Annotated in this window: 95 protein-coding genes and 1 pseudogene (1 of these 96 only partly in view); 79 read left to right on the top strand and 17 right to left on the bottom strand. The window is 44.9% G+C overall.

The features are described from left to right. Positions 1 to 211 precede the first annotated feature (211 nt). From yaaA to EV209_RS08240, 9 genes are all read left to right on the top strand, one after another. Entirely contained in the window at positions 212 to 994 is a 783-nt protein-coding gene (gene yaaA, locus EV209_RS08280; protein ID WP_130434956.1) for a peroxide stress protein YaaA, read from the top strand. Then, entirely contained in the window at positions 978 to 1,433 is a 456-nt protein-coding gene (gene bcp, locus EV209_RS08275; protein WP_130434954.1) for a thioredoxin-dependent thiol peroxidase, read from the top strand. Before yaaA ends, bcp begins: the two co-directional genes overlap by 17 nt. 1 nt (position 1,434) lies before the next feature. Beyond that, the gene (locus EV209_RS08270) at positions 1,435 to 2,370 is read left to right on the top strand and encodes an AEC family transporter (RefSeq protein WP_130434952.1); all 936 of its coding nucleotides are present in this window, start codon (positions 1,435 to 1,437) and stop codon (positions 2,368 to 2,370) included. Positions 2,371 to 2,470: 100 nt separating this feature from the next. Further along, positions 2,471 to 4,792 (top strand): SpoIID/LytB domain-containing protein, encoded by a 2,322-nt coding sequence (locus tag EV209_RS08265; RefSeq protein ID WP_130434950.1) that lies wholly within the window; start codon positions 2,471 to 2,473, stop codon positions 4,790 to 4,792. Between the two features lie 65 nt (positions 4,793 to 4,857). Next, positions 4,858 to 6,075 (top strand): NADP-dependent isocitrate dehydrogenase, encoded by a 1,218-nt coding sequence (locus EV209_RS08260; protein WP_130434948.1) that lies wholly within the window; start codon positions 4,858 to 4,860, stop codon positions 6,073 to 6,075. Positions 6,076 to 6,108: 33 nt separating this feature from the next. Further along, the gene (locus EV209_RS08255) at positions 6,109 to 7,383 is read left to right on the top strand and encodes a GDSL-type esterase/lipase family protein (RefSeq protein ID WP_130434946.1); all 1,275 of its coding nucleotides are present in this window, start codon (positions 6,109 to 6,111) and stop codon (positions 7,381 to 7,383) included. A gap of 13 nt (positions 7,384 to 7,396) precedes the next feature. Further along, positions 7,397 to 8,206, top strand: a complete 810-nt coding sequence (locus EV209_RS08250; RefSeq protein ID WP_130434944.1) for a S8 family peptidase — start codon at positions 7,397 to 7,399, stop codon at positions 8,204 to 8,206. 48 nt (positions 8,207 to 8,254) lie between these two features. Beyond that, the gene (locus EV209_RS08245; protein ID WP_130434942.1) at positions 8,255 to 8,671 is read left to right on the top strand and encodes a S8 family serine peptidase; all 417 of its coding nucleotides are present in this window, start codon (positions 8,255 to 8,257) and stop codon (positions 8,669 to 8,671) included. 36 nt (positions 8,672 to 8,707) lie between these two features. Then, complete coding sequence (locus EV209_RS08240) at positions 8,708 to 10,069, top strand: MATE family efflux transporter (protein WP_130434940.1); 1,362 nt, start codon at positions 8,708 to 8,710, stop codon at positions 10,067 to 10,069. Positions 10,070 to 10,131: 62 nt separating this feature from the next. On the opposite strand, the gene EV209_RS08235 is transcribed toward EV209_RS08240, so the two are convergent. Together EV209_RS08235 and EV209_RS08230 are read right to left on the bottom strand one after the other, a co-directional pair. After that, a complete protein-coding gene (locus EV209_RS08235; RefSeq protein ID WP_130434938.1) occupies positions 10,132 to 10,707 on the bottom strand; it encodes a P-loop nucleotide/nucleoside kinase family protein in 576 nt (191 codons plus the stop codon). After that, positions 10,700 to 14,947, bottom strand: a complete 4,248-nt coding sequence (locus EV209_RS08230) for a 2-hydroxyacyl-CoA dehydratase (RefSeq protein WP_130434936.1) — start codon at positions 14,945 to 14,947, stop codon at positions 10,700 to 10,702. The genes EV209_RS08235 and EV209_RS08230 overlap by 8 nt, the downstream gene beginning before the upstream one ends. A 400-nt stretch (positions 14,948 to 15,347) precedes the next feature. Between EV209_RS08230 and EV209_RS08225 the strand changes: the two genes are divergently transcribed. The 8 genes from EV209_RS08225 (at position 15,348) to EV209_RS08190 (ending at position 24,607) form a co-directional block, all read left to right on the top strand. Further along, the gene (locus tag EV209_RS08225) at positions 15,348 to 16,289 is read left to right on the top strand and encodes a magnesium transporter CorA family protein (protein WP_130434934.1); all 942 of its coding nucleotides are present in this window, start codon (positions 15,348 to 15,350) and stop codon (positions 16,287 to 16,289) included. 9 nt (positions 16,290 to 16,298) lie between these two features. Further along, the gene (locus EV209_RS08220) at positions 16,299 to 17,135 is read left to right on the top strand and encodes a DUF1751 domain-containing protein (RefSeq protein ID WP_130434932.1); all 837 of its coding nucleotides are present in this window, start codon (positions 16,299 to 16,301) and stop codon (positions 17,133 to 17,135) included. 35 nt (positions 17,136 to 17,170) lie between these two features. Then, on the top strand, positions 17,171 to 18,604 hold the full coding sequence (gene pyk / locus EV209_RS08215; protein ID WP_130434930.1) for a pyruvate kinase: 1,434 nt from the start codon (positions 17,171 to 17,173) through the stop codon (positions 18,602 to 18,604). 40 nt (positions 18,605 to 18,644) lie between these two features. Then, positions 18,645 to 19,919 (top strand): diaminopimelate decarboxylase, encoded by a 1,275-nt coding sequence (locus EV209_RS08210; RefSeq protein ID WP_130434928.1) that lies wholly within the window; start codon positions 18,645 to 18,647, stop codon positions 19,917 to 19,919. A 208-nt stretch (positions 19,920 to 20,127) separates the two neighbouring features. Continuing rightward, positions 20,128 to 21,189 carry a recombinase RecA gene (recA, locus tag EV209_RS08205; protein ID WP_130434926.1) on the top strand — a complete coding sequence of 354 codons (1,062 nt, stop codon included), beginning with the start codon at positions 20,128 to 20,130 and terminating at the stop codon, positions 21,187 to 21,189. 16 nt (positions 21,190 to 21,205) lie between these two features. Then, positions 21,206 to 21,826 carry a regulatory protein RecX gene (locus EV209_RS08200; protein WP_130434924.1) on the top strand — a complete coding sequence of 207 codons (621 nt, stop codon included), beginning with the start codon at positions 21,206 to 21,208 and terminating at the stop codon, positions 21,824 to 21,826. Between the two features lie 96 nt (positions 21,827 to 21,922). Beyond that, a complete protein-coding gene (rny, locus tag EV209_RS08195; protein WP_130434922.1) occupies positions 21,923 to 23,467 on the top strand; it encodes a ribonuclease Y in 1,545 nt (514 codons plus the stop codon). A 243-nt stretch (positions 23,468 to 23,710) separates the two neighbouring features. Further along, positions 23,711 to 24,607, top strand: coding sequence for a DUF1848 domain-containing protein (locus EV209_RS08190; protein ID WP_130434920.1), 897 nt, complete (start codon positions 23,711 to 23,713; stop codon positions 24,605 to 24,607). A gap of 63 nt (positions 24,608 to 24,670) precedes the next feature. On the opposite strand, the gene EV209_RS08185 is transcribed toward EV209_RS08190, so the two are convergent. Genes EV209_RS08185 through EV209_RS08165 form a run of 5 tightly spaced genes read right to left on the bottom strand, consistent with a single transcriptional unit; the run spans position 24,671 to position 30,250 of the window. Further along, positions 24,671 to 25,477 carry a beta-keto acid cleavage family enzyme gene (locus EV209_RS08185; RefSeq protein ID WP_130434918.1) on the bottom strand — a complete coding sequence of 269 codons (807 nt, stop codon included), beginning with the start codon at positions 25,475 to 25,477 and terminating at the stop codon, positions 24,671 to 24,673. After that, positions 25,474 to 26,892, bottom strand: a complete 1,419-nt coding sequence (locus EV209_RS08180; RefSeq protein WP_130434916.1) for a four-carbon acid sugar kinase family protein — start codon at positions 26,890 to 26,892, stop codon at positions 25,474 to 25,476. Before EV209_RS08180 ends, EV209_RS08185 begins: the two co-directional genes overlap by 4 nt. Before the next feature lie 12 nt (positions 26,893 to 26,904). Next, positions 26,905 to 27,612, bottom strand: coding sequence for a FadR/GntR family transcriptional regulator (locus tag EV209_RS08175; RefSeq protein ID WP_130434914.1), 708 nt, complete (start codon positions 27,610 to 27,612; stop codon positions 26,905 to 26,907). Between the two features lie 8 nt (positions 27,613 to 27,620). After that, the gene (locus tag EV209_RS08170; protein WP_130434912.1) at positions 27,621 to 29,582 is read right to left on the bottom strand and encodes a glycoside hydrolase family 127 protein; all 1,962 of its coding nucleotides are present in this window, start codon (positions 29,580 to 29,582) and stop codon (positions 27,621 to 27,623) included. Beyond that, the gene (locus EV209_RS08165; protein WP_130434910.1) at positions 29,582 to 30,250 is read right to left on the bottom strand and encodes an aspartate/glutamate racemase family protein; all 669 of its coding nucleotides are present in this window, start codon (positions 30,248 to 30,250) and stop codon (positions 29,582 to 29,584) included. Before EV209_RS08165 ends, EV209_RS08170 begins: the two co-directional genes overlap by 1 nt. 223 nt (positions 30,251 to 30,473) lie before the next feature. On the opposite strand from EV209_RS08165, the gene EV209_RS08160 reads away from it, so the two are divergent. After that, on the top strand, positions 30,474 to 31,163 hold the full coding sequence (locus tag EV209_RS08160; protein ID WP_130434908.1) for a cyclase family protein: 690 nt from the start codon (positions 30,474 to 30,476) through the stop codon (positions 31,161 to 31,163). Positions 31,164 to 31,264: 101 nt separating this feature from the next. Here EV209_RS08160 and EV209_RS08155 read toward each other — a convergent pair whose 3' ends face one another. Then, positions 31,265 to 32,281 carry a YeiH family protein gene (locus EV209_RS08155; RefSeq protein WP_130434906.1) on the bottom strand — a complete coding sequence of 339 codons (1,017 nt, stop codon included), beginning with the start codon at positions 32,279 to 32,281 and terminating at the stop codon, positions 31,265 to 31,267. A 119-nt stretch (positions 32,282 to 32,400) separates the two neighbouring features. On the opposite strand from EV209_RS08155, the gene EV209_RS08150 reads away from it, so the two are divergent. The 5 genes from EV209_RS08150 (at position 32,401) to EV209_RS08130 (ending at position 38,079) form a co-directional block, all read left to right on the top strand. Further along, complete coding sequence (locus EV209_RS08150; protein ID WP_130434904.1) at positions 32,401 to 33,303, top strand: LysR family transcriptional regulator; 903 nt, start codon at positions 32,401 to 32,403, stop codon at positions 33,301 to 33,303. 42 nt (positions 33,304 to 33,345) lie between these two features. Next, complete coding sequence (locus EV209_RS08145) at positions 33,346 to 35,994, top strand: family 78 glycoside hydrolase catalytic domain (protein WP_130434902.1); 2,649 nt, start codon at positions 33,346 to 33,348, stop codon at positions 35,992 to 35,994. A 7-nt stretch (positions 35,995 to 36,001) separates the two neighbouring features. Then, a complete protein-coding gene (locus EV209_RS08140; RefSeq protein WP_130434900.1) occupies positions 36,002 to 37,018 on the top strand; it encodes a nucleoid-associated protein in 1,017 nt (338 codons plus the stop codon). 30 nt (positions 37,019 to 37,048) lie between these two features. Beyond that, positions 37,049 to 37,468 carry a C-GCAxxG-C-C family protein gene (locus EV209_RS08135; protein ID WP_130434898.1) on the top strand — a complete coding sequence of 140 codons (420 nt, stop codon included), beginning with the start codon at positions 37,049 to 37,051 and terminating at the stop codon, positions 37,466 to 37,468. 254 nt (positions 37,469 to 37,722) lie between these two features. Then, positions 37,723 to 38,079 carry a hypothetical protein gene (locus EV209_RS08130; protein ID WP_130434896.1) on the top strand — a complete coding sequence of 119 codons (357 nt, stop codon included), beginning with the start codon at positions 37,723 to 37,725 and terminating at the stop codon, positions 38,077 to 38,079. A 192-nt stretch (positions 38,080 to 38,271) separates the two neighbouring features. Here the strand turns inward: EV209_RS08130 and EV209_RS08125 are convergent, their stop codons facing one another. Continuing rightward, a complete protein-coding gene (locus EV209_RS08125) occupies positions 38,272 to 39,957 on the bottom strand; it encodes an ABC transporter ATP-binding protein (RefSeq protein WP_130434894.1) in 1,686 nt (561 codons plus the stop codon). A gap of 88 nt (positions 39,958 to 40,045) precedes the next feature. Beyond that, entirely contained in the window at positions 40,046 to 40,669 is a 624-nt protein-coding gene (locus tag EV209_RS08120) for a TetR/AcrR family transcriptional regulator (RefSeq protein ID WP_130434892.1), read from the bottom strand. A 370-nt stretch (positions 40,670 to 41,039) separates the two neighbouring features. On the opposite strand from EV209_RS08120, the gene EV209_RS08115 reads away from it, so the two are divergent. Then, complete coding sequence (locus EV209_RS08115; RefSeq protein ID WP_130434890.1) at positions 41,040 to 41,462, top strand: HD domain-containing protein; 423 nt, start codon at positions 41,040 to 41,042, stop codon at positions 41,460 to 41,462. Between the two features lie 25 nt (positions 41,463 to 41,487). Here the strand turns inward: EV209_RS08115 and EV209_RS08110 are convergent. The 3 genes and pseudogenes from EV209_RS08110 to EV209_RS08100 form a co-directional block, all read right to left on the bottom strand. Next, a pseudogene (locus EV209_RS08110) lies at positions 41,488 to 41,943 on the bottom strand (M23 family metallopeptidase); the annotation flags it as partial. A gap of 201 nt (positions 41,944 to 42,144) precedes the next feature. Further along, positions 42,145 to 42,774 carry a helix-turn-helix domain-containing protein gene (locus EV209_RS08105; RefSeq protein WP_130434886.1) on the bottom strand — a complete coding sequence of 210 codons (630 nt, stop codon included), beginning with the start codon at positions 42,772 to 42,774 and terminating at the stop codon, positions 42,145 to 42,147. A 200-nt stretch (positions 42,775 to 42,974) separates the two neighbouring features. Then, on the bottom strand, positions 42,975 to 43,403 hold the full coding sequence (locus EV209_RS08100; protein ID WP_130434884.1) for a DUF3990 domain-containing protein: 429 nt from the start codon (positions 43,401 to 43,403) through the stop codon (positions 42,975 to 42,977). A gap of 313 nt (positions 43,404 to 43,716) precedes the next feature. Between EV209_RS08100 and EV209_RS08095 the strand changes: the two genes are divergently transcribed. Together EV209_RS08095 and EV209_RS08090 are read left to right on the top strand one after the other, a co-directional pair. After that, on the top strand, positions 43,717 to 43,938 hold the full coding sequence (locus EV209_RS08095; protein ID WP_130434882.1) for a type II toxin-antitoxin system Phd/YefM family antitoxin: 222 nt from the start codon (positions 43,717 to 43,719) through the stop codon (positions 43,936 to 43,938). Beyond that, positions 43,935 to 44,342 (top strand): PIN domain-containing protein, encoded by a 408-nt coding sequence (locus EV209_RS08090; protein WP_130434880.1) that lies wholly within the window; start codon positions 43,935 to 43,937, stop codon positions 44,340 to 44,342. The genes EV209_RS08095 and EV209_RS08090 overlap by 4 nt, the downstream gene beginning before the upstream one ends. Positions 44,343 to 44,400: 58 nt before the next feature. On the opposite strand, the gene EV209_RS08085 is transcribed toward EV209_RS08090, so the two are convergent. Further along, positions 44,401 to 45,837 (bottom strand): recombinase family protein, encoded by a 1,437-nt coding sequence (locus EV209_RS08085; protein WP_130434878.1) that lies wholly within the window; start codon positions 45,835 to 45,837, stop codon positions 44,401 to 44,403. 86 nt (positions 45,838 to 45,923) lie between these two features. Here EV209_RS08085 and EV209_RS08080 point away from each other — a divergent pair, with 86 nt between their 5' ends. Continuing rightward, positions 45,924 to 46,133, top strand: a complete 210-nt coding sequence (locus tag EV209_RS08080) for a helix-turn-helix transcriptional regulator (RefSeq protein ID WP_130434876.1) — start codon at positions 45,924 to 45,926, stop codon at positions 46,131 to 46,133. Positions 46,134 to 46,418: 285 nt separating this feature from the next. Here EV209_RS08080 and EV209_RS08075 read toward each other — a convergent pair whose 3' ends face one another. Continuing rightward, entirely contained in the window at positions 46,419 to 47,018 is a 600-nt protein-coding gene (locus EV209_RS08075; protein WP_130434874.1) for a helix-turn-helix domain-containing protein, read from the bottom strand. Positions 47,019 to 47,211: 193 nt separating this feature from the next. Here EV209_RS08075 and EV209_RS08070 point away from each other — a divergent pair, with 193 nt between their 5' ends. From EV209_RS08070 to EV209_RS08005, 16 genes are all read left to right on the top strand, one after another. Then, positions 47,212 to 47,427 (top strand): helix-turn-helix domain-containing protein, encoded by a 216-nt coding sequence (locus EV209_RS08070; protein WP_130434872.1) that lies wholly within the window; start codon positions 47,212 to 47,214, stop codon positions 47,425 to 47,427. A 75-nt stretch (positions 47,428 to 47,502) separates the two neighbouring features. Continuing rightward, positions 47,503 to 47,655, top strand: a complete 153-nt coding sequence (locus tag EV209_RS16325) for a hypothetical protein (RefSeq protein WP_165388866.1) — start codon at positions 47,503 to 47,505, stop codon at positions 47,653 to 47,655. A gap of 205 nt (positions 47,656 to 47,860) precedes the next feature. Then, positions 47,861 to 48,340, top strand: a complete 480-nt coding sequence (locus EV209_RS08065) for a hypothetical protein (RefSeq protein WP_130434870.1) — start codon at positions 47,861 to 47,863, stop codon at positions 48,338 to 48,340. After that, positions 48,337 to 48,741, top strand: coding sequence for a single-stranded DNA-binding protein (locus tag EV209_RS08060; protein ID WP_130434868.1), 405 nt, complete (start codon positions 48,337 to 48,339; stop codon positions 48,739 to 48,741). Before EV209_RS08065 ends, EV209_RS08060 begins: the two co-directional genes overlap by 4 nt. Before the next feature lie 37 nt (positions 48,742 to 48,778). Next, positions 48,779 to 49,255 carry a sigma-70 RNA polymerase sigma factor region 4 domain-containing protein gene (locus tag EV209_RS08055; protein ID WP_130434866.1) on the top strand — a complete coding sequence of 159 codons (477 nt, stop codon included), beginning with the start codon at positions 48,779 to 48,781 and terminating at the stop codon, positions 49,253 to 49,255. 21 nt (positions 49,256 to 49,276) lie between these two features. Further along, positions 49,277 to 50,170 (top strand): ParM/StbA family protein, encoded by an 894-nt coding sequence (locus EV209_RS08050; RefSeq protein WP_130434864.1) that lies wholly within the window; start codon positions 49,277 to 49,279, stop codon positions 50,168 to 50,170. A 40-nt stretch (positions 50,171 to 50,210) separates the two neighbouring features. Continuing rightward, entirely contained in the window at positions 50,211 to 50,486 is a 276-nt protein-coding gene (locus EV209_RS08045) for a hypothetical protein (RefSeq protein ID WP_130434863.1), read from the top strand. Positions 50,487 to 50,492: 6 nt separating this feature from the next. Further along, positions 50,493 to 50,822, top strand: a complete 330-nt coding sequence (locus tag EV209_RS08040; protein WP_130434861.1) for a hypothetical protein — start codon at positions 50,493 to 50,495, stop codon at positions 50,820 to 50,822. A gap of 11 nt (positions 50,823 to 50,833) precedes the next feature. Continuing rightward, positions 50,834 to 51,091, top strand: a complete 258-nt coding sequence (locus tag EV209_RS16675) for a hypothetical protein (protein ID WP_243647546.1) — start codon at positions 50,834 to 50,836, stop codon at positions 51,089 to 51,091. After that, a complete protein-coding gene (locus EV209_RS16670; protein WP_243647545.1) occupies positions 51,082 to 51,327 on the top strand; it encodes a hypothetical protein in 246 nt (81 codons plus the stop codon). The genes EV209_RS16675 and EV209_RS16670 overlap by 10 nt, the downstream gene beginning before the upstream one ends. Beyond that, the gene (locus tag EV209_RS08030) at positions 51,302 to 51,505 is read left to right on the top strand and encodes a hypothetical protein (RefSeq protein WP_130434859.1); all 204 of its coding nucleotides are present in this window, start codon (positions 51,302 to 51,304) and stop codon (positions 51,503 to 51,505) included. Before EV209_RS16670 ends, EV209_RS08030 begins: the two co-directional genes overlap by 26 nt. A gap of 31 nt (positions 51,506 to 51,536) precedes the next feature. Next, complete coding sequence (locus EV209_RS08025; protein ID WP_130434857.1) at positions 51,537 to 52,403, top strand: hypothetical protein; 867 nt, start codon at positions 51,537 to 51,539, stop codon at positions 52,401 to 52,403. 852 nt (positions 52,404 to 53,255) lie between these two features. Next, the gene (locus EV209_RS08020) at positions 53,256 to 53,594 is read left to right on the top strand and encodes a hypothetical protein (protein ID WP_130434855.1); all 339 of its coding nucleotides are present in this window, start codon (positions 53,256 to 53,258) and stop codon (positions 53,592 to 53,594) included. 3 nt (positions 53,595 to 53,597) lie between these two features. Next, positions 53,598 to 53,999 (top strand): VapD family protein, encoded by a 402-nt coding sequence (gene vapD, locus EV209_RS08015; RefSeq protein ID WP_130434853.1) that lies wholly within the window; start codon positions 53,598 to 53,600, stop codon positions 53,997 to 53,999. Between the two features lie 70 nt (positions 54,000 to 54,069). Next, positions 54,070 to 54,540, top strand: a complete 471-nt coding sequence (locus EV209_RS08010) for a GIY-YIG nuclease family protein (RefSeq protein WP_130434851.1) — start codon at positions 54,070 to 54,072, stop codon at positions 54,538 to 54,540. 161 nt (positions 54,541 to 54,701) lie between these two features. After that, a complete protein-coding gene (locus EV209_RS08005) occupies positions 54,702 to 55,064 on the top strand; it encodes a hypothetical protein (RefSeq protein ID WP_130434849.1) in 363 nt (120 codons plus the stop codon). A 20-nt stretch (positions 55,065 to 55,084) separates the two neighbouring features. On the opposite strand, the gene EV209_RS08000 is transcribed toward EV209_RS08005, so the two are convergent. Beyond that, on the bottom strand, positions 55,085 to 55,456 hold the full coding sequence (locus tag EV209_RS08000; protein WP_243647544.1) for a helix-turn-helix domain-containing protein: 372 nt from the start codon (positions 55,454 to 55,456) through the stop codon (positions 55,085 to 55,087). 149 nt (positions 55,457 to 55,605) lie between these two features. Between EV209_RS08000 and EV209_RS16320 the strand changes: the two genes are divergently transcribed. From EV209_RS16320 to EV209_RS07860, 30 genes are all read left to right on the top strand, one after another. After that, a complete protein-coding gene (locus EV209_RS16320) occupies positions 55,606 to 55,782 on the top strand; it encodes a hypothetical protein (RefSeq protein ID WP_165388865.1) in 177 nt (58 codons plus the stop codon). A gap of 143 nt (positions 55,783 to 55,925) precedes the next feature. After that, positions 55,926 to 57,845: a M20/M25/M40 family metallo-hydrolase gene (locus EV209_RS07995; protein WP_130434847.1), complete on the top strand. Its 1,920-nt coding sequence runs from the start codon at positions 55,926 to 55,928 to the stop codon at positions 57,843 to 57,845. Between the two features lie 24 nt (positions 57,846 to 57,869). Next, positions 57,870 to 58,889, top strand: a complete 1,020-nt coding sequence (locus tag EV209_RS07990; RefSeq protein ID WP_130434845.1) for a CAP domain-containing protein — start codon at positions 57,870 to 57,872, stop codon at positions 58,887 to 58,889. Between the two features lie 218 nt (positions 58,890 to 59,107). After that, a complete protein-coding gene (locus tag EV209_RS07985; protein ID WP_130434843.1) occupies positions 59,108 to 63,094 on the top strand; it encodes a SpaA isopeptide-forming pilin-related protein in 3,987 nt (1,328 codons plus the stop codon). Positions 63,095 to 63,109: 15 nt separating this feature from the next. Continuing rightward, positions 63,110 to 63,655: a hypothetical protein gene (locus EV209_RS07980; protein WP_130434841.1), complete on the top strand. Its 546-nt coding sequence runs from the start codon at positions 63,110 to 63,112 to the stop codon at positions 63,653 to 63,655. Further along, positions 63,645 to 64,385 carry a sortase domain-containing protein gene (locus EV209_RS07975; protein WP_130434839.1) on the top strand — a complete coding sequence of 247 codons (741 nt, stop codon included), beginning with the start codon at positions 63,645 to 63,647 and terminating at the stop codon, positions 64,383 to 64,385. Before EV209_RS07980 ends, EV209_RS07975 begins: the two co-directional genes overlap by 11 nt. A 66-nt stretch (positions 64,386 to 64,451) precedes the next feature. Beyond that, positions 64,452 to 65,213, top strand: coding sequence for a SipW-dependent-type signal peptide-containing protein (locus EV209_RS07970; RefSeq protein WP_207220586.1), 762 nt, complete (start codon positions 64,452 to 64,454; stop codon positions 65,211 to 65,213). 111 nt (positions 65,214 to 65,324) lie between these two features. Further along, the gene (locus tag EV209_RS07965; protein ID WP_130434837.1) at positions 65,325 to 66,485 is read left to right on the top strand and encodes a hypothetical protein; all 1,161 of its coding nucleotides are present in this window, start codon (positions 65,325 to 65,327) and stop codon (positions 66,483 to 66,485) included. After that, a complete protein-coding gene (locus EV209_RS07960) occupies positions 66,482 to 67,168 on the top strand; it encodes a SipW-dependent-type signal peptide-containing protein (protein WP_130434835.1) in 687 nt (228 codons plus the stop codon). The genes EV209_RS07965 and EV209_RS07960 overlap by 4 nt, the downstream gene beginning before the upstream one ends. Continuing rightward, the gene (locus EV209_RS07955) at positions 67,165 to 67,683 is read left to right on the top strand and encodes a signal peptidase I (RefSeq protein ID WP_130434833.1); all 519 of its coding nucleotides are present in this window, start codon (positions 67,165 to 67,167) and stop codon (positions 67,681 to 67,683) included. Before EV209_RS07960 ends, EV209_RS07955 begins: the two co-directional genes overlap by 4 nt. A gap of 74 nt (positions 67,684 to 67,757) precedes the next feature. After that, positions 67,758 to 67,985, top strand: coding sequence for a hypothetical protein (locus EV209_RS07950; RefSeq protein WP_130434831.1), 228 nt, complete (start codon positions 67,758 to 67,760; stop codon positions 67,983 to 67,985). A 109-nt stretch (positions 67,986 to 68,094) separates the two neighbouring features. Then, the gene (locus tag EV209_RS07945) at positions 68,095 to 68,922 is read left to right on the top strand and encodes a hypothetical protein (protein WP_130434829.1); all 828 of its coding nucleotides are present in this window, start codon (positions 68,095 to 68,097) and stop codon (positions 68,920 to 68,922) included. A gap of 16 nt (positions 68,923 to 68,938) precedes the next feature. Further along, positions 68,939 to 69,367 carry a PrgI family mobile element protein gene (locus EV209_RS07940; protein WP_130434827.1) on the top strand — a complete coding sequence of 143 codons (429 nt, stop codon included), beginning with the start codon at positions 68,939 to 68,941 and terminating at the stop codon, positions 69,365 to 69,367. Then, a complete protein-coding gene (locus EV209_RS07935) occupies positions 69,333 to 71,750 on the top strand; it encodes a VirB4-like conjugal transfer ATPase, CD1110 family (protein ID WP_130434825.1) in 2,418 nt (805 codons plus the stop codon). The genes EV209_RS07940 and EV209_RS07935 overlap by 35 nt, the downstream gene beginning before the upstream one ends. A 63-nt stretch (positions 71,751 to 71,813) precedes the next feature. Further along, a complete protein-coding gene (locus tag EV209_RS07930; RefSeq protein WP_165388864.1) occupies positions 71,814 to 73,973 on the top strand; it encodes a C40 family peptidase in 2,160 nt (719 codons plus the stop codon). A gap of 149 nt (positions 73,974 to 74,122) precedes the next feature. Further along, positions 74,123 to 74,821 carry a recombinase family protein gene (locus tag EV209_RS07925; RefSeq protein WP_130434821.1) on the top strand — a complete coding sequence of 233 codons (699 nt, stop codon included), beginning with the start codon at positions 74,123 to 74,125 and terminating at the stop codon, positions 74,819 to 74,821. Positions 74,822 to 74,949: 128 nt separating this feature from the next. Next, positions 74,950 to 75,174, top strand: a complete 225-nt coding sequence (locus EV209_RS07920; protein WP_130434819.1) for a hypothetical protein — start codon at positions 74,950 to 74,952, stop codon at positions 75,172 to 75,174. After that, positions 75,168 to 76,142 carry a HipA domain-containing protein gene (locus EV209_RS07915; protein WP_130434817.1) on the top strand — a complete coding sequence of 325 codons (975 nt, stop codon included), beginning with the start codon at positions 75,168 to 75,170 and terminating at the stop codon, positions 76,140 to 76,142. Before EV209_RS07920 ends, EV209_RS07915 begins: the two co-directional genes overlap by 7 nt. 98 nt (positions 76,143 to 76,240) lie before the next feature. Continuing rightward, entirely contained in the window at positions 76,241 to 76,585 is a 345-nt protein-coding gene (locus tag EV209_RS07910) for a hypothetical protein (RefSeq protein ID WP_165388862.1), read from the top strand. Continuing rightward, the gene (locus EV209_RS07905) at positions 76,575 to 76,907 is read left to right on the top strand and encodes a MobC family plasmid mobilization relaxosome protein (protein ID WP_130434813.1); all 333 of its coding nucleotides are present in this window, start codon (positions 76,575 to 76,577) and stop codon (positions 76,905 to 76,907) included. The genes EV209_RS07910 and EV209_RS07905 overlap by 11 nt, the downstream gene beginning before the upstream one ends. A gap of 33 nt (positions 76,908 to 76,940) precedes the next feature. Beyond that, complete coding sequence (locus EV209_RS07900; RefSeq protein ID WP_130434811.1) at positions 76,941 to 78,371, top strand: relaxase/mobilization nuclease domain-containing protein; 1,431 nt, start codon at positions 76,941 to 76,943, stop codon at positions 78,369 to 78,371. Continuing rightward, the gene (locus EV209_RS07895) at positions 78,292 to 79,083 is read left to right on the top strand and encodes a hypothetical protein (RefSeq protein ID WP_130434809.1); all 792 of its coding nucleotides are present in this window, start codon (positions 78,292 to 78,294) and stop codon (positions 79,081 to 79,083) included. Before EV209_RS07900 ends, EV209_RS07895 begins: the two co-directional genes overlap by 80 nt. Continuing rightward, positions 79,083 to 80,093 carry a DUF5688 family protein gene (locus EV209_RS07890; RefSeq protein ID WP_130434807.1) on the top strand — a complete coding sequence of 337 codons (1,011 nt, stop codon included), beginning with the start codon at positions 79,083 to 79,085 and terminating at the stop codon, positions 80,091 to 80,093. Before EV209_RS07895 ends, EV209_RS07890 begins: the two co-directional genes overlap by 1 nt. A 17-nt stretch (positions 80,094 to 80,110) precedes the next feature. Continuing rightward, the gene (locus EV209_RS16315) at positions 80,111 to 80,278 is read left to right on the top strand and encodes a hypothetical protein (protein ID WP_165388861.1); all 168 of its coding nucleotides are present in this window, start codon (positions 80,111 to 80,113) and stop codon (positions 80,276 to 80,278) included. A gap of 4 nt (positions 80,279 to 80,282) precedes the next feature. After that, on the top strand, positions 80,283 to 80,816 hold the full coding sequence (locus tag EV209_RS07885; RefSeq protein WP_130434805.1) for an HAD family hydrolase: 534 nt from the start codon (positions 80,283 to 80,285) through the stop codon (positions 80,814 to 80,816). Next, positions 80,813 to 82,825, top strand: a complete 2,013-nt coding sequence (locus EV209_RS07880) for a PcfB family protein (protein ID WP_130434803.1) — start codon at positions 80,813 to 80,815, stop codon at positions 82,823 to 82,825. The genes EV209_RS07885 and EV209_RS07880 overlap by 4 nt, the downstream gene beginning before the upstream one ends. Before the next feature lie 5 nt (positions 82,826 to 82,830). Next, entirely contained in the window at positions 82,831 to 84,885 is a 2,055-nt protein-coding gene (locus EV209_RS07875; RefSeq protein ID WP_130434801.1) for a VirD4-like conjugal transfer protein, CD1115 family, read from the top strand. 88 nt (positions 84,886 to 84,973) lie between these two features. Next, positions 84,974 to 85,984: an ArdC family protein gene (locus EV209_RS07870; RefSeq protein ID WP_130434799.1), complete on the top strand. Its 1,011-nt coding sequence runs from the start codon at positions 84,974 to 84,976 to the stop codon at positions 85,982 to 85,984. Positions 85,985 to 86,988: 1,004 nt separating this feature from the next. Next, positions 86,989 to 88,209 (top strand): hypothetical protein, encoded by a 1,221-nt coding sequence (locus EV209_RS07865; RefSeq protein ID WP_130434797.1) that lies wholly within the window; start codon positions 86,989 to 86,991, stop codon positions 88,207 to 88,209. Positions 88,210 to 88,220: 11 nt separating this feature from the next. Beyond that, positions 88,221 to 88,694, top strand: a complete 474-nt coding sequence (locus EV209_RS07860; RefSeq protein ID WP_130434795.1) for a hypothetical protein — start codon at positions 88,221 to 88,223, stop codon at positions 88,692 to 88,694. Between the two features lie 150 nt (positions 88,695 to 88,844). Here EV209_RS07860 and EV209_RS07855 read toward each other — a convergent pair whose 3' ends face one another. Further along, positions 88,845 to 89,543 carry a hypothetical protein gene (locus EV209_RS07855; RefSeq protein ID WP_130434793.1) on the bottom strand — a complete coding sequence of 233 codons (699 nt, stop codon included), beginning with the start codon at positions 89,541 to 89,543 and terminating at the stop codon, positions 88,845 to 88,847. A gap of 143 nt (positions 89,544 to 89,686) precedes the next feature. Here EV209_RS07855 and EV209_RS07850 point away from each other — a divergent pair, with 143 nt between their 5' ends. The 6 genes from EV209_RS07850 to nrdG form a co-directional block, all read left to right on the top strand. After that, on the top strand, positions 89,687 to 90,463 hold the full coding sequence (locus EV209_RS07850) for an N-acetylmuramoyl-L-alanine amidase (protein ID WP_130434791.1): 777 nt from the start codon (positions 89,687 to 89,689) through the stop codon (positions 90,461 to 90,463). Between the two features lie 100 nt (positions 90,464 to 90,563). Then, positions 90,564 to 92,936 (top strand): ATP-dependent DNA helicase, encoded by a 2,373-nt coding sequence (locus EV209_RS07845; RefSeq protein ID WP_165388860.1) that lies wholly within the window; start codon positions 90,564 to 90,566, stop codon positions 92,934 to 92,936. Between the two features lie 77 nt (positions 92,937 to 93,013). Beyond that, positions 93,014 to 93,520, top strand: coding sequence for a sigma-70 domain-containing protein (locus EV209_RS07840; RefSeq protein WP_130434789.1), 507 nt, complete (start codon positions 93,014 to 93,016; stop codon positions 93,518 to 93,520). Between the two features lie 80 nt (positions 93,521 to 93,600). After that, positions 93,601 to 97,356, top strand: coding sequence for a phosphoribosylformylglycinamidine synthase (locus EV209_RS07835; RefSeq protein ID WP_130434787.1), 3,756 nt, complete (start codon positions 93,601 to 93,603; stop codon positions 97,354 to 97,356). Positions 97,357 to 97,484: 128 nt separating this feature from the next. Continuing rightward, entirely contained in the window at positions 97,485 to 98,381 is an 897-nt protein-coding gene (locus tag EV209_RS07830) for an aminoglycoside 6-adenylyltransferase (protein WP_130434785.1), read from the top strand. A gap of 54 nt (positions 98,382 to 98,435) precedes the next feature. Further along, a protein-coding gene (gene nrdG / locus EV209_RS07825) for an anaerobic ribonucleoside-triphosphate reductase activating protein (RefSeq protein ID WP_130434783.1) crosses the window boundary here: on the top strand, positions 98,436 to 98,537 show its beginning. Its footprint extends 393 nt past the window's final position; the window shows 102 of its 495 coding nt (coding positions 1-102); the start codon lies at positions 98,436 to 98,438; the stop codon falls past the right edge of the window.

Raw genomic sequence — 98,537 nt, 5'->3', positions numbered from 1 at the left:
ACGACGAGGTAGATAGGGCAGAGGTGGAAGTGCCGTAAGGTATGTAGCTGACTGTTACTAATCGGTCGAGGGCTTGACCTGAAGAGGTTCAGGAGAGCCTGGATGGTTTCTGTGTGTGGTTTTGAAGGTACAGTGAGCGTCGATTATGAGTATAATCGGCGCTTTTTGTGTAATCTATATTTTTTAGAGGAGATGACAGCGGAGAAAAACCATGAAGATCATTATTTCACCTGCAAAGAAAATGAATTGCAGGACGGATTTTATGCCATGTTCCGGAACCCCGGTTTTGCTGGCCCGGACACAGGAACTGTTGGAACGAGTGAGGCAGTTGACTTATAATGAGGCGAAAGCGGTCTGGAAATGCAATGATAAAATTGCAGAATTGAATTACAGACGTTTTCAGGAAATGGATTTGGCGCAGGGAATGACGCCGGGAATGACGCCGGCCTTACTGGCCTATGAGGGGATACAATATCAATACATGTCGCCTCAGGTTTTTGAGGCTCGTGAATGGGAATATGTGCAGGAACACCTTCGGATACTGTCCGGATTTTACGGAATTTTAAAACCTCTGGATAAGGTGACGCCTTACCGGCTGGAAATGCAGGCGAGGCTGAAAATCGGGGATAAAAAACAACTGTATGACTTCTGGGGGAGCCAGATATATGATGAGTTGGCAAAAGAGGAAAGCTGCGTGATTAATCTGGCGTCAAAAGAATACAGCCTTTGCATAGAAAATTACTTATCTCCTGAGATCCGGTATATCACCTGTATTTTTGGCGAAGATTCAAACGGGAAGATTCTTCAGAAAGGGACACAGGCAAAAATGGCCAGGGGAGAGATGGTCAGGTTTCTGGCAGAGACAGGCGCCGGAGAGCCGGAGAAGATGAAAGAGTTCCGCAGGCTGGGGTATACATACCGCGAAGATTTATCCAGCGGGGAAAAATATGTGTTTTTGAAAGGAGACAGAAAGAAAAATGTTGAAGATTGGTGATCAGGCGCCGGATTTTACGTTGGAGGATCAGAACGGGAAGATGGTTTCCCTGTCAGATTTTGAAGGAAAAAAGGTCATACTTTATTTTTACAGCAAGGATAATACTTCAGGATGTACCAAGCAGGCCTGCGCTTTTGGGGAACTTTATCCGCAGTTCCAGGAAAAAGGCGCGGTAGTGATTGGCGTCAGCAAAGATACCGCGGCGTCTCATAAGAAATTTGCTGATAAATATGGACTTCCATTTATTTTATTGGCGGATCCGGAGAAAAGGGTGCTGGAACTCTACGATGTCTGGAAAGAAAAAATGATGTATGGAAAAAAGGTGATGGGCGTAGTGCGGACTACCTATCTGATTGATGAAGCAGGCATGATTGCCGGTGTGTTTGGAAAAGTGAAAGCTGCTGAAAATGCTGACCAAATGTTGAAGGAGCTGAAGTAAAATGGAGACTGCGGTGGTTTTTCAGCAAATGCTGATTCTGTTTATAATACTTGCAGTGGGGTATATTGCAAATAAAACGGGAATTATCCCGACCGCTTCCAATAAAACGCTTTCCGGAATTGTGCTGAATATTGCAAATCCGGCGCTGGTAATCGCCAGCGTCTCAGGGGATCATTCTAAAATTAGCGGGCGGGGCCTGGCGGTCACGCTGCTGATTTCCATCTGTATGTTTGCGGCCTTAATTGCTATTGCATTTGTAATTCCGAAGATCTTGCGGGCTGAGCGTGAGGATGAAAAAATATATAATGTAATGATCGTATTTTCCAATATCGGATTTATGGGTATGCCCCTTGTCAGCGCGCTGATGGGAGCCGAGGCATTGCTGTATGTGGCTATTTTCACGCTGCCTTTCAATTTCCTGATCTATACATATGGCGTTCAGTTGATGTGCGCGGGCACCGGGAAGAAGGCAGAACGGTTCAGCGTAAAAAAAGTCCTGAATATAGGAACCATTTCCTGCGTTGCTGCAATAATCCTGTTTTTTGCAGATATCCGGCTTCCGGAGGTGCTGGCCACTGCATGTTCTACAGTTGGCGGGCTGACAGCGCCGTTAAGCATGCTGGTAATCGGTGTATCCATCGCCTCAATGGATTTGAAGAGCACGCTGAAGGATAAAAAGCTGTGGCTGTTTTCGTTCATAAAATTAATGGCGCTGCCGGCCCTGGGGTATTGTATTTTGCGGATTTGCGTAAATGATGATTATCTGGTCCAGTTAGCCGGCATTTTATTCTGCACGCCCGTGGGGAGCATGGTGGCGATGCTTGCGGAACAATATACAGGCAAGTGTGAGCTGGCCGCCAAAGGTGTGGCAATGACTACACTGCTGTCAGTGGTGACTATTCCGGTGATGCTGGCGCTGATGACAATGTTTTCCTGAATGAACTTCCTTTCAGTATAAAGTGTGTATTTAAAAATATTGACATATAATATTCCTTCCGCGCATATATTGTTTCAGGAAAGGTGCGTGGAGGGACAGAATGGACAAGAAAATCAGTACAGTATTGTTAATTATGGCGCTAGCGGCATGCATCCTGTGGACAGGCCTGCGGTATTTGGAAAGTGAAGAAACAGGGGGCCAGGCAGGGGATCAGGGTATTTCAAGAGCTTTAGCAGTAAAATCTCTTGCGTTGGGAATCGCAGAAAAAGAGAATTGCAGGCAGGCCGCAGGAGGCTATTTTGCCGCTGAGAATTCTTCCTACTGGTATGTGCCGTATTATAACTACCTATACCAGACAGAGATTATGTCGCCGGATCAGTTCCTTCCGGAGCCTTCGAATGCGGCCGCCTACCTGACGGTACAGGAGGCGGCGTCCCTCTGGAATACATTGGGTCTGAAAGAAATGGCAGAAGAAGCTCAGGTGTCTGATGAAAATGCGGACAAGCCGGTGAGCGCAGCTTTCTGGTGGAAAGGATATCAGGCATTTCTGGATAAATACAACTACTCAGGCAAGGTTCAGGAAAAAAAGCTGGTTGTGTACGCAACACCGGGCAACGCATCCTCAGATAAATGGAAAGCCAGCACCAGCCAGGGAACGTTTGGCTTTGAGGGGCTGTCAATGGATGCAAATGTGGACCAGGTTCTCAGAGTATGGGTACGGGGAGATGAAATTCTCCGAATCGTAGAAACGCTGCAGGAAGATGTGGCATACAGGAATATCTGGATCAGCCGTTCGGATGCGGGGAGTCTGACCGCGCTGGTAGGAGGGGTGTCCAGGGAGTTTCTGGTGGAAGGAGTATCTGAGGTGGAGACTCCTTGTCTTGCAGATCTTATTCTGCGCAAAGGGAAAGTTCAGAAAATCAGAGTGAAGTCAGAGGAGATCAGCGCCAAGGTTCTGGCTGTACGGGAAGAAGGCGTGGAGCTGGAAGGATATGGCCTGGTGCCTTATGAGGATTATTTTCAGGCATATCACGAAGGAGAAGCGGTAAGCCCTGCCGGGAAAGAGAATATCATTACTGGATCTTCAAATATCCGCTTTTTTGCAGAGGACGGGAAGCTGTGCGGCGCGCTGATCGGCGAGACGCAGGACCCTGTTACCATCCGCGTTCTGCTGGAAAATACGGATTTCAGCTCCTATTTTCATCCGGCGGTGGAGCTGTCTTCCCAACAGGAAATAAAAATGATCAGCAGTACAGGGGAGGAGCAGTCATACCCTGCAGGAACGAAACTGCGCTATGATGTTTCCAGTCAGGAATTGCAGGCGGGAAACCGTCTGGTTATCCAGGCCCAGGGGGGAGAAGTGGAAATCCCCACCATCGGCCGCTATCAGGGGACCCCTTCTTATGGGGGAACACTGGAGCTGAAACTGACAGAACAGGGGATCGTCATTGTCAATGAGGTGACATTAGAGGACTATCTGAAAAAGGTGGTGGGGAGCGAAATGCCGGCCAGATATGGCCTGGAGGCTGCAAAGCTGCAGGCTGTCTGCGCCAGGAGCTATGCCTGCCGCCAGATAGAAGAAAATGCCTGCCGAGAGTATGGAGCTCACGTGACAGACAGCACAGAATTTCAGGTCTATAATAATTTTGCGCCGGACCCTGTCTCCATACAGGGCGTGGAAGAGACTGAGGGAGAGGTGCTTCGGTATGGTACGGAAATTATTGCAGCATATTATTTCTCTACTTCCTGCGGGTACACAACAGATGCATCTGTATGGGGGAGTGAAACTGATGCGTATCCCTATCTTCAGTCCCAGCAGGTGAGGCCATTTCAGGATGCGGAAACAGCAGAGGCCAGAATTGAGCAGGCATCCAGGCTGCAATATGAAAGCAATTTCAGATCCTGGATGCAGGAGAGCGCAGAGAGTTATGAAGGAGACTGCCAGTGGTACCGATGGAGTACAGAGGAAAAGCTCCCTGAAATACAGAAACGCCTGGAAAACCTGCAGAGTGCGGGGAAAGCAGCAAGAATAAATATAGGAACCTTGAAACAGCTGGAAGTGCAGGAACGAGCGCCGGGCGGAGCTGTAACGGTTCTGCAGTTTACAGGAGACAGCGGAAGCGTCCGTCTGGAAGGGCAGTCAGCGATCAGAGCGGCTTTAGGAGATATGGAGACGGTGTATCAGACGAATATCGGAAAAGAGTCTTCAGGAGAACGGGATATACTGCCCAGCGCTTTCTTTTATCTGGAGGAGATACGGGCCGACGGAGGCGTTATTGGCTACCGTATAAAAGGCGGAGGAAGCGGCCATGGCGTGGGGATGTCTCAGAATGGTGCGCATGGAATGATCAAAGCCGGCATGAATTACCGGCAGATTCTGGAGTACTTTTATCCTGGCACAAAACTGGAAAAGCTTGCATAATGAAATTCATTGTGGTATTATGTTCCCAAATGATGCAAAAAAAGAAGGTTTAGGAGGAGCAGAGCATGGATAAAATACAGATGAAAACACCTCTGGTGGAGATGGATGGGGATGAGATGACCCGTATTCTCTGGAAGATGATTAAGGAAGAGTTGCTGATCCCTTTTGTTGATCTGAAAACAGAGTATTACGATCTGGGTCTGGAATACCGCGATGAAACAGACGACCAGGTTACAGTGGACTCCGCAATGGCAGCCAAGAAATACGGCGTTGCCGTGAAATGCGCCACCATTACGCCCAACGCTGCCAGAGTAAAAGAATACAATCTGAAAGAAATGTGGAAAAGCCCCAATGGAACGATCCGGGCGATTATGGACGGCACTGTGTTCCGCGCTCCTATTATTGTCAAAGGGATTGAGCCGAATGTGCGTACCTGGAAGAAACCGATTACAATAGCCAGACACGCTTATGGAGATGTGTATAAAGCGGCTGAAATGAAGATTCCTGGGCCGGGAAAATGTGAACTGGTCTATACTGCGGCGGACGGCAGCGAGCAGAGGGAACTGATCCATGACTTTCAGGGCGCCGGAATCCTTCAGGGACAGCATAACCTGAACGAATCCATTGAGAGCTTTGCGCGGAGCTGTTTTAATTATGCGCTGGATACCATGCAGGATCTGTGGTTCTCCACTAAGGACACGATATCCAAAAAATATGATCATACATTCAAAGATATATTTCAGGATATTTATGACAAGGAATATGAAGAGAAGTTTAAAAAGGCTGGAATTACGTACTTTTATACGCTGATCGATGATGCTGTAGCGCGCGTGATTAAATCAGAAGGAGGTTATGTCTGGGCCTGCAAGAATTATGACGGCGATGTGATGAGCGATATGATCGCAACTGCGTTCGGATCGCTGTCTATGATGACTTCGGTGCTTGTTTCTCCGGATGGAAAATTCGAATATGAGGCGGCGCATGGGACTGTGCAGCGGCATTATTATAAGTATCTGGCAGGGGAAGAAACATCCACGAATCCGGTTGCCACTATTTTTGCCTGGAGCGGGGCTCTGCGCAAGCGCGGTGAACTGGACGGCCTGACGGAGCTGATGCAGTTTTCGGAAAATTTGGAGCAGGCTACCATTGATACGATCGAGCAGGGAACAATGACAAAAGACCTTTCTGCAATCTCTACGCTGCAGAATGTAAATGCAGTGAACAGCCTGGAATTTATCCAGGCAATCCGAAGCAATCTGGAGAAACTGCAGGCCGGCAAATGATCTGGGCCTTCAATTCACAGAGGATGGAGAAGGATGACAAGAGAAGAGAGAAAAAAACGTGAAAAAAGGCGCAGGATGCTGGTATACAGTGCATTGGGGACAGCAGCGGTCTGTGTGCTCTGTGCAGTAATCGCCCTGGCGGGCAGTTCTCTGTTTCCCGGCAACGTATCTGCGGCAACAGGCGGCTCTACAAAAGAAGAGCAGTCTGTTGCCGGCACATCGGATGAAGATTCTTCGGACATGATGGGATTTCGGCCGAGCAGGGATCATATGCAGGGGAGCAAAGCAGTCAATGCCTTTGTGGCCCCTACGGCAGAAGAAGTGGAACAGTTTTGGTCTGATACTGCTTTTGTGGGCGATTCGATTATTGCGGGATTTGGACTGTATCTGCGGGGCAGCGGCCAGCAGATGTTGGGGAACCCTACGATTATCGCGCTCACAGGCTACAGCCTGAATGACGCTCTGCTTCCTGCGGGGCGTGTATCACATCCCATCTATCAGGGACAGGAACACACGATTTTTGAGGCTCTGGCTCTCCGTCAGCCATCCAGGATTGTCCTTTCTTTCGGTATCAATGATCTGGGAATGAATAGTGTGGCTCAGATCGTGAGCAATTATGATACAACAATCAAAAGGATCCGGCAGATTTGTCCGGACGCGGAGATATATGTTGTCAGCTGCACCTATGTATTCAAAGGACGGGAGGGCGGAAACAGGACAAACGCCAATATCCGGGAATTGAACAGGCGCATGGAACAGTATGGGGAAGAAAACCAGGTGGGGTTTATTAACCTGGCCCCTTATCTGGCTGATGAAAATGGCTGCCTGTATTCTGGATATACTACAGATTTTTATGTGCATCAGAACGATAACGCTTACCGCACCTGGGTGCAGGTGCTCCGCAGGTACGCCTATTGGCAGATCTGCGGGGAAGAAGCGCCGGACTCTATGTTTCCCATTACTGTTCCTGCCGCTGTGCCTGCGGGACAGATTCCGTCAGGAACAGTGAACTATCAGCCTCCGGAGTTTACAGAGGCCCATACACAGCCCAGAACCACAGAAGCCGTTCATACGCAGCCCTCTTCTGAGGCGGCGTTACCTTCTGAAACCGAGACTGTGCCCAGCGGAGAGAACGGTACAGAGAGGCAGACTGATGAGGTGAAAGCCTCGGCTGAGCCTACTTCAGAGAAGAAGCCTTCTTCTGAAGAGGACAGGCCTTCCGCTCCACAGAGCTCCGCCGGAGACGCGGCCGGCAGTACTCCTGCACAGGCCGCCGGGGAATCAGAAGCGGCAAAGCCTTCAAAGTAGGGTTATTATATCAATGATAAAGTTAAGCGAGTGCACCTTTTGTACGGCGGTGCACTTGCTCTTTTTATTGCATAGGAAACTGCAGATTGGCCTTGTATCTCATGTAGCAGGCATTATCGGAGGAGATGGAAGCAGTTCGGACGGCAGAGTCGTAGGTATGGCTCCTGAATGCAGCCTGGTAGGCGTCAGAGTGCTGGACGGAAAGGCCCAGGGCAGTATCAGGGATATGATTGCCGGAATTCGATGGGTCTTACAGATGAAGGACCGCTACAGGATCAGGGTTGTAAATATTTCTGTAGGCTCTCTGATTCCAAAAGGAATGCGGGAGGATTCAGCGCTGGTAAAGGCAGTGGACGCTTTATGGGATGCGGGGCTGATTGTCTGTGTGGCAGCCGGAAACAGAGGAAATCAGCCTATGAGCATCACAACTCCGGGGATCAGCCGTAAGGTGATTACAGTGGGCAGCTGTGATGATATGGAACAGGTGGATGTAATGGGGAGCAAAATCGTGCATTATTCGGGAAGGGGCCCCACCAGGAACTGCATCATGAAACCGGAACTGGTTGCCAACGGGTATCAGGTAATGTCCTGCAATGCAATGAACAGCAAATCGCCTCATCCATACTGCTGCAAAAGCGGAACTTCCATGGCAACCGCTCAGATCAGCGGAGCAATCGCCCTGCTGCTGTCCAAACAACCAAAGATGTCAAATGTGGAAATCAAGCTGCGGATCAGGGAGTGCTGCCATAATCTGGGGGTATCGCCTGCGTACCAGGGCTGGGGTATGCTGGATCTGAGCCGGTTTGTTGGCAGGAACGGCTGATGGACTGGCCGCATAAGCTATAATGTGGAACTCGCAGCAGGAGGCATTATGAAACCGGTATTGAAGATAGAAGGCAATGCTGTCTACGGAGTAGATCAGGATTGCCTTTCTGATAAAAAGAAGATGAATAATCTGGATATGCGGGGGGAGTGGCAGACTGGAAGTCCTGAAGAGACGGATGGAGAGGAAGGCTGTCTTCGGGAAAAAATGAGAAAACTCACCGGCCGATGGTATGAGGAGAAAAAACAGCTTCATCAGACAGGAACGAGAGGGGAAGGTATCTGCGTCGCATTGCTGGATACAGGGCTCTATCCCCATCCGGATCTGGCAGGAAGAATCAGGGCTTTTTGGGATTTCAAAAAGGGAGAATGCAGCTGCCTGGATGAAAATGGCCATGGAACACAGGCCGGAGAGCCAATTCCCTATGACGAAAACAAAAAGCTGGTCAATCTTGTAAAGCTGTGATAAAATATATTCATTACTTTGAGGGGAGAAACAGGAATGGCAAAACTGGAAAAAGACCTGACGCAGGGAAACGTAATCCGCCAGCTGGTGATGTTTGCCCTGCCGTTTATGCTGTCAAATTTAATTCAGTCGCTTTATAATGTGGCGGACATGCTGATAGTAGGGAAATTTGGAGGTCCGGTAGGGATTTCTGCAGTAAATATAGGCGGTCAGGTGACATTTCTGATGACAAATCTTGTGATTGGACTGAGCGTAGGCGGTACGGTGGTGATCGCCCAATACCTGGGTTATGGAGACCGTAAAGCGGTAAACGAATCCATTGGAACGCTGCTGATCGCTTTGCTGGCGGCCGCGGTGGCGATGACTGCAATCATGTTGTGTGTTTCCACTCCTATCCTTCATCTGATCCAGACTCCTGAGGAATCTTTTGCGCAGGCAAGAGAGTATCTGGATATCACGATTATGGGTACTGTGTTCATATTCGGATATAATGCGCTCAGCGCCATCATGCGGGGCGTGGGGGACAGCAAAAGGCCTATGTATTTTGTGCTGATCGCCTGTGTGACCAACATTGTGCTGGACTTGATTCTGGTAGGAGGATTCAGGATGGGAGCCAGAGGGGCTGCGGTGGCCACCGTGATTTCTCAGGCGCTCAGTATGGTGCTGTGCATTATTTACCTGAAGCGAAATGACTTTATTTTTGATTTTAAGATTTCATCCTTTCAGTTTAAAAAAGAACGGTTTAAGACTCTCATGCGGGTGGGAATCCCCACGTCCATTCAGAATGTGGCCACCAATATGTCATTTCTGGTGCTGACTGCGCTGGTAAACGGCTTCGGGGTCAGCGCCTCGGCCGCGTTGGGCGTGGTGGGAAAGTTCAATAGTTTCGCCATACTGCCTTCCATAGCGGTGGGATCTTCTGTTTCAGCCATGGCTGCTCAGAATATCGGGGCAAATGAGCTGGACAGGGCGAAAAAAACCTTTCATACCGGCCTGATGCTGGCAATGGGAATCAGCATTCCGATTTTTTTGGTGGCACAGCTGTTCCCGGAGCAGATCATCCGGATTTTTGATGATGATGCGGATATGGTGCGCAGCGGAATGGAATATATGCGCACATTTACCTTTGATTACCTGGTAGCTCCCATCAGCTTTTGTATCAACGGCCTGATTACCGGGGCAGGGCATACCGCCTTTGCATCGGTAAACGGCATTCTTTCCGCATTGGGCTTCCGCATCCCCTTTGCGCTGTTGTTTGGGATGGCCCTTCCCCTGGGGCTCACAGGAATCGGACTGGCGGCCCCCATCGCCAGCGGAGGCGCTGTGCTGATCGGCCTGATTTTCTACTTGTCCGGCAGATGGAAGAACAGCACTGTGGTGAAGGGAAAAATGGGATGAATGCATAGTAAATAAAAAGAATCTGCAAAACAAGTTAGGCATGTTTTGCAGATTCTTTTTTTTCAGGCATGGATAAACTGGTCGGCCAGCCGGAAATACATTTCATAATCCACTGCGGCAAAATCTGTTGTATCCACTTCTATTATTTTTCCGCCTGCATCAAAACCGTCCAGATTATGGCACCAACTACTAAAATCTTTCAAAGAAGGTTCAAAACCTAAGGTATTGACCTGACCCCGGTCAGGCGACTTTTCCCGTTCCATGAAGCGCTTGTACAAGACTTCTGTATTGCCGGTGAACTTAAATGTAAGGCTCAAATAGCCATATCGGCTGATCAGCTGCCGGATTCTCATTGACTCATCAGTTTTTTTGACGCCGGCCGGCATAAAATTGCCTTCAATAATAACAGGGTATCCTGCTTCCATCATTCTCTCGGCCGCATACATCATGGCGTCAAAGGTGACCGCGGAAAAACGGCTGCTTTCGTTTCTGTCTGCAACAGAGATGCTTTGGCACAGGGCAATTTTAAACGTATCTTTTATAAAGCAGGGCACGTGAATTGCTTTTGACAAGTGTAATGCAAAGGTGGATTTTCCGGAAGCCAGATATCCATTAATTATTATAATTTTTTTATTCAATGTCTGCCTCTGCTTTCAGGTTTTTCTGCGCTGTTGCCAACATCAGTTTGATGCGGTTGAGCTGGTTTACCTCGCTGGCGCCGGGATCATAGTCTACGGCAATAATATTAGAATTTGGATAGGCGTGCCTCAGCTCTTTGATGACGCCTTTTCCCACAATATGATTGGGCAGGCAGCCAAAGGGCTGGGTACAAATAATATTGTTCACGCCTCCCTGAATCAGTTCCAGCATTTCTCCGGTCAAAAACCATCCCTCGCCGGTCTGGTTGCCCTTCGAAACAAAAGGATCTGCCAGCTCCGCCAGATGGGTGATCCGGCTGGGAGGATCAAAACGTACGCTCTTCTCAAATTCTTTGCGGGCGGTTTTGCGAAGATACTCCAGCACAGAGATACCCAGGTTGCAGAGCCGAGCGGTGGAAGATTTCATGCCCAGGTTCTCTGCCTTAAAGTTGCTGTTATAGAAGCAGTATAAAAGGAAATCCATGAGATCAGGCATCACGGCTTCCGCCCCTTCCCCCTCCAGAAGCTCCACCAGGTGATTGTTGGCGGCGGGAGAGAATTTCACCAGGATCTCGCCCACAATGCCCACCCGGGGCTTTTTTTGGTTCAGAATGGGCAGCGTATCGAAATCCCTGATAATTCCGCGGATATTCCGATGAAACTCGCTCATGCTCAGAGATTTTTTCTGCAGGGTCTGAATGCAGGTGTTTTTCCATTTCTCGTGAAGACGGTTTGCGGAACCCGGCACAGCCTCATAGGGACGGGTGCGGTAGAGCACGCGCATGAATACGTCGCCGTATACCACTGCCTGCATGGCCTTTACGATCAGGGGCACGGTGAACTTAAAGCCTTCGTTGGATTCCAGTCCGCTGACGTTTACAGAGATCACGGGGATCTGCGGCATGCCGGCCCGGTTCAGAGCGCGGCGGATAAAGCCGATATAATTGGAAGCCCGGCAGCCCCCTCCCGTCTGGCTCATGAAAATAGCCACGTGGTCCAGATCGTATTTCCCGGACAGCAATGCGTCCATGATCTGCCCCACCACGATCAGAGAGGGATAACAAGCGTCATTATTTACATATTTCAGCCCCACATCCACGGAATGACGGCTTTCCGGAAGCACCTCCACCTTGTAGCCGCAGGCGTTCATGGCGGGAGCTACCAGATCGAAATGGATCGGCGTCATCTGCGGGCAGAGGATGGTATAAGTATCCTTCATTTCTTTGGTAAATTCCACCCGGTTATATGCGGCGGATACAATCTTGCGTTCCAGATGCCTCTGGTCCCGGACCCGCAGCGCAGAAATCAGGGAACGGATTCGGATGCGCGCAGCGCCCAGATTATTCACCTCATCAATCTTGAGCACTGTGTAAATCTTTCCGGACCCGGTAAGGATATCGCTGACTCCGTCTGTGGTGACAGCGTCCAGGCCGCAGCCAAAGGAGTTCAGTTGGATCAGGTCCAGATTGTCCATGGTTTTGACAAAGCTGGCGGCCGCATACAGCCTGGAATGGTACATCCACTGGTCCATTACAATCAGGGGACGCTCCACTTCGCCCAGGTGGGATACGGAATCTTCCGTGAGCACTGCGATCCCATAGGAGGTGATCAGTTCAGGGATTCCGTGGTTGATTTCCGGATCCACATGATAAGGCCTGCCGGCCAGAACAATTCCCCTGCGGCCGGTTTTCGCCATCCATTCCAGGACCTCTTCGCCTTTGCGGCGCATATCGTCCCGGGACTCGATCAATTCTTTCCATGCAGCCTGAGCGGCAACCTGCACTTCTTCTTTGGGAATCTGATATTCTTCCCGGAACACCTCCACCAGGCGCTTTTCCAAAGTGGCCTCGTCAGTAAAAGCCATAAATGGATTCATAAAACGAATATGTTCGGTTTTCAATTCCTCCATATTGTTCTTGATATTCTCCGCATAGGAAGTAACGATAGGACAGTTGTAGTGGTTCTGGCTGTCGGGGGATTCGTTTCTTTCGTAAGGGATGCAGGGATAAAAGATCGTTTTTACGCCCTGCTGAATCAGCCAGCTCACATGCCCGTGGGCAAGCTTTGCAGGATAGCATTCGGATTCGCTGGGAATAGATTCCAACCCCATCTCATAAATATCTCTGGAAGACTGGGGGGAAAGCTTCACCGAAAAGCCAAGGCGATGGAAGAAAGTAGCCCAGAACGGAAAGTTTTCATACAGATTCAGCACTCTGGGGATACCGATTTCTCCGCGGAACGCTTTTGCAGGGTCCAGGGGTTCATAATCAAACATCCTGTGGTATTTATAATCAAACAGATTTGGAATATTATCTTTGTTTTTCTCTTTGCCCAGGCCGCGCTCACACCGGTTTCCGCTGATGAACTGGCGGCCGCCGGAAAAGCGGTTGATGGTCAGACGGCAGCTGTTGGTGCAGCCCTTGCATCGGGTCATCCTTGTGGTATATTCCAGATTCAGAATATCATCCAGAGGCAGCATGGAGGTTTCTTTCCCTGACTGCTGATGGCGTTCTCTGGCAATCAGCGCGGCGCCGAAAGCCCCCATAATGCCCGCGATGTCAGGGCGGATGGCCTGACAGCCTGAAATCCGCTCAAAGCTACGCAGCACGGCGTCATTATAGAAGGTGCCGCCCTGAACCACCACATGTTCCCCCAGATCTTTAGGATCTGTAATTTTAATTACCTTAAATAATGCGTTCTTGATGACTGAGTACGCCAGCCCTGCGGAAATATCCTCCACGCTGGCGCCCTCCTTCTGAGCCTGCTTTACATTGGAATTCATAAAAACCGTACAGCGGGTGCCCAGATCTATAGGATTTTTGGCAAAAAGCGCGGCTTTTGCGAAATCCTGTACAGAATAGTTCAGAGATTTGGCAAAAGTCTCAATAAAGGAACCGCAGCCGGAAGAGCAGGCCTCGTTCAGCTGCACGCTGTCCACGGTCTGGTTTTTGATTTTAATACACTTCATGTCCTGGCCGCCGATGTCCAGGATGCAGTCCACCTCAGGCTGGAAGAACGCCGCCGCATAATAGTGAGAAACAGTTTCAACTTCCCCTTCATCCAGCATCAGGGCAGCTTTAATCAGCGCTTCCCCGTAACCGGTGGAGCAGGAGTAGGCGATTTTTGCCTCAGGAGGCAAAAGATCCCGAATCTCATTGATGGAGCGGATGGTGGTAGCCAGAGGGTTTCCGTTGTTATTGCTGTAAAAGGAATACAGAAGAGAGCCGTCCTCGCCCACCAGCGCTGTTTTGGTGGTGGTAGAACCGGCGTCAATTCCCAGATAGCAGTTTCCCTTATATGTACTGAGATAGGCTTTCCTGACGCTGTGCTGCTGGTGGCGATCCCGGAAAAGATCATATTCTTCCTGATCCCGGAACAAGGGCTTTAGACGCTTCACCTCAAAATCCAGTTTTACGCCGTGCTCCAGCTTTTCACACAAATCAGAAACCGGAACCTGAACTGCCGGGCTGCTGTTCATGGCTGCCCCGATAGCGGCAAACAGGTGGGAATGTTCCGGGGCGATAATCGCATCGCCCTCCAGCTTCAGGGTTCTGATAAAGGCAGCCTTCAGCTCTGAAAGGAAATGGAGAGGCCCTCCCAGGAAAGCTACATTACCCCGTATGGGTTTGCCGCAGGCCAGGCCGGAAATCGTCTGGTTGACTACGGCCTGAAAAATGGAAGCGGAAAGATCTTCTTTGGACGCTCCCTCATTGATCAGGGGCTGGATATCTGATTTGGCGAATACGCCGCATCGGGCGGCGATGGGATAGATCGCCTGATAATTTTTTGCGTAATCATTGAGCCCCGCCGCGTCGGTCTGCAGCAGGACAGCCATCTGGTCGATAAAAGAACCGGTGCCGCCGGCGCAGATCCCGTTCATGCGCTGATCGATTCCACCGGAAAAGTAGATGATTTTGGCGTCCTCGCCGCCCAGTTCGATCGCCACATCTGTCTGCGGCGCGTAATCCTGCAGAGAGGTGGAAACAGCCACGACTTCCTGCACAAACGGAATTTCCAGATGTTTGGAAAGCGTCAGGCCGCCGGAACCGGTGATAACGGGAGAAAGATCCATCTCTCCCAGCTGCTCCATGCTTTTGCGGATGAGAGCGGCAAGTGTTTCCTGTATATTTGCATAATGACGTTCGTAATCTGAGAATAATATTGTATGATTGTCATCCAGTACGGCGATTTTTACCGTAGTGGAGCCGATATCAATTCCCAGACGATAAATCGGTTTCATAGATTGTTCAGACCTCCTTGCAATCTGTGTATTCCCCCGCAAAACTATGTACTGTTTACATTGTGCTCTGCACGCAGAGACAACATCACAATATACCATTATATGATCTTTTCCGGCAAAAAGCAACTGTTCAAATTATGAAAAATAGGGAAGGGCCCCCAGAAAACTCTGTGAATGTTTCTGAGATAAATGGTTTGACAAAAGAACCTTGAGAAACTATAATATAAGCGATTGTGGCATTCAGCCAGATATTGATGAAATCAGGAAAGGCAGTGGTGAGATGGACAGTTGCTCGTGCTATCACGAAGAAAGTAAAATTCGAATAGGTATGACCTGCCAGGATATCCGGTGAGCTGCGGCTTCTGACCGGTCTCGTGGCAGGCCGGAAAGGAGCGTAAATATGATTCAGATTTTCAGAACTGTGGACGGAGAAATCCGCCGGGAAGAGGAAATAACAAAAAATTGCTGGGTGGCGCTTACCGATCCTTCCGCATCCGAGACTGCGGAAATCGCGGAGCAGTTCGGCATTGATGTGGCGGATCTGCGGGCTTCGCTGGATGAAGAAGAGCGTTCGCATATTGAAGTGGAGGATGATTATACGCTGGTATTGGTGGACATTCCCATGATCGAGGAACGCAACGGCAAGGACTGGTATATGACGATCCCACTGGGCATCATCCTGACAAAAGATGTGATTTTCACTGTTTGCCTGGAGGAAACCCCTATTTTAAACAGCTTTATGGACGGACGGGTGAGGGGCTTTCACACTCACATGAAGACCCGCTTTATCCTGCAGATTCTCTACAGGAACGCGTCCCTTTACCTGCAGTACCTGAGAAACGTGGACCGAAAGAGCGAAGAGATCGAGCGCAAGCTCCATAAGGCCCAGAGGAATAAGGAGCTCATCGAACTGCTGGAGCTGGAAAAGTCCCTGGTGTACTTTACCACGTCCCTGCGTTCCAATGAGGTAGTATTAGAAAAACTGCTGAAGGCGGACAGTGTAAAAAAGTATCCGGAGGATACAGAACTGCTGGAAGATGTTATTGTAGAGAATAAACAGGCTATAGAAATGGCGAATATTTACAGCGGGGTCCTCAGCGGAACTATGGATGCATTTGCCTCTGTTATTTCCAACAACCAGAATATTGTAATGAAGTTTCTGGCGGTAGTGACTCTGGTGATGTCTATTCCAACTATGATTGCCAGCTTTTACGGGATGAATGTGAACCCGGAGGGAATGCCTTTTGCGGAAGATCCCATGGGCTTCTGGTATGTGCTGCTGATTGCAGCGGTAATCTCCCTGGTGGTGGCGCTGATATTTGCAAAGAAAAAGTGGTTTTAGGAGGATTGGATGAAATTTTTGGATAAGATGGAGCGGAAACTGGGCAGATATGCGATCCGCAATCTGATGATGTATGTGATTGTACTGTACGCGGCAGGCAGCGTCATATTGCTGGTAGCTCCTGAACTGCTGCTGTGGGTCTGCTTTGACGCGAATAAGATTCTGCATGGTCAGGTCTGGCGTCTGGTTACTTTTTTGATGATGCCCATGGAAACCAATGTTTTTCTGTTGGTGCTCCTGTGTTATGTCTACTATATGCTGGGGACTACATTGGAGAGGACCTGGGGAGCTTTTCGGTTTAACCTGTACTTTTTCCTTGGAATGCTGGGAACAATATTGTCAGGTTTCATCGTATACTGGACCTCAGGCATTTCTCTGACCGGTTTATCCCTGTCGGCCACTTATATCAATCTGTCGTTGTTTTTTGCATATGCGTTGACTTATCCGGACGCCAATTTCTATCTGGCCTTCCTGTTTCCGATTAAAGCGAAATGGCTTGCGCTTGTGGATGCGGCGATGTATATTTATCTGTTTATCCAGAACGACTGGGTGGGCCGGGCCAGCATACTGGCCTCTCTTTTAAACGTCCTGGTGTTCTTCCTGCTCACCAGGAATTACCGCAGGATTGCGCCAAAGGAAATCAAACGGCGCAGAGACTTCCGGCAGAATGTAAAAGCAGCCGCAGGGGGCGCCAAACATAAATGCGCGGTCTGCGGCCGCACCGAGCAGGACGACCCGAATCTGGTATTCCGTTATTGTTCCAGATGCGAAGGGAATTATGAATACTGCCAGGACCACCTGTATACCCATAAGCATGTGACAAGCCATCCGCAGAATCAGGACTGACGCTTGTACAGATAGAAAGCTGGAGGATATTATTAATGAAGAAAACAAAAATTATCTGCACAATGGGCCCCAATACCAATGACCGCGAAGTGATGAAAAAGCTGGCGGAAAACGGAATGGATGTGGCGAGATTCAATTTTTCACATGGAGATTATGAGGAACACCTTTCCAGGCTGGAACTGCTGCGGGGCATCCGCGAGGAGCTGGGCGTTCCGGTGGCTGCCCTGCTGGACACAAAAGGTCCGGAAATCCGCACAGGCATGGTAAAGGATGATAAAAAGATTCAGCTGAGTGCAGGGCAGACTTACATTCTGACCACAGAAGAAACAGAGACTACCGAGGAAAAAGCCTATATCAATTACAGCGGGCTGGCAGAAGATGTGAAGCCTGGCAATAAGATTCTGATTGACGACGGCCTGCTGGAAATGGACGTTTTGGAGGTAAAAGGCAGCCAGATCGTCTGCCGCGTTTTAAACGGCGGCGAGCTGGGCAGCAAAAAAGGCGTCAATGTGCCGAATGTGAGCATCCGTCTGCCTGGCATCACAGAAAAGGATAAGAAGGATATTCTGTTTGGCATAGATCAGGAGTTTGATTTTATCGCTGCTTCTTTTGTTCGTAACGCTCAGTGTATCCGAGAAATCCGTGAGATTCTCAATGTGCATGGCAGCAAGATGAAAATTATTGCAAAAATTGAAAATGCAGAGGGAATTGATAATATCGATGAAATTATTGCCGAGAGCGACGGAATAATGGTTGCCAGAGGCGATATGGGCGTGGAAGTCCCGGCAGAAGAAGTGCCCCATCTGCAGAAAATGATAATTAAAAAATGTAATCTGGCCGGCAAGCCGGTGATAACCGCTACCCAGATGCTGGATTCCATGATCCGCAATCCCCGCCCCACCAGGGCAGAGGTGACAGATGTGGCGAATGCGATCTATGACGGTTCCGACGCGGTCATGCTGTCGGGAGAAACCGCTATGGGTAAGTATCCGGTGGAAGCGCTGCAGATGATGGTGCAGATTGCGAAATCCTCTGAAGAATATCTGGATGCGCTTTACTATCAGAAATGTGAAAATAAAGAACACCATAAAGACATCTCTCATGCGGTATCCCTGTCCTCCGTGTCCACTGCCACAATGCTCGGGGCGAAAGCCATCATTGCGCCCACCATGGGCGGTCTGACAGCTACCAGCCTTTCCAAGTGGAGGCCGCATGCCAGAATTATCGGCATGTCCCCCAACAAAGTAGTGGTGCGCCAGATGCAGCTGCTGTGGGGGGTTACCCCGATTCTGGCTTCCAGGGCCAGTTCTACGGATGAGCTGGTGGACGCTTCTGTGGAATTAGCGAAAAAACGCGGCCTGGTGCAGGAGGGCGATACGGTAGTCCTTGCTGTAGGCGTACCCAGAAAGGGCCAGCCGGCAGGCGTGCTTGGAGAGACCAATACCATTAGAGTAGTGAAAGTGGACTGATTTGTATGCCGTCACACGAAGAACTGGAGAGGTGAAAACATTGGAGAAGAAAACATTTGTATCGTTGGAACAGTTGAAGAAAATTACGGATCAGTACCCTACTCCCTTTCATCTCTATGATGAAAGAGGAATCCGTGAAAACGCGGCCAGGGTGCGTCAGGCTTTTTCCTGGAATAAAGGGTTTAAGGAGTATTTTGCGGTAAAGGCTACGCCCAATCCGTTTATCCTGAAGATTTTAAAGGAATGCGGCTGCGGCTGTGACTGTTCTTCCATGACAGAGCTGATGCTGGCCCACGCTCTTGGATTCTCCGGGGAGGAGATCATGTTTTCTTCCAATGCCACGCCGGCTTCCGAATTCCAGTATGCCCGTAAAATTGACGCTACCATCAATCTGGATGATTTTACACACATTCAGTTTCTGGAAAATTGCGCCGGACTGCCCGAGACCATCAGCTGCCGGTATAATCCCGGCGGACTGTTCAAGATCAGCAACAGTATCATGGACAATCCGGGGGAAGCCAAATACGGGTTTACCACCGAACAATTGTTTGATGGATTCAGAATTTTGAAAGAAAAAGGGGTAAAACATTTCGGAATTCATGCTTTCCTGGCTTCCAATACCGTGACAAATGAATACTACCCTGCGCTGGCAAAAATTCTGTTTGAGACGGCTGTCAGGCTGAAGCAGGAGACCGGGGCGGATATCCGGTTTATCAATCTCTCCGGCGGAATTGGGATTCCTTACCGCCCGGATCAGGAGCCAAACGATATTCTGACCATCGGAGAAGGAGTGCGCAGAGTTTATGAAGAAGTGATGGTTCCGGCGGGAATGGGAGATGTGGCTATCTATACGGAGCTGGGCCGCTTTATGCTGGGCCCTTATGGCTGCCTGGTGACCACCGCGGTTCACCAGAAACACACTTACAAAGAATATATCGGATGCGATGCCTGCGCTGTGAATCTGATGCGGCCCGCCATGTACGGCGCTTATCATCATATTACGGTGATGGGAAAGGAAGACAGTCCCTGTGACCACAAATATGATATTACAGGTTCCCTGTGTGAGAACAATGATAAATTTGCTATTGACAGGATGCTTCCCCAGATTGATATGGGAGACCTTCTGGTGATTCACGATACCGGGGCCCACGGCTTTTCCATGGGCTACAATTACAACGGCAAGCTGCGCTCCGCGGAGATCCTGTTAAAAGAAAACGGAGAGTTTCAGCTGATCAGGCGGGCGGAAACCCCGAAGGATTATTTTGCCACCTTTGATTTCTGCGATGTGCTGGATGGGATGGAAGAAATTCAATAGTAGATAGAAAAAACGGACTGCTGTGTGGAACGGCGGTCCGTTTTTGCAATATGAGTGTGCGGCTTGCAGAAAATTTGTTTTCATGATATGCTGTTCCGGTAAGAATCTCTGGCGGGATTTTTTCGGAAAAGCCTATTGACAGAACAGGGGAAATGAAGTAAGATATATTTAAGAAAAACGAACGTGAGTTCGCTGACAAGGAGAATGTATGATGAATGATGAGAAGATGAAAGCGCTGGACGCTGCGCTTGCCAATATTGAAAAGGCATATGGAAAAGGTTCTGTGATGCGGTTGGGAGATTCCAACGCCCATATGAATATTGAGACCATCCCCACCGGCTGTCTGAGCCTGGACCTGGCTTTGGGGCTGGGCGGGCTGCCTAAGGGGCGTATTATTGAGATCTATGGGCCTGAATCCAGCGGTAAGACCACAGTGGCCCTTCATGCGGTGGCAGCGGTGCAGAAACACGGCGGAATTGCCGGCTTTATTGATGCGGAGCATGCGCTGGACCCTGTTTATGCGAAGAACATTGGGGTGGATATCGACAACCTCTACATATCTCAGCCGGACAACGGCGAACAGGCCCTGGAGATCACGGAGACTATGGTGCGTTCCGGCGCCGTGGATATCGTTGTGGTGGACTCCGTGGCGGCTCTGGTGCCCAGAGCGGAGATAGAGGGAGATATGGGAGACGCCCACGTAGGGCTGCAGGCCAGGCTGATGTCCCAGGCACTGAGAAAGCTCACGGCAGCCATCAGCAAGTCCAACTGTATTGTGATTTTTATCAACCAGCTGCGCGAGAAAGTGGGAGTGATGTTCGGAAACCCTGAAACCACCACCGGCGGCCGCGCGCTGAAATTCTACTCGTCGATCCGCCTGGATGTGCGCAAGATCGATACGCTGAAACAGGGCGGGGACGTGATTGGAAACCGCGCCAGGATCAAAGTGGTGAAAAATAAAGTGGCTCCGCCTTTTAGAGAGGCTGAATTCGATATCATGTTCGGAAAAGGCATTTCCAAAGAAGGCGATGTGTTGGATCTGGCGGTTCAGGACAACGTGATCATCAAGAGCGGAGCCTGGTATGCATACCATGACGGCAAGATCGGACAGGGCCGGGAGAATGCGAAAACCTATCTTCAGGAGCATCCTGAGGTGATGGCCGAAGTGGAGCACCAGATTCGGGTGAAGCGCGGACTGGAAGAGGTTTCTGAAGAGACTGCCGCACCTCAGAAGAAGGAACAGAAGGAAGAGAAAAAAGCAGATAAATAATTGAAGGGGGTTTGCCATGACAGTGACAGAAATCAGGCCCCTGGATAAGAAGCGCAGCCGTCTCTGGATAGACGGCTGTGCTTCTTTCGCACTGTACCAGGGGGAGCTGCGCCGCTATGGAATCCGGGAAGGAGAAGAACTGGCGCAGAAAACTTATGAGGAAATTTTGGAAGTGCTGGGGAAACGCGCCAAGCTGCGCAGCATGAACCTGCTGAAACGAGCGGATCAGACTGAGGCAGGGCTGCGCAGAAAGCTGAAAGAGGGATTCTACCCACAGGAATGCATTGAAGAAGCGGTAGCTTATGTCCGCAGTTACCATTATATTGATGATGAAAGATATGCCAGGCAGTATCTGGAAATCTACGGGAAAAGAAAGAGCAAAAAACAGCTTCGGCAGGAACTGCAGCAAAAGGGGATCAGCAGGGAACTGCTGGAGCAGGCGTTCGAAGAGGTCCGGCCGGATGAAACGTCGGCATTGGAGCTGCTGGCCCGAAAGCGGTGCAGGGGGAAAAATCTGGAGGATCCCGGGGAATATCAGAAACAGCTGCGATATCTCCTGTCAAAAGGGTATCATTATGAGCAGGCGGCGGGTCAGCTGAAAGCTCTCCGGGACGGAGGAGAAGAGCCTCTTTTTTGAAAAAAACCGGAAGGCTTACTTGACATTTCTAACAAAAACGTTTAGAATTTAATTGTTGTCTTTGTACAATGAAAATTTCATAAGGAGGTGGCTCCTGTGCCGTACGTTGTGACAGCGATTATCACATTTATTATCACGGCTCCGCTTGCCTGGCTGGCTGCTGTTGCTTATCGTAAGAAAGTTTACGAGGGCAAGATCGGCTCCGCAGAGGAGAAGTCGAGAGAAATAATAGATGAGGCGTTGAAAACTGCAGAGACGAAGAAGCGTGAGGCATTGCTGGAGGCCAAAGAGGAATCCATCCGGACGAAGAATGAGCTGGAGAAGGAGACCAGGGAGAGGCGTTCCGAATTATCCCGCATGGAAAAACGCGTGATGAATAAGGAAGAAGCGCTTGACCGCAAGGCCGACACATTGGAAAAACGCGAAAACAATCTGGCAGCCAAGGAAGATAATCTGAACAAGAAGAGGCGCGAAGTGGAAGAACTGGGCGCCAAAGGAATGCAGGAACTGGAAAGAATCTCTGGATTAACCTCCGAACAAGCAAAGGAATATTTACTGAAATCTGTTGAAGAAGATGTGAAGCATGACACTGCCAAGATGATCAAGGAAATGGAGCATCAGGCAAAAGAAGAAGCTGGCAAAAAGGCGAAGGAATATGTGGTTACAGCCATTCAGAAATGCGCTGCGGATCATGTAGCCGAGACGACGATTTCCGTCGTGCAGCTTCCCAATGATGAGATGAAGGGCAGAATCATCGGCCGCGAGGGCCGGAATATCCGGACTCTGGAAACGATGACCGGCGTGGATTTGATTATCGACGATACGCCGGAGGCTGTAATTTTATCCGGGTTTGACCCGATCAGAAGAGAAGTGGCCAGAATTGCGCTGGAGAAGCTGATTCTGGACGGCCGGATTCATCCGGCCAGAATTGAAGAAATGGTGGAAAAAGCACAGAAGGAAGTGGAAACCATGATCCGTGAAGAGGGCGAAGCCGCTCTCCTGGAAGTCGGTGTACATGGCATCCATCCCGAATTGGTGCGTCTGCTGGGCAAGATGCGTTTCAGAACCAGTTATGGCCAGAACGCGCTGAAACATTCTATCGAAGTCGCGCACCTGTCCGGCCTGTTGGCCGCTGAAGTCGGTGTGGACGTGCGCCTGGCGAAGCGTGCAGGTTTGCTGCATGATATCGGCAAGGCTGTGGATCATGAGATGGAAGGCTCCCACATCCAGCTGGGTGTGGATTTATGTAGAAAGTATAAAGAGTCCGCAGTAGTAATCAATGCTGTGGAATCTCACCATGGCGATGTAGAGCCTGAGTCTCTCATCGCATGTATCGTACAGGCGGCAGATACGATTTCTGCAGCCAGACCAGGGGCCCGCAGAGAGACCCTGGAAACTTATACCAACAGATTGAAGCAGTTAGAAGACATCACGAATTCCTTCAAGGGTGTCGACAAGTCCTTTGCTATTCAGGCAGGCAGAGAGGTTCGTATCATGGTCTTGCCGGAACACGTTTCCGATGCGGACATGGTATTGATGGCGCGGGAGATTTCCAAACGGATTGAAGACGAACTGGAATATCCGGGCCAGATCAAAGTTAATGTGATTCGAGAGTCCAGAGTTGTGGACTATGCGAAGTAATCATCTTGCATGACGAACCCCCTTGGCCGCATTCATTAATCATATTGAATGCGGCCAGGGGGATTTTTTCGTTGCATGGCCGTTGAAGCATAGGAAACTGCGTTCCCTATGCTTCAACACCCTTCTGGGGTGATCGCACTGCGGCGTAAGGAATCACATCGCTAAAGCGACACGCCGCAGGCGGGGAATCCCGCGAGCGGGATTCTTATTCAAATAGGAAACTGCATTCAGAAAGGAGACAACATGATACTGAGCGTCAGCCGCAGAACAGATATCCCGGCATTTTACATGGAATGGTTTTGCCGGAGGCTGAGGGAAGGCGAGGTATATTCTGCGAATCCCATGAATCCGCATCAGATCAGCAGAATTCAAATGAATCCAGAAAATATGGATGGAATTGTGTTCTGGAGCAAAAATCCGGAGCCCATGCTGAGCCATCTGTCTGAACTGAATTCTTTTCCTTATTATATTCAGTATACCTGTAATGCCTACGGGCAGGATACAGAGCCGGGGCTGCCGTCTTTGGCCCGCAGGCTGGATACGTTTTTCAGGCTTTCGGAAGCGCTGGGAGCTAAGCGGGTGATCTGGCGCTATGACCCTGTTTTTTTATCCCGGAAATATTCTGTGCAGTGGCATTTGGAGCAGTTTGAACAGCTGGCTGAAAAACTGGAAGGGATAACGGAGCAGTGTGTTTTCAGTTTTCTGGATTATTACAGGAATACAGGGAAGAGAATGGAAACGCTGAAACTGCGCTCTCTAAATAAGGAAGAGATGAATATACTGGCTGCAGGCTTTTCCGCCTTTGCAGAAAAGCGGGGCATGCGGCTGTGTACCTGCGCGGAACGCCTGGACCTGTCAGCTTATAGGATTTCTCATGGAAAATGTGTGGACAGCAGGCTTTTGGAAGAAATCAGCGGAAGAAAGGCGGCAGCCGGAAAAGACAGGAATCAGCGGCCGGAATGCGGCTGTGACGCCAGTGTGGACATCGGGGTTTACCGCACCTGCAGCCATGGGTGTCTCTATTGCTATGCGTCAGGCAGCAGGAAAACGCTGGAGGCCAATCTGTCCCGTTACCGGGAAAACAGCCCTGTTCTGTGCCGCGGGCTGACAGAAAGAGATGTGATAAAAGACAGAGCATAGCGGCAGACAGAGTATAAATCTGCGGCGGGACTGCCGGTAAGCGGCAGCCCCGCCGCGCAGATATTAAAGGGACCTTTTTGGAATCTGGAGGATTTCCCTGGCTTCAGCCGGAGCTGCGCATTCCAGGCCCATGGCATGGATGAGGTGAACCAGGCGTTCTACAACCTGCCAGTTATAGGCTGCGTTCAGTCCGGGAGCCAGCCAGGCGCTGTCTTCGAATCCGATGCGCACTACAGAAGCGCCCATGGCGATGGCAGCGGCCAGAAAATGCCAGTTATCTCTGCCAAAGTGAGTGACACCCCACATAGTGCCTGCAGGGATAAAGGAACGAAAGGCGGTCAGGCTTTCAGGATCCGGCTGCATTCCGCCTTTATGGCCGAAGACCAGGTTAAACAGGAGCGGGTTCCGGAACGGAAGCTCTTTGGCGGTGTTCATCACATTGTGAATCATGCCGATATCGAAAACCTCCACTTCCGGAATGATCGCCCGGTCATAAACTGCCTTAGCGCAGTAGCGTATATCGTCAAAAGAATTGATATACACAGCTTCTCCCAGATTGGTGGAACCTCCGTTTAAGGATGCGCTTTCCACCTTTTTATAATTTAATGGGCGGCAGCGCTCTTCTATATTCATATCAGAAACACCGCCGGTGGAAGCCTGCGCCACCACATCTGTTTTTTTCAGGATTTTTTCAAAGCATTCTTCCATATAAGTTGTGTCAGGCGTCAGGGAGCCGTCAGGCTTTCTGCAGTGAAGATGGCACATCGCTGCTCCGGCTCTGACAGAGGCGGCTACATCCTCAGCCAGATCATCCGCATTTACCGGCGAACCTGCGGCTACAGGCGCCAATGAAATGATAATTTTTTTCATGATAATTCCTCCACGATTTCCCGAAGTGTATGGGTATCGCCAACGTTGCCGGGGAAAATGATATAAGGGGTATCAGGAAATTTGCTTTCCGGGCCGGTGAGCCATACGGGAATTCCTTTTTTGATCTGTCCCATAACCAGCGCTTTTTTGACAGACAGGCCTTTTGTGCCCACATCGCTGGATGTGATCCCCCCCTTTGCCAGGATGAAACGAGGCTTTACAGTCAGCCTGCTGACAATACTTGTAAGCGCGTCAGAAATAGAGACAGAAGCAGCTAAAATAGCGTCTTTGTCAGCGCCTTCCGGGATCAGCAGCTGCCGGCTGGTATAGATTACCACAGACTTTCCTGCTCGCAGACAGCTTTCTGCAGATGCCAATATACGGGAGGCCTCTGCTTCCAGACCGCCTTTAAAAACTGCGTCCACCTGAAATTCCATAAAATGAATTGTCCGGGCCTGGTGGGAATTCATCAGGTCTTCCAGCTGGGAAGTGGTTTTATGTACGTGAGAACCAACGATGACCAGCCCGCCGGTTCTGCCGGGATGAGGGAACAGGGAGGAAGGGCCTAAAAGAGGCTGGTCCGGCACTCCGCCGAGAATTTTCGGAAGGGCGGCGGCACTGCGCACAATAAAGTTTTTCCCCTGTTTCATGGCTCTGATGAGGGCTGTGCAGAATATTTTAATATCTGTATAGTCTGCGGCGTTAACGATGATGTGCCGGTAATGGCCGGCGCTCATGAGCTTGCCCGTGAGCGCGGCAATGTCCCCAAAACGCAGTTCTTCCAGTGAAAATGCCATACAATCCTCTCGTCTGACAGTTCCGCCGCTCTTTTCTTCTATATAGGCTGTGAGATCAGAATTGTGATATCCGAAGGTCTTGTCCTTGGCGAACTCCGTATCTCCCGCGGGAATCAGTGTGCCGCCGTCTTTTACATAATGAACATTTTCTATAGTGTATCGCCCGCCTTCCAGAAAAAAGGGGCATAGGATCTCACCGTCAAAGTCCGTTCCGGTAAGGCCTCCAAGCGCGCCGCGCAGAGTATCTGTTTCCAGAGGATAGTGCCCCCGCAGGGTAGAGTCCCCTCTGGAAATCACGATATACTCTTTTCCTGTCTGCTTTGCGGCAGCGTCAATGCGCCGGGCGATGAGACGGTGAACCTCTTCTGTTTCTGCGGCAGAAAAGCTGCGGGAGTTGGTGAGAATAAAAAACATGTTTTCCTGAGCTTCAAAAGCCTGGAGCAGTGTTTGTTCTTCCCAGTCAGTATAGACATAGATGCCATGGACGGTCTGAATTCCTGTGGGATCGTCGTCCAGGACCACAATTTTGCGGCAGAAGTCAGACAGCTCCTCTTTTAGAAGAGAATCGGCCCTGGATTCGTCCGCGCCGGGCAGGTGTGATAATGCAGAAAGTTCCATAAATACCTCCAATTATAACTGTTTCCAGAACATGTAGTGATCGGACAGGGCAGTTTCAATCTGCTCCGCCCTGCCGTACCGGAGAATTTCAATGAGCTGCTGATGCAGAGACAGGAAATCCTGAATCCGACCGGCGTCCAGAATTTTATTCATGGCACTGAGGCGGGAAGGGGTGGTGATTCTGTCCACATAGGAGTAGACAGTGAGCAGTAGATCATTCCCGGCGAGCCGCGCAATGGCCAGATGGAAGCTGATATCAGCTTCCATGATGCGCTCCCGCAGACCGGAGGCCATAGCGGCTTCCAGATTCCGGCAGGCATGTTCCAGCATTTTGAGCCCGTCGCCTGTAATCGTGCTGATCAGCAGATGGAGAATTCCGGCGTCCATCACCTGGCGCAGCTGAATGATTTCTGTCCCGCTGCTCTGCATGAGCAGCATGCCATAAAGCATTGGGTCCAGCATTTTGCGGGAATAGGTGCTGCAGATATAGGTGCCGTCAGCCCTGCGGATTTCTGCCACCCCATAAGCTTCCAGGATTTTTATGGCTTCCCGCACAGAATTTCGTCCCACCCCCATGGAAGAACAAAGTTCTGCTTCTGTAGGAAGCCGGTCGCCCGGCCGGAGCTCTCCCCGGAGGATGGCTTCTGTAATCTGATCCACTATTTTCTGAACCACAGAATGATTCTGCAGGGAGCGGTTCAAAATGTTGGTTTCACTCATGATACCTCCTATCTCCAGGCAACCGGGAGCCAGATCCGCATTTCGCCTGCGTGATCCCGGTTGTCCCAGGCAAAGTAGGGGATCAGCCGGATATGCGTTCTGGATAGTCCCTCATAGTGCAGGGTCTGGTACAGTGCGTCTCTGCTGTAGTCACTGCTCCGGCCCATGCAGTAACAGTCTCCTTCCAGAGCCTTCATGGGCCGTCCCTGAATTTCGTAGTCCACAGGCTTAAATGTTTCGTTCAGATCCAGCATCAGATCATCCAGGGTATCCAGCGGACAGTCTGGCGTTTCCACACAGTATACCAGAGGCCCCCGTTCTACGGCAGCCTGGCCGGAAGTCTCTTCTATGAGGCTGTGGCCGATGGTGTAGCGGGCAGGCATATCAAAATGAATCAGGATATCTTCCTGGTAGGAGAAGTCTTCCAGAGCCAGGTAAGCGCCGGCCTCTGCGGGAGTGAGAGGAATTTTTCTGTCCCCCAGCCGTATTTCCCCGGACTCCAGCCAATGGGGTACCCGGACATGCAGCCGGCAGGGTGCGTCATTTTCCACATCAGAAAAATGAAGGCGGATCATACCGTCATATGGATAAGCCGTATCTTGCGTCAGAGTGAAAGCAGCCCCGCATTCCAGCTTTATTTTGGCGGCGCTTGCGCCGTACAGACCCATCCATAATCCATCGGCGGAGGTACAGTAAGCATATTCAGAGGATTCCGCAATGGCTCTCGCCAGATTGGGAGGGCAGCAGTAGCTGAGAATATATTCGGAACGGGTCAGGGGCCAGATCAATTCAAAATCTAACTTTTTCGCGCGCCTAAGCATATTTTCATAAAAGAATCTGCAGCCGTCCAGGCTGACGGCGGCCAGATTGACATTGAGCATGGTGCGTTCGATAATATCAAAATATTCGGCTCTGGGATCCAGCTGGAACATGCGGTAAGCCCACATCACGCTGCCGACAGAAGCGCAGGTTTCATTATAGGCGGTGATGTTGGGAAGCTGGTATTCATATCCATAAGCCTGGTGAACCAGCTGGTGGACGAAGAAATTGCCATAGGGGGAAGCGCCGTTATAAATCGCTCCGCAGCCGCCGGTGAGATATAGCTTCTGGTCTGCAAGGTTGCGCCACATTTTATCCAGTACAGAACGGTATTCCGGATCATCGATTTCTGCGCATAAGTCTGCAATGCCTGCATAAAGATAATTTGCACGCACGGCATGGCCGATGATTTTTTCATGCTCTTTTACCGGAATCCTGTCCTGATTGTCGTCCAGGCCATCCTGTACCGTATCCCTGAGGTGGATGGACAGGCGCGCCAGATTCAGCCAGCGCACATCTCTGGTGGAGCGGTATAGTTCCATCAGACCCATATAGTGAGAGGGGCAGACTGCCGTCTGGGCCGCACCGCTTCTCAGGGCCTCTTCGTATAAGTTTTCCAGATAGGCTGCGGCTTTCAGGGCAATCTGAAGGAAGCTGTCTTTTCCGGTAAGGCGTTTATATAAGCTGGCAGCGGTGAAAAGATGGCCGAAATTGTAGACTTCAAAGGCGTTGATATCGGACATGCGGCTGACGCCGTTGCTCTGCCGTTCGCCCAGAATCTGCTTTGTGGAGAGATAGCCGTCGGGCAGCTGGGCCCTTCCGATGAGATCCACATAGGAGTCCAGCCCTTCCAGAAGCTCCTGGTCCCCCGTCTTTACAGCGGTGTACATGGCGGCTTCCATCCATTTATAGAAATCTCCGTCTCCAAAGTCTGTTCCGCCGAAATTCCCGTCCGATTCTCCTGCGCAGATGCGGAAATTTTCCAGTACATGGCTGATTTCTTTTGACTCAAACATTTTGCGGAGATGAGGAACCGTGTGGCTGGCGTTATTATCAAAGGCATCTTTCCAGAATCCTTCGGTCCAGTCCACTGCGTCCCAGGGCAGAGGATTGACCTTAGCGCAGGGGGAATGGGTGGTATCGGTGAGCATCAGATCACCCCTTTCGCTTCCAGAGCCCTGCGCAGGGCGGCGGCTCCGTAACGGGGGCTGGAGACCACCGTCTTTCCAGTGGCTTCGTGAATCACCTCTTCCGCATAGGCCATGGAACCCTGGCAGAGCAGGATCACGTCAGCGTTCGCCATCATTTCCTTTGCTTTTTCCATCAGCAGGCACTTGAAAGTCTCCTGATCCGCGCCAAAAGCATCGATCAGGCCGTCGGCCAGTCTTACCTCCCGGCCCATTTCCCTGGCTACCCGTCGAATGGTGTTTTTTGTAGGTTCTAATGTGGTGGGCAGGGTGGCCAGCACTGCGATCCGGCTTCCCTGGCGCACTGCATCCCGGCACATCTCCTCATCAATCCGCACAATTGGAACGCCGATATACCTGGCCAGGTCCTGTACGGCGTCAGCAGTTTCCCCCACAGAAGAGCAGATGTTCAATATGGCGTCCGCGCCGTCCTGAACTGCCTGCATGAACATGGATACCAGCCTGGCGGCTGCCGGAGCGGTGACAGAACCGTGTTCTCTTGTTTCAGAGAGGATTGTGGGGTCTTGGTAGCTCATCAGGACGGCCTGCCCCCCTAACTGTTTTCTGACTTCGTCCTCTACCATTGCGTTGAGTTCCGGCGTGGTGCTGGTATAAACAAGGGCTGCTTTCATGATATTGTTTCCTCCTCATTAAAAAAGAATCCCCCGGAGGGGTTTTGTTGCATAGGGAACGCAGCTGCCTATGCAATGATAAACATCCAACGTAGGATGTTGAGATAAAAATAGTATGGCATAACAAAGGATATTTGTAAAGACTAATATGAAAGGTCTTTGACTGTTTTTGGATTTCAGGATATAATGAGAGCACAGATGCTTGAAAAAGGAGGAATAAAAGATGAGTGTTTGCAGTCTGGGAAATGGTTTGAGAGTAGTGGATCTGACAAAGGTACTGGACCCGTCAACAGAGACAAGGAGATGCCATCTGTTTCGTTTCAATACCGGAGGCGCGATACCGGATTTCCATACCATTATGGATTTAACCAGCCATCTGGGAACCCATGTGGAATGTCCCTATCATCATAATGATAATTGGACGGATGTGCAGGGGCTGCCGATCGGCACCTTTATGGGACGGGCAGTTTATGTGAATATCAACCATATGAAACCCAATGAAAAAATTATGGCCGCGGATTTGGAAACAGCCTGCGGGAGCAGAGTCAGGGAGGGGGATATTGTAATATTGGATTCCCCGTACAAGCTGCCGCCGTTCACGCCGGATACCAATACGGAGAAAGATAAGCGGCTCTTTATCTGCAGAGAGACTGCCCAGTGGCTGAAAGACCGGAAAGTGAAATGCGTGGGCTTTGGCGACGGGGTTTCCATTGAAAGCAATAATGAGGATGTATCTGCTTTTCATGATGTGCTGATGGAGGTGGACGTGGTATTTCTGGAAGTGCTGCAGAACCTGGATCAGCTTCGGACGGATACGTTTTTTCTATCCTATACGCCGTTGCCGATCAAAGGGCTGGATTCCTGCCCTGTCAGAGTGTACGCAGTTGAAGGGCTGCAGGAGTTTTCTGGCTGAGCAGACTCCTTTGAGCAGAGAATCCTGCATTGCAGGATTCTCTGTATTTGGCGGGAAGCAGTATCTGCATGATTCTTTGCTGCTGCGGTTCGGTCTTCAGATCACCAGATACCAAGTATGTACTGCATCAGCAGGCTGACCACGCTGATTGCGGCCCAACAGCAAAAGCCCATAAATATGGGTTTTCCACCGGTTTTCACCAGCTTGACAATGTTGGTGTTCAGGCCGATCGCCGCCATGGCCATAACGATTAAAAACTTGCTCAGCTCTTTTAACGGGCCGGTCACGGTTCCCGGAAGATGAAACACTGTAGTGGCCACAGAGGCCAGGAGGAAAAACAGGACAAAGAAAGGAAAAATTTTCTTCAGGCTGAAGCTGCTTCTGGCTTCCGCTGCCTTTTCTTTTTCTTTCCAGGCGCGCCATACAGCCAGAACCAAGGTAATGGGGATGATGGCCAGGGTTCTGGTCATTTTTACGATAGCTGCTGTTTCCAGCGTATTGCTTCCGTGGATGCCGTCCCAGGCCGTGGCTGCGGCGGTAACAGAGGAAGTATCATTGACCGCGGTGCCGGCGAACAGGCCGAAACCCTCATTAGAAAGCCCAAGCAGCCCGCCCAGCGCCGGAAAAATCAGAGCGGCAAGCACATTGAACAGGAAGATCACGGAAATAGACTGCGCCACTTCTTCGTCGTCTGCTCCGATGACAGGAGCGGTGGCGGCAATGGCGGAGCCGCCGCAGATGGAGGAACCCACGCCGATCAGGGTGGAAGTCTTTGCCGGAGTTTTCAACAATTTATACAGCAGGAATGAAACGATCAGAGAAGTTGCGATGGTGGACAGGATAATCGGAAGGGATTGCTGCCCTTTTGCCAGAATATCTGTCAAATTCATTCCGAATCCCAGAAAAACAACGGCGGCCTGGAGGATTTTTTTCGACGTAAAAGTGATTCCCCCCTGAAGAGGTTTTTTGTTTTTTAAAAGCAGCGTCAGCGCCATTCCGGCCAGAATGGCAAACACAGGCCCGCCGATGACGGGAAGCAGCTGCCCCAGCAGCCAGGAAGGGATTGCAATTGCCAGGCAGAGCAGAATGCCAGGCGCAAATTTCTTGAGTAAGTTCATAATCGGTTGCTCCTTTATTTTTCGCTTTCAACAGACTACCATAGATTTACAATAATTAAAAATTAGATATATTTATTGATACATAAAAAAAAGAAATGTAACATAAGGGGAGGAAGGAGATGCTGGATTTCAGAATCGAGACGTTTCTCTGTGTCTGCAGGTCAATGAACTATACCAGGGCGGCAGAGGAGCTGCATATCACGCAGCCGGCTGTTTCCCAGCATATTCATTATCTGGAACAGAAGTACGGAGCCAGGCTGTTTTCTTATACGGGAAAGCAGCTGAAAATTACAGAGGCAGGGCGGCTGCTTCAGAGCGCAGCGCTTTCAGTGCGCCATGATGAAGGTGTGCTGCGTGAGAGAATGGTTAATGTGGGAGGAAGTTCCCGGGCTCTGATTTTCGGGGCCACCAGAACGATTGGGGACTTTGTGATGCCGGGAGTATTGGCTGGTTTTTTACGAAGATTTCCAGATGCCGTGGTGCGGATGCAGGTAGAGAATACGGACATTTTACTGAGCGCGCTGGAACAAGGGACTATTGATTTCGCTGTGGTAGAGGGGATTTTTGAGAAAAATGAATATGAATCTGTTTCTCTCTCCAGAGAACCTTATATTGCTGTCAGCGCTCCTGCCGCAGCACAGGCCTGTGAGGCGCATCAGCTGGAAGAATTGCTGGGAGAACGGCTTCTGGTCAGAGAAAAAGGTTCCGGGACCCGGCAGATCCTGGAATTATTCCTGCAAGGCAGGAACCTGTCTGTCAGGGATTTCCGGCAGGTTACGGAAATTGGCAGCCTTCATGTGCTGAAGGAATTGTGTATGGAAGGCTGCGGGATCACATTTTTATATGAAGCAGCAGTTAAAAAAGAGCTGGAAGCAGGGCTGCTGAAGAAAATTCCGCTGCAGGATTTCATCCCCGCCCATGATTTTACATTCCTGTGGAGGAAGGGGAGCCTTTACGGAGAGGAGTACCGGGAAATCTGCGGGGAGTGGAAACGGGAACTTGTCTCCTCCGGGAAACTGTGATATGATTTGGAACATGTATGGAGAGAAGGAGACGAAAAACAGATGCTGAAAGTAAAACAGATTTTAATTGATTATTTAAAAGATCCTGTGGGCGTGACAGAAGTGCCGCAGTTCTCCTGGGAGCTGGAGAGCGGGGAAAGGGGGGTGCGCCAGAGGTCTTATCATCTGCAGGTGTCGCGGGGCGCGGATTTTGGAGAACTGATTTACGACAGCGGTGAGGTTCAGTCGGATCAGTCCGCTCAGGTGCGGCCCCAGGCGTTGCGGCTGATATCTGCGGCCCGTTATTATGCCCGGGTCCGGGTGGCGGCTGAGAACGGGGAAGACAGCGGCTGGAGCGCGCCTGCCACTTTTGTCACAGGCCTGCTGGGGGAAGAGGAATGGAGCGCTGCATTTATTTCAGGAGAGACGGAAGATCATGCGGGCGAGTCGGATTCCCGTTACCTGAGATCGGAATTCTGTGTGGAAGGAAACGTGCTGGAGGCGTACGCCTGCACCACCGCCCTGGGGCTGTACCATTTTTACCTCAACGGCAAGAAGGTGGGAGAGGATGAAATGGCTCCCGGATGGACGTCCTACCATAATCAGCTGATGTATCAGGTCTATGATGTGACAGAATACCTCCGTCAGGGCGTCAACGCGGCGGGCGCATTTGTGGGGGCAGGCTGGTATAAGGGCGTTATGGGATTTGTGGGGAACAGGAATAATTACGGAAAGCAGACCGCCTTTTTGGGGCAGCTGATCCTGCGCATGGAGGACGGAAGCACCCGGGTGGTTGCCACAGACGGTTCCTGGAAATCATGCAGAGGTCCGGCGGTGTTCTCGGAGATCTATGACGGGGAGACCTATGATGCCCGTCTGGAGCAGAAGGGATGGAATGAGCCCGGATTTGACGAAAACGGATGGGAGCCGGTTCAGATCCTGGAACAGGATTTTTCTGTGCTGCGTGCCCAGGCAGGCTGCCGGGTGAGGGTGATGGACCGTCTGCCTGCCGGGAAGATTTTCACCACCCCGGAAGGCGATCTGGTGGTGGATTTCGGCCAGAACCTGACCGGTTGGATTGAAACCAGAGTGAAGGGAAGACCGGGAGACAAGCTGCAGCTGCATTGTTTTGAAACGCTGGACGCGGACGGGAATGTCTACACCGCCAATCTGCGGCTGGCGAAAGAAACCTTGACCTATATCTGCGGGGAGGGCGGAGAAACAGTATACCGTCCCTGGTTTTCCTTCCAGGGATTCCGCTACGCCAAGATCGAAGCATTTCCCGGAACGCCCTGTCCGGAGGATTTCACTGCCTGTGCGGTACATTCCCAGATGGAAGAGACAGGGACGTTTCACTGTTCCAATCCTCTGCTGAACCAGCTGCAGCATAACATCACCTGGGGGCTGAAGGGCAATTTCCTGGATGTGCCCACAGACTGCCCTCAGCGGAATGAACGGCTGGGATGGACGGGAGACGCGCAGATTTTCTGCAGGACAGCCAGCTATCTCATGAATACATATACCTTTTTCTCCAAATGGCTGAAGGATGTGGCGGCGGATCAAATGGAGGACGGCGGCGTGCCCCATGTGGTGCCGGACATCGTTACCGGATGCAGCGACACAGACTGGCTGGTGGGCCAGGGAACCTACGGAGCCGCCGCCTGGGGAGACGTGGCGGTGATCAATCCCTGGACCCTCTATCTGACTTATGGGGACCGGAAAATTCTGGAGGATCAGTATGACAGCATGAAAGCCTGGATTGATTTCATGCAGGCTCATGAAAATGAAGAAGGGATCTGGAGCTTTCAGCTGCAGTTCGGCGACTGGGTGGCGCTGGATGCGGAGGAGGGCAGTTATTTCGGCGCCACGCCCACAGATTTAACCTGTACCGCTTATTACGCATATTCCAGCGGCATTTTCGCGAAAATAGCGGGAGTTCTGGGCAGGGAGGAAGACGCCTCAGTCTATCAGTCTCTTCATAACCGGATTGTCAAAGTATTTCAGGAGCACTATTTTGACCGGGACGGCAATCTGACCGCCCAGACGCAGACCGCACACATTGTGGCGCTGTACTTCGGGCTGGTTCCTGAAGAATACCAGGAAAAAACTGCCTGCGCTCTGGTGCGGCTGCTGAAAAAAGAGAACGGCCATCTGGTTACCGGATTTATCGGGACTCCCTACTTTTGCCATGCATTAAGCAGCAGCGGCCATCTCAAAGAGGCTTATGAACTGCTTCTGAAGGAAGATTTTCCTTCGTGGCTGTACCAGGTTAAGGCCGGGGCTACCACAGTGTGGGAGCATTGGGACGGAATCAAACCGGACGGAACCATGTGGAGCCCTGATATGAATTCCTTTAACCATTATGCCTATGGAGCCATTGGAGAATGGCTGTACCGGGTGGCTGCCGGCATCGAGATTGACGAAAATGCGCCGGCGTACCGCCATTCCATCCTGCATCCCCGCATGGGAGGCGGGCTGACAGAGGTCAGCGCTTCCTACCACTCTGTTTACGGAGAGGTGGCTGTGAACTGGAAGCAGGATCAGGAAAAAGTGACGCTGGATATTACAGTTCCCCACAATACCACCGCCACAGTACGGCTGGACGGCGCAAAACAGGTGCTGGAAGGGGACGGCGTGGACTTTGCTCCGGGAAACGGTTTCCTGGAAGGCCGGGCCGGTTCCGGAAACTATCGGTTTATTTTTGTACAGTGAGGGTGCGATGAAGAAAGATGATATTATTCTGTTAAAGGCAGTGGATCATATTCTGGACGGTGCGGCGGGATTTCCGGTATTATCGGATACAGAGCTGGAACTGAGCCCGGACTTCTGTGATTTTGTAAAAGCGCACCTGGAAAAGGTGACGGAAGGCGATGAGACAAAAACCTGTGAATTTACCGAAGAATCCCAGATGGGGCAGTATTTGAAAACAGAGTTCAGCCCTGAGGGATTTGTGGATGGAAGCAGGCGGATTGCAAATCATCTTTACGGGTTCCTCAACGCGAACCCGGACATCCCTTCAGCTGACCTGCTGGTATCACTGTTCCGGCACGGCGGGGAGGAGTATCTGGGAATCCTTAAAATGAACTATAAGAGCTCTTACACGCATCTCACCAGATCAGAAGAAGACGGGGCCCACGCTAATATGATTATCAGGCAGGAGGCGCTGCTCCCATCGGCAGGCCAGAAATTACAGGAAGCGGCTGTCATCAGCCTCAGTGATTTTTCCATCTGCCTGGCGGAGAGAAAATACGAAGTAAACGGGGAAAAGGTGAACTACCTGTCCCGACTGGTGCTGGAATGCCGCGGGCCCATGTCCACGAAACACCAGCTGAGGGCCGTGGAAAAAGCAGTGCAGCAGATCGACAGGAAATATTACCCGGAAGAAGACTTGGAACGGAAACTGCAGGTGAAACAAGTGCTGTGCCAGGAGTTGGAAAAGCGAGGCGGAATCCAGGTGGAAGCGGTGAAGGAAAAACTGTATTCTTCCAATGAAGAGATGCGCCGGGAATTTGAAGAAACTATGGAAGAACACCATCTTCAGGAAGCGGTGATTGCGCCTCAGAACCCTTCCACAGTGGCGCGCATCCAGCGCCAGGTGCTGACCACTGACACTGGGATCGAGCTGAAGATCCCCACGGCCCAGTTGGGAGAAAACGGAAATGTGGAATTCATCACCCAGCCGGACGGACATATTACAGTGGTGATCAAAAATATCAGCGCGCTGAACGGGCGTTAGTGTGCCGGCACATCAGGAGGAAAAGATAAAATGGAAAGCAGAGTACAAAAAGCGCTGGATCTGAGAAAAAAAGGATATACCTGCAGTCAGGCGGTGGCCTGCACCTACTGTGATCTGGCTGGCGTGGATGAAAAGACCATGTTCCGGATTATGGAGGGCTACGGCCTGGGCATGGGATGTATGGAAGGGACCTGCGGTTCCATTTCCGGTGCAGTAGCCCTTGCAGGTTTGAAACAGAGTACAGGAAATCTGGAAAAACCAGATTCCAAAGCAGAGACCTACAAGCTGGCCAAGGCGATCATGACAGTGTTCAGAGAAAAAAACGGAGCTACCGTCTGCCGTGACTTAAAAGGTATGGAGACAAAAAAACTGCTGAGAGACTGCAACGGCTGTATCGAGGACGCCTGCCTGATTGTGGAGCAGCTTTTATTTCAAGAAAAAGCAGATTAATTCCAGCGGATCTCATCACCAAAAAATTGCCGTATTGAATCTGGAAAAAAGTAGATTTTAAGGATTACTCATACATAATTCACAAAAAGAAGGCTGATTCCCCAGGGAATCAGCCTTTATAACATCTATTTTCAACAAGATAAACCTTTAGCGGAAGAAAAAATTTTAGTTGCACAATCGTATACCATGCGTATAATGCTAAGTGTGGAACAAGGAAAAAGAATCAGAGGAAAATGATTAAGGAGGTAATCATTATGTTGAGAAAATTTTTACAGTGCAGCGACATGCAGCAGAGACTGGAAATGATGATGAATTCTTCCGCAGAAAACTGGAGCAGCAGCGAGCTGGACACAGTGCTGCGGATGCTGAACACAGAAACAGCAGAGTCCTCAGACAATGACACCAAGTATCGCAAAGCCATCGAAATTTTGAAGACCAGACTGGAGACAGGCGACGCAGATCAGACATACATGAAAAATTTAAGCAGAATAGTGGAAAACCTGGAAAAAGAAACAGCGGCAGAAGAAAGAGCAAAGCTGGAGACATACGCCCAGGACCAGTACCGGCGTGTTTTCATGAGCATCATGGCCATGAGACAGATGGCCTGCTGACCCCTGCCAAGGTCCATAAAATTTGTTGACATCACACAGAAAAAAGCTGCCGCGCCAACGATTGAAAAATCGCCAGGCGGCAGTTTTTGGTTTTGTTACATAGGAAACAGTGTTTCCTATGTAACAAAACCCTCCGGGGATCGCACTGCGGAAAAACTCGTTCCCAAGCTTCATATGACATCTGTTTACGTCTCACTTTACCACTTCAATGTATTTTGAAAATTCTTGTGATGTTTTGATAAGTTTATTAAAACTGTCATTGCCTTGAATAGTTCCGTTTTCCATATAAATAACATTGTCATATAATTGCAATAATTCCTTTTTTATATTGTGGGTTATAGTAATGAGTGTTAAGCTTTTCATCGCCAATAATCTGCTCTCAATATCGTATGCTGTTTGCATATCAATAGCAGAAGTCCCCTCATCTAAAATAAGAATAGGTTTGTTTCTAATCATAGCACGTGCCACAGCTATTCGCTGTTTTTGTCCGCCAGAAAGGTTTGAGCCATTTTCCCCAACTTTATACTTTAGCCCCTCTGGAAGTTTTGAAATAAATTCATCTAGTCCACTTTCTTTTACTGCCTTAGTAACTATTTCATCTGGATAATCTTCATGTAAGCAGATATTGTCATTTATAGTTTCATCAAACATATAAACATTCTGATGAATAGTTGATGATAGAAGAACAACATCACTTTTGTTCGGTGAATTAAGTTTATTACCGTCATAAAGTATGTTGCCACTATATCCTGTATAGCACCCAGATAGAAGTTTGATTAGTGTTGTTTTCCCGCAACCACTTTTTCCTACAATTACATACTTCTTACCCTTTTCTATTGTACAATCTATTCCATGCAAAACTTCGACTTGTTTATCGTAAGAAAAAGATAAGTTCTTTGCTGAGATATAGCCATTAAACGCAAGTGAGTTTTTCCTTAGAACCTCATCTTTTGTGTATGTTGATAAATCGTGGAGTTTTTTTACAATAGGCTGTACGCTTTTTATTTTGGGAATATTTGTAAAAATCATCAGCAGAGGATTGGCTAGGTTATTGCCTACCTGTACCATTCCTAGTAAAGCCCCTACAGTTATCCGCCCTTTGATGATAAAATATGCGGATAAGAATAAAACCACCACTTGAACGATGAGGGCAAGAAAAGAGGATAAACCCTCGTTCAATGCAATTAGTTTATCAACAGAATATTTTGCGTTTATCGTATCTTGATTACTTTTATCAAATCTATAAATTATATACTTTTTCATAGAATATGATTTAATTATTTCAAATCCAGATAAAATATCTTTCAAACTCACTGTAAAATCCGATAATTTCTCTGAAAACTGGTTTTGCTGTTTTTCCAACACTCCGCCAATAAGACTGGGAACAACAAACATAAGACCAATCGCTACTATGACACATACTGTAACAATAGCGTCAAAATAAATCATTACTGCCAAAGAAGAAATAAAAATTACAGAATATTGTATAACTTCAAATAGAGGAAGCAAGAAATTATCTTCCAGTATTTTTACATCATTTGTAATTGATGAAATATAATCAGCTGAATTATTCTTGTTAAAATCTTCAATACTATGATTTACTATTCCTCTAAATGTATCTGAACGAATTTGACGCATGATTTTGCAGATAACCTTTTTTTCAAAGAGGGACTGAAGGAATAGAAAAATTCCTAATATTGCAAAATAGACAAGCGAAAATATAATTACTCTTGTAAATTTTTCCATGTTTCCTGCCATAACAATATCTAATAGTTGTTGAAGCAAAATAGCAATAAATACATACCCCAATGAACTAATGATACCAATTAACACTGTTAAGGAAAGTAAAAATTTGTTATCTTTAAAATATGTTTTCATATAATCTCCTTTTCATACATGCTACATGCGTGTATTTTTTAAAAAATAAAATTGCCGTACATGACAACTTTATTTTTAAAAGCTAATTTTATTTGAATTGTTCTAAATAATTATCATCAAGAACTGGCAATCCAATGCTATCAAGCATAGTTTTTATCGTTTTTATTTTATCCCATGCTTCTTCCTCTGTTATAGGGAATAAAGTGGGAATGTTCCAAAAATTAACTAGAAAAACAAATATTTCAGCGGCCATTTTTGCATTTTGAGCTTTTATAGATCCGTCTTTTATCCCTTCCTCAATTATATCCTGACAAATGGGAGCAAGTGTGTCTCGGTTTGTGTCAATGATCAATTTTTTTAGAAATGCAGGACTACTCAATAACTGCATAACAGATATACTTAATTGTTGACTTTCACTATCTACTGTACCGGCTCTTTGTAAAACATACTTTAATTTTTCTAAGCCTGTAAGGTTATCTTGCTTTTTGGCTTCATCAAAAGGATTGTTGTCACTAAACAATTTGTCACTTAATGTATCAAACACTTCTTCTTTTGACTTAAAATGATGATAAAATGCTCCTCGAGTCATTCCTCCCATGTTGTGTATAATATCTAGAACCGTAGTTTCTTCATATCCTTTTTCTAAAAAAAGTTTTAATGAAACATCTAATATCTTTTGGACAGTTTCTTCTGGATATTTATTACGTGGCAAAGTTTCACCTCCTATATACATGCACTTTACACGTATATATTATCATGTAGAGTGCATGTATGTCAAGGCTTTTATTCTATCCTATAATTTTTTATATAAAAAAATCTTATCAATACCAGAAGCATTCGTTTAAATTCGAATAAAGATTAGCAAATGTAAGCCCCTACCCACATCCGCCAGCAAAAAAGCCCGGCAGGGAGACTGCAGAAAAAACGGAGGGAGTTATAGCCGTCAGGCATGGAACTCCCGGAGTTTCTTCTGCAGTCTCCCCGCGAATCCTTTCCCCTGCGCCCCTGCCCAGAAAAAGCCACTTGAATTATAAATCCTAAAGTGTTAGACTGATGCTATCAGAAGGAAAAGGTGAAGACCAATGAGCCAGTATGAAATAGCAATGCAGATAGCAAAGAAGGCGTATAAAGGGCTGAAAGACAAAGCAGGCGCAGAATATCTGAACCACCCTGTTCATGTGGCGAAGCAGATGAATACCGAACAGGAGAAGGTAGTGGCGCTGCTGCACGATGTGATCGAGGATGCCGGATATACGGTGCAGATGCTGGAAGAGATGGGGATTGACAGGCGCTGCTGCCATGCAGTGGACGTGATTTCCAGACGCCGGGGAGAAGATTACATGGAGTATATCCTGCGGGTCAAGGAAGATTCCCTGGCTGCAGCAGTAAAGATAGAAGACCTGAAACATAACAGCGATCTGAGCCGCCTCCCCCTGGTAAGGGAAGAGGACCTTCAAAGGTATGAAAAATACCAGCGGGCTCTGGAAATCCTGATGGAATGCTGAAGCCCGCCGGTATCCGGAAGTTTATTTATTGAGGGTAAAGACAGGGCAGTTCCGGAAGCCCCTCGTCCCGGAAGGGGACAGCCCTGGACCATTCTTTCGATTCATCATTTCTGACCACCGTACAGCGGTTTCTTTTCAAAAATTGGATCAGCTGGTAGCAGTCGATCCAGATTTCGTTATTGCCCTCTTTTTGCGATTCGTCAAAAATCAGCTGCAGGCCAAAATGCAGATGAGTTTCATCAATATTGTTTGTATTTTCCTTGGCGCTGTATCCGGTATGTCCCATATAACCAATCACATCCCCAGCCTGCACGATGCTGCCTTCTTTCAGGCCGCTCTGAAAAGGCACGTTCTGGCGCAGATGGGCATAGTAGTAATAGCGTTTCTGGTCAAAACTGCGGATACCGATCCTCCATCCGCCGTACTGGTTCCAGCCCAGGGCTTCCACAGTGCCGGATTCTACTGCAATAATGGGTGTCCCAAATATTCACAACCTATATAAAATATTTTACATAGTTGATCAGCCAGCAACTTGAATGATATTTGAAATAAACATAAAAAAATCTTCTGAAACGATATGTTACAGTTAATTGGTACACTAAACATCTATAACCTATAGAAAGTGGTTTGCATTTTTGGAAACAACAACTTAATTTTTGTAAGAAGTTGAAACTCCCCACAGCTAAAGCAGTTCGGACACGTCACATTTTAAGGCTTTGGCAAGACGCATCACAATATCAAACTGAGCTTTATTCAAATCTTTGCTTTTCCGTTCGTATGCACGGATAGTATTGAGCGAGACGCCGGATTCATTGGCAAGTGCCTCCTGTGTTAAGCCGCAATGTTTTCGGGCTACTTTCAGCTTGCTTTCGCTTTTGGAAAAATGAGCGTCAAGAACTTCGTAGCTCTTTTGAATGTCTGCTTCGTGCAGCGTTCCATACAGTCCGATAAGTTCATCATAGGGAACGGTGTCCAGAATGCTCTTAAAAGTGCGACCGGAATACCATTGATAGTGTGTCAGCATCCAGCCTACCCAATACACATCGCTGCGGTCGTAGCTCTCAATGAGGTCTGTAGTGTAGATTTGCCCGGTGGTTTTCTCCATGACCTCCAGAAACAATTCCAAGCCACTTTTTCCCGCAATGTATTTGGGGTTGCCACTTTCAATCTGTACGGAAACATCGGATTGAATAAAGCGTTTCAAAAAGTCCGTACCGTTCATTCCGAATTCCAGTACGGCGTCGTGGAGCATATTGCCAACGGCACGAGAAGATTTATTCAGATATAACTGACTGTAAGCGTGGGTCGTCATGCTTCATATCCTCCCTCATAATATCGAGAACAAAAATATCGTCCATGAGCTGCTGTAAGTTCTTTTTCTTGCTTTTATATACAACTCTTGCATTTTGATCCCTTTCTGCCCGTTTGTAGTAGTATTCCCGATAATCGGCAATTTCGTACTCAATAAACTCACTCTGCTGAAAGGAGCGTTCGGATAGCAATACAACCTGTTCACCAAGAGTGCCGAGTTGCATAGCAAGGTTCAGGTCTCTGAGAGAAATAGGAATCGTCGGCACGATAGCCAATCATCACATCGACATCCGCCACATCTGGCATAAAGCGGTTAAGGATAAATTCTCTTGCGCTATTGCCAACGGGCGAATTAATGTCAAATTTTCTATGAGCAAGCAGAATTGCAAGCCAGTTGAGGATATTGAATTCTCCTTTGGTCAAATGCATAACATTCATTCCGTCAAGTGTTAGACGGTACTTGTTAGAGTAGCCATCATTTTTTACAGGGCAAGCCCATTCTTTTGCAAGCTCGATGTTTTCGGTGCAGTAAAAGCCCTGTCCATAATCATTGTATTTCTTTCCGGTACCAAACTTTGGTACCTCAACGATTTGCTGGGAGCCGTGATAGATTATCAAATCTTGTTTCATAAGACACCTCCAATATAATACTGTGGTATTAGCCTCCTTGTATTATAATACTGTAGTATTAGTGCGTCAATGAATTTTTTGAAATACACAGAAAGTATTCTAATTGAAAGGAGTAGTCAGTGGCTGAAAAATAAAAACAAACCACAAAACGGCTGAAAGACATTACTGGCAGCATAGAACGTGGAAGTGAACCACCCATTCACTGTCTTTGTTATCGTTTGTTTGAAATTGAACATTTTATTCCGTGCGATTATATTGACTTTTTTGTCCGATTTTTATATAATATAAATTAAATAGCAAAGGAGGAATTTTTATGATTGTTACAGCAACTGAATTTAAAACAAACCTTGGTAAATATCTGGAGCTTGCTGCTGCCCAGGATATCTTTATTACCAAAAACGGAAAAAATATAGCTCGACTCACCAGCCCTTCTGTGAATAAACTTGCGGTTTTGGATAAGCTTGTAGGTATCATACCGCAGGAAGCTGACATGGATGAAAATACAGTCAGAGAGGAGAGACTGGCAAGACAATGAGAATCATAGTTGACACAAATGTTATTTTAGATATTTTTCTTAAACGGGAACCTTTTTTCGCTGATTCCTATCAAGCGTTACGCAAAGCCATTGAAGTTGATACTGAATGTTTAATTTCTGCATCCGCAGCTACCGATGTTTTTTATATGCTACGCAAGTCATTTAAATCTGCTGCAAAAGCAAAAGAAACTCTGGATCAGCTTTCCCAGATTATTACTTTTGCTGATGTACTGAGCGTAGATATTCATACTGCGCTTATGCGTGCCATGCCAGATTTTGAAGATGCAGTGGTAGACGCAGTAGCAGAAAGAAATGGAGTGGACTATATTATGACAAGGAATATTAGGGACTTTGCTGGATCAGTTGCCCAAGTCATAACACCAACAGAGTTTTTGAAAAAGTAACCACCACTGCCACTCATATGAGTGGCAGTAGTTATATCAATAAAAATAATATAGCTAACTATTTTGCTAAATAGTAATAAAAAATTAATTCTTTATTTGATTTATCGTAAACAATTTTTTGTATGATACTTCGTACAGCATTTGATTTTTCAGGAATAGAGACATTTTCACATCTAAGAAAAGTGTTTATATCATAGATCCGTTTCAGCATTTCTTTTTTATCTACCTCTGGATCAGGAGTGGAGATTTTATCTACTTGCTTCTTAATCTTCATTTTTTCTTCTTCTAATTGTTTTTTTGATGCCTTATAGTCTTCTATTGAGTCAATACCTGCCAGATAAGCGTCTCTTGCGCGCTTTTCTTTTGCTTCAATCTGTTTGATTTGCATCTGCAAATTGGCAAAGGTGTCTCGGGATGAATTTGAAGATACACGCTGAAATGAAACAAATCCGGTATCAATTATATTTTGGAGAGAATCAAATAAAGCAGCTTCTGCTTTTGCAGTAGATATTGAATGTGAAATATCACAATTACTTTTGCAGTAATTATTGCATTGAAAAGATCCATACCGCTTACCTGCAATTATGTTGTGATGCACTACTAAAGTACCGCCGCAGTTTGAACATTTGAGAAGTCCACTAAGCCAATGCCCATATGTTTCAGAAGGACGTATTTGAGGTCCAGTAGCTAATTTTTTTAATTTCTCATGAGCAGTATCAAATAAATCGGAAGATATAATAGGTTCAAATGCTTTTTCGATGCGAATTGTTTTGTCGCCGGAAGGTTTATTCCAGATATAAGTCCCGATATATGTCTCATTTTTTAAAATATACTTAACCATGTTTTTGGTAAATGGTTTTTTGCGCTTGGTAAGGATGCCACGCTGTGCTATATCCTTAGAGATTCCATACATAGACTCTCCAGACACAAATCTTGAAAATATCTCCTGAACTATTTTCGCTTCTTCTGGAACTGGGACAGGTTGATTATTTGCGTCTGTGCAGTAACCAAAGGGCAATACCCATTGTATATTCCCTCGCATGGCATTTTCCGTCATGCCACGCATAACTTCACCGGATAAGCGAATGGAATAATATTCATCCATCCATTCGATTATCCGTTCAATAAGGCTGCCAAAAGGCCCATCAATGATAGGCTCGGATATACTTACAATGTCAATCCCGCATTTTTTCCGCAGCATTGATTTATAGACGATACTTTCTTCCTGATTCCGGGCAAACCGCGAGAACTTCCAGACCAAAATTACATCAAAAGGACGGGGCTTTTGTTTGGCAGCAGCGATCATACGTTGGAATTGCGGCCGCTTTTCCGCCTTTTTTCCAGAAATACCATTCTCCAAGAATATATAATCTTCTTCTATAGCAATTTCGTGTTTATCTGCATAATCAATCAACAGTCTGCGCTGGGCATCTGGCGATAGATCCTCTTGTTTATCAGTTGATACACGAATATACAATGCTGCACGTTGAATCATTTCTTTCCCCTCCAAAGTGTAAAGTATATATTTACCAGAATATAAATATTTGCTAAATAGCACCCTAAAAATAAAAAGGTGCTGCCATGGAAATTAGAATTTCATATCATTTGGCTCAAATTATGGATCAGAAGAGTATCTCTGAAAGACAATTAGCGAATCTTTCAGGTGTCGGAAAAACTACTATAAATGATATAGTGAATAACCGGACACATCCTACTATTGATACAATATGTATGTTGGCTATTGCGCTTGATATACGTTCTGAGCAACTCTACTCTTACGAGAAATTATAACTTAGAATCTGGTCGGCATACCGACCGATTCCCCCTAAATGTGAGAATCTCATATTAGTTTGGTGTATTTATATATGAAAGGTAATGTATAATTAATACCAAATATTAATAGGGGGTTACATATGAAAAAAGCAAAATTATTATTTCACAAGTATGCGGATCTAAAGAAGAAGGAGGTATATGCAATATACTATAAAAGGTCAAAAACAATATATTATAATACTTGCTGCAACAAAGGGCAGCTGATATACCTAAAGTAATCAATCCAGAAGATGGTACAGGGGCCTATACAGCCTCTGTACCATCTTCGATGATAGGGGGATATTGTAACTCGAATTCCTCCGGTGTATCCGGAAAATCATCCAGATGGTCATCCGGAGTAGGGGAAAACTTGTGCTTAAAGTGATCAATAAATATTTTCCTGATTTTGGGATCTAATTCCAAATATGCCATAATAATTTCCTGCTCTAAATCGGATGCCTGATGTATCTGAGCAAATTTCTCCAACTCTATTTTATTGGAGTCTAAGGAATCAGTAATTTGCTTTATCTGATCTAAGGAAACATTATGCAACTTCTTCAGTAATTCTATGTGAGCAGCAAACTGCTCAGATTTCATCTCTTTTTTCATTTCAAATAGAGAACGCATATCTGGGTCATCACACATTTCCTGATAGTAAAGGTCTACTTCTCCAGTTAATAGATATTCTATTGAAACTCCAAAATAATCAGCAATTTTTTGCAATTTGTCTTGTTTAGGCGTACTTTTACCCTTTTTCCATTCACTAAATACAGTGGAACTAATTCCTGTAGCTCTAGAAACATCAGCTGCACGTACGTCCTTTTCTTTAAGTAATTTCGAAAAAATTCCATACATGTTTGACATAATGGCCTCCTTTAAAACTAGAAAATCCTAAAAAATACGCTTGACAAATTAGAATATCCTAGTTATAATAGAGATAAGCTAGAAAATCCTAAAATCCTGTTTTTTAATATAATACAATATAGCAATTGAATTATATAGGATTTTCTAACTAATGTCAATAGAATGCTGAAAAAACTGAAAAGGAGGAAGCATTATGCGTGCTGCATACGAAAGATTTAAATGTTTATTGGATGAACAACATGTATCAGCCTATAAAGTGGCTAAAGATACGGGATTAACTTCAACATTGTTTAGTGAATGGAAAAAAGGCAAAAGTTCCCCTAAAGTTGATAAACTTCTTATTTTGTCAAATTACTTTAACGTGCCATTAGAATATTTCATTGCCCCAGCAGAAAAGAGTATTTCATAATAGTAATTCTTTTAAGGAAAATGTACAAGCTGTCTGGCATAAGGTGAGGTAAGTAAAGACATAAGGGGGTGCCATATGAAAATTAGAAATATTCTGTGTGTCGATGGCCAGGAAATTGATATGAGTCAGCTGACAGAAACAGAAAAAAAGAAGGTGGGGCGTGAGCTGCAAAAAATCATTATGGCCGCAGCCGGATACAAAGAAGAATCCAAAGAAAAAACTGCTTAATAAGCGGTTTAAATGGACTGGAAAGGTAGAAATGAGTATGAAACTACACAAGATCAAATTTAAACAAAAAAAGAGAGCGGAACATGCTTGGCGGCGTCTCCACTCTCTAACCACTAACATAAGAATACTAAATAGTATCTTATGCCTAAGATTATTTTAAAGATAACAGATTTTATTTGTTTTGTCAAGTACAGGAGAAAAAATTATGGAATTTTATATTTGGCTGTTTGTGGTCAAGAAATTGGCTACTTCATACAGTGAGACACAGGAAATCTTTGAGAAGATGGACCGATTGAGGGGAGTCAAAATGAAAGAAATTAAAGAGGAAATTACGGAAATGCTGCAGGAGCTGGTAAAACAACACAATATGTATGGCAACGGTACTGATGGGTTCCAATACGACTATGATACCTATGCTGTAAAGGTTCTTCTTAAACAGGCCTTGCAGGTGATGGAGGAAACCGCGCGGTGCCTCAGACCGGAATGGCTTCCGGAGGACATGCCCTGGAATGAATCAATGAATCCAGTAGAGGAATTTGATCCTTATGTATTTCAAGGCAATATGTCAGTGAAGGATTTTAAAACTGCACAGAATGAATATTTAAAAAATAAAAAAGAAATTGAAACTGAAAATACCTTAGCTGTAAATCAGCCGAAAAAGAGAAAAGGAGAGAAAAGATTATGAACAAAGTAGAATTAATTGGTCGCCTGACGAAAGATCCGGAAGTGCGATACGGGGAAATTCCTGCAGAAGATGGTAATACCAACGTATCCGCCAGATTTACATTGGCCGTTCGCAGGAACAGTAAAGGAGATGCTGATTTTATTCGCTGTATCGCTTTTGATAAGGCGGCACACAATGTAGAAAGGTATCTGGTACGGGGGAGCAGAGTAGGTCTGATCGGGAAGATCCATACCGGGAGCTATACAAATAAGGATGGTAAACGAGTCTATACAACTGATGTTGTGGTTCTGGAATTATATTTCTTGGATGACCGTAGCACTCAGCAGGATCCAATAGCACCTGAAGGAGAAGACTTCTTGATTCCAGATATTCCGGATGATGCAAGCCTACCATTCAGATAAATATACAATGAATTTTTTTTAGAAGGGAGGGGAGCGTTTGCTGTCAATCGAAAAGGTTGAAGATTATCTAAAAAACCGGAAAGATTACATAGAATTTATAAAAAACCGCCGCAGCCAAATTGCGATAGAATGCCAGCAACTGGAAGAGCTATGTATATCTACAGCAGCTTACCCTCCTGGCTGCAAAGAAGAAGAAAACACTTATGTACATGTGGGACAATGTAAAGAGCTCTATCAAATTATACAAAAAGCAGACAAAATGCGGGATAGTGCATTTGACGATTATATTAAAGAACTTCTACAAATCAACGAAACCGAAGAAGAACTAAACCTTGTTTTCAAATCATTGAACAGGCTGCCGCCCAGAGAATATAACATCATGTCTGCACTGTACTTATCAGACTGTACCTGGCAATGGGTTTGCCATCATTACCAGGTCTCAAGCGCCACGGTACAGAGAATCCGAAAGGATGCAATAAAAAAAATATATCGTATATGTACTTGTACTGGATAAAAAAGAAAAGGAGAAAGCATTATGGCATCTGTAATTGTTGGTATCGATCATGGCTTCAATTATATAAAGACAGCCCACAGAAATTTTTTAGCAGGTGTGACAATGACGGAATATGAACCGCCATTAAACACACGGGTTCTGGAATATAAAGAAAAGTGGTATACCATTGGAGCAACTCGGCTCCCCTTCCAACCGAACAAAACTTTAAATGACAACTATTATATTTTGACCTTAGCTGCCCTGTCAGAGGAACTGCGAACCAGAAAGTTGAATAATGCAACAGTTTGTATAGCTGCTGGCTTACCCCTAAAAAGATTAGGGACAGAAAAGCAGGCATTTATCAAATATCTGCAGAAACATAAGGAGGTAACATGGAAGTACGAAGGAGAAAGTTTCCATGCCAAAATAGTAGATGTTGCAGTTTTTCCGCAAGGGTATGCTGCAGTTCTGCCGCAGATATCTAAATTCCCCAGTACCTTCCTTTTGGCAGATCTGGGGGGCGGAACATTAAATCTCACTCTCATAAACGATCAGATTCCCAATATGGATAAAACTTGGACACTGAATTTAGGTTGTATTAACTGTATTGAAATGGTACAGGAAGAGCTGCAGACCCGCTTTGGACAAGCGATTGAAGAAGACCAAATCCGTAACTATATGATGGGGAAATCTCCGATGCTGCCAACAAAATATAAAGAAGTAATAGAAAAAGGACTGAGCAGTTATGCTCAAAGTACCGTGGCCAAAATAACAGAACTTGGTTTTAACCGGGAAACACTGCCTATTGTATGGTGCGGTGGAGGGGCCATTTTTATGGAATTTTGGGGCGGTTTAAGAGACATGAATTTATACATTGAGGATACTTGTGCAACTGCGAAAGGATATGAATTGATGTACGACCTTCTCAAAAAATAAATATTGGGGAAAACTGTAGAATTGTCAGAAAGGAGAAAAAATGAACAGAATATCATTGGAATGTGCGAATTGTAAAGGTAAAGACTTCGAAGTAGAGGTAAGCTGCGTACCGACAGGGATAAGCATATGCTGTAATAAGTGCGGATGTATAACTCCATTGCTTGTACTATCAGAGATGATTTCAAAGGTAAATTCAAACCATGTTCTACCCATTAACGGCAAAGCATCTGCTGATCTCTATGACGAAGCTTATCATGAAAACGTATCCACAGATATGATTCGTGAAGCATATGAAAAAGATACGCTTAGGAGATGAGGAAAAATGAGAACAATAGATGCCATAAAATTAAAAGATATGTTGATGGCCTTAGCTATGGAATTAGATATTCCTTTGGATGAAATTGGGTCAACACTGAGGCTGATTGACATGCAGCCTACAGTCATCACCGGAAAGGTTGCAGAATCTAAGAGTGTTCATAAACGCTATACTCAGGTAAAACCTATTGATCGTCACTATGAAAACCCTGGCGAGATACCATATATCAAATATAGTTGTCCTGTATGTGCAGCCCTGGGAAATACACATCAGGTTTTGCCGGGACAGCCAAATTGTACATTATGTGGTGTACAGCTATATTGGGAGGGAAACTAAGGAGGGATAAAATGGGCACATATGCTGAAAAAACATCAGTATCCATAAGTAAGACAAAAGCGGATTTAGAAGAAATGATAATTCGAGCTGGTGCAGAGCAATTTGTTTCCGGATATAAAGAAAATACAGCTATGATTGGTTTTGTCATGGCCAATAGGCAGATCCGCTTTATTTTACCGTTACCTGATCGGCGTAGTGAAGAATTTTGGGTAACACCGGCTGGAAGAAAGAGAAGAACAGCAGATACAGCATATGCTGCATGGGAATAAGCTTGCCGCAGCCGATGGAGGCCTTGTATCTCATTGTCAAAGCGAAGTTAGAAGCAGTAGAAACCGGTATCAGTACCATTGAAAGAGAATTTTTTTATGATGTGGTATTACCGGATGGAAAAACAGTAGGTGAGTGGATGGCTCCCCAGTTAGAAACAGTATATCAATCAGGGGATATGCCTTCTATGCTACCAGAATTGGAGGATAAAGATGCAAGAATTAATGTATGCAATTAAAAAGGCACTGGATTTATGGTCGGAGGATTATGGCCGCCTGGAGGATGGGGATGAATTTACATTGATTTTCAATAATGGAGTCCTGGTGACATCTTATGAGGGTAATACAGTAAAATTCAAATTCATAGGAACAACATATTCTCTGAAAGAGAGCATTGACATATTTCCACAAGAGTAACCCCTAAAACATTGGCAGGGAGGTGAGGACAGTGCAAAAGCTCAGATTGAGCTATTTTGAAAAGATAAAATCTGCAGATCTGTCAGCTGCAGAGATAGATTATCTGATTTACATATCCAGATATCAGTCTACATATGGTTGTGTAGTAGGCGTATATTATAAAGATGTGTGTGCAGCTCTTAATTGGTCATACCAGACGTTTTATAATGTGCAGTCCCGCCTCCAAAATGTGGGATTAATTTCCTGTACCAAAAAGGCATATTCAGATTGGGATGTTCAGCTGGTTGGTAATGATTGCAGTGATATCCAGGCAGTAAAAGAAGAAGGATATCTAAATACTGGAAGAAATATATTCTTACCAGAAAATTTTCTGTCCCTCAAGGCCAAAGAGAAAATTATGGCCATGGAACTGATGAAACGGGTAGGTGCCGCCAGAAATCGAGATGGTAGCGCTCAGATAGGAAAAAAGAAATTTTATGAAAAATACGCAGAAATCCTGCAGGTGACAACCAGAATGGTAAAACAGTATATGAGATCGTTAAAACGCTTTTTCTGGTGCCATTTACAGGATAAAGTATATTTCCTCACCCCTAAAAAGCAAACCTATCAGAAGCCATCTGAGGCTCTCTCAGAGGTATTTGCTGAGAAGCGAAACCAAGTAATTGCTGCGGCACGCCGATGTAAAATGAAAAATGTCGGAGATCAGGATATAGACGATGTAGCAAGATTATATCAGCAGTATAAAACAGAGATCCCTGATAACCTTAATTTTGAGGAATTGCTGCAGGAGCAATTAAGAAGAGACAATGCAGGACAGAAAAAGATCGTCCGGAGGCGGTTATTGCCAAAGTTAGTTCACCTAATACTGAAAGAAAAAATAAAGCTCCAAACAATATAGGCTGTCCTGTGTGATGTGGGATGGCTATTTGACATTCATCAAAATCATATTAGATCAATTTAGCTGCAGGCCATGCAAGAGAAAATCTTGCCGGCCTGATTTTTTTACTCAAATCATTCTAATTTCATGCACTGTTTGGAGTATATCATTCTAAAATCACTGCCATTAATTTATTTTCTATTCAATTTTTAAGACTTAAAAAGAAATTTCTATTCTAAAAATGTGAACAGTAAGTATGTGCTGAATGTGTTGGTATAAGCGCATTTTCGCCTTGTTTTATTATATGTATATATTATATCTTTTATATTTATATTCTCTTTTTATATATCCAGTCTTACGACTGGATAAAACTTCTTAGGGGATATATAGAACCTACTAGAAAAAAATAACAATTAGGAAGAAATTTCTACGAAGCTATTTTTAGCGATCAAGGAAATAGAGGAAATTCTGAAACTAAGAATTTAATGAAAAAAACAGTAATGAATTGATCTTGGAGACGGGTAAGATAATATAAAACAATGGGATGGTAAACTTCTTTACTATTCAGAGGTTTTTGTAATCCGGCGTTCTGGAGAAAATAACCTTTTGTATTTTTAAGATTTGGTTGGATAATTAGAAATATACTGAAAAAGGGAATGCAGATAATGCTTATTTAACTGTTAACTGAGTAGGGCATTGACGGATGGCAGTAATCAATTTTACGCAGCTACCCAGGTGGAATAAAATGTACGCAGGCGTAAACGGTAATAAAATTTGCGACATTCGTAACTAAGTGAAATTTTAATTGATAATATTTGAGATTGTGGAAACATTGAACGAGTGATATAATAAATAAAAAGGAGGTTGTCTGCTATGTTGAAAATGATTATCCGTATGGATGATAATAAGATAAACGCTGAGAAAATCTACCATTTGGACTGTATTTACCATACAATAGACCAAGCGTTCCACTCCGCTGGTCTGCCTCGTATGGAGGACCGTTCCGGGGCTTTGGTGTACCGGGATTGCGGGAGGGCGGTGGATTTCGGCTTGTTTGGTAAGATCGTTAACGCTTTGAAAAGGCAGGCATGGTTCATGGACAATGTAGCAGTCTGGCAACTCTGTGACAGTGACGACTCGGATAGCCCAGAAGATTTCAATGAGGAGGATTTGCTTGCCCATTACAGGTACAAGCAATCTATGAGGGCATAGCATTTGGAAAGAAAATATTTGAAAGCCATTAATTTTGACCTTGATACACATTGTCTGCAAGAGTATTATACGGGGAAAAATTACCGGCAGGCATATGATGACCTGCGGCGTTTCTTCAAACAGCATAATTTCTCACACCGTCAAGGTTCCGGCTATATTTCCGATAATAAGTTGGCAACGGCGGATATTTATGATTTGATGGACGACTTAGTTCAGCATTTTTCGTGGATTGAAAACTGTGTTAAAAAAATTGATGTGACCAATGTGGGACAGCAGCATGACCTAAAGGAGCTACTGAAGCCAACAGAGGAAATTACTTTGGATGGTTCCTATTTGCAGGCCCTACAGGAGAATAAAAGTATAACAAGTCTGAATGGAAATTCTGAAATTAAGAATAATAAGTAACATTAAGCCTGACATGGGAATGTGTATTTGAAATTTTCGAGTGAGAAAAACTGGGAGATTATAGAAAAAAATGGAAGAGTTTGTTGGAATATATATTATAATTATAATTTTATCTATTTCTTTTCTTGTAATACGAAATATAAATATAAAAAAGAAGATTAAAAGTTTAGCTGATAACACATTGGAGATCACGCCTAAAGAATTTTTCAAAATAAGAAATTCTAGTAATGGAGGTAAGGGGAGGAAACATATATCAACCCAATATGATTTTGCAGGAGTATACATAATTTATAATCACACTAAAAATATGTATTATGTTGGACAAGGGAAAAAAGTGTTTCAAAGAGTAAACAGACATTTTACAGGGAATGGAAATGGCAACGTTTATGCAGACTATAAATATGGCGATTTTTTTACTATTAAAATGATTGCATTAGAACAAAGCGGATTTATTAGTTTGAATGAGTTGGAGCGTAATACTATAAAGACTTATAATGCTTATTCAAAAGGCTATAATAAGACCAAAGGAAATAGAGGATAATTATGTAGATAGATTGGAGCCATTTTTCGTGAGAAAAGTAAATGATAGTAGATGAAAGTAGACGATATAAAAATAGCGTGATAATATATAGTTGCATAATAAGAATAATGAGAGAGCAGATCATAAAACTGCTCTTTTTGTATTTATGGGAGGTGGAATTTATGGCTGAAAATATTAAACGCGGATCTTATTCTTTCGACTTGAACGTTCCAGAAGAGCGTAGAGCATGGGAAATCATGAATTCTTCTGGTATGACATATCGAAAGTTTATAATTAAGGCTATCTTGTCATATAGTCCAGAGCAAACAAAGGAGATTCTGCCGCAGCAACTGGAATCTATCTTAGATCGGTTAGACACACTGGAAAAAACAGTGAAAAATTTAGAACAACCAGTGAAAGAAATGCAATCATCTCAAAATATAGATGTGGAAGCTGATTCTAATTGGAATATACCCCAAATGGAACTGGATGAATCTGAATCCGAGATAAAACCATCTGTTAAGGCCTTTTTGAGTGCATTATAAAACCATCCGTATGGATGGTTTTATTGATCTTGAGGCTTATTGAGTTCTTCAGGATCTAGCCCATGAAGAAGTAACTCTTTTTTCAGAAGTTCCCTGGCAAAAGCAAGAAGATACTGCTGGGTAACGGGGGATAGGTTGGGGTATATAGAAGAAAATTCTTTTTCATACGGGGATGTGACAAATGGATCTCCTTCGCCGGTACGGAGCCACATTTCATTGACTCCAAACTGAAAGCATATAACCATGATCCATTTGTCCGTGAGCGGATTCTTACCAGTTTCAATCATGGAATATGCTGTCTGAGTAATACCAAGACAGCCGGCAAATTGAGATTGAGTAAGTTTCAGCATGTTTTTTCGTAAATATTTTAATCGATCTAAAATTCCTGACATAGTAATCACCCCATTTTCTATGCTGAGTATATCATACCTATTATTTGGCTGCAAGTAGAATATCATTTTGTTAATAAAAATCATTGACCAATTATTGGAAAAATGATATTATAAAATCATAAAGTTAATAAGAATAGAGGAGAACGGCTATGGAAACATATTTGCAGGAAATGCAGGAGATAATGCACAAGCTATCTCCTCAAAATCAAAAGTATATGATTACTTTAGCCAGGGTAGCCGCTATAGCGGAGGAGGGGATGCGAGAACAGATGAAACTGGAGTCCAAAAAGCAGGGAAGAAGGGAGAAAAAGGATGATAGTAGTTAATATTATTGTCGGTTTGCTAAAATGTATCGTGAAAATTGCAGTTTCTATTATGTATGCAATTTTTATGTTCATTTTGGCAGTTACGAAAATCGGTATGGGAAGTTATTAATGAGTTTTTGTTATGATAGAAAAGGAGGGATAAGATGAAACAGGTTAAAAAATGGATTTCAGTTCTGATGGTAGTGATTTTAACATTGGGTAGCGTAATGCTGTCACCAGCAGTTGCTCGTGCAGGTGAAAGCGGTTATGGATTAGCGGCATGGGATTATCTCAACACAATAAATAAATCCTTTCCGGGGCGCGGGGCTGGAAACAATAGCGCATGGGCCTGCGGCGATTGGATTATTGGATTAATGCAATCATGGGGATATCAACCACAAATTCATAATTTCACTGGTGCATCTGGCCAGGCGTGTAGGAATCTAATCTTTGTCAAGCCGGGGCAGTCCGATAAAGAAATTGTGATCGGGGCACATTATGACAGTGATCCGATCACGAAGGGTGCTGATGATAACGGGTCAGGCGTCTCTGTTGTATTGGAGACGGCACAGCGTATTGCCAATAAATCCTTACCCTTACCATGTACTATCAGAATTATTTTCTGGGATGATGAGGAAGAAGGGATGATCGGCTCCCTAAAATATCTGCAGACTTATGGTATTGGAAAGGCCATGTGCATTATCAACCTGGATAGCATTGCTGCAGGAGATAAACGTTATGTCCATGGTGGCGGCGGCGCGGGCGGCGCGGCCAGTACCTGGCTGCGGGATGCGGCGCTGCAAATTTCAGAAGAGAACGGTTTGGGGCTGACAACACATTCCGGACTTCCAGGAATACCCGCGGGAACCAGGGTCCAAGGATCAGATCAAATGCACTGGACATATCAGGGTATTCCTTATATTTATTGCGAAGCCAGTCTATACGATGAAACGAGAGGAAATGAAAAACCTTACCGGGTAGAGACAGCGGATGGCCGGGTGCCAGAGGGGCAGATCATGCACACACAATTTGATGATCTGGCAAAGATTACGGATTTGTTTGGCGGCCGTACTCAGGGACATCTGGCGGCATATAGCCAGATGTGTTATGAATTATTGACCAGACTGCAGTCAAATGGGACACTGAACAATAAAACGCAGCCAGCAGAGCAACTTAAAGTGCTAAAAGCAGAAGCAATTGATATCAGCCCTTCCGGATATACCGTGAAAGTGACCCTCAATAATGGTTCACTGTGTAAAAAGGTGATGATGCCGACTTGGACCTCGAAAAATGGCCAGGATGACTTGATCTGGCACCAGGCAACGTTATCCGGAAATACGGCGACTTTCCGGGTAAATACCAAAGATCATAAAAACGAAAGTGGAGTATATCATACCCATGTCTATTATGATAGTAATATCGCAGCCTGTACATCACCCGTGGCTGTGGATGTCACGGTGCCGGCTGGAACATCAGAGCCGCTTAAAGTGTTAGAAGCGGAAGCAATTGATATCAGTCCTTCCGGATATACCGTGAAAGTGACCCTCAATGATGGTTCACTGTGTAAAAAAGTGATGATGCCGACTTGGACCTCGCATAATGGCCAGGATGATCTGATTTGGCATCAGGCAACGTTATCTGGAAATACGGCAACTTTCCGGGTAAATACCAAAGATCATAAAAACGAAAGTGGAGTATATCATACCCATGTCTATTATGATAGTAATATCGCAGCCTGTACATCGCCTGTGGCTGTGGATGTCACGGTGCCGGCTGGAACATCAGAGCCGCTTAAAGTGTTAAAAGCGGAAGCAATTGATATCAGTCCTTCTGGATATACCGTGAAAGTGACCTTCAATGATGGGGCCTTGTGCCAAAAGGTGTCAACTGCTAGTTGGTCACATCGAAATGGCCAGGATGATCTCTTGTGGGAACTGGCAGACCTTACAGGGAATACAGCAACATATCGGGTGTCAACCCGTGCTCATAAAGGAGATCGTGGTTGGTATTCAACCCATCTATATATTTACCGGCTTGATGGATCGTATCTTAGTCCGGTTCCAGTTGATGTGTACATGGGATAGTGTGCATGGAATAGGAGAAAAACGATGAGAATGTTTCGTTTATTAGTTGTATGTTTTGCCTCAATGGTAATAATTGGTGGGTGTGGCAGCGCTCCAGCAGAACCTGTTATATCAGATACGCTTCAGGAGACAGAATCATTAGAAAGATTTTTATCTTCTGATGAAGAAAAAGAATCTATCCGGGGGGTTGATAAGTTCAATCCCAAGGAAGTGAGAGATTTAATGGACCATGGCGAAACAAAAAAAGAAGGAGAAGATTATAGGGTTATTGAGACGCTTCGTACTGAAGATGGTAGCATCATTTCGCTGGAGAAAAATGAGGTGACTGGTGAAACAGTTACAGTAATCTATAATCGACAGGAAGACATTGGAGGATCAGCTGGAATCGTAATATCTGAAACTGGCCCCCAGAATACAAAAGAGTCTAAGGGGTATCCAACAGGATCTTCCAGTGTAAAGACCGAAAAGGTAACTGAAACTCAAAAGCCAAATACTCCTACAAAAATGGATGTTACCAATGAAACAAGTACAAAGGCTGTAGATACTAAGCCGATCCCATCCACACCTACCACCGTGGCACCGGAAACTACAACAGCAGCTCCATCAACAACGGCTACTCCACCAACAGTACCTACAACAGCGGTTCCAACAACGGAAAGCACATTGGATATTAATAGGATGGTACAGGAATTTTTAAGAGGATTAAATGACGAACGTGTAAACAGAGGTTTAGGAACGCTTACATTGTCGCCTGATCTGACTGCTACATCCCAGGCACATGCAAATAATATGGCTCAAGCTGATACTGGTGAACCTTTTCATTATTATGGTGCTCCTGGAGAGTCTTTAATCTTCACGAGTGAAGGCGTCGGAGTGAGTTTTTCAGATCAGGCATGTTATGAAGAGTGTTATTCAGTTGGACGATTTATGATGAATCATGCAAGAGGACTTCAAAGTCCCAATATTTTGACTGTTGGGATCGCCGTGGCCCGCGGGGCATCAGGAGACTATTATTTTTGTTTCCGATGCTATGAAGGACGATAAATAATAATAGTTTTGAGGCAGCAATGTAAATTCATTGTTGCCTCTTACTGTATATCCAGTTGTATACTCTGTCCGGGTATTTCATGGTTCAACTCCATGAGGCAGAATCTGCAGAAGTTTATCTGCAAAATAGAAAAAGGAGGAGCGGTATGAATATTTGGGATGGGTAGAATAGGAAAGTCACTTATAAGGAGAAAAAACAGAGGAAAGGAGCAAGTATGTTTGGAGGAATAAAAAAAGCATTGGCCGGCCTGTTATCAGCAGCAGTTGTTATTAGCAGTATTCCTGTTGTGGAAGTCTATGCGGCAAGCCCAATGATAGAATTTCCAGAAGTACATCAAGCTGATCAGATTGCACAAGGGCTGTTTCAGAATTATATCACGATTCCTACTGGAGATGGTTTAGGAGCAGCATGGTTTCAGTCTTCCGATAATCGGACCTCTTTATGTTTACAGGAAGCTGCCGGTGATCCGGCTAGTGGAGGTAAATATACGGAGATTGGAACAGATGCGGGGAGTACGCTTTATAATACCTTTAGTATGGAGGCTGTTTTAGCTGTCCGCAATATCATTGAAAACAGTCTTTTATTCCAGCCGTACTGGGAGAACAAAGGAATTCCATGGCAATGTACTCGGCAGAATGCGCAGATTGCGATATGGTATGTGATGGATGCTCTCGGACAGCCTGGTTCCGGAGGCTGGACAACGGAACAAGTTAAGAACGGCTCATTAGGTAATCGTGTTTCCGGTGTTGATGCTGTAGGACAACTGAACCAGCTAATACAGGTTGGACTAAGTGGAAAAAATATTGCTGATCCAAGTGTAGAAGTAACATACAAATCTACTGCTATATCGGGTAATAACTTTGTAATGACTTATCAGGTGCAGGCATCTTATCTAACTGGCTGGCAGATATCATTTCAGAATTTGCCGACCAACACCAGCTTTAAAATTGATGGGGTAACTGCTAATCTGGAGAATGGATATCTTAAAAAGGATATCAATACTGGTACATCAACAATTACACTAACATTTCCAATCAGTGGAAATATGGAGAAAACCATTTCTGTAATCGCTTATGGGATAACTGAAAGAAACAGTGCAAATTTCCATTTTTTCAAGCCGAGAAATGCGGGAAAACAGTGGGCCGGCGTAGTATCTTCTATGGAGCGATTAAATGATCCAATAGAAACGGACGGTACTACCCCAACGGTTACTGGCACTTTAGAGCTGGAAAAAAAGGATGAATCTACAGGAGCAGCCCTGGCTGGAGCAGTTTATGGCATTTATACAGATTCAGCTTGCCAAAATTTATTTCAGCAGCTTGCAGTAACGGATTCATCCGGTAAGACATCAGCCAATATAAAAATTGGCCAGTATTTTGTCAAAGAAATCTCTGCACCTGCCGGATATGCCTATAACAATACGGTGTATCCAGTTACAGTATCAAATGGCCAAACGATTAAGGTGGCAGCAACTGATGTAAAGCAGAAGATAACCTTAATCGTTACTAAAATTGATGCAGACACAAAAGTTAAAATAAAGGGGGCCAGCTTCGCAGTTTTCAGCAGCCCGGCACTCAATAATAAAATTGCGGATTTAACAGATAAAGGGGATGGAACCTACGAAGTAACCGGGTTAGCTCCTGGAACATATTATCTGAAAGAAACCAAAGCACCGTCCGGATATGCACTTTCGCCAGAGGTCACAACCATAAATTTGAGCGGCGATACTACCGGAAATGTCCAGGTAGAGAGAAATATCTCAGTCACCAATACAAAGCAATCAGGCACTTTAACTGTTGTGAAAACGGATAAAGAAGATGGTACTGCTCTGGATGGTGCTGCTTTTAGTTTGTATAGTGACCCTGAATGTACCAATAAAGTGTATGATTTAACTGGGGTAGGTAACGGTACTTATCGACAAACAGGAATTCCTTTGGGGCAATATTATTTAAAAGAGACCAAGGCACCGCCTGGGTACGCGCTCTCATCTGAAATCATTGAAGTAGTAATTGAAGGAGATGATACGGGTGCAGAAAATGTAACAATCGAAAAACAATGGACCAATCAAAAACAGGTTTATAATTTGATTGTTAAAAAGACCGATAAAGAGACGGGTGAAGTGCTGACTGGTGCGACCTATGTTCTCTATATGGATCTGGATTGTACTGTACCATACACGGTGATGACAGATAAAGGGGATGGGACCTACGAGGCGTTAAATGTAGACCAGGGGACCTATTACCTAAGAGAGGATGCTGCACCGATAGGATATATGTTAGATTCTGTACCAATAAAAATTGAGTTGCTAGGTAATATTCTTGGCGCAGAAGTTGTAAAAAGAGAAATTCGAACAACAAACCAAAAGAAAACGGGAACGGTGACAGTGGACAAGTACGATAAGGATTCACGAACCTTACTCACAGGCGCGGAGTTTACTCTCTATACAGATCCGGATTGTACTATGCCATACATGGTGCTGGCAGATAAAGGAGATGGAACCTACGAGGCATTAAATGTAGGCCAGGGAACTTACTATTTAAAAGAAACAGCAGCGCCAGCTGGATATGATGTGGATTCTAAGATCATTCAGATCTGCATTGATCGTGATAACGTGGAAAGTAATTTTCATTATGAATTCGAAAATGAAAAATCTATCCGGGAAGTCACAGTATCCAAGAAAATTAAAGCAAGTGATATCGTATGGGCACATGGAAATCCGACGTTCCTTTTAACGCTGGATGGTGTGGATTTGGATGGACAGCAACATATTTACCACAAAGCTATAGAATTTACCCAAGCTGATGTGGGAATGGGCAACGAATATATAGAAAAAGCTGTTACATTCCAAGTAATTGCAGGAAACTATGTATTGACAGAAGGGGAGACCAACCGTTATAATTTTGATTCATTTTATGACGTTGTAAACGGTGTTGTCTCTGAAAAAACTTGTCAGTTCGATCTGATAAACCATCCAAGTGCTTCAACCGGTATCTATAATGTCAAGACTGATCAGAGTGGTACAAGCCATACATACCTTGTTTCAAATTATTTTAACTCAGTTGTATACACCGTTTTATTTACCGCTGATGGTACTGCCTTTGACACACAAATATTAAAGGAAGGAGATGCGATTGCAGACCCTGGGATCCCCCAGAAGGATGGTTATAAGTTTGCTGGCTGGTCACCTGCCTTTACACCAGGTGATAAATGTGTAGGAAATATAACTTACACTGCTCAGTTTGAGAAAATAAAACCTGTTCTGGAACCAGGATACGATTTCAATATGCATATTCCGAATGATGCAGCAGCAGTTGTTTTTTCAGATGCTCCAGCACCAAATAAAGCAAAATTAACAGATGTTTCTGCAGCAAAAGATGGCAGTGTAGTTTCATGGTTAGATGGTACAACACTTTATATCTCTTCTCAAAAAAGCGGATTGAAGATCGCAGCGAATGAAGATAGCAGTTCAATGTTCAGAGACAAATCCAATTTGGCGTACATAGATGTATCCATGTTGGATACTTCTTCTGTTATTCAGATGTATTCTGCTTTTGAAAATACAGGCAGCTATGTACTGGATTCTTTCTCTATTATTGGATTGGATAATTGGGACGTATCATCCCTTCAGAGTACAGAATACATGTTTTCAGGAACTGGATCCAGTGCATCGAATTGGTCTATTGGAGATCTAAGTAGATGGAACACTTGCAATGTGAGTAGTACCGAAAGCATGTTTTCGGGAGCCGGATATAATGCAGCAAGCTGGACCGTTGGAGATCTTGGACGATGGAACATGTCTAAGAACGGAATAATGCGTAGCATGTTTTATGGAGCCGGACATAATGCAGCAAGCTGGACGGTCGGAGATCTAAGCCGATGGGACACACACAATGTTGGTGATTTCAGTTACATATTCTGTGAGGCAGGCTACAATACAAGCTGGACGGTTGGTGATTTGAGCAGTTGGGATACCTCAAATAATTATGATTTCGGAGGTATGTTCGAAGGATGCCGGGGACTATCAACCACAATAACAGTTCGAAATTATGCAAACTATGCTGACATGTTTAAAGATGCTGCAACACTGGGCAATGCCAAGATTGTTGTGAATTATACATCAACAACTTCTGAAATTATAGATGCAATGATTGCAACAAAGAGCAGTGGCAGCAATGTGGTGAAAGGAGTCCTGGTGGACTAAGGAAGGAGCGTATGTATGGGCAAAAAAATGTGCAAGAGACTGGCACTTGCCCTTCTGACTGTCGTGTGTGTTGGATTGGCTGTCCTTCTTGTCAGAGATACCTATTCATATCTGACATCAAAGAATGCAGCAGCCAATGATTTTATCATTGCACAAGACACGATAACCATAGAAGAGGAGTTCACGCCGCCTCCTGATATAAAAGCAGGCGACGTGATTACAAAAAAGCCTTCGATAAAAAATACTGGTAATATACCTTTGTTTGTAAGGATGCGCGCGGAGTTTTCATTAAGCGATATTGCAAAACTTTGTGAACCGCTTACAATATCAGAATCCTGGTACTATTCTGAAGCCGATAGCTTTTACTATTATAAGCATGTTCTTTACCCGGGTGAAATAACGGAACCGTTATTTACACAAGTGGTAATCAAAGATACTGCGCCTGCAGAAAAATTAACCCCGTTTGATATTATTGTGTATGGGGAATCAAAAGATCTGGGCGGTTATTCCGGCAACGAAACCAGCGACACCGGTTTTGTAGAAAAATGGGATGAAGAGTAGTCTGGCCCCCAAAATATGGATATTACTTTGCTTGTTGCTGTTTGGCGTATGCCTGGCAGCTTTTTTTATGCAGTTTAAGCAATATCTGCAGGCAGAAGAGGAGATTGATGAAGCCAGATCCAGAATCAGCTTAGAGGAAAGCCTGGCTTTAGAGTACCTGGATTCCATGAAAGGAGGTGATGAATCAGTGGTGCAAGCGCCAGACACTGCACCGTCTGCCAGTGAGGATCAAGCGTCTCTGGGAGATTGGAAAAATTGGAGTGATGGATGGTACAATGAGAATGGAGTAATTTATACTCCGGACTACGCGAAAGGATTTCTTGACTGTGTGTTAGAATACCCAAAACTGGGGATAGTGCGCGGAATATATAATGGCACACAACAAGAGATAAATCATGACCTTGATATATGGATGCTGACGGCCGCCCGGCCAGATATAGTTTTGGGAGGGACTGCCTATGTCATTTTGGGTCATAACCATCCTGCTTACAATGTGTCCCTAAACCGTTTGCAAGATGCACAGCCGGGTGACCGCTTCACCCTAACAGCATGGCACGGAAGCTATCAATACAAAGTTGCATCAGTAACGATCTGGGACAGGAATCTGGCGGTAGAACAAATCATCAATGGAAAGCGGCCATATACAGAAGCTTATCTAATTAGTTGTGCGAGAAACGCAGATGGCAGTAATGCCGGTACTTATCTGGTGGTACAGGGGATTTTGGAGTAATGTCTGTACCGCCAAATTGACACAGAATAGGAAAAATAAGAAAAAGATTAAAAGGAGAATGAAACGATGAGAAAAATGAGATTTACAAAAAAGACGAGATTTGCAGCAGTTGCAGCAGCTGGTTTATTGGTATTCGCTACAATAGGCGTAACCATGGCTTATCTGACCGATAAGGATTCAGCCACAAATACCTTTACCGTAGGAGAAATTGATATCCAGCTGACTGAACCCAGCTGGGACAATTCTCAGGATGGCTTGAATCGTCATCCAGGCGATACTGTAACGAAGGACCCAACGGTTACAGCTCTGGATGGAGACAGCTATATGCGTGTGAAAGTAGAAATTTTGGATGATGAGGAGAATCTTATCACAGATGCCGAGCGGCTGAAGCAGATTAAGAGCATAATTCGCTATGACGCTGCCGGCACCGCGCTGGTAGAAGGAACAGCATATAAAAAAGAAACTATTGAAGCACTGCCAATGGTAAATCCTGATTTCAAAGCAGACACCACGGCAGCAGATGCAGCAGACAACGTGCTGTATTTTAACTATGTCGGCGGAGACGGAATCTTTAGCAAAGGAGAAAAAGTGGTCCTGTTCAACCGCATTGCAGTTCCCACGGAATTTGACAATCAGGATATGGCAATTCTGGATGGTGACACGTACACCATGGATGACCAGGATAACCTGGTTGTATCTGCAGAAGGAAAAGGATATCAGCTGCGTCTGACAGCAGAAGCTGTACAGAGCAAGAATGTTGCCAACGCGGATGCCGCTTGGGATCTGCTGGATACAGAGCACATCCAGCAGATGACTCTGCAGCCCTAATTAAATGCGTTAGATAGTTGATTTTCCCCGGTTGCTTTATAGATCTGGACTGGGAGATTAGCCCGCAGCTGGATTTTTGCCAGCTGCGGGCTTTTTAGTGGAGGAATCAGGATGAAGAAAAAATATATGCCGGCATTGGCGCTTGTTGTAACTGGGGTATTATTGTTGGGAACATCAGTAGCCTTTGCATCTCAGGTACTCCGCGAAGTATCATACCACAAAATTACAATCGCCAAGGTCTCTGGAAAAATAGAAGAAGAATATGAAGAAGGGATACACTATCCGGGCAGTACAGTAAAAAAAGTTGTTGATATCAGAAATGATGGGGATTTTGATATGATCCCCAGAGTCCAGGTTCGGAAATATTTTGATAATAAAAGCTTAAATCCGGATCTGATCGAAATTGATTTTAATAGTCAGCACTGGTTATATGACGATGGGTGGTACTATTACAAGGGAGTCCTGGCACCGGGAGAAAAAACTGCAGAACCTTTGTTTGAACAGTTTCATGTATCGGGAACTGCAAATAATATATATGCGGGTGCAATAGGCCATATCCAGATTGACATGGAATGTATTCAGGCAGCTGGAAATGGTATCAGTTTCTGGGGAAAAACGATGGAGGAGCTGGATATTCAATGGGATGTACAGCAAGCACAAACAGAAAGTGCATCTGTGGTGTTCCAGAACTTTGACGAGGGTTTTGTCTTTTTACCAGAAGACACAGACTTATTTATAAATTTCAAAAATCTGATGCCAGGGGAAAATCGGTCCCAGAATATACATGTGGAAAATAGATTCCAGAAGGAAACCGAAATCTTCCTGTGCGCGGAGATGGCGGAGCAAGATGAAAACCAGTGTGATCTAATCGAAAAATTGATTCGTGAATACTGCAGTATTGTGGTGTCAGATTCTAACGGGAATACGATCTATGCTGGTCCGATTTATGGAAATTTGGAATCAACTGCAGAAGCTCCTGAAACCATGATAATGAAACAATCTATTGGTAAATTATTAAAAGGTGAAGGAACAGACTTATCCATTTCTTTAACAGTAAGTCCAGATTTAGACAATAATTATCAAAATCTAACTGGACGTATAAATTGGGTTTGGATAGCTGAATCGGACGATGAAGTCACAGCTCCAAATCTGGGCATCTCTTCCCACAACCATACGGCAATGTACTTCTCTTTGGCAGGCATAATAATTTGTGGTGCCGCCTTAATAATTGGGATCAAGAAATTAGGTAAAAGAAGGGAGGGTGAGAGATGAAAAGGATCAAAAAATGGCAGGCAATACTGATCGCGGCTGTTGTAATCTGTGTATGTGTGACAGGCTTTGGAAGTGTTTATCTGACGAATGCTTACCTGACCGATAAGCATTCTGTATCCAATACCTTTACCATTGGAGATCTGCTGATCGACTTAAAAGAACCAGCTTGGGAAGGCTTACCTGATAAAGATGGGGACGGAGTTCCTGACATAGCCGATGGAATTCTACCAAATACAACTGTCCCAAAGGATCCCACTGTTATTCATATAAGTGGTGTATCTGCCTACATATACTTGGAAGTTACTGTCCCCAGAGAAGATCTGCAGCTGGTAGAAAACCAATCAATGGTTACTTCACCGCAGCTGATGGATGTCTACCAGTATGTGATAAATGATGGCTGGACAGAAATTAGCAGGCAGGTATCGGACAAGGAGAGCAAATATCTGTATGCCTATACAAATAAAGAGCTCTCTGTGGGGGAAAAAACAATTCCTCTTTTTAATGAGGTATATTACCCCAATGTGCTGGAAGGGACATTGCCGGAAGGTGAACATCAAAACATCCAGATTAAAGCATATGCGATTCAGTCTAAATATTTGGATGTTATTCAGGGTGATGTAACTGAAAAAATGACAAAAGCGTTCAAATTGTATTGGACGCAAAGAGGAGATGGTGGCCAATGATGAAGAGAGGGAAAACCAAACCTTCTAATCGAATATGTCTCCTAATCAGAATTATATCAAATGGGATCATTCTATGTACCGCACTAATATCTTTGGGTGTATTGATTGGATCAGCTTTAGGATACCGAGCCTATGTTGTACTGTCATCCAGTATGTTTCCTGCTTATCCTACTGGCTGTGTTGTTATTACGCAGCCGGTAAGTTTTGAGGATCTATCTATAGGAGACACAATAACATTCCGATCCGGCCCAGAAAATAGCTCAATCGTCACACATAGAGTTGCGTCCTTAAACAATATCGGGGTAGAAACAAAAGGCGATAATAATGAATATCCAGATACAGGTATTGTAAAAGCAAAAGATATACTTGGGCGCGTATGGTTTGGAATACCAAATTTAGGATATTTAATACAGTATATCAAAGAACATCCATATCTAGTGATATTGATAACCTGCTGTATCTTGGCACTGTACATACTTTTAAGAACAGTTAATAGTTGGGCAGCTTCTTATTGAGAGGAACTGTCTACAGAATATGATGAACATAGATAGGTGCCAGAGGGCCCCTATTTTGCTGAAAGGATGAAAAAATGGAAACGAATGTTGTAACACAACCACTTATAAAATTACTGGATATTTTTTTGGCTGTTATTGGGGTAGTAGGCTTATTTTTAGCGGTAAAAGGTGTTGTTGAATTTGTGCAAGGAATAACACAGAAGGACAGCCAGGGAATGGTTCATGGTGGAATGTATATCGCAGCTGGTATAATTTTGGTGTTTATTAAGCAACTACTGGCCCTTATGGGTATTACCTGGTAATCGTAGCCAATGAAACGATTTTTCCCTGATGAAGTAAGGAGTAGGTATCAGGATAAGGTGGGCAGGGATAGGAATTTTTTCCTTGCCCCATTTGGTAGGAGGAAAAAAATTGTTTGAAGATGTAATAATCTTTTGTCTTGAATCAGGGTATGAAGTTTGGAACCTAATTGTAAATTACGTTTATTTGCAATTAGGCCAGAGTCCGGATACTTTTGCTGGAGGCTCTCTATGGTCTATTATAGCCGGCGTACTGCCTATTTTTGCCGGCGTTGCAGGAACATTATATGCATTTATGGTTCTGCTCGGCTTTTTCAAAGAAATAACGGATGCCAGACAGGTTCAAGTTTGGGATTATGTAAAAATTTTTGCAAAAGCTGCGATTGGGAATGTGTTAATTTTAAATTTCAGTAACATTGCGTTACAGCTATTCCGTTCGGGCGGAGCGCTGATCGGATTGGTTGGAACTCCCCAGGCATTACATACCAGCTTATCAGATGCCACAAGAGAGGCTATTTCTGATACCGGATGGGGATGGCAGATTTTGTTGATCCTGTTGGCAGTTGTCATGCTTGTAGTGATGGTAGTTACAGCCTTCGGATTATTATTTGTCCTTTATGAGCGATTTATCAAATTAGTTCTAATTGTACCACTGGGTATATTTGCCTGTGCATGTCTTCCAATGGGAATGAACATCACAGGTCAGTATTTTAAAAATCTGATCAGCTTAATTCTGGAAGGCGTGGTAATTGTACTGGCTTTGATGTTAGCCGCGGCGCTTGCAAATTCAGGTTTCTCTGTTGCTGACGGACTAACAGAGAATGCAATGTTGCAGGCAGTCGGGCGTATGTTTGAAGCTTGTTTTATGATGATCATGACACTTGGCATCGTAAAAGGAGCTCAAAATATTACAGTCCGTTCTTTAGGATTTTCGTTGTAAGGAGGTTGGTAAAACCATGGAATTTGAGATTGGACAGGATATGGGGTCCTTCCGTCAAACGGTATGGAAAGGGCTGACGATAAAAGAAATTGTGGCAATGGGATCTTTGGTAATCGTTGTCGGTGGTGGAGTGATCTTTTTAAAAGATATGATAGATACTCAAATGATTGGATATATGGGGGCGCTGATTGTAGCTCCAATAATGGCCTCTACATTTTTTCATAAACAAGACATGTTAGTCTGGGAATATTTGGGGAAAATGGCTCTCCCCAAAAAACAAATTCTTACTTATATCTCTACAGAAGATGCTGAACTTACAGAAAAATTTTGGGCGGAACAGGAGATATTAACAAAGAAATTGGTAAAAAAGGAAAAGAAACTTAACCGTTTTAAAAGAGGGGTAAAAATAAATGAACAAAATGCTGAAACTAAAAAAGGCCGATAAGCCATTACATAAAATGCCAAAATCGACACAGCAGCTGCTTGAAATTATAAGGGTTAGTGATGACGGTATTTTTGAGCTGCACAATCAAAATTACAGTAAATGTTATCAAGTCAGCGATATTAACTATGCAATCGAAGACGAAGAAGCGCAGACAGAATTACTGGTACGTCTTAGCAGGATGTATAATACTATTCCTGTAAAATTTAAGCTGACAATCAATAATAAAAATTATAACATGGAGAATTTTGAAGAGGATTATTTTTATCCTGTCAATGAAAGGTATGGAGAATGGAGCAAAGCAATGAATGAAGTTATTGCAAATTCCATACTCCATAATGACCGTCCTGGTATCCGGCAGGAAAAATACCTGACAATCACGATTCGAAAAAATAACATAACAGAAGCCAGATCTTTTTTCAGAAACGTTGAAAATAATATTCAAAAAGAATTTAAACGTCTGGGCAGTATGATTATTCCCATGGATACTGAGGAGAGAATTAAAATATTGCACGATGTATTTCGGATGGGCAATGAGTCAGATTATCAGTTTAACTATAAGGATTATGTAGAGCACGGCTGGGATTGGAAAAATGATGTAGCCTCAATGACTGCAGAATTTACCAGCAAAGATTTTCGCCTGGGCAACAAATTTTGCCGTGCTATGTTTCTGCAGAAGGTAGGAAGCAGTTTATCTGATCAATTTCTGACGGATTTAGCACAGGCTCCGATGCACAGCATGATCAGTATTGATGCCGTTCCAATTCCAAAAGAACTGGCAATCAACTGGCTAAATAAAAACTATTTATCCGTGGAGAAAAAAATCTCCGATCAGCAAACACTTAGAAATAAAAATGGCAGTTTCAGTAATGAAATATCTTACACCGTACAACAGGAAAAGGAAGCCGTAAACCAGGCCATCCAAGAAGTAACGAGAAATGACCAGAAAATGTTTTGGGTTAATTTGTCTCTCATGCTAATGGCAGACACAGAAGAAGAGTTGGCAGACCATACAGAAAATGTATATAGTATTGCCCGGGGATATTCTGTAAAAATGGATATCCATGAGCTGAAACAGAAAGAGGCATTACTTACGATATTACCAATCGGGATACGTGAAGTGGCAACAATGCGAACAATGCTTACCCGTGAACTTGCTGTATTGCAGCCATTTTACGTTCAAACAATGGATCAGCCGCACGGAAATTATTACGGCCGTAATCAAATTTCCGGGAATCCCGTGTTTGGTGATCGAAAATATCTTTCAAATCCGCATGGATGGATTTTCGGAGAAACTGGATCAGGCAAGACTGTCTTCAATAAACTGGAACTCATTTCCGATATCATACGGAATCCAAAGGACTGCCATATCATTATAGACCCACAAAACGAATATTTTGACCTGGTTAGGAGTTTGGGAGGAACAGTGATTGATATGTCTGCTCAATCAAAGACATATGCAAATCCTTTTGCAGTATCACACAATCTTCCTAAGAGCAAGAGAAATGGGCTGATTGCCAGAAAGTCTCAATTAATGCTGTCTCTGGCCCAGGAACAAGCAGTAGAAGATCTCAATCCCAAATATAAATCAATTATTGATCGCTGTGTAGAACGGATTTATCGTTCTTTCTTCAGTGATCGTAATGCTGAAATACCTACTTTAAGAGATTTTTATGATTTACTGGACGTTCAGCCAGAAGAGGAGAAAAAAGATCTGCGCTTACTTTTTGAGATTTTGGTTACTGGTACACTAAATTTCTTTTCTCATCAAAGTAATTTGGACATGGAAAATAAAATTATATGTTTCGGCATGGCAAATTTGAGTGAGGATTTGTTATCCATGGCCATGCTGATTATGATTGATGTAATCGAGTCAAAAGTAGGAGAAAATTTTGAAGAAGGGTTAGCAACATTTATTCGAATCGATGAGATCCATGTTTTATTAGAGCATTTGATTACAGCAACATATTTGAACAGAGCCTGGAAAATGATGAGAAAACTCGGCGGTATTATTACTGGCATGACGCAAAATATCGCTTATATATCCAGATCACCGATTGGGACAGATATGCTGTCCAATAGTGAATTTGTTGTAATGCTAAATCAATCGCTCTCAGATGCTAAAGTAGTTGCCGACATGATCGGAGTATCTGAAAGCCAGCTGGAATTTGCAACAGGTACGGATCCCGGCTTGGGGTTGATGCGTTTTGGTTCTAAGATAATACCATTTGATATCCGGCTGCCTAAAAATTCCCCATTGTATCATCAGCTTAATAGTAATTTCCATGAAATACATAGAAAGGAAAGTAAGGATTGTTTTTCGGAAAGAACACTAAGTAATGAAGCGGAAGGGGTAAAAGGTAAGATAGATTCCCTAACAGAATAGAAGAACAATAGGAAATCTAAGCACTGCCTCATTGGGCAGTATTGCATGATGAGGAGGTCTGTAGTGTCCACAAAAAATAATGAATTATACATGCACAGTCGGAACAAAGTAATAAAAATAAGTGTGAAGCAAGGTAAAAAGTTAGCTTCAGGTATGGGGAGAGCTGTAAAATTCACTGGTGGGTATACTCTTAATAAGACCAGTAATTTTGTGTATTCTAAGATGCCGGCTGCTGAAAGAATGCACCTACAAAAATCAGTTACTCGGATACAGGCCGGCGTGAAGTATAGTAATAAGGCATTTTTTAAAATGGGCAAGATTGGTTCTTCCGGGACAAAAGGAGTGGCTGCAACAGGCCGCATTTCTTCTAATATATCAGACCATGAGGCTCAAAATTTACAAAATCGTTCATTAGAAGACCATACAGAACAAGAGATACAGCAGTATGCTTATGCTGCTGGCCTCTCTGGGCATGGCGGGCAATGGGCGAAAGAAAAATATTATAAAAACAGTATTAAATTGAAAAAAATCCATAAAGAAAAGGAAATGAAGCAGGCCGGCTCTTCTATTCACTCTTATCAGCAGACCATGAATGATTATTCTGCTGGTAATGCTGCGCGCAGAAGAAAGGAACCGCAGATTAAGGAGGTACACTATAGACAGGCAATACATAACGAAACCTTAACAAAAAAAAGAAATATCCTGAAGCCTTCTAAAGATAAAATGCCGCAGGATATGACAAAGAAGATGACTTCAAAATCTTTCAAAAACCGAAATAATACGGTAGGCGAGAAGTCCTGGGTGGCTGGTACAAAAAAAACGGGTACTGCGGATAACCATTTTAACAATTCCATCAAAATGTCCAAAAAGGATATCAATAAAGAAAATAACATACAGCTGAGTGGTTTTAAGGTTATGCGTGCCGGCGCTTCTTCAGAAAAGAAAGCGTCAGGATCTTTGAAACAGGTAAAGAAAACGGAATCCGTTAAAAAAGCTCAATCCCAGCAAATAAAGAAATTTCAAATAAAATGGTTTTCTTCTAAAAGTAAGGGAGTGGTAAAGAATAAGGTTGTAGGCATCGCAAAAAAAGCTGGTAAGGCAATTTTGGCAGCAGCGAAACGGAAGATTGCAGGAATAGCAATCGGTGGTCTGTTCTCTTTACTTATGCTTGTACTACCAGGGGTTATTATCCTGGTAATAATTGATAGTCCTAAAATTCTTATTGATATGGTTTTGGGAGGGAATGAGGATCCAGATCAGGAATTGATAGAGAATACCTTAATTCCTGTCGCGGAGGCACTGGAGAAAATGTATGGAGACTTTGTTTTAGAAGTACAAGAAAGCGCAAAACTCACTGATGGAGATAATGGTTTGTCAGTACCTCCCAATGATACCATGATTTTATTTCCTGACAATACTACCGCAATGCCCAATTTCATTGATGTATATCTGCTTTACTTATATAGACTAGATTCTTTTCGTAATGATGAAAGCATGGATTATGAGCTGTTGAAAGGCACATTTCATGAGATGTGCTATTACACCAGCTTTTATCAAATTTTGGATCAGGGAGGTGAAGAGGTATGCCAAAAGGTGACTAAAGTATATTACTGCCAGCTGACAGATCTCATCCAAGCAGGTACAAATGATAATACAGTAAGACAGGCTGCTGCCCTGGATCCGGAGAGGAAACGCTCATTGATGAAGTTGCTGGGTATGGAGACTTGGGATCCGGGAAATGCGGAAGTTCCAGAGAACCTGAACGATCTGCTGGACAGGGTAGAAAATCCGGAAATTAAATTGGTGATATCTGGTGCGATCAGTGTTATAGGAACGCCATATAGTCAGGCGTATAGACATATGCAAGGATATTTTGATTGCTCTTCTCTGACCGCCAGAATGTATCATAGGATTGGAATAAACCTGGGGTATGGTGGTTCAGATACTGCAGCTTCTCAGGCGCAGGGCTTATCTACAGCTGGAAAAACGGTTTCCTATGATGATTTAAAACCGGGAGATTTGATTTTCTATTCATTTGGAGCAAATGGCCGTTTTATGAACATTGATCATGTTGCTCTGTATGTAGGAAACGGTTTGATAATCGACACCAGCAGTAATATGGGATCAGTCCAGTGTAGGGCCGTGGTAGCACCAGAGAATATTGTTTTATGCGGCCGGCCGTTGGTGGAAATTCCAAATATTGAAAGCAGCCCTTCTCCATGATCTATTGGCCAGGAAAATTTGGTTGTTTTAAAGTACCAAAAAAAGGGGATTGTAAAATAGTATTAAAAAACTTGAGTTTTCCAGGATTATGAAGTAAAATAGAAGTATAAATAAAAGGGAACGTTTTTATTGAGACAGGAGGTGTTAAAGTGAGGGCCATTTATGGATATTGTCGTATTTCAACTGCAAAGCAGTGTATTTCGAGACAGATCAGAAATATCATGGCAATCTATCCTGATGCAGTAATTGTGCAGGAGGTGTTTACTGGCACAAAAGTAAAGGAACGTCCAGAATGGATGAAGCTGTATACAAAGGTACTGCCTGGAGATACTATTGTGTTTGATTCTGTCAGCCGGATGTCAAGAGATGCTGATGAAGGGTTTCGCCTGTATGAGGATCTGTATAGGAAAGAGGTGGATCTTATATTTTTAAATGAACCACACATCAACACAAAAACGTTTCGAGATGCAATAGCACATGGAAATATTGAAATGACCGGAACAAAGGTTGATTCAATACTGCAGGGAGTAAATCAGTATTTGATGGAATTGGCCAGGGAACAGATAAAAATTGCATTTGATCAGTCCGAAAAAGAGGTTAAGGATCTACAGAAGCGAACAAAGGAGGGGATGCAAACAGCCAGGCTGCAGGGTAAGCATATTGGGAGGCCGGCGGGACCAGCTCGGGAGACACAGAAAGGGGTTCGTGCCAAAAAGCAGATTCAGAAGTATTCAAAGGATTTTGGCGGTACCCTGAATGATATGGAGGTTATGAAGCTGATTGGAGTATCAAGAAACACTTATTATAAGTATAAGCGCGAACTGAATTCTTTTGTAGAGGTGTCTTGAGTGAGAATACATGCCGGGTGCCTTACCCGGTGGAAAGATATAGAGCATCACCGCGGAGCCCCGGTAAGAGAGAATGAATCTTGAAAAATCTTTCATAAACCGGTAGTATAGAGACAGGAGGTGTCAGTATGTTTGATCCTTTTCGGAATGATGATATAAAAATTGACTTTCCGGTCCCTCAGAGATTAAAGGCTCTGATGGAAGAGGTAGAAGGGCTGTACCAGGGGGAGGATGAGGTGCGGTATGAAGCCTGGATTGGGCAACTGGGTACTATGAGTAAATCGTATTATCTGGCCAATGTCCTCACAGAGGAGCAGTTAAATAAAATATTAGATAGGTATGGTGCATGGTAATGATGATAGATTTTAATAGTTTCCCGGAAAACGAAAGATATTACAGTGGAAATGCTGGTGCCAAAATGGGTATTTTTTTTCAGGATGAGAACTGGTTTTTGAAGTTTGGCAAATCAACCAGAGGATTCCGAAATATGGATATTTCTTATGCGACCAGCCCTCTGTCTGAATACATTGGATCTCATATTTATGAGATAATAGGTGTTCCGGTACACAAAACCTTGCTGGGAGAACGGGATGGGAAAATCGTTGTGGCCTGCCAGGACTTCCGGAAACAGGGAGATGAGCTGATAGAATTTAAAAATATTAAAAATGCTTATGTCAAAGGCAGAGATGAAATTAGTAGTGGAGCTACTTATGGAGACAGTGTAGATCTGGAAGATGTGCTGCAGACAATCCGGAATAATAAGACACTGCAGATGATCCCAGGGGTGGAGGAACGTTTTTGGGATATGTTTGTGGTAGATGCTTTGATTTCAAACAATGACCGTAATAATGGTAATTGGGGTATTTTGGTGCATCCGGATGGTTCCAAAGAGCTAACCCCAGTATATGATAACGGGAATTGCCTGACAAACAAAAAGAGTAATGATCAAATCCTCAAAACACTGCAGAATCCGGAGGCAATGAAGGATGCTTCCTATCGTTTGGTTTTCTGTACATACAGTGACAAGGAAAAACTGATCAATCCAATGGAATATATTTCAAATACTCCGGAGGCAGGATGTTTAGATGCAATTCATAGGATTGTCCCCCGCATTGACTTGTCCCGGATAAATCGTATGATTGATGAGATTCCAGAAGAATACCACGGTTTGGAGGTGATGAGCCCGGTTCGGAGACAGTTTTATAAAGAGCTGCTTCAAATAAGACATGAAGAAGTCTTTCTTCCAGTATTAGAAAAAAGCAGGGTAATTGATCAAAGTAAAGAAACACCTGCCAGGCGTAAAAGACAGCTGAAACTATGATATGAAATGGGGCAATCAGTTTGATATACTGGTTGCCTTTTGAATAGAAATAATGAGGGAAAGTCGGAAAACGGGTTGGTTTCCGGCTTTTTTGCTGTTTGATTGTAAAACATCTCAATAAGGAAGTCCAGGGAAGGAGAATAAAATTGTTCTCAACGTTAAAAGAAAAATTGGATTTTGAGTACAGTAATTTTTATATGCTGCAGATGCTATCTCCAAAAGCTTGTATATATAGATCAGCAGCAGAAATTGATGCCAAAAGAAGGATTACCAGAAAATTATCAACGTATCACATTACCAGTGAAGATGAGAGGAAATTATTAAAATTGGAAAATCTTCTGGATATAATATATGACCATTTGGTTGATGTTGAAGATTTTTCTGATGCTATGATTATTAACGCCGCAATGGATTTGATATCTGAGGTCAAGGATGGCAAATAAAAATATAAAAGTGAGTGTCCGGATGTGTCCGGATCTTAGAGATAAGTTAATAAAAGAATCGGGAGGGGAAGAAAAAGTAAACTTATCAGAAATAATAAGAGATCGTCTGGAGCGACGCCCGGCCGATCATAAAGAAATTAGAGAACTTCTGTATTCTCTGAAAATCGAAATATCCAGGATTGGAACGAATATTAACCAAATAACAAAATCTCATAATTCCGGATTGTATAGATCAGAGGATAAACAGGAGCTGGAAAAAGCAATGCTCCAACTGAACATCCTTCTTAGAGATATAGAGCAAATATTGTACCGTGAAATATAGGGTGAATTATCGGTTTTGATAAAGGAAAAAAGGATGGCAATTACAAAAATTGGGACAATACATCAATCTCCTGGCACACCTGGTAAGCACCTAAAGAATGCAATAAACTATATACTTAATCCAGAAAAAACCAGAGAAGGGCTACTGACTGGCAGTTTGGGATGCAGTTTACAAAATTCATACCAGGATATGATTGAAACTAAGAAATATTTTGGAAAGACTGATAAGCGCCAGGGGTATCATATTATCCTTTCCCTCCCCCCCAATGAAGGCACTGCAGAGCAAATGTTAGAAATTACGAAACGCTTTACTGAAGAGTTTCTAGGAAAGTATGAAGCGGTATATGCGGTCCACGATGATACAGATCATTTACATGGACACATTGTCTGGAATAGTGTCTCCTGTATAGATGGCTATAAATACCGATATGAAAGAGGCGATTGGGCAAGAATTTTACAGCCTCTTACCAATAAACTCTGTAAAGAATTTGGCCTGTCTACATTACAGATAGAGGATCAGGAGGAACAGGAGGAGGATCAGGAAGTGGACCAGATGATCATGACTGAAAGTGTGTCAGAGAATGTTCAGATGGATACTTCAGGGAAAGCATATGAAGATGTTCCTGGGAACCTTCCACCGGATAATTTGCAAAACGAAAAAATACCATTATCTGCAGAAAAAGTGGGGATGCCATATATTGTATGGCTGAAGAATCAACAAAAAGAAAAAACAGATTTTGACTTAATGAGAGAAGATATTGATTTGTGCCTGAGCAGAGCCAGGACATATAACGATTTCTTAGAAAAGCTGGTTCTGATGGGATATAAAATACGCGGGAAAGAAGTTCTATCATTACTGGCACCGGGAGCTGAGAAAGCAATTCGGACTCGGCGGCTGGGGGACGAATACACAGTAGAACAGCTTAAAAAACGTATTGGTACTATAGAACTTTCTTACTCCAAAGTGGCGCCAGCTATTTCCAAAATATCCAGTAATCATAGACATATGAAAAAAAATCGGGCAAAACTGACGCCATACCAGAAGCGTTATTTCCGGAAATTATATCTAAACGGGAAAATTACCCGATACCGAAATAACCAGGCATGGAAATACCGACAAGATATCACTGAACTACATAAATTACAGGACCAGGTGTTGTTGTTAACACGATATGAGATTAAAAATATATTTGATCTGAAGGAGATGCGTATACAATGGGAGTCGCAGAAAGCTGAATTGATACAGAGAAGAAAAGTTATAAATACAGCATGGGAAGTGGGATTTTTAAGAGAGAAAAAAGAGATTTCTGAAAAATTGAAGGAGTTACGCAAAAAACTGAAAACGGCAGATCGATTATATGGAGAAGGAAAGGAGGTGAGGAGTTATGGATCCGCAGAACAAAGAAATGATAGAACCCGTGCAAGGAAACAGAAGTCAGGGGAAAAAATGGAGCGGAGTATCTGACGTACAAAAATTCCTTGTGCAGCTTTACATTAAATGTGGAGCTGATCAGGATTTAATGGAACGGTTTTACTGCAAACCGGAAATGCCTATTGAGGTGTATATGGAACTTCTGGAAGCAATCAGAGAGGGTCTTGCTGTTGAGGATATCGAAAAAATTCTTGACTGTAAGACCTTATTTAGTGCCATTCAAGTTAGGCATTTGGCCATTATAGGAATGTATGATCGATTACGCACTACTTCTATCTCTACTGACTCAAACAAACAGTTGAAAGCACATATGGATGAAATGTTCTTGCAGCAAAATACGGCACTGGGAGATTTGCTGAAAGCAGCACGTATGATCTCAACTGATATTAAAAAGCTGAAGGGATTGATCGAAACTAATAAGCAAGAACATTCTGATGCAAAAGAAGTTTTAGATACAAAAACAAACGTTAAAGCAATAATTTCTGATGTTGATGAAGGGGGGAGAGCAAAGAACTATTCGTCTGGTTTTATCGCACATTGCAGACAAAAGCAATTTATAAAATTAATCTCAAACACATCATTTAATACTGAACAGTTGGCAGTATTAATGCAGGCATATGAAAGCGGTATACCGATAAAAGATATAAAAAAAATTGCGGATCCGAAGATTCCAACTGAAAGAATGCAAGCAGTTGTTTCGCTGATTAATACTAAAACTTTACTTAAAAATAAGGAGAATAAGTAATGGATATTGAAATGGAAAAATTTGTAGAGGATATCACAAGAGGAATAAGGAACTATCTACCATATCCAATAGGCGACTATGAAATAAAAACGATGGAGGTTTCAAAATTTTCCAAAAAATATTTTGGCATGTGTATAAGGAAACATGGCTCCGAAATAGCACTATGTCACAACCTGACCGAAGCATATGCTGATTATATACAGGGAATTCCGTTGCGAAAAATTTTGCAGGAAATGGCTGCAGCTGAAATGCGGGAAGATATATCTGAAAAAAAGAGCTTGAGTATATCATTAAAGGACTATGATGAAATAAAAAAACGCCTGTTTATTAAAGTTTACTCAGCTGAGCATCCATCTGTTCAAAATTTTCCTCACACACTTTACGGAGACATGGCTATTGTGTATGCAGCTGATTTTTCGGATGTAATACAAAAAGAAGGTGCATCTGTAATGCTCTCTTATGATATATTAAAAAGTTATGACATTACAGTAGAGCAGTTACATCAGGATGCCTTGGAAAATACACAAAAGTTATTTCCTTTAGAAGTTACAACTATGGAAAAAAAGCTCGGGAAAGAACTTGAAAAAATGGCTTATGAACAAGGAATGAATCCTGATATGTTGAAGGAAATGATGGATTATTCATGGAATGAAGTACCAGAAATGTATGTGGTTGGAAATAAGTCATCAGGGGGAGCCGGTGCTATTTTTTGCCCTGGTGTTATGGAACAGCTATCAAAGTTCATGCAGGGTGGTTATTATATATTCCCTTCATCTATATATGAAATGATAATCAGTCCGGATGATTCACTTCTGGAAAATTCGGATATGTCAGCGATTGTCAATGAAGCAAACCAGAACCAGTTATTTGAGGGTGAGATCCTGTCCAAACATGCTTATCATTATGATGACAAAACAGGAAAGTTTGAAATGGTTGAAGAATACCAAAAACGTTTGGAGAACCAAAAAAGGCTGCAAAGTGAAAAACGCAGAAAACCCCGTCAATTATAATTAAAAAGGAGAAGAACATGGAAAAATTTATTATTTCAGTTGGAGAGAAAAGAGAGACAGCAGTACAGAAGTTATACTTTATAGGAACCCTTTTGCATAAAGAAGATGTAAGAAAATTACTTACGCAGATTGATTCTGGAAAATCTAATGTCCAAAACGATTTGGATTATGTTATTTTGAGTTGAGCATATGAAAAAAAGACTATTTGTGGATATGGACGGAACTCTTGCTGAGTTCCGTCCTACTAAAAATTTGGAAGAGCTATACGAACCTGGTTATTTTATACAACTGCGTCCCATTGCAAATGTAGTTGATATGATTAATCGTTTGGCAGCAGGAAAAGATATTGAGGTTTTTATTCTTTCAGCATATTTGGAAGATTCAAAAACTGCTTTAGTTGAAAAAAATATGTGGATTGATGAATACGTCGGTGAAATTGGAGAAGGGCACAGGCTGTTTTTACCATGTGGGATGCCTAAGATTCTTGCCGTTCCCAATTATACCCCTGACAAGGATTATCTGCTGGATGATTACACAAAGAATCTTTTGGAATGGCCCATGGAAGATAAGGCCATAAAACTGCTAAATGGAATAAATGGTAAGGGAGGTAACTGGAAAGGTTTCCGGATCAGCTGTGATCAGTCTTCCGAGATTATGGAAAAGTTGCTTAAAGAAAAAATATTACAGAGTGATCTGTTGAGAAAGGAGAGAACCATAAAATGAATGAAGTACAGGACGCTACACAAATTATTGTCGCATCCATGCGAATCGGAGAAGAATTGATCAAAGTCCCGATGAAAGTAGGGGCTGGTGCATTGGAGGCTACGCAGGTTCTGGCAAAGGCGTTTTTAATAAAACGTCAGGAACGCCCAAAGAGCGGAGAAACAAAGCTGACCGAATTGATCCGGAGAGAACCTGGGGATCTGGAAGTCTTCAAATTTCCGGAAAAACAATTGAAGGAAGTTCAGAAAGCATTAAAGGAATTTAAGGTACTATACTCTATTTTACCGGATCTGAATAAAAAGGATGGTTTTGCGGAGATTATGTTTCCGGTTTCTGCGGCGAGTCGAATTAATAGTATCGTGAATAAGCTGGGATTTGGTAAAATTGGGACATTAGAGGAGTATGCCCGGAACGCGGATCCGGAGGATTTAGCAGAAGCGCAGGAACAAGGGGTGGAGGTGGGCATGGGGCGGGAGCTGCAGGAGATTTACAGTCTTAATGAATACCAGAGAAACTTAGAAGATCCTACCAGAACTCAAATAGAAGTGATGCGGCATATGGTTTTGGGAGAAGAAGAATCTGCTCTAAAAATTAAAATACCAGGGGAACAGCGGTATATCAGAGTAAACAAGTCGGGGGCATATCCACTTGGAAACGGCAGTCTTTTGATGTTTTTGGATCAAGACCAGGAATATAGTCTATACAATATGAGAGGCCGACAGGAGGGAATTCGCGCAGGTTCAGAACTTGCAGCTGAATCGTTTGTGCCGTATCAAAACCAGTTTTATCAGCGTGGGAGCCGACGGCAACAGCGAGAGCAGATGTTAGTATCTTTGCGGAACTTGGATCAAAAAGAGGAGATACCAGATGTAAGTGCGGATGCCAACCTACAGGAATACCAAAGGCACTTTACCTTATCGGGACGCCTGGAGATTGAGGTGACACCACAGACAATTATGGAAAACCGGGATGCCGAAATGGTGGTAAGGGTCCCAGGAGAGCATCGGCATTATGTGAGTATTGATAAGGCAGGAATGTATCCATTGGGAAATGGAAATTTATTGATGTATCTGTCTGCAGAAAAGAATTATCGAGTATATGACGAGGAAAATGAGGGGCAGGTACTTTTGACTGGCAATCAGGTTTATGAGTCATTTGAGGCTGCAAAACAGAAGATGTACCCAACAGCAGCAGACCGATCAGAGCGGGAAGCTCTGGCATCCCGTTTGCGCCCTACCATTGCTGCATCGCGTTATAAATGGGATATGGTAGAGAGCAGCCCAGATGTTCGGGAAAATAATATTGTGGTACAGGAAGAACAGGTAATGATGCTGCCACCAGTAGAAATAGAAATTCCTTCCTCGAAAGTGTTTCGGGTAGATGGGAAACAATTTTCCGGGTGGGGAGATGAAGTGACAGCACATGTCATCCCATCAGCTCAAAAATATTCCATCAACTTAGAACCAGGGGTTATACTTGAAATCACTGGAAAACCTGTTAGAGATGGAAAAACGTTGTCTTGCAGCCTGTATCCAGAGAGAGAATACCAGGTTGGACAGGTGGAACAGAGTAAGGTAGTCTATGGGAACATGAAAGGAAATGAGATTATTGACCAGTATTTCTCACAGTCTGTGTTGCAAGCCTTGGAGGAAAACATAGTTGAAATTTCAATTAATCAAAAGCTGATCTATCAGGTGGATGGAAAGAATTATGCCGGCTATGATAATGTGCAGGCTAATTTCCCAATACCAGAGGGACGCGAGTATTTAACAAGAATTCCGTACCACCCAAAAGAATATCTCTTGATATCCAAAGAGGAGCAGCCAAAGATTCAGGGAAAAACATTATACTGCAAAATGTCTAGGGATAAAATATACCAGGTGAAGAATTTGGAAACAGGAAAAATCTCCAGAATTTCCGGGAAGAAACTGGTAGATAATTATAAGAAACCGCAGATACGTCAGAAATCAAAACATAGTCCAAAATTCCGTGAAGCAAAAGCTAGGTGAATAGTATGAAAAAAGTATATAAATGGTATGTGTTAGGTGCAGCTGCAGCCGTTTATCTGGGATATCTTTTTAGTGGTGTAATGCCACCAGGAACAACGCTGATGGCACTGGATCAAGAAAGGATGCTGGATGTGTTCCAGCATCCTTTTGGGAACTACTTCAATGAGAATACCGGGAAGATGGTTATGCTGGCGCTAGGGATCTATGTATGCTGGATGCTTTGGGATATGGCGAGGCCCAAAAAGTATCGCCTAGGGCGAGAGCATGGTTCCGCAGCTTGGGGAGACGTGGAGGATTTAAGCCGGCGATTGAAAAGCAAACGGGAAATGTCCAACAGGATCCTGTCAGAACACCTCAGAATTAGCCTAGATACACATATGACGCAGATCAATAACAATATGATGGTGATTGGTGGTTCTGGTGCCGGTAAGAGTACAGCTATTCTGTTGCCCAACATTCATAACATTTCTACTTCCATGGTTATCACTGACCCCAAGGGGGAGCTGCTCCGGACTTTGGGCGGCTATTTACAGCACGAGGGTGTCATGGTCAAGGTACTCGATCTGATTAATATGAAACAATCTGTTCAGTATAATCCATTTGTATATCTGAGAGATCAGGCATCGGTAAGACGCTTGATCAGCAACATCTTTGAAAATACAAAAGATAAGGGCGCATCAAAGGGGGAACAGATTTGGGAGGACGCAGCCAAAATGTATTTGGAAGCGCTGTTTTTATATGTCTGGCTGGAAAGACCGAAGCCATCACAAAATATTCCGGAAATTCTACGATTGATGTCTTTAGCAAAGGTGGATGAAGAATGCAGGACACTTGGAGAACTGGATCAGATATTTTCTGTGCTTCCCCAAGACCATCCCGCCAGAGAAACTTATTGCCGGATGATGCAGGCTGCGGGTGACACCGTGCGGTCTGTACTCTTTACAGCTAATGCTAGAATGCAGGCTTTTTATAATGAGGACCTGCAGCATATCTTGCAGGCAGATCAGATTGACCTGGCAAGTCTTGGGATCGGATATCTGGGAGATAAAAAAACTAAAACAGTAATCTTTTGCGTTATTCCGGATTCAGATAAAACCTATAATTTCATCGTTGGTATGTTATATACACAATTATTTAACGAACTGTATTACCAGGCGGATATTTTGTATGCGGGAAGGCTACCGATCCCAGTTACTATTTGGATGGATGAGTTTGCTAACGTAGCCTTACCAGATGATTTCGTGACTGTGAATTCTACAGTACGATCCCGTGAAATCTATCTATCCATCATCCTACAAAACATTTCACAATTAAAAGCATTATTTAAAGACTACTGGGAAACCATCTTAGGAAACTGTGACCAGATGATATATCTTGGCGGCAATGATCCTGGTACTTTTGAGTACATATCCAAACTACTAGATCATGAAACTATTGATAAACGCTCAGAAAGCCAGAGTATGGGGCGCAGTCCTGGTAGCAGCAAAAGCCATGATACTCTACAGCGTTCTCTTATGACACCTGGTGAAGTGCGTAAGTTGTCCAAAAAGGATAGTTTGATTTTAATCCGGGGAGAAGATCCGGTTATCGATAGAAAATATCAGACATTCCGAAAAAAGTGGTTTATAGCATTAAAACAGGTCCCTCCATATAAGGCTGCAAAGCGAGAAGAACAAAAGAAGCTGCAAATATTGAACCAGTCTTCGTTGAACCATTTCTTACGGTTACAGGAAAACGGAGAAAATGTAGTAATCTATGAGATTCCTATGGAGGATCTGGCAAGATTTAAAGGTGAGAAGATAACAAAGGAATTTCGAAATTATGGAGTTGCGGCTGCGGAAGATAGTGAGACGGGAAGCAAAACGGAAGAACGCAAAAGAGCCGGCAGCGTAATAGAATATATGCTCAAATATGACTTAGATTCTGCACAGCAAAAAGAAGTCCAGGAAGGGATTCGAGCGGGGCTTTCTGAACAGGAAATCCTTTTGTACTTGAAACCTTTTTATACATCTGAACAGATGCGGGAGCGAAGGTTGCTTATACAAGAATTTTTGGGATAAGAAAGGAAGATGCTCATGGAAGATATTATAATCTTTGTTGATGATGAAACAATCAGTCTGGATGATTTGAATGAAGAGGTAGTCACTGATGAATGAAAAAACAAAGGAATACAGAGAGCAGATTGCTCAGACCTTTATACATATTTTAGAAGAAAAGCCTTTACAATGGATTAAGGAATGGGATGATAAATCAATGTGGCCCCTGTCTGCACAAACAGGAAAGATGTATCATGGAATCAACCGGTTTTATTTATCTGTAATATCAATGCAAGAAAAATACCAGGATAACCGTTGGGCTACATTCAACCAAATTTCAAAAAATGGATGGCAATTACATGATGCCAAAGGGAAAGGAATTAAGGTAGAATACTGGTATCCTTATGATAGAGAACAAAAAAGGGTACTCTCCTGGGATGAATTTAGAAAAAATAAACTTAAAATAGACAATGAAAGATATTTTTTAAAAGCGAAATATGCAGTAGTATTTAATGGTGACCTAATTACAGGAATTCCGGATATTCCAGAAATAAATAATAAGGAAGTGGATCCAGACCTTCTAATAAACACGATTAGCCAAAATATGAATGTAGAGATTTTATTTGATGGAGGTGACAGGTCATATTATAATGTTCAAACAGATAAAATTCATTTACCTCGGCCAGAGAAGTTTTTATCATCATATGCTTTTGATGCGACAGCTCTTCATGAGTTAGCCCATGCAACTGGAGCTCAAGATCGACTGAACCGGATAAAACAGAATATATTTGGTGATGAAAATTATTTATTTGAAGAATTGGTTGCAGAAATTACATCTTGCTTTATGAGTCCGCAGCTGGCTATGGACTTACCCGAAGATCATATGGAAAATCACAAAGCATATGTGCAGGGGTGGATAACAAATTTGAGGAACAAACCAGAAGCGCTGATTGTAGCTGTGAAGGAAGCTGAACGTGTAGCAAATTATTTGGACTATCAGGCCGGACTTATTACAAAGCAAGAATATGAAAAAACAAAACTGAATATTTTGGAAGTGCCGGAATCCTCAGTATATGAAGAAAAGAAAATTAACATAAAGAAATGTCAGAATTTAAAATTGTGATCAAGAAATTTTGGGGAGTCCGGCGAGGACTCCCTCTTTTTTGTTTGGGTAGAGCAAAAGCAAAAATTTATGTACTTTAGGATATAGCATAGCAGATATTCTTTATAATTACGTTTGCACCAAATGGTGCAAAATAGTTATATTTGGGGTCTTAGGGGCTGCGCCCTTAACAAGATGGCATTTTGTCCGACAAAATGCGTATCTTGCAAAAACTTTTAATATGTTTGGAATTAAAAAGAAGGAAAAAGACACTAATTGGTGATTTTGAGCACCAAAAGGAAGAAGGGGATCACCAATAGGTGAATTGAGACACCAAAAACGGAGGATAGAATCACCTACTGGTGAGTTTAAGCATCAAAATAAGAAAATAAAGTCACCAATAAGTGAATTATAACATCAAGAACGGAGAAAAAAATCACCTACTGGTGATTTCAAACACCAAAATAAGAAAATAAAGTCACCAATAGGTGAATTAAAACATCAAAACAAATCAAAAAAGGTTTCATTTTTTGTCTAATAATTTTTGCGAACAGCTAAGAATATAAATATACTGATAAAATAATATATATTTATATTTCTTGCTTTTAAAGAAAAATAAATAATAAAGTACGGGGAATGTATTTAAAACGAGTAGAAATACAGATATAAAGAGAGAAAAATCAAATTGCACAAACATATATAATGGTCAAAAAGAAATAAATATTAAAATTAACAGAACATATTGACAAAAATGATAAATATGTTATACTTATAACAACTAAATACAATTTGGATGGGGGGAGATTCCAATGTGCTAGTGTATTGACATGATGATATTTAACCTTACTACCACCTTTCAAGAGATGGCAGTAAAGCTGGTGTCACTCTATCCCAAATTTGAGCTGGTAGGGGATGAGTGATTTAACAAAATATAAAGCAGAAAGCAGAAAGCAGACAGTACACTAGTTAAAAAATTGGGCTGTAAGCTGTTTCTTCTATAAACTTTTAAGTTAAGGAGGTTTTGTATGAAAAAATATTTGGTGGCAACATTAGTTGGATTTATGACAGCATTGTTTTCAGGAATAGTGTGTTTTGCGTCAATGAATATTTATCAAGGAAAAATGTCCACGGAGTTACCTGAAAAAATTGAGGATATTGTAAATCATCTAGAAGAAGTTTCGATAGGAATCACAAAGTTAAGTGTAAATGGATCTGTAATGTCTTTAAAAGGAGAAGTGATTATTAAAAATGAAACTATACCAATAAATTTAAACGGTAATATATTTAAATCTAATTTGCATGAAAAATCATATTATATTAGTGCTGTTGATAATGAGAAAAATTTTGAAGTAGTAAATTTTCAAGTAGTAAAGAATATGTTGCCTAAAGAATTATTGGTCCATAATACCATTAGTGTTGAAGATACCTTTGTCTTATATCTTCAACAAAAAAATAGTAAAGGATTAATTCTAATTGAGATTCCAGTTTGTGAAATGACTGATAACCTGTTTGAATTAATAGATTCCAACAATATCCCAGATATGTTGGATATTACAGAAGAACATTGGTGGCTCAGGTATTTTCAGCCATCGGAAATAGGTTTAGTTGAGAATAGGTCATCATCTGGATACACGAGAGTAGTAAGCATGTACCATAATGGGGTGTACTTATATACAATGGATTTGTATACTTTTATAGATTATTATAACTTTTCAGGTGAGACGCAAGGCTTCTATTCTGGAATGTACGTGGCAAAACAAGATTATTATTATAATGGTGTTCATCAAGGAAATAATGAATTTTTAACTGTATATGAATGTACTGGAGAAATGAAATTACAAAATAGTTCGGGTATAAATAATGATTGTATTGTTCATGCAGGATTTGGTCATCAAGTACAACAAACTACGGGTGGATTTCAGGTCGGCTTTAGTCCACGTATTTCGGCGAGTTTTCATGGATTCGGCGGTTCATTTAGTTGGACACCTTTAAGAACAGAAATTGGGATAGAGGGGGGACAGAGTTTTGATGAAGCAGACCATGTTAATGGTGTTAGAATTCCGTTTGTTCGAGCAATAAAAGCAAAGGGAGATAAATATAGTATGAATGTAGAGGTTGCAGCAGGGCAGCCAAGAGGGAATAAGAAGCAAATTGTAGCAAATTATGAGTTTAAAGTGGGCTTTCAGGGTATTACGGGATCTAAAACTTCAGTTACTACTTCTGCATCAGGAATATATGTAAGTTAATAGGAGAAATAATGAAAAAAATAAACAAATTATTGGCGTTGTTCTTCACTATATGCATATTATTACTGATTTGTCTAATAATACAGGGCGTTAAAGTAAATCACTTCCTGGAAAAGGAATCAGCAGGGATTCAGGAGGAATACAATAACTGGAGAACTTGTATTCAGAATGCTGCAGCAGCCTATGAGAGAGAGGAAACCGGACTGGCACAAGAATGCCTTGGAAAGGCGGAAGTATATCAGTGGGGGCTGCTGCATCATAAAGGAGTATTAGAGGAATTTGGAAAGGATGTAAACCGTTGCAGAGAGTTCTATGATGTATCGACGTATTTGGGTGGATATATGAAACGTATGGCCAGCGAAGGATTCACAGAAGAAAAAGCAGATATCATGCGGGCTATAGATGAGTGGATTCGAAATACAGAGGATGTTTCAAACCTGGTTTTTCAGGCGTTTGAAGAACGGTTTCCGCATTATACAGAATGAGTTTTGTGGAAGGATACAGAGAAAAAAGGGCAGGCTGATTGGAGGCCTGCCCTTTTTGAGTTTACGAATCAGTGTACCTACTGAAATAAACTAGTCTAAGGTTGGTGCTTGATTGATTATCAGAATAACTAAATATTTATATAGCAGGTATTAATAATAAATAATATTATATCTGTTATTAAGATTTGGTGTGCCGGTGAGCCCCATCATATCATGCCCCAAATGCTGCCTCCGGTATCCATAGGAGCGGGCCACGCCGAAATCATCATAATCAGAATAATCAAACCCTTTTGCGATGGGAGAAAAAGCTTTCAGGCCATAGCGCTTTTCCCAGGTTCCATCCTCCAGCTGAATCTGATAGCTGCCCACCATGCCGCCCAGAACTGCATGATAGGCTTCCTGATAATAGGAAAAGTATTTCTGATCCTGGGAAAGGGCTTCCGGGTCCGCTTCCCCGTTCAGCACTTGTCCTGCCGTTTCCCGCATAAAGGAGAGCGCAGCGGCAGGGAATTCCCCTCCATATCTGGAAGCAGTATAGGAGAGCAGCCAGATCCAGTTCAGATGTACCGGTTCAGAGACTGAGTTGACATCATATTCATAGGCCAGCTGCAGCGCTTCCATGGGAACATTAAAATCCACCCATTTGATATAGTCCTTCTCAGTTTCCGGGGCGGAGGAAGATTCCGCGGTTTCCGATTCAGATTCCTGGGGAGACGCCTCGATGCGCTCGCCGGTGGCAGCGGCAGCCGCAGGAACTGCCTCATCGGCGCCGGGCCGGATAAAAATTGCCAGAAGCACCAGGAGCAGGCCGGCTCCTGACAGGGAAATAATTTTTGTATGCAGTTTCATTTCTGCTCCGAAGTTTGTCTTTAGTGCATTTTATGGCGGTGTCCTAAAAAATATGCCGGGACTTGCGAACAGGGAAGAGATGGAGAGTAGCAGGGACAGATTTTCCGGCATATGCTAATGTAAAAGCTTAAAAAGGTGACAATATGGCGGCAAGAATTGTTTTGGATGCGGGGCACGGCGGTCGCGATCCGGGAGCAGTCTATGAAGGCAGGCAGGAAAAGGACGACGCGCTCCGCCTGGCGCTGGCAGTGGGAGAGCTGCTTCAAAAGGGCGGCCTGGACGTGATGTATACCCGAACAGAGGATGTGTATGATACGCCTTACGAGAAAGCTATGATGGCAAATAATGCGGACGCGGATTATTTTATTTCCTTTCACCGCAACGCCGCGGCCACACCAGGCAGCGGCAGAGGCGTGGAAGCCCTGGTATTTGCGGAAGGCGGCGTTCCCAGCGCCATTGGTAATGAGGTGAATGAACAGCTGGAGAAAGTCGGGTTTGCCAACAGAGAAATCACAGAACGCCCGGGGCTGGTGGTTTTGAGAAGGACAAAGATGCCGGCAGTTCTCCTGGAAGTGGGTTTTATTGATAACCCGGAAGACAACAAACTGTATGACGAGAATTTTGATGAAATGGCCCAGGGAATCGCCCAGGGGATTCTGAACGCGCTGGGGCTTCAGGCACAGACAACAGAGCAGCCCTCCAGCCAGCCGGTCTACAAAGTTCAGGTGGGGGCTTACCGGATGGGCAATCTGGCTAACCAGCTGTTAAACCAGCTGCTGGCGGAGGGATATCCGGCTTACATTATTCACCAGGATGGATTATATAAAGTTCAGGTGGGCGCATTTGAGGATGTGGACCCTGCCGCGGAAATGGAACGTGCGCTGAGGCATGCTGGCTATAATACATTTCTGACCAGATAAAGGACTGTGGACGCAAAAGGGGAGATATGGTATTATAGTATAATGTGCTATCATATTTTTGAGACCCCCTTTTGCGTCTGAACAGGTTGAGGAGAGAAATGTGTATAAATTAATAGAAAATCAGATACGGATTTCCGTGCGCAATCTGGTGGAGTTTGTGCTGCGCAGCGGCGACCTGGACAACAGGCGCAGCGCTTCGGCCCAGAAGGAAGCCATGCTGGCCGGGAGCCGGCTTCATAGAAAAATTCAGAAAAGAATGGGAGCGGATTACCGCGCCGAGGTTGGCCTGAAGATGACAGTGCCTCTGGAGGGTGGAATTGAACTGGTTCTGGAAGGAAGGGCTGACGGAATTATCCAGGGGACGGACCGGGTTACCATAGATGAAATTAAGGGGGTATATTTCGATGTGAACTCCCTGGAAGACATGATTCCCGTGCATCGGGCCCAGGCGCTGTGCTATGCGTATATTTACGCGGTGCAGAACAGCCTGCCGGGAGCGAACATCCAGCTGACCTACTGCAACCTGGACACCGAAGAAATCCGGCGTTTTCAGGAGTGGCTGGAATTGGAGGCTCTGGAAGAGACTTTTCAGGAATATATGCGGGAGTACGGAAAGTGGGCCCGCTTTCTTTATGAACACAGAGTAAAACGGAGAAATTCGATCCAGGGAATGGAGTTTCCTTATCCCTGGCGGGAGGGGCAGAAAGATCTGGCGGTTTCCGTATACCGTACCATCGCGCGGCAGAAGACGCTGTTCATCCAGGCGCCCACGGGAATCGGGAAAACGCTGTCCGTTCTGTTTCCTGCGGTTCAGGCGATGGGTCAGAAGCTGGCGGACAAGCTCTTTTATCTGACGGCTAAAACTATCACCAGAAGTGTGGCGGAGGAAGGGCTGGAAGTGATGCGCAGCCAGGGGCTGGTCTGCTCCGGCGTGACTCTGACGGCAAAAGAAAAGATGTGCGTGCTGGATTCTCCGGACTGCAATCCGGAGAGCTGCCCCAGGGCCAAAGGGCATTTTGACCGGGTGAACGCCGCTGTGTTCGACCTGATTTCCCACCGGCTGGGGATTACTCGGGAGGATGTGCTGGAATATGCCCAAAAGCATCAGGTGTGCCCCTTTGAAATGAGCCTGGATGTGACTTACTGGGTGGATGTGGTGATCGGAGATTACAATTATGTGTTCGATCCCACTGTGAGGCTGCAGCGTTTTTTTGCGGACGGCAGCCAGGGGGAGTATGTCTTTCTGGTGGACGAGGCGCACAACCTGGTGGAGCGGGCCAGAGAAATGTACAGTGCTGAGCTCTGTAAAGAAGAACTGCTGGCTGCGAAGAAGCTGTTCGCAGGCAAGAGTGAGCGGCTGGTAAAGCTGCTGGACAAGGCCAACCGGGCTATGCTGGAGCTGAAAAGAGAGTGCGACAGCTATCAGGTTCTGGAAAACGGGGAGGGGCTGGGCGCTTTGACAGCAGCTGTGATGCAGATTTATGACCAGATGGAAAAGTACCGGGAAAACCACCCCGGAGATCCGGACCAGAAAGAACAGGCGTCCTTTTTCTTTGTGGTGCGGGACTTTTTAAGCGTCTATGACTGTCTGGATGACAACTATGTAACCTATCTGGCCCACCGGGAGGACGGAAGTTTTATGGTGAAGCTGTTCTGCGTTCACCCGGCGGCCAGGCTGAGGGCATGTATGGAGCAGGGGCTGAGCACGGTGTTTTTTTCTGCCACGTTACTGCCGATCCGCTATTATAAAGAACTTTTGAGCAACTGCGAAGAGGATTACGCGGTCTATGCCAGGTCCCCCTTTGATCCGGCCAGGCGCCTGCTGGCAGTGGGCAGGGATGTGAGCAGCCGCTATACCAGAAGAAATCAGGCGGAGTTTGAAAAGATTGCAGAATATATCCTGCAGATGGCTGAAGCCAGAAAAGGAAATTATCTGGTGTTTTTCCCATCCTACGCTTATCTGGAACAGGTGAATGAGATCCTGGAAGAGGCGGCGGGAGAAGACTGCAGGATTTTGGCTCAGGGAAGCCGGATGACAGAGGGGGAAAAAGAAGATTTTCTGGACGCATTCTCGGAAGACGGGAGCGGTACGCTGATCGGGCTGTGCGTGATGGGCGGTATTTTTTCGGAGGGGATTGATCTGAAGAAGGAACGGCTCATCGGCGTGGCTATTGTGGGGACAGGGCTCCCTCAGGTCTGTGCGGAGCGGGAGATCCTGAAAACGTATTTTGACAACAGACAGGAAAAGGGCTTTGATTTTGCCTATCTCTATCCCGGCATGAATAAGGTGCTGCAGGCGGCGGGCAGGCTGATCCGCACTGCGGAGGATTACGGCGTGATTCTGCTGTTGGACGACAGGTTCCTGAGGGTGGAAGAGGTGAGCCAGTTTCCACAGGAATGGGCGGATTATCAGGTGACGGACCGGCGGAGCGTGGGAAAACTGTTAGGGAATTTCTGGGCCGGATTGGAATAAGAGATTGAATTTCAGTGGCCTTTCTGGAAAAAATATGATAAACTGTTGATGAAAAACCGTAGGTGGAGGCAGAAAATATGGAAGAACAGGAATATCTGAGCATTTATCTGGAGGAACTGAAGGATCTTCCGGAGCTGACCCGGGAGCAGGAAGCGGAGCTTGCGTCAGCCTTTCTTTCCGGAGAACCGGGAGCAAGGGAAAAGCTGACGGAGGGCAATCTGCGCACTGTGCTGGAGGAAGCCAGAGGGTACCTGGGCAGGGGGGTGCCCCTGGGGGATCTGATTCAGGAAGGAAATCTGGGGCTTATGGAAGCTATTGCAACTTTTGGTGCAGGGATGGATTTCAGGCAGCATATCCGCGCCGGAATCCGGGCGGCCATGGAGGACGCTCTGGAAGAAGAGAGCGGGGAGGCTGCGGCAAAGGACAGGATGGTGGAAACCATGAATAAAATGGACGAGATCACCACAAAGCTTGCCGAAGAGCTGGGGCGGGAAGCCACCCTGGCGGAAGTTGCAGAGCAGATGGGGCTGCCGGAGGACGAAGTGCATATGCTGATGCGGGAAGCGCTGAACGCAATTCAGTAAAGTTACCGATTGTCAGAGAATCCAAAACGTTGTATACTTTATGAAGATAATTACTACCATGACGATAAATGGAGGTCAAAATGAGCGTTAAGAGAGTATATGTGGAGAAAAAAGCGCCTTTTGCAGTCAGGGCACAGGAGCTGAAGGAAGAAATCGGGAGTTACCTGGGAATCGACGCTGTGACAGGCGTAAGGGTGCTGATCCGGTACGACATTGAGAACCTTTCTGAAACAGCGTATCAGCAGGCGCTGGGAACGGTATTTTCCGAACCGCCGGTGGATGATCTGTATGAAAATGATCTTCCGAAGAACCCCGGGGACTCCGTGTTTTCCGTGGAGTTTCTGCCCGGGCAGTTCGATCAGCGGGCGGACTCCGCCGTGCAGTGCGTGAAGCTGCTGTCTGAAGAGGAAGACCCGGTGATCCGCACGGCCACCACCTATGTGCTGGCAGGCTCTCTGACAGACGCTGATGTGCAGAAGATCAAAGACCATTGCATCAACCCGGTGGATTCCAGAGAAGCGTCTTCCGATATCCCGGAGACGCTGATCACAGAATTTGAGGAGCCGGAAGATGTGCGGATTTTTGATGGGTTTTCTGCAATGGCTGAAGGCGAATTAAAGGAACTGTATGGTTCTTTGAATCTGGCCATGACCTTCCGGGATTTCCAGCATATCCAGAACTACTTCCGTGAAGAAGAAAGACGCGACCCTTCCATGACGGAAATCAGGGTTCTGGACACCTACTGGTCCGACCACTGCCGCCATACCACTTTCCAGACAGAGCTGAAGAATGTGACCTTCGAAAACGGCGATTTCCGGGAAGTGCTGGAAAATACATATAACAGATATATCAATGACCGCACCGAAATTTTGAAAGGCCGTAAGGACAAGTTCGTCTGCCTGATGGATCTGGCGCTGATGGCCATGAGAAAGCTGAAAAAAGAAGGGAAACTGGAGGACCAGGAGGAGTCGGATGAGATTAACGCCTGCTCCATCGTGGTGCCGGTAAAGGTGGACGGTGTGGAGGAAGAGTGGCTGGTGAATTTCAAAAATGAAACCCACAACCACCCCACTGAAATCGAGCCTTTCGGCGGAGCCGCTACTTGCCTGGGCGGAGCCATCCGAGATCCGCTGTCCGGGCGTACCTATGTATATCAGGCTATGCGCGTGACCGGTGCCGCGGATCCTACCAGGCCTTTGTCCGAAACCATGAAGGGCAAGCTGCCCCAGAAGAAGCTGGTGACAGGAGCGGCCCATGGATACAGTTCCTACGGCAACCAGATCGGCCTTGCCACTGGATATGTGAAGGAAATCTATCATCCCGACTATGCGGCAAAGCGTATGGAGATCGGCGCGGTGATGGGCGCGGCGCCCCGACGGGCAGTGATCCGTGAGACTTCCGACCCGGGCGATATCATTATCCTGCTGGGTGGGCGCACGGGACGGGACGGCTGCGGCGGGGCCACCGGCTCTTCCAAGGTCCATACCGAGGAATCCATCGAAACCTGCGGCGCAGAAGTGCAGAAGGGGAATCCCCCCACAGAGAGAAAAATCCAGCGCTTGTTCCGCAGAGAAGAGGTCAGCCGGCTGATTAAAAAGTGCAACGATTTTGGCGCGGGCGGAGTATCCGTAGCCATTGGAGAGCTGGCTGACGGGCTGGTTGTACAGCTGGACAAGGTTCCGAAAAAATACGCGGGCCTGGACGGCACAGAAATCGCTATTTCCGAATCCCAGGAACGCATGGCTGTGGTGGTGGATCCGAAAGACGTGGACCGGTTCCTGGAGTTTGCGGCAGAGGAAAACCTGGAAGCAGTCCCGGTAGCTGAAGTGACAGAAGAAAAGCGTCTTGTACTGGTATGGAGAGGGAAAAAGATTGTGGATTTAAGCCGCGCTTTCCTGGATACCAACGGCGCGCACCAGGAGACGGACGTGGTAGTGGAAAGCCCGAAGAAGGCTGACAGCTACTTTGCTGAAAAGAAAAAAACAGAAGATCTGAAGGATACCTGGATGGATATGCTGGGGGATCTGAATGTCTGCTCCCAGAAAGGGCTGGTGGAGATGTTCGACGGCTCCATCGGCGCGGGCAGCGTGCTGATGCCTTACGGCGGCAAATATCAGATGACAGAAACGCAGTCCATGGTGGCAAAGCTGCCGGTGGCTCAGGGAAAGACGGATGTGGTCACCATGATGAGCTATGGCTTTGATCCCTACCTGTCCTCCTGGAGCCCTTATCACGGGGCCGTGTACGCTGTGGTGGATTCTGTGGCAAAGATCGCCGCAGGCGGCGGGGATATCAGCAAAATCCGCATGACTTACCAGGAGTACTTCCAGAGAATGACAGAAAACCCCAAAACCTGGGGACAGCCTTTTTCCGCTCTGCTGGGCGCTTATGACGCGCAGCTGGGCTTCGGTCTGCCCAGCATCGGGGGCAAGGATTCCATGTCCGGTTCCTTTAACGACATTCATGTGCCGCCCACACTTGTTTCTTTCGCGGTGGACGTAGCCACAGATAAGAATATGATTACGCCGGAGCTGAAAAAAGCCGGCAATGTGCTGGTTTATTTCCCGGTAACCCGCAATGAAGAAGATCTTCCGGATTATGAAGAACTGAAAACAATGTACGGGGATTTCTTCTCCGACGTGGAGGCAGGAAGAATTCAGTCCGCTTATGCGCTGGGAGCGAGAGGCATTGCAGAGGCCGTGAGCAAAATGTCCTTCGGAAACAGGCTGGGCGTAAAGCTGTCTGTTGAAAATCTGGACAGCGCGGAACTGTTTGCTCCTGAATACGGCGCGCTGATCGCTGAGGTGAGGCCGGAGGATGCGGGACATCTGAAGGCGGCAGGCCGTGTGATCGGTGAAGTAACAGCAGACGGTACGCTGTCCTACGGAGATACGAAAGTGGCGCTGCAGGAGGCGGTCTTGGCCTGGACGCGTCCCCTGGAAAAGGTATTTCCTTCTGTGTCCGGTCAGGAGCAGCCTGCGGTAGACACCCCTGTTTACAGCACAGATAAAATTTATGTATGCCGCCATAAGGTGGCGAAGCCCAGGGTGTTCATTCCTGTGTTCCCCGGCACCAACTGTGAATATGACAGCGCCAGGGCCTTTGAACGGGCGGGAGCGGATGTGACGGTAAAGGTGATGAAAAACCAGAGCGCCTCCGATATCCGGGAATCTGTGGAAGCGTTTGAGAAGGCCATCGGCGGGTCTCAGATCGTGATGTTCCCCGGCGGCTTTTCCGCCGGCGACGAGCCGGAAGGTTCCGCCAAGTTCTTCGCCACCATGTTCCGGAACGCAAAGATGAAAGAAGCCATTGAAAAGCTGCTGAATGAACGGGACGGACTGATGCTGGGTATCTGCAACGGTTTCCAGGCGCTGATCAAGCTGGGATTGGTTCCTTATGGGGAGATCCGCCAGCAGACGCCGGATTCCCCCACTCTGACCATGAACACTGTGGGCCGCCACATTTCCAAAATGGTATACCTGAAAGTGGTGACCAACAAGTCTCCCTGGCTGCAGGGGACAGAGCTGGGCGGTGTATACTGTAATCCCGCGTCTCACGGAGAAGGCCGTTTCGTGGCGGGCAAAGAGTGGATTGACAAACTGTTTGCAAACGGTCAGGTGGCGACCCAGTATGTGGACGCCGACGGAAATCTGGCGCAGGACGAAACCTGGAATGTCAACGGTTCCTATGCCGCTATTGAAGGCATTACCAGCCCGGACGGCAGGATTCTGGGCAAGATGGCCCACTCCGAGCGGATCGGGGAGTCGGTGGCAATCAATATCTATGGCAATCAGGATATGAAGATCTTTGAGTCCGGCGTAAGATATTTTAAATAAGTACAACCTGCAGGGGAAGGCTTCGGATCTTTCCCGGAGGCCCTGGGGGGTGTCCGGGAAGTTTCGGGGCTTTTTTCGTTGCGGCAGACTGCCAGCGGGATTCTATTTCGTGAAGGGAGAGACGATTTATGCGAAGTGAAGATGAGATGATGCGGCTGATTCTGGAATTTGCGGAGGAGAGGGAGGAGATCCTGGCTGTCTGGATGAATGGTTCCAGGGCAAATCCCAGCGCTCCCCCTGACCGGTATCAGGATTTTGATATTGTTTTTGTGGTTGAGAACACGATTGACTTTCAGAAAGATAAGTCCTGGATTCCGAGGTTCGGAGAGATCGCCGTAATGCAGGAGCCGGATCAGTCTGTTCTGTTTCCCGGCGGTGAAACGGAAAAACGCTATGCCTGCCTGATACAGTTTACGGACGGCAACCGGATCGACGCTTCTTTTGTCCGAAAGGACCGGGCGCTGGAAATGGTGCGGGAGGATACGGAAACAGTAATTTTACTGGATAAAACAGGGCTGCTGCCGGAGCTTCTTCCCGCCAGCGACAGGATGTACTGGGTGAAAAAGCCGTCACAGGCTGAATTTGAAGCCTGCTGTAACGAATTCTGGTGGACGGCGCCCTATGTTGCAAAAGCCCTCTGCCGGGAGGAAATAATTTTTGCTTTACAGCTGGCGGACCGTGCTGTGAGAGAGGAACTGCTGAGAATGTTGGGCTGGATGGCTGGTTTCCGGCAGGATTTTATGATTTCCGTGGGAAAAGGAAATAAATATTTGATGAAATATCTCACAGAACAGGAGCAGGCTGCTCTGCTGAAGACGTACAGCAGGGCGGATATAAAAGAAGCCTGGGAAGCCCTTTGGCAGATGTGCGGATTTTTTGCACAGATTTCTTCCGAAGCTGCAAAGCAGATGGGATTTTCTGTAAATCTGAAAGAGGAGAAAGGCTCGTTGGCCTATATCCGGAAGCTTTTTACAGAGCAGGAGGACTTTCCCTGCGGCGTTGACTTTGAAACCGGTCCATGCTAAAATAAAGGACGTGAAATGGCCTGCGGGTCTGAATAAAATGCGCGGAGGAATATCATGCGGTATCATAATATTACAAAAGATGACATGCTCAATGGAGACGGTCTGAGAGTGGTTTTGTGGGTTTCCGGCTGCAGCCATTGCTGTGAGAACTGCCAC

Origin of the sequence: Cuneatibacter caecimuris (assembly GCF_004216775.1) — a bacterium.
Taxonomy (GTDB): Bacteria; Bacillota; Clostridia; order Lachnospirales; family Lachnospiraceae; genus Cuneatibacter; species Cuneatibacter caecimuris.
Note: the sequence above shows the minus strand (reverse complement) of the source record. Positions and strands in the feature narration are given on the sequence as shown.

Bases quoted from the DNA above. Each gene is read 5' to 3' on its own strand.
- yaaA (WP_130434956.1), top strand. From the start codon at position 212: ATGAAGATCATTATTTCACCTGCAAAGAAAATGAATTGCAGGACGGAT.
- bcp (WP_130434954.1), top strand. From the start codon at position 978: ATGTTGAAGATTGGTGATCAGGCGCCGGATTTTACGTTGGAGGATCAG.
- EV209_RS08270 (WP_130434952.1), top strand. From the start codon at position 1,435: ATGGAGACTGCGGTGGTTTTTCAGCAAATGCTGATTCTGTTTATAATA.
- EV209_RS08265 (WP_130434950.1), top strand. From the start codon at position 2,471: ATGGACAAGAAAATCAGTACAGTATTGTTAATTATGGCGCTAGCGGCA.
- EV209_RS08260 (WP_130434948.1), top strand. From the start codon at position 4,858: ATGGATAAAATACAGATGAAAACACCTCTGGTGGAGATGGATGGGGAT.
- EV209_RS08255 (WP_130434946.1), top strand. From the start codon at position 6,109: ATGACAAGAGAAGAGAGAAAAAAACGTGAAAAAAGGCGCAGGATGCTG.
- EV209_RS08250 (WP_130434944.1), top strand. From the start codon at position 7,397: ATGATAAAGTTAAGCGAGTGCACCTTTTGTACGGCGGTGCACTTGCTC.
- EV209_RS08245 (WP_130434942.1), top strand. From the start codon at position 8,255: ATGAAACCGGTATTGAAGATAGAAGGCAATGCTGTCTACGGAGTAGAT.
- EV209_RS08240 (WP_130434940.1), top strand. From the start codon at position 8,708: ATGGCAAAACTGGAAAAAGACCTGACGCAGGGAAACGTAATCCGCCAG.
- EV209_RS08230 (WP_130434936.1), bottom strand. From the start codon at position 14,947: ATGAAACCGATTTATCGTCTGGGAATTGATATCGGCTCCACTACGGTA.
- EV209_RS08225 (WP_130434934.1), top strand. From the start codon at position 15,348: ATGATTCAGATTTTCAGAACTGTGGACGGAGAAATCCGCCGGGAAGAG.
- EV209_RS08220 (WP_130434932.1), top strand. From the start codon at position 16,299: ATGAAATTTTTGGATAAGATGGAGCGGAAACTGGGCAGATATGCGATC.
- pyk (WP_130434930.1), top strand. From the start codon at position 17,171: ATGAAGAAAACAAAAATTATCTGCACAATGGGCCCCAATACCAATGAC.
- recA (WP_130434926.1), top strand. From the start codon at position 20,128: ATGATGAATGATGAGAAGATGAAAGCGCTGGACGCTGCGCTTGCCAAT.
- EV209_RS08200 (WP_130434924.1), top strand. From the start codon at position 21,206: ATGACAGTGACAGAAATCAGGCCCCTGGATAAGAAGCGCAGCCGTCTC.
- EV209_RS08190 (WP_130434920.1), top strand. From the start codon at position 23,711: ATGATACTGAGCGTCAGCCGCAGAACAGATATCCCGGCATTTTACATG.
- EV209_RS08185 (WP_130434918.1), bottom strand. From the start codon at position 25,477: ATGAAAAAAATTATCATTTCATTGGCGCCTGTAGCCGCAGGTTCGCCG.
- EV209_RS08180 (WP_130434916.1), bottom strand. From the start codon at position 26,892: ATGGAACTTTCTGCATTATCACACCTGCCCGGCGCGGACGAATCCAGG.
- EV209_RS08175 (WP_130434914.1), bottom strand. From the start codon at position 27,612: ATGAGTGAAACCAACATTTTGAACCGCTCCCTGCAGAATCATTCTGTG.
- EV209_RS08170 (WP_130434912.1), bottom strand. From the start codon at position 29,582: ATGCTCACCGATACCACCCATTCCCCCTGCGCTAAGGTCAATCCTCTG.
- EV209_RS08165 (WP_130434910.1), bottom strand. From the start codon at position 30,250: ATGAAAGCAGCCCTTGTTTATACCAGCACCACGCCGGAACTCAACGCA.
- EV209_RS08160 (WP_130434908.1), top strand. From the start codon at position 30,474: ATGAGTGTTTGCAGTCTGGGAAATGGTTTGAGAGTAGTGGATCTGACA.
- EV209_RS08155 (WP_130434906.1), bottom strand. From the start codon at position 32,281: ATGAACTTACTCAAGAAATTTGCGCCTGGCATTCTGCTCTGCCTGGCA.
- EV209_RS08150 (WP_130434904.1), top strand. From the start codon at position 32,401: ATGCTGGATTTCAGAATCGAGACGTTTCTCTGTGTCTGCAGGTCAATG.
- EV209_RS08145 (WP_130434902.1), top strand. From the start codon at position 33,346: ATGCTGAAAGTAAAACAGATTTTAATTGATTATTTAAAAGATCCTGTG.
- EV209_RS08140 (WP_130434900.1), top strand. From the start codon at position 36,002: ATGAAGAAAGATGATATTATTCTGTTAAAGGCAGTGGATCATATTCTG.
- EV209_RS08135 (WP_130434898.1), top strand. From the start codon at position 37,049: ATGGAAAGCAGAGTACAAAAAGCGCTGGATCTGAGAAAAAAAGGATAT.
- EV209_RS08130 (WP_130434896.1), top strand. From the start codon at position 37,723: ATGTTGAGAAAATTTTTACAGTGCAGCGACATGCAGCAGAGACTGGAA.
- EV209_RS08125 (WP_130434894.1), bottom strand. From the start codon at position 39,957: ATGAAAACATATTTTAAAGATAACAAATTTTTACTTTCCTTAACAGTG.
- EV209_RS08115 (WP_130434890.1), top strand. From the start codon at position 41,040: ATGAGCCAGTATGAAATAGCAATGCAGATAGCAAAGAAGGCGTATAAA.
- EV209_RS08105 (WP_130434886.1), bottom strand. From the start codon at position 42,774: ATGACGACCCACGCTTACAGTCAGTTATATCTGAATAAATCTTCTCGT.
- EV209_RS08100 (WP_130434884.1), bottom strand. From the start codon at position 43,403: ATGAAACAAGATTTGATAATCTATCACGGCTCCCAGCAAATCGTTGAG.
- EV209_RS08095 (WP_130434882.1), top strand. From the start codon at position 43,717: ATGATTGTTACAGCAACTGAATTTAAAACAAACCTTGGTAAATATCTG.
- EV209_RS08090 (WP_130434880.1), top strand. From the start codon at position 43,935: ATGAGAATCATAGTTGACACAAATGTTATTTTAGATATTTTTCTTAAA.
- EV209_RS08085 (WP_130434878.1), bottom strand. From the start codon at position 45,837: ATGATTCAACGTGCAGCATTGTATATTCGTGTATCAACTGATAAACAA.
- EV209_RS08080 (WP_130434876.1), top strand. From the start codon at position 45,924: ATGGAAATTAGAATTTCATATCATTTGGCTCAAATTATGGATCAGAAG.
- EV209_RS08075 (WP_130434874.1), bottom strand. From the start codon at position 47,018: ATGTCAAACATGTATGGAATTTTTTCGAAATTACTTAAAGAAAAGGAC.
- EV209_RS08070 (WP_130434872.1), top strand. From the start codon at position 47,212: ATGCGTGCTGCATACGAAAGATTTAAATGTTTATTGGATGAACAACAT.
- EV209_RS16325 (WP_165388866.1), top strand. From the start codon at position 47,503: ATGAAAATTAGAAATATTCTGTGTGTCGATGGCCAGGAAATTGATATG.
- EV209_RS08065 (WP_130434870.1), top strand. From the start codon at position 47,861: ATGGAATTTTATATTTGGCTGTTTGTGGTCAAGAAATTGGCTACTTCA.
- EV209_RS08060 (WP_130434868.1), top strand. From the start codon at position 48,337: ATGAACAAAGTAGAATTAATTGGTCGCCTGACGAAAGATCCGGAAGTG.
- EV209_RS08050 (WP_130434864.1), top strand. From the start codon at position 49,277: ATGGCATCTGTAATTGTTGGTATCGATCATGGCTTCAATTATATAAAG.
- EV209_RS08045 (WP_130434863.1), top strand. From the start codon at position 50,211: ATGAACAGAATATCATTGGAATGTGCGAATTGTAAAGGTAAAGACTTC.
- EV209_RS08040 (WP_130434861.1), top strand. From the start codon at position 50,493: ATGAGAACAATAGATGCCATAAAATTAAAAGATATGTTGATGGCCTTA.
- EV209_RS16675 (WP_243647546.1), top strand. From the start codon at position 50,834: ATGGGCACATATGCTGAAAAAACATCAGTATCCATAAGTAAGACAAAA.
- EV209_RS16670 (WP_243647545.1), top strand. From the start codon at position 51,082: ATGGGAATAAGCTTGCCGCAGCCGATGGAGGCCTTGTATCTCATTGTC.
- EV209_RS08030 (WP_130434859.1), top strand. From the start codon at position 51,302: ATGCAAGAATTAATGTATGCAATTAAAAAGGCACTGGATTTATGGTCG.
- EV209_RS08020 (WP_130434855.1), top strand. From the start codon at position 53,256: ATGTTGAAAATGATTATCCGTATGGATGATAATAAGATAAACGCTGAG.
- EV209_RS08010 (WP_130434851.1), top strand. From the start codon at position 54,070: ATGGAAGAGTTTGTTGGAATATATATTATAATTATAATTTTATCTATT.
- EV209_RS08005 (WP_130434849.1), top strand. From the start codon at position 54,702: ATGGCTGAAAATATTAAACGCGGATCTTATTCTTTCGACTTGAACGTT.
- EV209_RS08000 (WP_243647544.1), bottom strand. From the start codon at position 55,456: ATGTCAGGAATTTTAGATCGATTAAAATATTTACGAAAAAACATGCTG.
- EV209_RS16320 (WP_165388865.1), top strand. From the start codon at position 55,606: ATGGAAACATATTTGCAGGAAATGCAGGAGATAATGCACAAGCTATCT.
- EV209_RS07995 (WP_130434847.1), top strand. From the start codon at position 55,926: ATGAAACAGGTTAAAAAATGGATTTCAGTTCTGATGGTAGTGATTTTA.
- EV209_RS07990 (WP_130434845.1), top strand. From the start codon at position 57,870: ATGAGAATGTTTCGTTTATTAGTTGTATGTTTTGCCTCAATGGTAATA.
- EV209_RS07985 (WP_130434843.1), top strand. From the start codon at position 59,108: ATGTTTGGAGGAATAAAAAAAGCATTGGCCGGCCTGTTATCAGCAGCA.
- EV209_RS07980 (WP_130434841.1), top strand. From the start codon at position 63,110: ATGGGCAAAAAAATGTGCAAGAGACTGGCACTTGCCCTTCTGACTGTC.
- EV209_RS07975 (WP_130434839.1), top strand. From the start codon at position 63,645: ATGAAGAGTAGTCTGGCCCCCAAAATATGGATATTACTTTGCTTGTTG.
- EV209_RS07970 (WP_207220586.1), top strand. From the start codon at position 64,452: ATGAGAAAAATGAGATTTACAAAAAAGACGAGATTTGCAGCAGTTGCA.
- EV209_RS07965 (WP_130434837.1), top strand. From the start codon at position 65,325: ATGAAGAAAAAATATATGCCGGCATTGGCGCTTGTTGTAACTGGGGTA.
- EV209_RS07960 (WP_130434835.1), top strand. From the start codon at position 66,482: ATGAAAAGGATCAAAAAATGGCAGGCAATACTGATCGCGGCTGTTGTA.
- EV209_RS07955 (WP_130434833.1), top strand. From the start codon at position 67,165: ATGATGAAGAGAGGGAAAACCAAACCTTCTAATCGAATATGTCTCCTA.
- EV209_RS07950 (WP_130434831.1), top strand. From the start codon at position 67,758: ATGGAAACGAATGTTGTAACACAACCACTTATAAAATTACTGGATATT.
- EV209_RS07940 (WP_130434827.1), top strand. From the start codon at position 68,939: ATGGAATTTGAGATTGGACAGGATATGGGGTCCTTCCGTCAAACGGTA.
- EV209_RS07935 (WP_130434825.1), top strand. From the start codon at position 69,333: ATGAACAAAATGCTGAAACTAAAAAAGGCCGATAAGCCATTACATAAA.
- EV209_RS07920 (WP_130434819.1), top strand. From the start codon at position 74,950: ATGTTTGATCCTTTTCGGAATGATGATATAAAAATTGACTTTCCGGTC.
- EV209_RS07915 (WP_130434817.1), top strand. From the start codon at position 75,168: ATGGTAATGATGATAGATTTTAATAGTTTCCCGGAAAACGAAAGATAT.
- EV209_RS07905 (WP_130434813.1), top strand. From the start codon at position 76,575: ATGGCAAATAAAAATATAAAAGTGAGTGTCCGGATGTGTCCGGATCTT.
- EV209_RS07900 (WP_130434811.1), top strand. From the start codon at position 76,941: ATGGCAATTACAAAAATTGGGACAATACATCAATCTCCTGGCACACCT.
- EV209_RS07895 (WP_130434809.1), top strand. From the start codon at position 78,292: ATGGATCCGCAGAACAAAGAAATGATAGAACCCGTGCAAGGAAACAGA.
- EV209_RS07890 (WP_130434807.1), top strand. From the start codon at position 79,083: ATGGATATTGAAATGGAAAAATTTGTAGAGGATATCACAAGAGGAATA.
- EV209_RS16315 (WP_165388861.1), top strand. From the start codon at position 80,111: ATGGAAAAATTTATTATTTCAGTTGGAGAGAAAAGAGAGACAGCAGTA.
- EV209_RS07885 (WP_130434805.1), top strand. From the start codon at position 80,283: ATGAAAAAAAGACTATTTGTGGATATGGACGGAACTCTTGCTGAGTTC.
- EV209_RS07880 (WP_130434803.1), top strand. From the start codon at position 80,813: ATGAATGAAGTACAGGACGCTACACAAATTATTGTCGCATCCATGCGA.
- EV209_RS07875 (WP_130434801.1), top strand. From the start codon at position 82,831: ATGAAAAAAGTATATAAATGGTATGTGTTAGGTGCAGCTGCAGCCGTT.
- EV209_RS07870 (WP_130434799.1), top strand. From the start codon at position 84,974: ATGAATGAAAAAACAAAGGAATACAGAGAGCAGATTGCTCAGACCTTT.
- EV209_RS07865 (WP_130434797.1), top strand. From the start codon at position 86,989: ATGAAAAAATATTTGGTGGCAACATTAGTTGGATTTATGACAGCATTG.
- EV209_RS07860 (WP_130434795.1), top strand. From the start codon at position 88,221: ATGAAAAAAATAAACAAATTATTGGCGTTGTTCTTCACTATATGCATA.
- EV209_RS07855 (WP_130434793.1), bottom strand. From the start codon at position 89,543: ATGAAACTGCATACAAAAATTATTTCCCTGTCAGGAGCCGGCCTGCTC.
- EV209_RS07850 (WP_130434791.1), top strand. From the start codon at position 89,687: ATGGCGGCAAGAATTGTTTTGGATGCGGGGCACGGCGGTCGCGATCCG.
- EV209_RS07840 (WP_130434789.1), top strand. From the start codon at position 93,014: ATGGAAGAACAGGAATATCTGAGCATTTATCTGGAGGAACTGAAGGAT.
- EV209_RS07835 (WP_130434787.1), top strand. From the start codon at position 93,601: ATGAGCGTTAAGAGAGTATATGTGGAGAAAAAAGCGCCTTTTGCAGTC.
- EV209_RS07830 (WP_130434785.1), top strand. From the start codon at position 97,485: ATGCGAAGTGAAGATGAGATGATGCGGCTGATTCTGGAATTTGCGGAG.